The sequence below is a fragment of the Streptosporangium sp. NPDC000396 genome, from assembly GCF_042898655.1.
GTDB lineage: Bacteria > Actinomycetota > Actinomycetes > Streptosporangiales > Streptosporangiaceae > Streptosporangium.
In genome coordinates, this window is the sequence record NZ_JBIAZA010000004.1 from 113,083 (window position 1) to 226,929 (window position 113,847).

Here is a 113,847-nt window from a genome sequence, read left to right on the forward strand (position 1 = left end):
TCGCCGAGGTGGCGGCGGACCCGGATCGGCCGATCAGCCGGTTCGACCTGTCCTCCCCGGCGGAACGGCAACGGGTCCTGTCGGAGTGGACGGCACCGGAGCTGCCCCTGCCCCCGTCGCTCGGCGCGCAGGCGCAGCCGGATGGCCAGGTCAGGCCGTACGTGCTGGACGCCGCGCTGCGACTGTCGCCTCCTGGGCTTCCGGGACGGCTGTACGTGGGCGGTCCTGGCCTGGGCGCGCGGCTGGACACCGCGATCCTGACTGCGGAGCGGCTGGTCGCCGATCCGTTCGGTGGCCCCGGCACCAGGATGTACCGCACCGGGGAACTGGCTCGCTGGGACGATTCCGGCACCCTGCGACTGCTGAGCGACGGCAAGCCGGACCACGGTGAGTTCGGGGAGGAGGCCGGGCCGAGAGCGTCGGGTGGTCGGTACGAGGCGATGCTGTGTGAGATCTTCGCCGAGGTCCTTGGCCTGGACGAGGTGGAGGCCGACGAGAACTTCTTCGACCTGGGCGGGCACTCCCTGCTGGCCATGCGGCTGATCAGCCGGGTGCGTAGCGCCCTCGGGGTGGAGCTGAACATCCAGACCCTGTTCGAGGCCCCCACGGTGGCCGCGCTGGCGTCGCGACTGGCCGAGCACAGTGCCGGCGATTTCTGGGGGTCACCGCTTTCCCTGCGCGGTACGGGGGAAAGGGCTCCGCTGTTCTGCGTCCACCCTGGTGCCGGACTCAGCCTGGTTTACTCCGTGCTGATCAGGCACATCGGGGCGGAACACCCGATCTACGGCCTTCAGGCGCGCGGACTATCCAAACCGCACGAACTCCCGGCGACGGTCGAGGAGATGGCAGAGGACTATGTCGAGCAGATCAGGACGATCCAGCCGCACGGTCCTTACCACCTGCTCGGCTGGTCCTTCGGTGGCGCGGTGGTACACGCCATGGCGGTCCGGTTGCAGGAGGAGGGAGAACAGGTCGGCACACTCGCGCTGCTCGACGCCTACCCGGTCGAGCAACCCGTCGAACCGGCAGAACTGGACGGGGCCGAGATCGACGAGCAGGACGTACTCCGCACGATCCTCGACTTCGTCGGCTATGACGTGGCGAGCCTCGGTGACCGGCGGCTGGGATACGAGCAGGTGCAGGAAATGCTGCGGCAGACCGACACCGGCTTGCCGGACCTGGAAGAACACCATCTGAGGGCGCTCGCGCAGGTGCAGTCGAACAACGGCGACCTGCTGGCGAAGTACGTGCCGAGGATGTTCCACGGTGACGTGCTGTTCTTTACCGCACTCGGTGACGACATCGGCACGGTGCGGGACTGGGAGCCGTACGTGTCAGGGCAGTTGCACAACCACGAGATTGCATGTGCGCACAAGGACATGATGCAGCCCGAACCGGCCGAGGCCATCGGGCGAGTGGTGGCCGAATGGCTCGGATCACGCATGGGCTCGACCTCATGACCGGTCGTTGGGGGATTGGACATCGAATGAATGGGAATTCGCTGGCGATGGTCGACAGCGCCGGCCACGTCGAACGCGGGCCGGGCAGTGCGTGGGTGGCCGCGCACCACGGTGAACTGCTGCAGGGGGTGTTCGCCGACGGGGGAAAGCTGCGGCGTGGGTTGGTCACGATCCCGTGCGGCCTCTACTCCACGGAGGCGATCTTCGAGCCGTCCGATGCGGACTCCGTCACGGTGACACCGGCGTGGAAAAGCAAGGCACACCGGGCGGCCCGCCTGACACTGGCCGAACTCGGCTGGCCCTCGACGGGTGGCCGCCTGACCATACACGCGAACATTCCGCCTTCGCGAGGTTTCGGCTCGTCCACCAGCGATGTGGTCGCCGCGATCTGGGCGGTGCAGAACGCCTTCCATCGCCCTCTGGCCACCTCGGCGGTGGCCAGACTGGCGGTGCGCGCGGAGACGGCATCGGACTCGCTGATGTTCTCCGACCAGACCGTCCTGTTCGCACACAGGGAGGGCGAGGTCATCGAGGGTTTCGCCGGCAGGCTCATGCCGCTGGGCGTGGTCGGGTTCGGCACCAGTCACGACGGGTCTGGTGTGGACACCCTGTCCCTGCCTCGGGCCAGGTACTCCACCTGGGAGGTCGAGGCGTTCCAAGTGTTGCGTGCGATGCTGCGCAACGCCATCGAGACCGGGGATGTCGAGCTGCTGGGCAGGGTCGCCACCGGCAGCGCCCGGATCAACCAGCGGCACCTCGCCGTCAGGGACTTCGAGCGCCTCGAAGCACTGGCAGGCGAGGCCGGCGCGATCGGGGTTCAGGTAGCGCACAGCGGGGACATCGCCGGGCTCCTCTTCGACGCGGCAGATCCGGAGATGGAGGCGCGGATGGAGGCGGCCGGCGAACTGTTGACCCGCGCCGGAATGACGAATCAGTGGCACTTCAGGACGGACAAGTGATGACAACGGCGCGACGAGCCGTGATGCCCTATCAGTCGATCGTGGAAGCCACTGAGCTACCCAGGATCGTCCAGCTCGAGCACAACCTCTACGCCGCGACCTTCAGCCTGATGAAGCTGTTGCCGGCCCGCTTCATGATCGACCGTGCGGAGAGCAACGGCGCGATCGACCGGGAGACCACGGTCATCGAAACCTCCTCGGGCACGTTCGCCTTGGGTCTGGCCATGGTGTGCCGGTTGCGGGGTCACCGGCTGCGGATCGTCGGTGACCCGGCGATCGACCAGCATCTCCGTCGGCGGCTGCGTCGCCTCGGCGCGCAGGTTGACATCGTCGAGGCGGCCAGTGCCGAGGGCGGCTACCAGCGCGCGCGACTGGACCGGGTCGCCGAACTGCGCGAGCGGTATCCCAACCACTTCGTGCCGGGGCAGTACGACAATCGCGACAACCCCACCGCCTACGGCCGGGCCGCCGAGTTGGTCAGTGACATGCTTGGCCGTGTCGACTGTCTCGTCGGGCCGGTCGGCTCCGGCGGCTCCACCGGAGGCATGGCGTCCTTCCTGCGGCTCGCCGAACCGGACATGCGGCTGATCGGCGTGGACACCCACGGCAGCGTGATCTTCGGGATGCCGGACCGGCCGCGACTGGTACGCGGCCTCGGCAACAGTCTGCTGCCCGCCAATGTCCAGCACACCGCCTACGACGAGGTGCACTGGGTGAACGCGGGCGAGACCTTCCACGCCACCCGCCGGCTGCTCGCCGAAAAATGCCTTTTCATGGGGCCGACCAGCGGCGCGGCCTACCTGGTCGCGAAGTCGTGGGCCGCCGAGCATCCCGACGCCAAGGTGGTCGTCATGCTGCCGGATGAGGGCAACAGGTACCAGGAGAACGTCTACTCCGACGAATGGTTGCGGGACAACGGGATCAACCTGGCCGTGCCCGCCGAACCGGTGCCGGTCAACCACCCGAGGGATGTCGGGACGACCTGGTCGCGAATGGCGTGGCAACGAAGGGAACTCCACGAGGTGCTGCACGGGGAGTTGGTCCCGTGACCGGCATCCTGCTGCTGATCGAGAGCAACACCACCGGCACCGGCAGGCATTTCGCCAGGCAGGCGGCCGCGCTGGGGACAGAGCCGGTGCTCATCACCGCCGATCCCGGTCGCTACTCCTACGTCCAGGAGGACCAGGTCGGACACGTGGTGACCGACACCTCGGATCCCGCCGAGGTGTTGCGGGTCGCCGTCGAACAGCAACGCGAAGGCGCGGTGGTCGGAGTGACCACCAGCTCCGAGTACTACGTGCCGATCGCGGCGCTCGTGGGCCGCTCGCTGGGATTGCCGGGACCGTCACCGGAGATGGCCGCCCAGTGCCGGAACAAGGCCGAACAGCGCGCGAGGCTGCGCGAGGCCGGTGTGGCGGTGCCGGGTTTCCGGCTCGTGACCACCGAGGCCGAGGCGGTGGCCGCGGCTGATCAGCTCGGCTACCCCGTTGTCGTCAAGCCCGTTCTCGGCTCCGGAAGCATCGGTGTTCAGCTGTGTGCGGACGAACGGGAAGTGGCCAAACACGCCGTCGAGTTGCTGGCGCGGACCGCGAGCGAACGGGGCATGACCACCCCGGGGGAGGTGCTCGTGGAGTCCTTCCTGACCGGAGAGGAATTCTCCGTGGAGACCTTCGGCACACGCGTGGTTTCCGTGGTGCGTAAGCACATGGGGCCGCTCCCACAGTTCGTGGAGACCGGGCACGACGTTCCCGCCGATCTCGACCCGGTGGAACGTGAACTGCTCGCGGACCTCGCGGTGCGCGCACTGGACGCCCTCGGCCTGGGCTGGGGCGCCGCGCACACCGAGATCCGGATGGACTCCGGCCGCGGCCACGTGGTCGAGGTCAATCCGCGCCTGGCCGGCGGCCGTATTCCCGATCTGGTCGAACTGGCGACGGGAGTCAACCTGGTGCGTGCCCAGGTCACCGCCGCCATGGGTCGTGAGGTCGCGCTCGACCACGATCGGGAGCGTTACGCCGCCATCCGGTTCCTCACCGCCGACCGTATGGGTGCGATAGAGGATCCGGCCGAGGCCGTACGGCAGGCCCTGCGGGTTCCGGGAGTCACCGACGCCGCCGTCTACCGGGAGCCGGGTGATCTGGTGGTGCCCGCCGTGGACTTCCGGGGTCGCCTGGGGCATGTCATCGCGGCCGGGGACAGCCTCGGGCAGGCGCGGGACGCGGCGGAGGAGGGGCTGGCGCTGCTGCGGGGTTCCCTGCGCCATGACGAGATCAGGGGTGTGGAGTGAGCGCGGCCGACACCACAGGTGTGGACACCGGCAGGCTGGGCACGGCCCTGTCCGAGACCGCGCGGCGGATTCTCTTCGGTGACGGTACGGCCGAGCACGAGGACGAGCTGAGCGCCGAGCTGCGGGACATCACCGAGGTGGACCGCGCACACCTGGTCATGCTGACCGAGCAGGGGATCGTGGCCTCGGGAAAGGCCCAGCTGCTGCTTCACGAGATACAGGTGTTGCGTGCCACGGATTTCGCCGAACTGCGGGGCAGGCCCGCACCACGCGGCCGTTATCTCAGCTACGAGTCCTATCTCATCGAGAAACTGGGCGTCGAGGTCGGTGGCGTGCTGCACACCGGGCGTTCCCGCAACGATCTCAACGCCACCACCATTCGGCTGCGAGTGCGTAAGCCCTATGCCGAGCTGTTGACCGAGGCGCTGCGGCTCGGGGCCGTGCTGCACGCGCGGGCCACCGAGCACCAGCGGGTCGTCATGCCCGCCTACACTCACCGGCAACCGGCCGTTCCCATCACCTACGGGCACTACCTCGCCGGACTCGGCAATGCCGTGCTCAGAGGTGTCGACGGGCTCCTGCACGCGGGCAAGGAGATCGACGTCAACCCGCTCGGCGCCGGAGCGGTCGGCGGGACCTCGGTCGGGGTCGACCGGCGGCACACCGCCCGGTTGCTTGGATTCGAGGCTGTGGCGGCCAGCTCGCTGGACGCGGTGGCCTCGCGTGACTTCGTGTTGCGGCTGCTGGCGGCCTCGGCTGTGCTCGGAGTGGCCATCGCCAGGTCGGCGCAGGACTTCTCCCTGTGGTCCACCGAGGAGTTCGGCCTGCTGCACGTGCCTGACGATCTGGTCGGATCCAGCTCGATGATGCCGCAGAAGCGCAACCCCTTTGTGCTGGAACACATCCAGGGCAAGGCGGCCGCGCCCGTGGGCGCGTTCGTCTCCTCGGCCTCCTCGATGCTGACCGCGGGTTACACCAACGCGATCGCCGTGGGCACGGAGGCCGCGACGCACCTGTGGCCCGCTCTGCGCAACAGCACGGAGGCGGTGGTGCTGATGCGCCTGTTCGCCGACGGGGCACGGCCCGTGGCGGAGCGGATGATGGAGCGCGCCTCGAACGGCTTCACCACCGCTACATATCTCGCGGAACGCCTGGTGGCCGACGGGATGCCGTTCCGCGCCGCACACCATGAGGTGGGCAGGTTGGTTCTGCGCGGACTGGAGCACGGCCAGACGCTGGACGTGGTCGCGCGAGACCACTTCGCCGAGAACGGCGGAAATCCGGTGGGAGCACTCGATCCGGAAACCGTGGCGGCGGCGGGCGAGTTCGGCGGCGGGCCTGGTCCTCGATCGCTCGGCGACTCGCTGTCGGCACTGGACGCCGAACTGACCAGGCTGAACGAGATCGCGACCGCCCGCGGGCGGCGATGGGAAACGGCAGCCCAGGATCTGGAACAGACGGTCCAGCGACTGTTGCGGCAGTCGTAGGGACCGAGGAGGACACATGACGCACGTAGTTGACGAGGCACCCGGCCACCTGCTCACCTGGGCCCAGCAGGACATTCGTTCCCAGGTCCGCGAGGACCCGAGCCGGTACCTGCGGCAGGATCGATACCTGCTCGAAGGCACGATGGACGCGGAGGCGTTCGACGGGGAATGGTCGCGGATCACCACGCGGCACGAAGCTCTGCGCACCTCGGGCGGGATTCCGGTGCGATGGCTGGATCTGCGCGACACCGCTGAGGACGAACGCGACCGGCTCCTCGGCGAGGTGCTCGCTGAGCAGCGTTCCGCCGCCACGAACCTCACCGACGGCCCGGCGATGACCGTGGCGATCGCCAGGCTGGGGGAGCGGGTTCACCAGCTCTGCCTGACCTACCACCAGATGCGAGTGGACGCGTGGAGCGCGGATCTCGTGCTTCATGAGGTCCTCGCCTCACACGCCGGCCTGGCCTTGCCGGAGCCGGTGTCTCCCCGTGCTTTCCTGGAGTGGGCGAAACAGGTCGATCTCGACGAGGCTGGGCGATACTGGCGTGATCGTCTTGCCGGATTCGACACACCCACCGAGCCGAGGCTGATCACCACCCGGGTTCCCGGGAACGGTACGGGCACCGTGAGCTGTGCCGTGCCCGCCGCGCTGTCGGCGCGGCTGCGTGAGCTGCCGCCGGAAGACCGGTCGGTCCTGGTGGAGGCGGCGTGGGCGCTGCTGCTCGGGCTGTACGCGGGCAGCCGGGACGTGGTCTTCGGTGCCGCCCGCAGCCTGCGCGACGTCGGGGAGCCCGGTGCTTTCGCGACGGTGGGCTCACTGGCGAGCACGGTGCCGGTGCGTACGAACCTTGACCAGGACCGCTGTCTCGGCGACTGGTTGGGTGACCTGAGCAAGCAGCGAGTGGCGGAGCTCCCGGCACCGCTTGACCATATTCACCGGTGCGGCGAAGTCGCGCCGCCTCGGCGGTTGTTCGACTCGGTGGTGGAGTTCGTCGATGCGCCCGCCAGCGAGTTCTCCGCCGCCGAGCTGGGGTTCGACGTATCCCGCCTTGGGTCGACGGTGTCCACCGAGTACCCGCTGGGCCTGTGTCTGCGGGGCGGTTCAAACCTGCTCGGCGAGCTGCGATACCAGCGCGAGTTCGTCGCCGAGGAGGCCGCGGAGCAACTCGCACGCCTGTTCGTTCACCTGCTCGACGTGCTGGCCGACAAGAACAACCACAGCCGTCCGCTCGGTTCTCTCGACCTGCTCGACGAGAATGAACGCCGCATGCTCGTCGAACGGTACAACGACACGGCCGCCGACTACGATCGTGGTCGCACGGTCGTGCACGCGTTCGCCGACCAGGTGGCCGCTCAGCCGGACGCCGTGGCCGTTCGGGACGGAAAGCTGACGCTGACCTACGCCGAACTGGACCGCAAGGCCTCGGGTCTGGCCGCCCTGCTCGTCGAGCGGGGCGTCGGACCGGAGCAGCGCGTGGGGATCTGCCTGGACCGGTCAGCGGCGCTGGTCGTCGCCATGCTTGCGGTGCTCAAGGCAGGCGGGTGCTACCTGCCGCTGGACCCGGCCTACCCTGCCGCCAGGCTGCGTCTGATGCTCGGTGACGCGCAGGCGCGCGTGGTGCTGACCGACCGGGGAGCCGCCGCGCAGCTGAGGTCGGCGCTCGAACAGCCCGTCATGGCTCTTGCCGAGGACGGGACAGCCGAGGCGCAGCCGGAGACCTCGCGGGTGAACACAGAGGTGCACCGGGAGACCACCGCGTATGTGATCTACACCTCCGGATCGACCGGTAACCCGAAGGGGGTCGTCGTCCAGCACTCGGCGCTGAGCTGGTTCGTCGGCAACGCCGACTACCTCGCGCTCGGCCCGGACGACGTGGTGGCGCTCGCGTCGAGCCCTTCCTTCGACGCGATGATCTTCGAGTGCTGGATGGCGCTGACCTACGGTGCGCAGCTGACCGTGGTGCCCAAGGACACCCTGCTGTCTCCAGGGCAGCTCGGCGGTGTGCTCAGGGACGGTGGCGTCACCGTGATGTACGTGACGGCACCGCTGTTCGAGCAGCTCTCCGCCGAGGCACCGGGCTTCGCCAGGGGACTGCGGGTGCTGTTCTTCGGTGGCCAGCAAGTGGACCCGGCAGCGGTGTCCCGCGTGCGGGAACATTGCCCCGAGGTCCGGCTCGTTCAGGAGTACGGTCCCACCGAGACCACCGTGTGGAACTCCCTCCAGCCAATATCCGAGTTGTCTACTTTGGACATGATCCCGCTTGGGCCTCCGGTCGAGAGCTCCACCGAGTACCTGCTCGATGCCCGGCTGCGCCCGGTTCCGCGTGGGGTGCCCGGCGAGATCTACATCGGTGGGGACGGAGTCACCAGGGGTTATCTGAACCGGCCCGCGCTGACGGCGGAGCGCTTCCTGGCCAACCCTTTCGGTCCCGGTCGCCTGTACCGGACCGGAGACGTGGCGCGATTCCGGGCGGACGGCGCTCTCGAGTTCCTCGGCAGGGTCGACGACCAGGTGAAGATCCGTGGCGTCCGTATCGAGACGGGCGAGATCGAGGCCGCGTTGCGTGAACATCGCGACATCAGGACCGCACTCGTCATGGCACGGGAGATCGCTGACGACACCCTGCTGGTCGCGTACTTCGTGCCCGAACCCGGTGCCGGGGTGCCCGCACCCGGCGACCTGCGCAGGTACCTGACCGACCGGCTGCCGGGGTACATGATCCCTGCCGTCCTCATCCCACTGGGGCGCATTCCGCTCGCGCCCAACGGAAAACTGGATCGCAAGGCGCTTCCCCTGCCGCTGACCCCGGAGGGCCGCCTCGACAGGCGGAAGCTGGCGCTCATGGCCAAGGGCTCACGTGGATAGGGATCGCGTGAACAGCAGGGGTCGCCGGACAAGCCCTGAGGGGCCGTGACAACGTGGCCGATGTGCGGTGGCTGGGATGCCCGCTCTGGGTATCCCAGCCACCGGATCACGCGCTGTCGGCGATGCCGTCGCGAGGGAACCTCGTGCTGAGGGCGGCGCGGTGCGTCACGTTCAGCTTGCGGTACACCTTGGTCAGGTGTTGTTCCACAGTGCTGACGGTGATGTAGAGCTTGTCAGCGATCTGCCGATTGGTGTGTCCGGAGGCGGCGAGTTCGGCGACCCGTCGTTCACCGTCGGTCAACGTGCCGTCCTCGACGTGCACGGCGACCTCCGCCTTGGCGTTCACATGATTCGACAACTCCATGACCAGTGGCTCGGCACGGCACTCCACGGCCAGGTGCTGAGCTTGTCGCGCGGCCATCTGCGCCTGGCTTGTCTCGCCGAGTTCGCGATGGGCCCGGCTTAGATCAGCGAGTGTGTGCGCGAGTTCCAGGCGGTCCCCGCATTCCTGGAACTCACTCGCGGCCTGCTTGAGAAGCGGCGGCCGTTTCCCCGTCTCACTGACCGCGGCAAGTGCACGCAGGGTGATGCCGTGGGCACGTGAGCGAACGGTACCCAGTCGGACCAGGACCAGCCGGAGCTGGTCGTTCACGAGTTCCCTGGCCTGATAGGTCTGGCCCAGGTGCAGGCAGGCCAGGGCGGCGCCGGTCCGCCATGGGATCAGCGAAGGGAGATCCATCCCCCAGTCGGTCATCAGGTCGCCACATACGGTGAAGTCTTCGAGCGCGGCGTCGAAACGGTTCTGCGTGAGGTGGTAATGACCACGTGCGTGCAGATAGTGCAGTCCGAATCGGCTCTGGAACGCACCGTCCGGGACCGGCTGATTGAGTACCGATGCGGCTTCCTTGTACTTGCCCATTGCGGTGGTGGCCCACAGCAGACTGCTCAGGGGTCCCACGTTGGCCACTCCGGTGCTTCGCCACGGCATGTTCGCAAGAGCCGAGCGGGAGTGTTTTTCGGCGGCGGGAAGATCGCCTTGGCGGATGGCGATCTCCGCGCGAACGATGGCGAACATCGTCTGCCAGCCTGAGGAACGGCGAGCGGAGGCCTCCTTCAGCAGCCGATTGCACCATTGGACCGCTAAATCCATCCGATCCGAGTAAATCAATGCGATCAGTGCGCTTACTGTGTCCTCGATGCACTCGTCCTCGGCCTGGAATTCCTTCAGGACATGTTCGGCCTCCGCGATGATGGCCTCATCGACTCCCTGAGTGAGGACGCTGCGCAGCACGGTGGCCGCCCGTAGCAGCTTGTCGCCCGTTGCCGGTGTGGTGTCGGCGAGGGGTGAGGTGGTCATCGTTTCAGGTATGTGCACCTGTAAGGGGGGAAACCAGGAAGCCAGCCTCGCTCGGGCGGCACGCAGCTCGGCTGCGGTGCCCGCGTCGGACGGAACGGCGGATTCCTTCAGCTGTTCGAGCGCACTCACACCTTCGTCGAAGCGGCCGAACCAGAGCTGGTGGCTGATGATCAGCGCCGCGTCGCGAATTTCCAGGCGACCCGCCCGCTGGATGTCGGCCAGATCAAGGAACTGCCTGGCCGCGCTCACCGGACTGATCCGCGACGTGGCGCGGGCGAGTAGCACCAGAATCGCGGCCCGCTGCTGTTCGTCGGTGGCGGCCTGACTCGCGAGTTCGAGACATTCGATTGCCAGCTCCGACTGATCGTTGGCCGAGGCATCCTTCGCCGCGTCCAGCAAAACAGTCAGCGCCCAGGGGACCTGGATGTGCTCCGCCGCGATGAGATGCTTGGCGATCACCGTGGCTTGCGCTTCGCCGTGGTACAGCAGGCGCGCCGCACGGCGGTGTGTGTCCGCCAGTGCCTGCGGGCTCATGTCGTCGAGCACCACCGACCGGATCGCCGGGTGCCGGAACCGCTCGCCTTGCAGCAATCCGGCCATGTCCAAGCTGAGCATCGTCTGGACGGCCGATTCGATCGGGGCATTGAGCAACTGGCCGATCAAGGTGGCGGTGCTCGACTCGCCGAGCACCGCGATACCCCGAGCGGCTTCGAGAGCAGTGGGCGTGCTGCGGTGCAGGCAAGCCAGTAATGCCTGTTTGAAGTTCGTGCCCACGACCAGTTCGGCGGCACCGGCCATGGCCGACATCTGATAGTCCTCCAGCAGGGCTCGCAGCAGCAGCGGGTTCCCGCCGCTGATCTGATGACAGGCCTTCACGAGTCGTCGCGCGGTCGGCGCGTCCATCTGCTGCTCGAGGATCTGAAAAACGGCGCGCTGGGACAGCGGGACCAGCTGGATGCGCCGGCAATGGGGCTGACGCAGCAGCTCCGCGTGAAACAGCGGGTGCACTGGTTGCGGGCCCTCACACTCGGCGAACATCACTGTCACCCTTGATGACCGCAGCTGGTGGATCAGACGCAGCAGGCACTGAATCGAGGAGATGTCCGCGTGGTGGGCGTCGTCGACGACGATCAGAAGTGGACAGTCACCGGCCAGTTCAAATATCTCCGCGCATAATCCGTGCGTTATCTGGGCGTCAACTTGTTCGATGGTCTCCTGCTCAGGACCGCGTGCCATCGCGGTGCGCGCACCGCTGTGGAGCAGCTGCTCTACGATTTCGGTTCTTCCTGGCGGGAGCGACGTGCTGTGAAACAACTGCCTGAGTATGCCGAGTGGCGTGTCATGTTCTGTTCGTGATCCTCTGGCTGCCAACACCAGAACGTCGGCGGCTGTGGCATGGTCGGTGATCTGGCGCAGCAGCTCGGTCTTCCCGCTGCCCACTGGGCCGCTCAATAGAGCCACGCCACCTTTGCCTTGGATACCGTCGGCGAGACATTTCCTCAGTAGCAGTAGATTTTCATCCCGTTCGACCACTACCACGGTAGTCATTCCTCTCGGAGTTCCCCCATAGTCTCTGCGTCCCACCGGGTAAGTCACTAAGAGTAGTTGTCACCCTCTAGCGTGACGATACGGACAGGACTTATTGACTCTAGCAGGCGACAAGAATCACGTATCGGATAATAAGAATTATTTCGATCTTGTAACGATAAGTGAGATGAAGTCGTTCTCCACTCTTGTGGCTCGGCAATCGGGGTCAGCTCTGCGAGCTGCGCTGTCGCCGTACGGTCCGGCAGGTCGGCAAGGCCTGGAATGTCGGCGGCGACTGTTGCGGTAAGCCTGGTCGGCGGCAGGCGCCACCGCCGTCATTCGCCTGCGCGATGGCCTTCACCCCTGGTAAGCCATCGCCGTGGCGCGTGGCAACCTCACCGACGACGAATGGTCCTTGATCGATCCTCATCTGCCCCTGAGCGGCGAGGCCGCGGCAGCAGTTCAACGCGGTGATGTGGCGGTTCCGCACCGGCGGCCCGTGGCGGGATCTGCCCGCCGGGTGTGGGCCGTGGTCCACGGTCTACGACGGGTTCCGATCATAGGCGATGACGGGCGTCCTGCGGCACCTGATGCAGGTCATGATCGCCGAGGCCGCGGCCCGCCCGGACACGGTGGCCGCCGACAAGGCGTACTCCTCCCGCGGCAACCGCGCCTATCTACGGCAACGCCGCATCAAAGCCGTCATTCCCGAGAAGAGGTGGACCAGGCCGCCAACCGCAAGAAGCGCGGCTCGCGTGGCGGCCGCCCGGTCAGGATCTATACGAGGAGTGCAACACGGCGGAACGCTGCATTAATAGGATCAGAAAAATGGCGTGGCCCGGCCTTTCGTTTCGACAAGACTCCCGAGAGCCACCTCGCAGGCCTTCATCTACGCGGAGCCATCTTGTGGATCCGATTCAGTGCGATCGTCCGCGTCCGCCGTGTCCTGTGGCGCCAACCGGATCGGCATTCGGTCGCCGGCTGATTCGAATAGCTTTCCAATGTCCATTCAACGCCTCCTGCCGGGGAAACAATAAGATCGCCAGTCCTGTGACGTGGCGCTTAATACTCCAGTGACATTTCGCGATCATGGTTAGATTTGCGCTGTTTCGCAGCGCCTCGATGCGGACTGCGCATCGCCCGGCGCAGCGCCGTCGACCAGCGGCCGTCCCCGGCCCTCGGCAGCCGGCCGCCGCCGTGCAGCCTTGAGCACTCTCGCATTGCGGATATCTGCCACGCTTTCGCCATGCCAATCGACCAGCACCTGCTTATGCTTTTCACCATGACCACGGTCATCGCCATGATCACTCCAGGACCGGACATGCTGTTCGTCCTGGGGTGTGGGATGCGCGGTGGTCCGCGCGCCGGTCTGCTCGCCACGGCCGGTGTGGCCACGAGCGAGGCCGTCCATGTCGCCGTAGCGGCCGCCGGACTGGCTGCTCTCTTTGAGGCGGTTCACTGTGGTGCGGGTCGTTGGAGCCGCTTATTTGATCTATCTCGGCGTGCAGATGATCCGCAACCGCAAGGGGCTCGAAAGTGACGTGCCTGTGGCCGACGGAGGAGCGATGTCGAATCGGCGAGCGTTCACCAGCGGCTTGCTGACGAATCTGCTGAACCCGAAGATGGTTACCTTCACCATCGCCTTCCTCCCGCAGTTCATCAACCCGCAACTGGGTCAGGTCTGGTTGCAGTTCGCGATCCTCGGCACCATCCTGATCGTGCTGGAGTTCATGGTGGATGGCACGGTTGGAGTGCTGGCGGGGCGTATCGGTGGATGGCTGCGGCGCAGGCATGCCGCTCGTCGCCGCATCGACGTCGCAACGGGAGGGATCTTCATCGGTCTCGGAGTCCGACTGGCAGTCGAGCGATGATCGGGCGGAACGCAGGTTCCTGAGAATGCGCCTACACGCCGGAGGCGATCCGCTCCCACAGCCGGTCCGCCAGCTGCGTATAGACGCGGCCGCCCGTCAGCCAGGCCTGCTCTTCCGCCATCGAAGGTCAGGCACGGTAGGCATCGACGATACGGCTCAGGTCCATCCCGGGTTCGCCCTGCTCACCCTCGTGCCAGCCATCCTGCGCGGCCCGCTCGAAACGCGGCGTCGTCGGGCACCCCGGCCGCACGGCAGCGAGCAGGATCGGCCAGCCATGTGTGCTGGGGCAGATAGAGCCGCCGGTCCACCAGCGCCCGCCCTCGTGGTGTCGCGTAGGCCAGGAACACGCCGACCTGGCTGTTCTCGATCCGTCCGGCAGCGCCGGTGTATTGGCGCTGCACGCCGGCCGAGCCGGCGCCCTTCTTGACAAAACCCGTCTCATCGACGATCAGCACGCCGTTCTGGCCGAGCTGCTCAGTGACGTAACCGCGCAGATCATCGCGCACGGCGTCGGCGTCCCAGCGAGCGGTGCGCAGCAGCCGTTGCATGGCCTGCGGGCCGGTCAACCCGGCGTGCTCGGCAAGGTTCCAGCAGTTCTTGCGCTCAATGCCGGACAGCAGCCCGCGCACATACGCGGTGGCGGCGCGTCGTGGCTCGACGCGGCCGAAGCGAGCGGCGATTCGGCCCATCAACTCGTTGAAGGTGACCAGCCAGCAGGCAGGGTCTACAGTGTCGGCCACGGCCGTCACGCGATCTTCAGATGTCTTCACAAACTCCGAATGATCACGTGATGGCCGTCTTCATGTGGCCCGAATCGCCAAGATCGCGAAGCGTCACTGGAGTATTAAGGGAGGAATCTGATGGGCATTTATTGCGCGGATCTCACGGGAAGTATTAGGGCCTGTACGGAGTTGAGATCAGGAGATTCGCCTGCGCTGCAGTTTCCGGTCCTGGTAGGCCATCGCCATGGCGCGCGGAGACCTCACTGACGAGGAATGGTCCTTGATCGAGCCTCACCTGCCCCTGGGTGAGCGGGGCCCGATCCCGGATCTGCGGCAGCAGTTCAACGCGGTGATGTGGCGGTTTCGAACCGGCAGCCCGTGGCGGGATCTGCCCGCCGAGTATGGGCCGTGGTCCACCGTCTACGACCGGTTCCGGTCGTGGGCGATGGCGGGTGTCTTCGAGCAGCCGATGCAGATGATGATCGCTGAGGCCGCGGCCCGCGGGCAGGTCGACCTTGGCCTGGTCAGCGTGGACTCCACCACGGCCCGCGCCCATCACCATGCCGCCGGGATGGTGTCGAGGGACTGCTGTCGGGTCTGGCGCGCAAGAACGGCTGGACGCTGAGTACGCCGGTGACCGCACGCCGGATGGGATGCAGCGGCTGTTCAACGCCGCGATATGGGACGAGCGCGGGGTCCGTGCTACAGGGGGAACCTCAGTCACCGACAAACCCGCGAGGTCGGACACACGTACGCGACACCCTTGAGGACGGGGTGGTGAAGACACATGGTGCGCGGGTCACGTTCGGGCCGGGTTGGGGTCGGGGCACAGCGGCAGGGTGACGGTGACCGTCATGCCGCCGTCCTGGCGCGGGCGGGCGGTGACGTCGCCGCCGTGGGCGTGGGCGATGGAGCGGACGATGGACAGACCGAGGCCCGCGCCCTTGGCGGTGACCAGGCGGTCGCCACCGAGGCGGCGGAACGGTTCGAACAGCGACGCGATCTCGTACGGCGGCACGACCGGCCCGGTGTTGCTCACCTCGACTTCCGCGTGTCCTCCGGGCACGGTTCGGCTGGTCACCTGCACCCAGGCGGCATCCCCGCCCGTGTTGTGCCGGATGCCGTTCTCCACCAGGTTGTGCACCAGCCGTTCCAGCAGGAGGCCGTCGCCGGTGGTGGGCGCCGGGTCTGCCTCCTCCCGCAGCGTCACCCCGGCCTCCCAGGCCTGCGGCGCGTTCTGCGTGACCACGTGGCCCACCACGTCCGCGAGGTCCACCGGGGACCTGTCCGTGATCTCGTGCTCGGAGCGGGCCAGCAGCAACAGCCCTGAGATGAGCCGCTCGTGGCGGGAGTTGATCTCCAGGAGGCTCTCGCCGAGCTGCTTGACGTCCTCGGACGCCGTCTTGCGGTGCATGGCCAGCTCGACCAGGGCGCAGCCCAGCGTCAGCGGCGTACGCAGTTCGTGCGAGGCGTTGGCGACGAAGAGGCGCTGCCCGTCGAAGGACCGGTCGAGCCGTTCGACCATGATGTCGAAGGTGTCGGCGAGATCCTTGACCTCGCCGTCCGGCCCCTGCAGGGCGATGCGCTCGTGCAGGCTGCGGCCGGCGGCGGACGCGTCGGCGATGCGGCGGGCGGTCTCGGTGACCCGGTGCAGCGGTGCCAGCACCCGGCCGGCGACCAGCCAGCCGAAGCCCGCGGCGGTGCCGCCGACGACGAGGAGCGCTATCCCACCCTGGGTGATGAGAGATGTGACGGCGGCGTCGCGCAGCGTGTTCCGCTGGTCGTCCAGCCATTTCTCGGCGGTGCCGCCGGTGAGCCTGTCGCCGTTCTCGGTGACCACGGCAATGTCCTTCGCCAGGGGAGGTCCGGTCTGCGAGGCGGGCGGGAGGCTTTGGCTGTCGAGCTTCGGTCCTGAGCCGTTGAGCTGCTGGTTGAACAGCGCGTAGGTGACACCGAGCAGCACCACTCCGGCGGCGAGGAACAGGCCGCCGTAGATCAGGGTGAGCCGGGCGCGCAGGGTGATGCGGTGCGGTAGCAGTCTGCGGAGCTTCACGGGATGCGGTACCCCACTCCGGTGACGGTCTCGACGATGGGCGGGTCGCCGAGCTTGCGTCGCAGCTTGAGGACTGTGAGCCGGACGGCCCCCGTGAACGGGTCGGCGTGCTCGTCCCAGGCCTTCTCCAGCAGGTGTTCGGCGGAGACCGTGCCCCCGTCGGCGCGCAGCAGCTCGGCCAGGACGGCGAACTCCTTCTTGGCCAGCGGCACGTAGCGGCTGTCGCGGAACACCTCGTGGCGCGCCGGGTCCAGGGTGATGCCCGCGCGGCGCAGCACCGGCGGGGCGGCCGGGCGGGAGCGCCGTCCCAGTGCCAGGACGCGGGCGGCGAGTTCGGGGAAGGCGAAGGGCTTGGTGAGGTAGTCGTCGGCGCCGAGACCGAGACCGGCGACGCGGTCGGTGATCTCGGCGGCGGCGGTGAGCATCAGCACGCGCGCCGCCGACCCCGCCGCGACCAGTTCGCGGCAGACGTCGTCGCCGTGGACGGCGGGCAGGTCGCGGTCCAGGACGATCACGTCGTAGTCGTTGACGGCGGCGCGTTCCAGCGCGGCTGCGCCGTCGTGGGCGATGTCGACGGCGTGGGTCTCCTCGCGCAGCCACTCCGCGATCGCGTCGGCGAGCATTGCCTCATCCTCCACCACCAGCACCCGCATCCTTCGCATTCCTCCCAAGGCGCCGCCCTGCACGTGACGCGGGGCTTTCCACAGGTCATGGTCGCCGATGCCACGTTTCCTTTTCGTTAGTGGGTGTTCGCATGGATATCCAGGAAACACGTGGAACCCAGGAAGCATGTGGAAACGCCAGGGAAACAACGCGTCGCGTTGCATGGCCTGCCGAGTGGCCGGACTTCCCGGCCACTCGGCAGGAGGAGACGACACGATGCGAATGCGAACCCGCCGTGCGCTGGCGGCCCTACCACTGGCGCTGGCACTGGCCGCGTGCGCCGCGCCCGCCGAGAACACCGGCGTGGCGAGCACGAGCAGCGGCAAACCCTCGGCCTCGGCACCCACCGACCGGCGGGACGCGCAGCTCAAGTTCGCCCAGTGCATGCGCGAGCACGGCGTCACCATGAAGGACCCCGAGCCCAACGGCGCGATCAGCATCGAGACGCGCCAGGGGGAGGAGCAGAAGGTCAACAAGGCGCAGCAGGCGTGCAAGGGCTTCATGGACGCCGCCGTCGGCGACAGCAAGGGCAAACCCGACCAGAAGATGCTGGACCAGCTGCTCAAGTTCGCCCAGTGCATGCGCGAGCACGGCATCGACATGAAGGACCCCTCCCCCGACGGAAGAGTCGACATCGACATCCCCCGGGGAACGCCGGAGCAGAAGGTCCATGAAGTCCAGCAGGCGTGCAAGAAGTTCGCGCCTGACGGATTCCCGACATGAGAAAGGTCCTCACCCTCGCCGGTGGCGGCCTGCTCGCGGTCGCCGTCGCCTGGACGGCGGTGGCCCTGGTCAGCGGCGGCGGCACCGGCGCGGCGGCGCCCGCCACGGCACCCGTCCCGGCCACCGCGACGATCACCCGGCAGGACCTGGTCGACACCAAGACCGTCGACGGCTCGCTCACCTACTCCGGTGAACGCCGGCTGAGCACCGACGCGTCCGGCACGGTGACCTGGGTGGCCACCGAGGGCGCGGTGGTCCGCCGCGGCCGCCCACTGCTCGAGGTCGACCGCAAGCCGGTCGTGCTCATGTACGGCAAGCTGCCGCTCTACCGGGAGCTGCGGCAGGGCATCCCGGACGGTCCGGACGTGGAGCAGCTGGAACGCAACCTCAAGGCGCTCGGCTACGGCGATTACCTGACCGTGGACGACCACTTCAGCTACTCCACCTCCCTGGTCGTCAAGAAGTGGCAGGACGACCAGGGGCTGCCGGAGACCGGCCGGGTGGACGCCGCGCAGGTGGTGTTCCTGCCCGCGGCGGCGCGCGTCACCGAAGCCGGCGCCCAGGTGGGCGCGAAGACCGGACCCGGTCGGCAGGTCCTGACGGTCAGCGGCGTCCGGAGGCTGGTGCACGTGGACCTCGACACGGACGACCAGGCGCTGGCCAGGAAGGGCGCCAAGGTCAGCGTGGAGCTGCCCGGTGGCGAGCGCTCCGCGGGGAGGATCACCTCGGTGGGCACCGTGGCCAAGCGCAGCGGCTCGGGCCAGGGGCAGGACGGCAGCACCACCATCGACGTCGACATCACGCTGAACAGGGCGCCCAAAAGCAGGCTCGACCAAGCTCCCGTCGAGGTGGAGCTGGACGGCGAGCCCCGCAGGGACGTGCTGGCCGTGCCGGTGGAGGCGCTGCTGGCGCTGCGCGAGGGCGGGTTCGGCGTCGAGGTCGTCGAGGGGAACGCCACGCGGATCGTGGTGGTGGAGACCGGCGCCTTTGGCAGCGGCCTCGTCGAGGTCAAGGGGGACGGGCTCAGCGAGGGTATGAAGGTCGGGGTGCCCGCGTCATGATCGTGGACCTGCGGCAGGTGACCAAGACCTACGCCGACCAGGTGCAGGCGCTGCGCGGGGTGGACCTGGCGGTCGAGGGCGGCGAGCTGCTGGCCATCGTCGGCCCGTCCGGTTCGGGCAAGTCGACCATGCTCCACCTGATCGGCACCCTGGACCGGCCCACCACCGGCACCGTGCGCATCGCCGGGTACGACGTCGCCGAGCTGTCCGACCGCGAGCTGTCGGCGTTGCGGGGCCGCACTTTGGGCTTCGTCTTCCAGCAGTTCCACCTGGCGCCCGGGGTGAGCGCGCTGGACAACGTGGCCGACGGCCTGCTGTACACGGGCACTCCGTTGCGGGTCAGGCGCGAGCGGGCCGCCGCCGCGCTGGAGCGGGTCGGGCTCGGCCACCGGCTCGCGCACCGGCCGAACCAGCTGTCGGGCGGCGAGCAGCAGCGCGTCGCGGTGGCGCGCGCGGTGGCTGGCGACCCGCCGCTGCTGCTCGCCGACGAGCCCACCGGCAACCTGGACTCCAGCGCGGGGGCCGAGGTGCTGGGAGTGCTGCGCGACCTGCACGCCGCCGGAACGACGATCGCGATCATCACTCACGATGCGGAGATCGCCGAATGGTGCCCGCGCCAGGTGCGGGTCCGCGACGGCCAGATCGTCGACGACCACGGCGACGGCACCAGCGCCCCGGCGGAGATCACCAAGGGAGCGCGGACATGACGCGTGACCGGCGGCTGCGTCCCTCCCGGCTCAGCCCTTCCGACGTGTTGCGCGTCGGGGCGGCGGGGCTGCGCGCCCGCCCGACCCGGGTGGTCCTGTCGGCGCTCGGGATCGCCATCGGCATCGCCACCATGATCGCCGTGATCGGCATCTCGTCCTCGTCGGGCGCGCAGTTGCTGCGCCAGCTCGACCGGCTCGGCACCAACCTGCTCACCGTCTCGCCGGGCCAGACCCTGTTCGGGAAGAAGGCCGAACTGCCCACCACCGCACTGGGGATGGTCAAGCGGATCGGCTCCGTCCGCACGGCCTCGGCCACCGGCGCCATCGACACCAGCGTGCGGCGCACCGACCGCGTCCCCGGCGCCGTGACCGGCGGCATCGCCGTCCAGGCCGCGACCACCGAGCTGCTGACCACCCTGGAAGGCGGCGTGTCGAAGGGAACCTGGCTGAACGCCGCCACCGAACGGCAGCCCGCCGTCGTGCTCGGCGCCGAGGCCGCCAAGCGGCTCGGCCTCACCAAGACGGGCGTGCGGGTCTGGATGGGCAACCGATGGTTCATCGTCATCGGCATCCTGGGGCCGATGCCGCTGGCTCCGGAGATCGAACGATCGGCCCTCGTCGGGGTCCCGGTCGCCGAGGAGCTCCTGGGCTTCAACGGGCATCCGACGACGATCTACGAGCGTTCGGCCGACGAAGCGGTGGAGGCCGTGCGGGCGGTGCTGCCCCGCACGGTCAACCCGGAGAACCCGAACGAGGTCGAGGTCAGCAGGCCGTCGGACGCACTGGCCGCCAAGGCCGCCGCCGCGGGCGCCTTCACCAACCTGCTGCTCGGCCTGGGCGCGGTGGCGCTGGTGGTCGGAGGCGTCGGCGTGGCGAACACGATGGTGATCTCGGTGCTGGAGCGGCGCCGGGAGATCGGCCTGCGCCGCTCCTTGGGCGCCACCCGAGGGCAGGTGCGCGTCCAGTTCCTGGCCGAGTCGCTGCTGCTGTCGGTGCTGGGCGGCGTCATCGGCTCGGTGGTGGGCGCGCTGGCCGCATCGGGCTACGCACTGTCGCGGGGCTGGCCGCCCGTCGTGCCGCCCTGGGCGATCGGCGGGGCGATCGCGGCCGCGCTCGTCATCGGCACCGTCGCCGGGCTCTACCCGGCCATGCGCGCCGCCCGCCTGTCGCCGACCGTCGCCCTCGCCACGACCTAGGGACGTACGTGCACATCAACCACAAGATCGCGAGGTAATCACATGCGTCACATCTCTGACCGGATCGGTCAGAATGCAGCTAACCCGACCGCCCACCTCGTCCTGAACTATCAGCGAAGCCAGCCGCACGGCTGGCCCGGAACGCCGGGGCAGACGGCCGGTGCGACAATCGGCGGGCACGTCGCGGCCAAGGACTTCACCCACAACGGAAAGTCCTACCGGATCAGCCTGCTGCCGTTCGACCAGCCGGGCGACTCCCCGCACCCCCTCTACGAGGACATTCCAGCCGATCCCGACATCAACTTCAGGCAGACCCTCGCCGGGGCGTTCGGCGCCTACTACTCGTTCCGCTATGTGGGCGGTTTCCGCGGACGACACGAGTTCGACGTCCAGTCGTACAGCGTGTTCGCCGACCAGGCCACGGAGGACTCTCCTGGCCTGAGCTACGGGGCCGATCTGTACGTCGTCTACGACCCGGACCTTCGCCGTGGCGACCCCGCCGTGCACGACACGCTGCGCTGGATTCAGGTCGTCAGGCGGTTCGGGCCCGCCGGCTTACCGGAGAGTTACGTCGACAACGCCGGTCGCCCCAACCCGTTCTACGTCTACGGCGGACGCACGTCGGTCTACGGCCAGCGGGTGTTCAACTTCGACTACGCGAACACACCCGACAGGCTGCAGGGACCGCCCGGAGACGACTCCGCCCTCGCGGGTGTTCGGTTCATGGCCGAGGCGTTCCTCGCGCAGGACACCGGGGTCAAGAACGCCGCCGGCAAGGACGTCGTCAACATCTTCGGCGGGGTCAAATACGGCTGGCAGGTGCATGCCCGACAGCCGTGACGCCGTTCCAGCGCAGCGCTTTCCCATCAGTCACCACGATTGCGAGATATTCCCATGCGTCTCATCCCTGTCGCCAGTTCCGCGCAACCGACTCGCGCGCCCATTTCGCGTAGATCTCTGCTGCGCGGTGGAAGCGTCCTCGGCCTGTCGGCGCTCACCTCGGCCGGGCTCGCCGCCGCACCGGCGTTCGCCAGCGCCCGGACGCAGCCGAAGCCGGGCGCGCACCTCGTCCCGAACTACCGGCCCAGCCAGCCGCACGGCTGGTACCAGGAGCCAACGGTCGGCGGGCACGTCGCGTCCAAGGACTTCACCCACAACGGAAAGTCCTACCGGATCAGCTTGCTGCCGTTCGACCAGGCGGGCGATTCTCCGCACCCGGTCTACGAGGACGTTCCAGCCGACCCTGCCATCGGTTTCCAACAGAATCTCGCCGAGGCGTTCGGCGCCCACTACTCGTTCCGCTATGCGGGCGGTTTCCGCGGGCGGAACGAGTTCGACGTCCAGTCGTACAGCGTCTTCGTCAGGAAGCCGACGGAGAACTCGCCCGACCTGATGTGCGGGGCCGATCTGTATGTCGTCTACCGGCCGGACCGTCGGCGCGGCGACCCCGGCATCCACGACAATCTGCAGTGGATCCAGGTCGTCAAGTCGTTGGGCCCCGCTCTCGACAACGTCTGGCGGGCGAATCCTTTCTATCCGTATGGCGGGCTCACCTCGATCCACGGCGACAGGGTCGCCAATTTCTACGACGCTCCCAGGGTCGGGGTCGACGCAGGGCCGGACCCGAATGTTCAGTTCATGGCCGAGGCGTTCCTCGTGCAGGACACCGGCGTCAAGGATGCGGCCGGCAAGGGCGTCGTCAACATCTTCGGGGGGATCAAGTGGGGCTGGCGCCTGCACGAGGTGCAGCAGTGACTCCGTCCGCACGCGAACGCAAGGAGCTACGCGCCGTGAAGCGCTTCTCACAGACCAGACGATGGCTCAAGGCCGGTGGGTCCGTGTCCTCCGGGCGGGGGCCGCGAGCGCCGCGCCCGCCGCGAGGGCGGTGATGACGACGGCCATGGGGACGGCGGTGTGCGTGCCGAAGGCGCCGACCAGCGGGGCGGCCGCTCCTCCGATGACGAACTGGGCCAGGCCGAGCAGCGCGGAGGCGGTGCCGGCCCGCTCCGGCGGCTGCCCGGACAGAGCCAGCGCCGCGCCGTTGGGCATGGTCAGCCCGATTCCGGAGACGACGAGGAACATGCCCGCGAGAGGAACCGGCAGCCCGGCTCCGGTGAGGACGGCGGCGAGCAGGATGAGCGCGCCCCCCAGGGAGGTCGCGAGGCCCGAGGCCAGGAGGATGGTGGCCGGGAACCGCGCGGACAGCCGGCCGCTCACCTGCCCGGCGGCGACGATCCCGGCCCCGTTGAGGGCGAAGATCAGGCTGAAGGCCTGGGGTGAGAGGCCGTAGACGTCTTGGATGACGAAGGGTGAGCCGGAGATGTAGGCGAACATCGCGGCGAACGCGAGCCCGCTCGACAGCGCGTATCCGGCGAAGGCGCGGTCGGCGACCAGTTGCCGGAAGGTGCGCAGGGTCGTGCCGAGCCCGCCGGGCCGCCGCCGTTCTCGCCCGAGCGTTTCCGGCAGCGCCGTCAGGACGGCGACGACCAGGGCCACCCCCAGGATCGCGATCAGCGCGAACACTCCCCGCCAGGAGGTGACGCGCAGGATCTCGCCGCCGATGAGGGGCGCCAGGATGGGGGCGACCCCGCTGATCTGCATGAGCAGGGCGAAGAGCCGGGCGGCGGCGGCCCCTTCGCAACGGTCGCGGACGATCGCCCTGGCGATCACGATCGCGGCGCCGCCGGCCGCGCCCTGCACCAGCCGCAGCAGGATCAGCGTCTGCACCGTCGGGGCGATGACGCACAGCGCGGAGGACACCGCGTACACCGCCCCGCCGGCCAGCAGCGGGCGCCGCCGCCCGACCGCGTCGCTCAGCGGCCCGGCCACGGCCTGGCCGAGCGCCAGCCCGACCAGGCAAGCGGTCAGGGTGAGCTGGATCAGCGAGGGGCCGGCCGCCAGATCCCGGGCCAGAGCCGGCAGCGCGGGCAGATACATGTCGATCGACAGCGGGCCGAGTGCGGTCAGCGCGCCGAGGATCAGTGCCAGGCCGGCACGTTCGGAGCCCATGATGATCAGCGATCCCATCTTGTGTTCGTGTTCACGCGGGGGTCCGTGGACTCCGAACGCGCTGCCGGTCAGTAGGCGGTGGTGAAGCGCTCGCGGACGAAGGAGGCGTTCTCCAGGGCGTCGACGATGGCGCTGGCGTAGTCGCCGACGGAGACGCGGCTCTCCCCGTTCTCGTCGGTGATGGGGGTGTCGCGGGCCTCGGCCCGGTAGGTGCCGGTCTTCTCACCCGGCACCAGGTGCACCGGCGGCGGGCTGACGTAGGACCACTCGACCGGGGTCTGCGCGGAGCGGAGGATTCCCAGTGCCTCGGCCTGGTCGCGGGCGGTCTCCAGATACTGCGGCGGGAAGTTCGGGGAGTCCACGAAGCGCTGCCCGGGGGCGTATTCCAGGCTCCCGCCGCCGCCGAGGAACACCAGACGGTTCACCTCGGCGAGCGGGAGCGCCTCGAGCAGCGCCAGGGCGCCCCGGGGCACGAGCCGGTCCGGGCCCTTGATCCCGGCCACAACGGCGTCGTGTCCCGCGACCGCCTCCTTGATCGAGGCGGGGTCGGTGACGTCCATGTTCTCCCTGCCCAGCGCGGTGACCTGGTGGCCCCGGGCGGCGGCTTCACGGGCGACGGCGCCGGCGAGGTTTCCGGTGGCGCCGATGACTGCGATCTTCATGGGTGTGTCCTTCTTCAGGTTGTCGACGAAGTCGGCGATGAGGGGAGCGATCTCGGGGAGGTTCTCCTCCAGAGCGAAGTGGCCGGTGTCGAAGAGGTGGAGCTTCGCCTCCGGCAGGTCCCGGAGGTAGGCGCGGGCGCCGGCCTCCGGGAAGAAGACGTCGCCCCGGCCCCACACGATGAGGGCGGGCGGCCGGTGGTCGCGCAGCCACTGCTGCCACTCGGGGTAGAGGGCGACGTTGGAGTGGTAGTCGAGGGCCAGGTCGACCTGGGCTTCCTTGCGGCCCGGGAGGTCCAGGAAGTGCTGGTCGAGGATCCAGCCGTCGGGGGCGATGAGCTCGACGTCGGTGGTGCCGCCCTCGTACTGGCCGCGGGTGACGGGCAGTTCGAGGATCTGCCTGACGTTGGCCTCGGCCCCCTCGACCCCGGGCCGGTTGGCGATCATGCCCCGGGCGAGGTCCGACAGGCCCTCCTCATAGAGGTTGGAGTTCTGGACGATCAGCCCGGCGATCCACTCGGGATGCCTGGTGGCCAGCCGGAAGCCGACGGGGCCGCCGAAGTCGAAGGTGTACATCACGAACCTGTCCAGCCCCAGCGTCGTCACGAAACCCTCGACGACGTCGGCCAGCCGGTCGAAGGAGTAGGTGAAGTCCTCCGGGGCCTCGGTGAGCCCGAAGCCGGGGTAGTCGGGGGCGATCAGCCGGTACCGGTCGCCGAGGGCGTCCATCAGCCGCCGGAACTGGTACGACGCCGTGGGGAAGCCGTGCAGGAGGAGCAGCGTGGGCGCGTCCGCCGGGCCGGTCTCCCGATAGAAGACCCGGACTCCGTCGATGTCCACAAACCGGTGTGCCACACGTGGGATGTTCATTTCACATGCCTCCAAGCCGTGATGATGCATTAGTTATAGCGGCGAGAGATCTAATGGGTCAAGTTGGGTAAGTAGCATTAGGGATGGTTCGTCGGGTTGCCGACGAGGGCTTGGCTGGCATCCGGGCGTGCGACGTCGCGATGTGCCCGGGATTCCGAGTTAGTGCAAACGGCTTTGCATTAATCTGGATGATGACAGGAGGAGGGTGCTTAATGCAAGACGATTCCCATTTGGAGTCCAAGCGACGTCCGGGTGGCCGTACGGCACGCAACCGCGCCGCCGTACTGGAGGCCGCGATGGCCGAGCTGGTCGAGCGCGGCTACGCCGAGACGAGCATGGAGAAGATCGCGGCGCGGGCGGGGGTGGCGACCTCCACCGTCTACCGGCGGTGGGCCAACCTGGAAGGCCTGATCCAGGATCTGGCGTACAACTTCGCCGACGAGGCGGGCGTGCCCGCGGGGGGAGAGGCCTTCCCCGATTCGGGTGATCTCGAAATCGATCTGCGGGCGCTGGCCAGGGTGATCGTGACCCTCTACCAGCACGTGGCCCAGCGTGCCTGGCTCGACGTCATGGTGGCGGCCTCGGTCCGCGACCCGGCCGCTCGCGAAACCCTGTCGTCGGTCCTGGGGTACCGGATCAAAACGACCTCGCTCCTGGTCCAGCGGGCCATCGACCGAGGGGAGGTGCCCGCCGACACCGACCCCGAGGAGGTGATCCGGATGGTGGGCGCCCCGTTCTACTACCGGATGCTCGTCACCGACGAGCCGATCGACTTCCCCCTCGCCGACCGGGTGTCCGCGATGGTCGCGCACGCGGCCCGCGCCGGAATCCTCGTGCGCCAGGGCCCGCCTTCGAAGTGATTCATGCTCGCCGGCGGACGCGCACCACCGGTTGCCGCGTCGACACGCAGGTCGGGTCGGAGTGCTCTCATGTCCCTCATGCGAGTGGGAACTCGCCTGACCGGGCATGCGTGCCGGCTCGGTTGGCGGCGGTCATGAAAAGCTGAATGGCCGTTGACGGTCGGTCCCTGTGTCGCTGCTAGGGTTGATGATCTCAGATCCGCACCCTTCTCCGGGTGGCCGTGAGCGCGGCCATGGTCGAGCCGCCGTGTGCCAGCATGATCACGGCGTCGCCGAACGGGGTGAGCGAGGCCACCACCAGCGCCCAGCCGAGTGCCCTGTGCTGGCCGGTGACCAGCAGCATCAGCGGGATCAGGCCGGAGACCAGGTCTCTGATGCCTTTGACGTTCGAGAACCCGGCGGCCTGAGCGTCCGGCCAGGCGGGCAGGCCGAAGGTCGGCGCCGCGGCGAGCGGGTCGATGAGGTATCTGAGCCCGACGTAGCGATGCCCAGGGCGAGGAGGACGGTCAGAACGTTGGCGAGGGTCTTCACGCGGTTCTTCTGATCTTGCGGACGTGACGGGTGTAACGGGCGGATCCGGCCAGGTGCCAGAGCCAGCGGACGGGGCGGGGCAGCACGCCAAGGATCTCGGACCGCTCGGCGGGGGTGGCCTCCTCCAGCACGGCTCCGAGGAAGATCAGCTGCTTGGGCTTGGGTGTGGTGGCCTGAAAGTGCTCGGCCATCCGGTTCCACTCCTGCGCGCTCACGTGGCGCTCGGCAACGGGCAGCAGTTCCTTCTCCTCGTCGTCGAGGTGCTCCAACAGGACGGCGCGGTGGTCCCAGAGCGCGGCCACCAGCTCATCGCGCTCGGCTTCGCCGGCCGCCGACGCCCACCGGGGCAGCGCCGTCTCGACCTTGGCCAAGGTGGCGGCGACCCGCTCGTGCTGCTCCTCCATGCGCAGCACCAGATCGGCTTCCAGATCGACCCTGGTCAGCAGCAGTGGCCACAGGTTCTCGTCCTCGCCGGTGTGGTGGTTATGCAGGCCCAGGCGGTAGTCGGCCAGGTGGGCCGCCAGCACCGCCGCTCTAGCCGTGTCGCCGGGCCGTACCTGGGCTATCAGCTCGGCCAGCAGTCGCGACTCGCGGCGGAAGACGCGGTGTGCGACCACCATCTCGTGGATGTTCGGTTTCGTCATGGGCACAGCCTCCGGCGCACCGCTTGGAAGGCGGTTGGAGCCGAGCTTGGAATCCGTACGATGTGGGGCGATGGTGTGGATTCAGGTACTCGGCTCCTTCGCGGCCGAGGTCGACGGGGGGCCGGTGCCGCTCGGCGGCCCGCTGCAGCGTGCCGTGCTGGCCGTGCTGGTGGCCGCACGCGGGCAGGTCGTCTCCGCCGACCGGCTGATCGACGCCCTATGGCACGACCACCCGCCCGCGCAGGCGCTGACCTCGCTCCAGGCCTACGTCTCCAACCTCCGCAAACTCCTCGAACCGGGCCGGCCGCCGCGCACCCCCGCCAGGCTGCTGGTCAGCATGCCGCCCGGGTACGCGCTGCGGCTGCCCGATGACGCCGTGGACGCATGGCTGTTCGAACGGCTGGTCCGCGAGGCAGGAGAGTCCGACTCCAGGAGCGCCTTGGAACGGGCCCTCGGCCTGTGGCGCGGGCCCGCGTTCGCCGAGGTGGCCGACGCGCCGTGGGCGCAGGCCGAGGCGGCCAGGTTGGAGGAGTTGCGGCTGACTGCCGGCGAGATGCGCGTCGCGGCGGCGCTGCGCGCGGGCGACGCGGCGGCCGCCGTACCCGAGGCCGAGCTGCTCACCCGCGAGGCACCGCTGCGTGAGGAGGGCTGGCGGCTACATGCGCTGGCGCTCTGGCGGACCGGCCGCCAAGCCGACGCCCTGGCCAGCCTGCGCCGTGCCCGCGGACTCCTGGCCGACGAGCTCGGCCTGGATCCCGGGCCCGCGCTGGCCGAGCTGGAGTCGGCCATCCTTCACCAGCGCAGCGACCTGCTTCCCCCGCCGGAGCCGCCTCCGCCCGCCGCCAAGCGGGACCTGTTCGTCGGGCGGGACGGTGAGCTGGCCGCGCTGCGCGACCTCGCCGCCACCCGCACGCCCGCCGTCGCGCTGGTCACCGGCGAGGCGGGGATGGGCAAGACGGCCCTGCTCACCCGGTTCGGCCGGGAGCTGGAGGACGCCGGATGGCTGGTGGCCACCGGACGCTGCCCGCAAGCCGAAGGCGCGCCACCCGCCTGGGCGTGGGCTGAGGCGCTGCGCGTAGTCGCGGCCGCCGCGCCGCCGCCCGGCACGCTCGCGCCCGTGCTCGGGCCGTTCCTGACCGATGCGGCCACGACCACGCGCGCCGACGCCGCCGCCGGCCGCTTTCTCCTGCACCAGGCGGTCTGGTCATGGCTCGGTACGGCGGCGCGGGACCAGCCGCTGGCCGTCATCCTGGACGACCTCCACTGGGCCGACGCCGAGACCCTGGCGCTGCTGTCCGGGGTCACGAGCAGGCTGCTGCTGGTCGCCGCCTACCGGGCCGACGAGATCGGCGGGCGTTTCACCGAGACGCTGGCCGTCCTCGCCAGGCACGAGCCGCTGCGGCTCCCGCTCGCCGGGCTGGCCGAGCAGGCGGTGGCGGGGCTGGTGGCCGGGGTGTGTGATGAGCCCGTCGACGCTTCCACCGTGGCGGAGCTGGCAGAACGCACCGGCGGCAACCCGTTCTTCGTCCGCGAGAGCGCCAGGCTGCTCGGCAGCATGGGCCTGCGCGCGCTGCCCGACGGCGTGCGCGACGTGCTGCGGCGCAGGCTGGCCAGGCTGCCGGAGCCCGCGGTGGCCCTGCTCAGGCTGGCCGCGCTCGCCGGGCCGGAGGTTTCGGTCGACGTGCTGGTCAGGGCGGCCGACCAGGACGAGGACGGCGTGCTCCTCGGGCTGGAGTCCGCCGTCGTCGCCGGGCTGCTCACCGAGCCGGAGCCCGGCCGGGTACGGTTCGCGCACGCGCTGGTGCGGGAGAGCGCGATCGCCGACCTGTCGCGGCTGCGCGCCACCCGCATGCATGCCCGCCTCGCCGACGCGATCGCGGCCGTCTCGCCCGGTGACGTCTCTGTCCTCGCCTACCACTACACCCGCGCCACCTCGCCCAAGGCCGTGGACTACTGCGTCGCCGCCGCCGAGCTCGCCGAGGCGCGCTTCGCCTACGACAGTGCCGTCACTCTCCTCACCGACGCGGTGTCCTGCATCGAGCGCGTGCCAGGCGGCAACCCGGCGCGGCGGGCCGACCTGCTCGGCCGCCTGCTGCGCGCCCAGGTGCGGGCGGGCGACGTCAGCGCCGCCAGGGCCACCAGGCAGCGTGCCGTCGAGCTGGCCGGTGACGACGTGGCGCTGCTGATCGCCGCCTTCACCGCCTGGACCGAGCAGACACCCTGGCAGACGCGCGCGTACGGCACGCTCGACCGCCAAACCGTCGCCCTGCTGGAGCGGCTGCTCGCCGAGCCGGATCTCGAGGCGGCGGCCCGGTGCATGCTGCTGGACGCCTACGCCTGCGAGCTGGCCGCGGCGGGGTTGCCCGCGGCGCGGGCGGCCGCCGAAGAGGCCGTGGCGCTGGCCACCGCGCTCGACGACCCCGCGTTGCTCTGGCGGACGCTGTCCACGCTCTCCTACGACCTCGATCCGGCGCTCGACTGGCGCCGGCGGCAGGAGCTGGGAGAGCGCATCGCGACCGCGGACTCGCCGGGCTACCAGTGGTACGGGCTGTTCGTCCAGGCCTCCGCCGCGGCCGGCGCGGGGGAGCCGGAGCGAGTGAAGGCGCTCGTCGCGCAGTCGCTGGAGCTGGCCAGAAAGTACCGGATGGCCGAGCCGGCCAGCGTCGCCGAGTACGCCCTCGCCACGCTCCTGCACATCTCGGGCCGCTCGGACGAGGCGCGCCGCCTGTACGCCGAGGCGACCGCGCGGATGGCCGCCCACGGCTCGCTGCACGCCACCGGCTACGGCCTGCTGGCCGAACTGTCCACCTACGCCGACATCCCGGCCGGGGGCGTCGCCGGCGAGGAGTTCATGGCGTTGGCGGCCGCCCTGCTTGACGGCTACGGTGCGCTCGGCGCCGACGCGGCCGCCATCGCGCTGGCCGCGCAGGGGAGGCTGGAGGAGGCGCGCGAAGCCCGAGCCAAGGCTGGGCCGATCCCGCCCGACTACTTCTTCCCGGTCTTCGCCACCTTCCGGGCCATGGCCGTGATCGCGCTCGCCGAGGTCTCCGCGGCCGAGGAGGTGTATGAGGCGTTGCTGCCATATGAGGACGGGCCGCCCGCGGGACCGCCAGCCTGTCGATCGCGCTGCGGCCGGTGGCCCACACGCTCGGCGAGCTGGCCCGGCTGCTCGGCCGCGAGGATGCTGCCCGTCGCCACTTCACCCGCGCGGCCGCCATCGCCTTCCGCTGGGGCGCCGACCGCTGGGCCGCGGAGTCCCACGCCGCCGGCCGCCTCTCATAGCGCGTCAGGCGAGGATGGCGTAGACGGTGGTGGCGCATACGTACATGAATGTATGCGAGGTGGTGTGATGGCGACGACAGGCCGACCTCGACCTGGTCAGCGTGGACTCCACCGAGGATGTCTTGCCGTTCCAGCGAGGGTCCGATCAGCCGGTCAGTCCGTCGAGGTGAGCCTGGAGGACCTCGACGCAGCCCTGTGGACCGAGGATGCCCGGGTGCAACACCGCGTTGAGGCTGAGCCCGTCCAGCAATGAGCTCAACCGCTCGGTTTCGGTGTCGATGTGCAGGCCGGGCCGAAGCGTTCCCATGTCTCTCATGCGGATGAGAACCCGCCTGACCAGGGCCCTGGTGCCGGCTGCGGTTTTGTGTGCGAGCTCGGCGTCGATCGCGGGATGGGTTCTGGCCGCCGTGACGAAGTCGATGAAGACCGCGGCCTCGGTGCGGCGGTTTTCGTCGAGGGGGAGCAGTTCGGAGAGCAGGTCCATGGGCAGGCGCCGTCGCTGCTCCGAGGTGAGGGCGTTCATGTCCCCTATGTCGTCGATGCGGCGGAGTAGCCGGTCGCCGACCCGGTCCAGCATCGCCTGCATCGCGAACCGCATGAGTTCCTGCTGGTTGGCGAAGTAGTGCCGGAGAGAGCCGATGTTGAGGCCGGCTTCGTCCGCGACGGCACGCAGCGACGCCCGCTGCAAACCGTCGCGGAAGACGACCCTGAACAGCGCGTCGACCACGTCGTTGCGACGGGCGACTGGATCCACCTGCTTGGGCACGGTCCCTTTGTATCACGACCGTGATACTTGCGTTTTATCACGGTCGTGATACAAAGGATTTATCACAACCGTGATACAAAGGGATGTGGAGGAAGATCCGTGGAAACGGTGCTCAACCTGCTGCTCATCAGGTTCGGCGTGATCGTGGGCGGTCTTGTGCTGATCGCCCTGATCGCGTTCGCCGTCGCCGTGGCGCTCAAGCGCCGGGGCAAGCTCGACCAGACCCGTCGATACGCCGCACCTGTGGCCCGCGCCGTCGCCCAGCACCTGGACCGCGACACCTCGCGCTCCCGGAGCGGCGCATCCCGCGGGAGCCTGGCCGGTGACGCGGCCAGGATCGCCGCCCGCTACCTCGAAGAGAACCGGCGCCGGAGTGGTGACCGATGACCGGCGGTCCGCTCCGCGCGCTGTCGGCGGGAGACGACGGTTCCAAGATCCTTGAGCACCTGCTGTCCGATTTCCTGATCAAGGGGGTCATCGTGGTCATCGCCCTGCTCGTCCTCGCGCTGGGCATGGTGGTCATCTGGAGGAAAGTCGGGAAGGGCGACGCCCGCGGTCATGACCGGTGAGGCGTCGTGACCGGGCGCGGGCGCCCTGATCACGCCACCGGCCGCCCTGGCCACCGCGGTACGGCACGACCGGCTGGTGGTGGGCTTCGGCCGCGAGGTCGCGGTGCCGGCTCGCCGCTGACCGCGCTCCGCACCAGCGTGCCAGGATGGCGACCACCTGGAGTGGCCGGCGGACGCGAGGGACTGTGAGGCCGGTGCCGCCCATGCGGATGATCCACGCCGGGCGGCCATCAAGAGCCACGGGGTGTGCCCTTGGATGTGCCCGAAGGGCTCGGGATTCGCGTGGAGCGAGAGCCCGGAGCCCTTCGGATCGATTACCGGCGGTCGAATTCGGAGGCCTTGACGCCGTCGAGGAACGCGGCCCACTCGCCGTCGCTGAAGAACAGCACCGGGCCGGAGGGGTCTTTGCTGTCTCTCAGCGCGAGGACGGCGTCAGGCTTGTGGGCGGGTTTCTGCGAGGCGGTTTCGAGCTCGGCGACCTCCACGCAGTCGCCGCCGTTGTTTCCGCTGAAGCTCGACTTCCGCCATTTGAGTGTGCTCAGGTCCATCGCTCTTTTACCGTCCTCCTGATGAGGTCTATCGACATGCTCTGAGGCAGCGCCTCGGTGCGAATTGCCTCGAATAGGTGCACGGCCTCCGCCACCTCCGACCGGTCGCCGGTCGTCAGGCCGCGAATCGCCGTTTCGAAATGCGCCACATCCGTTCCGCCCTCCGACGTGGCGATGGCGAACCCCGCCAGCAGCCCGAAGCGCACGACGGACATCGGCACCACATGGATGCTAATCGCGGAATCGGCCAGTGACACTAGTTTTTCCAGCTGGTCATGCATGACCTTCTTGCCGCCGACCGGCCGGTGCAGGACCGCCTCGTCGATCAGGCAGCGCAGCGTCGGGGGAGGCGGATCCTCGCGGGTGAGAATGGCTTGCCGTTCCAGCCGCGCGGCCACGGCCGGTTCGTCGTCTCCCAGCAGGGCGCGGGCGTAGTCGCCGGTCTGGAGCAGGCCGGGGACGACCAAGGGCTGATAGGAGCGCAGGGACACGGCCGCCTGCTCCTTCTCGTGCCAGGTGCCGAACCATGAGGGGAACACCTGGCCCTTGCGCCAGTCGAGCAGCCGCAGGAGCAGCCCGCCGGTGCCGAGAAGGTCGTCGGCGGCGCGGGCGAAGTCGGGGCTCGCGGGCAGCTGACCCGTCTCTATCCCGCTCACCAGGCTCTCGCTGAAATGGATCCTTTCGGCGAGCCGGGCCTGCGTGAGCCCGGCCGCCTGCCGCTGGTGGCGCAGTTCCCTGCCCCATATGGCCTGTGGCGTGTGGGAATCTCCCATCTTTTCCTCTCCTGCCGGAATTCAATTCGGGGGGCCGGTCTTCAAGTTTTCACTTGGTAACCGTTCACCTACTGAGCGTGGTCATTTCTTGTCATGCTGGACGGACATCGAACGAAAAAGGCGGGAGCGGCTCGTGCCAATCGATATGGAGCTGAGGGCGGCGCTCACGGTGAGACAATTACTCGCCGGGGAAAGATTTCTGGCGGTGCTGGGCGAGAAAACGATTCCGGGTAAGCCGGAATGCGTCGCGAGCACGCGCAGATTCGTGCGCGACATCGCCCGGGACTGGGGGGCGTCCGAGGAAATCTGTGAAGTGGCGGAATTGCTCACCTCGGAAGTCGTCACGAACGCGCTCGTCCACGGTCGGGGTTGTCACGACGAACTCACCGTCCACGTCGTCGTGCACCGTGAGGGTCAGATCATGATCGTCGAGGTCTATGACGGCAACAGAAACGCCCCCGTCGTGCTGGCCTCGGACGACTGTGAGGAGTCCGGGCGCGGTATGGCCCTGGTCGGCAGGCTGGCCCGGAGCTGGGGCTACCGCGACACCCGCCTCGGCAAGGCCGTCTTCTTCGACCTGCTCGCCTGGCCATGAGGCCGGGCGAGGTTCCCTTCCAGCCGAGTTCTGCCGTGGATCTCTCCGTACGATGCCCTGAGGCGACGACCGACGTCGCGGTACGGCCGTGCGCGATCATGGAAGGATGAACGACTGCGTCTTCTGCGAGATCAGCTCAGGGCGGGCGCCCGCCTACCGTGTCCTGGAGGACGAGCACACGGTGGCGTTTCTTGACATCGCCCCGGCCACTCCGGGGCACACGCTGATCGTGCCCCGTGAGCACGCGCGGGATCTCTGGGAGATCTCCGAGGACGCCTGCGCGCATGTCACTCGGATGGTGCATCGGGTCGCCGCACTGCTCAGAACGGCGCTCGCTCCCGACGGCATGAGCGTCACCCACGCCACCGGCGAGGCCGCCGGGCAGGAGGTCTTTCACTTCCACGCCCATGTCGTTCCACGCTGGAACGGGGATGACCTGCGCGTCATGTGGAATTCCCGGCAGGCTCCGGGTCACGAGCTCGAAAAGATCCTGGAGCGGGTCATCGCGCTTCGGTGAGCTTGGGCGTAAGGCTTGGAATCCCTGCCGCTTCTGTGAGCGTCGTGTACCTGGTCTTCCTCCCGCAGTTCGTCGATCCCTCGATCGGCCACGTACCTGCGCAGCTGTTCGCGTCGGGTCTGGTGCTCCTACTGATCGGTCTTTGCGGTGACCTCGTCATCGGCGCGGCGGCCGGGCACGTGGGGCTCCTGCTCAGGCGCCATTCTGGGATGGGGCGGCTCATCAACAGAATTGCGGGAACGGTTTACGGCGCCCTCGCCGTCCACCTCGCCATCAGGGAATAGCACCGCGACAGTACGTAGTAGGGGACGTCGGGCTGACGGTGCCGGGCCGGCTAGTGAGAGGTCATCAGCCTCAGCACGGGAACGACGGCCATTTCACCATGATCAGGCAAGGGTTGCCCGGCCACAGGTCTGCCGTATGCCAGAGCCCGCTTGTTGATCCCTACGCCACTCCAAGAGACGCCACCTCGAACTCGTGCGGGGAAGCGATGCTCGGCCATAGACCGGATGGCACCCGCACGCCCGTCGCCTGATGCTCCGATGTCGTGAGGCCGACGAAGGAGGCCCTGCGGCTCCGATCGCCCCAGCCCTCGGCGGCGGCCCGCTGTCGCCTGTGATCGTTACGGTCTTGGCGGAACTCCTCCTGAGGGTGGCTCCGCTCAGGCTCGGTGGCCGTGGGACTTCGTAAGCCTTGGCCGCTCAGCAGGATTTCTGCTGACCATGTGCCTAGACATGCGTGGCCGCCCATCAGGAGGAACTCCTGTCCGTCCACAGCGGCGGACGGCGCGAACACCTACCGGCATCGAGGGGGTCAGCCCGGCGTCGTCCAGACGGTGTCGCCTGCGACGCCCCAGGTCCTTGTGGACCCTGGCCGGCGCGCGATGGCTGTCAGCGACTCCGGCCTGGCCAGAGTCGTCCGCCGCCACCCGGTCAGGTGCGTGAGGCGTTCGCCCTGCCCGCCGTTCAGCCACAGTCCGCCCCTGCCGTCGGGCAGCAGCTGGTGGCCACCGGGCAGGTCCTTTTTCGCGCCGAGGCGCCACGACCAGCGGAACCCGTCCCAGCGCATCAGGATCGGAATGACGGCGAAGTCGTCGCAGTCCTCGCCGCACCAGGTGAACTGTCCCGCCATCCACACCTCGCGCGGGCCCAGTGCCGCGACGCCGGTTATGCCGAATTCCGGCTTCGACTCGTACCAGCCGGGGTCGGGGTTGCGCGGCACGGGGATTCCGGGAGAGGGAAGGTCGTGCCAGCGCGTGCCGTCCCAGTGGGCGAGCATCGCGGTCCGCTCCCGGGCTCCGGTGCCGTTGCCCGCCACCCACAGCCCGCCGTCGCCGTCGGCGGTGATGGCTGACGGCAGCATCGGGAGCTTCCACGGGCGCGGGCCCGACGCGGTCCACCGCGCAAGAGTCGGTTCGGACTTGTCCGTGTCCCAGATCACGAGCCAGAGTTCGTCGCGGGCGGTCACCGCGGCATCGGTCACCTCGTCTTTCAGAACGGTCTCCGCCCATCGGCCGTCGCCGGTCCGTCGTGCCAGGCAGGGCGGCAGCAGCGCCTGGTCTTCGCCATGCGTGTAGCCGTTGTCACCGGCCACCCAGACGGTGCCCCGGGGGGAGGCGATCACATGGGTGAGGGTGTCGGCGCACGCCGGAGGCGTAAGGCGGCGCCAGGTCGGGCCGTCCTTGCGCCACACCACGCCGACCGCCTGGGGACAGCCGGGCGTGTACTTCTCGCCCAGGTACTGCGAGCCGACCACCCAGACGGTGCCGTCCTCCAGCGCGGCCATATCCTCCGGTTTGATGCCCCGAAGCGTGGCGGCCCGCTGCCAGTCTGTCCCGGATACCTTCCGGGCAGGGGCGGTGGCGGTGACGTCGGGGGTGACGCAGGCCGGAGACGGGGTCCGCGCCGGGGCGGCGGGTGAGCTGGCGGCGGGGGCCGCGGGTGTGTCGGCGGCCGGGGCCGCGACGGGCGCGGATGTGCATGCCGCGGTGGTGAGGAGAACGGCCGACAACAGTGGGGGAAGCAGGCGCACCCGAGCCAGACTACAAGATCGACAAGCGGAGGCCGTGCCGATCGTCTTGCCACAGGCCCGAGCTCTTCGGGCGTCTAGCCGAATACGCGAAGGGGGTCAGTTCAGAACGGAGGCCGTGCCGATCATCTTGTCGCAGGCCCGAGCTCTTCGGGCGTCCGGCCGGGTACGCGAAGGACGTCAGGCCAGGTCGGTCGCCTCGTCGAGCTTCAGCCTGCCGCCCTCTTCGTACGCGGCGGCGAAGGCCGTCTCGCCGAGCGCCTCGAGGACCCGCGCCGTGATCCGGTCGACCTCGCTCCGCTCCGACGGCCCCACCGGGGTCTGGTTCGTCTCCCGTGCCCCGGCCGCCAGGCCCAGGAGCCGGGCGGCCCGGTCGGGTGAGCCTCCGGCGGCCGCCGCGGACGCCAGGCCTTCCACGGCGAACGCCGTGGTCCGGGGGTCGCCGATCTTCTGCGCCGCGGCGAGGGCCTCCAGCTGCAGATCCCTGGCGGCAACGGCGTCGCCGCGCCGCTCCCGGAGGAATCCGAGCTCGATGAGGGTCGTCGGCAGATGCAGGGCGGGCTCGGCGTCCGGATCCCGCGGAACCCCCTCCAGCAGGTTGCGGAGATGCGTCTCGGCCAGGCCGAGCTCGCCCGCCCTGCGCGCGGCGAAGGCGAGCCCCATCTCGGCCATGGTCTGCCCCTCCTTGTATCCCTGGTCGGCGGCCAGCCGCATGCCCCGCGCGCAGAGCTCCACGGCCCGCTCGTAGTCACCGGCCTGCAGGGCGATCCAGCCCAGCCAGGAGGTATGCCGGGCGGCGTCCGGCCACAGGCCGAGTTCCTCCGCCATGTGCAGGCCGTCCGTGAACAGCCGGGTGGCCCGCTCGTAGTCGCACGTCATCTCGGCCAGTCCGCCGAGCCACTCCGTGGCCTGCAACTGGCCCCAGCGGTCGCCGAGTTCCCGGAACAGCCGGACGCTCTCCTCGCCGTCGCGTTCCAGTGCGACCAGGTCCCGCCGGGTGAAGGCGTCCCTGGCCCGCCGGCTCAGCGCCGCGGCCATTCCCCACGTGTCGCCCGTGGCGTGGAAGGCGGCCAGCGCCTCGCTCACCAGCTCCTGGCTGGACATCAGGTCGGTCATCGCCCGGCCCAGGAACCACTCGGCCCTGGCCCGCCCGCCGGCGTCGCCGGCGCCGTCGAACATCCGCAGGGCCGCCTCCCAGTCGACGGCGTCGCCCAGCAGGAGCGCGAACCCGGCGTTCCAGGCCGCGGCCCTGGCCCGGTGGGCGGCGGGCGCGTCCCCGCCGACGGCCAGTGCCGACTCCAGCGACCGCCGCGCCTCGGCCAGCCTGCCGCGCAGGAACCAGTACCACGCGAGCGCGTTCACCGTCTCCAGCGCACCGCGGGCGTCCTGCCGGCGGACCGCCGTGTCGAGCGTGCCGCGCATGTTCGCCGCCTCCGCATCCAGGCGTTGCAGCCACTCCCGCTGCCGGTGCCCGTACAGGTGCGGCTCGGCCTGTACGGCGAGCGCCGTGTAGTACCGGGCGTGCGCGAGCCGTACGCTCTGGAGCTCGCCCGCCTCGGAGAGACGCTCAAGGCAATACTCCGCCACCGACTCCAGCAGCCGGTAGCGGACGCCCGCCGCACCGTCCACCACGACGACCAGGGACCGGTCGACCAGACGGGCCAGCAGGTCGAGCACGTCCAGGCCGTCCTCGGCGCAGACCTCCTCCGCGGCCTCCAGGGTGCAGCCGTCGGCGTGGACGGCCAGGCGCCGCAGCACGACCCGCTCCGGTTCGGTCAGCAGCGCCCAGCTCCAGTCGATCATCGCCATCAGCGTCCGCTGGCGCGCGGGGGTGCCGCGCTGCCCGGTGGCCAGCAGCCGGAACCGGTCGTCGAGCCGGGCCACCAGCTCGTGGACGCCGAGCGCGCGGACCCTCGTCGCCGCCAGCTCCAACGCCAGCGGGATCCCGTCGAGCCGATGGCACAGCTGCGCGACCGCATGGGCGTTGCGCGCGTCGAGGGCGAACCCGGGGGCCGAGGCGGCGGCCCGCGTCACGAAGAGCCGGACCGCGTCGGATCGCTCCACCGCGTCGAGGTCCGCACCGTCGGGCACCTCCAGCGGAGGGACGCTCCACAGCGTCTCACCGGCCACGGCCAGCGGCTCCCTGCTCGTCGCCAGGATCCGCAGCCCCGGAGCCGACCTCAGCAGCAGCTGAGCCAGCTCGGCGACCTGGTCCACCACGTGCTCGCAGTTGTCCAGCACCAGCAGCAGCCGCCTGGGACGCAGCGCCTCGGCCAGCCGGTCGGCGACACCCGCCGCGCCCGCGTCCTGCCGGATGTCCAGAGCCGCAAGGACGGTCTCCGCCAGGGAACGCGTCTCGCGGTCGAGGGGGGCGAGCTCGACCAGCCACGCCCCGCCGGTGAAGGCCTCGGCGAGCCGGGCGGCCGTCTCCAGCGCCAGCCGCGTCTTTCCCACCCCGCCGCTGCCGGTGAGCGTCACCAGCCGGCTCGTCTCAAGCAGGCGGCGAACCTCGGCGAGCGCTTCCTCGCGCCCGATCAGGTCGCTGAGCGAGGCGGGCAGGTTCGTTGCGGGCCGCTCGGCCGGCCCGTTCAGGGCCGGGTCCTGTTCGAGGATCGCCTGGTGCAGCGCGGCGATCCGGGGGCCGGGGTCGAGGCCGAGCTCGTCGGCCAGCCGTTCCCTCAGCTCGCCGTAGCTGGCCAGCGCCTCGCTCTGCCGTCCCGAAAGGTAGAGGGCGCGCATGTGCGCGGCGCGCAGCCGTTCCCTGAGCGGATGCCGGGCCACCAGGTCGCCGAGCTCACCGGCGAGCAGGCCGTGTTCGCCCAGCGTCAGCCGTGTCTCCTGCAGCTCCTCCACGGCGGCCAGCCGCTGTTCCTCCAGCCGGACGGTCGCGGCGCGGGTGAACTCCTCGTCGCCGAAGTCGGCGAACGCCGGCCCGCGCCACAGCGACAGCGCGTCGGACAGCAGCGCCGCCTTGGCCCGCGGGTCGTCCGTCGCCTGGGCCTGCGCCGTCAGCTCGGCGAACCGCCCGGCGTCCACGGCGTCCGCGCCGACCTGCAGCAGGTATCCCGGCGCGCGGGAGACGACCAGGTGCTTGCCGCCCGGCTCGGCGTCCTCCAGCGCGCGTCGCAACTGCGAGACGCGGACCTGGAGCGCGCCCGCCGGATTGCCCGGCGGCTCCTCGCCCCACAGGTCGTCGACCAGCCGGTCGGCCGACACCGGCCGTCCCTGGTGGACGAGGAGGTCGGCGAGCAGCGCGCGGACCTTCAAACCGGGGATCGTGACGGGTTCCCCGCCGTCGGTCCAGACCGCCAGCGGTCCCAGCACCCCGAAGCGCATGCATGTCCCCTCAACCCGATCGGTACGGCTTACATCGACGACCTTAAGCGGACGGGAAACGGACCTGAAGCTCCTTCCGGCACCGTGGAAGCGGCAGGAAGGGGGTCAGGGACGAACACCGGCACTTTGACGGGGCGGGCGGTGACGCTCCGGCGGCACGACCCGGCCGCACGGGCGCGCCGGCCCCTCCCTGTCGCCCTGAGGCCCGGTCTCTCAGGGAGACGCCGGGTCGGCCGGGGCGGGGCGGGTGGCCGCCGACTGGGTGGCGCGGTAGTGGGATGGTGAGACCCCGTATATCTCGGTGAACGCCTGCCGCAGCGTCTCCGCGTTTCCGAACCCGCACCGCGCGGCGATCGCCGCCGTCGGCAGCCCGGTGGTCACCAGCAGCTGGGCGGCCGCCTCGGTGCGGGCCCGCCGGACGTACCGGCCGGGCGTCATCCCCAGGTGCCGCACGAACAGCCGCGACAGGTGGCGCTCGCTCACCCCGGCACGGCCCGCCAGCGTCGCGGCGGACAGGTCGTCGGCGAGATCGCGGGTGATGTGGTCGACCACCCGCCGCACCAGCCCGTCGCCGGGCGGCGGCGCCGCGGTGAACATGCTCATCTGCGCCTGGTTACCCGGCCGCTGCAGGTACGTCACGAGGTTGCGGGCCACCTCCCGGGCCACCTCGGGCCCGTTGTCCTCCTCGATGAACGCCAGCGTCAGGTCCAGCGCGCTGGTGACGCCGACGGCCGTGGCGACCTGGCCGTCCCTGACGAAGATGGGCTTCGGGTCGACGCTGACCTCGGGGTGGAGGGCGGCGAAGGCGTCGGCCCACTGCCAGTGCGTGGTGGCCTGCCGCCCGTCGAGCAGGCCCGCGGCGGCCAGCACGCCGGCTCCTGTGCACACCGACGCGACCCGGCGGCTCACCCGCGCCAGCCGGCGCACGTGCGCGACGAGCCCCGGGTCGGCCGCGGCCTCCTCGTGCCCGATCCCGCCGGAGACCAGCAGCGTGTCGAGCGGCCCCGTCAGGCGCTCCAGCGTCTCCTGCGCCTGCACGGTCAGCCCGCTGCCGCAGGTGACCGGTCGCCCGCCCGGCGTGGCCAGGCACGGCTGGTACGGCGGGCGGGCTCCCCATGCGTTGGCCATCACCAGGGGTGTGGTGACACAGGCGATGTCCAGCAGCTCTGCCGCGTGGTATCCGACGACCACCACCCGCCGACAGTCCATGCCGGGACTGTACGTCAGGAGGACCAACATCCCAAGTTTCTGGACACATCGGGGCCGAGCCTTGGTGCCGTGGACGCGCGGCGCCGACAGTGGGACGCATGACGACACAGACACCCCCCAGGGGTAAGCTGCTCGGCCGGAGGTTCTGGTGGCACTACGCGGAGATGCTGGTGGCGATGGTCGCCGGCATGCTCCTCCTCGGCCCGGTGTGGGACGTGCTCACCGGCGGCGCAGAGCTGTTCGCCCGCCCTGACGCGGCCGTGCTGGTGATGGCCACGAACATGACGCTGGGCATGGCCGTCTGGATGCGCCACCGGGGTCACGGACGCGGAGCGATCGTGGAGATGGGGGCGGCGATGTACGCGCCGTTCGCCGTGCTGCTCGGGCCGTACTGGGCCGGGGCGCTGTCCGCGGACGGCCTCATGATGGCCGGGCACGTGCTCATGCTCCCGGCGATGCTGCTGGTCATGCTGCGCCGCCGCGCCGAGTACGCCGCGCCGCACCGGCCTTCCGCTCCGCTGCCCGGCGGCCCCGTGGCGCGGGCGCTGGCCGCGCGCTGGCCGACGTGGCTCGCGCTGCTGATGACGATCACGCTCTGGACGGAGCCGATGGTGCCGCCACCGCCGCTCCTGCTGGTGCTGCCGGTCGCTTACCTGGTGATCGGCGTGCTCCGCCGCACGCTGCGCGGGCCTGGCGTGCTCGCGCTGCAGCTCGCCGGGCTGGCCGGGTACGCCGCGCTGGCGCTGGCCGCGGCGAACTCCGACCCGGCGGCGGCGCGTTACCTGATCGCGGCCGGCTGGCTCGTACACGCCGCGTGGGATCTGGGTCACCATGTCACCCGCAAGGTGGTGCCGCGCGGCTACGCCGAATGGTGCGGTGTCTTCGACCTGATCGTCGGGGTGACCATCCTGCTGCCGAACCTGAGGTGAGCGGGAGGCCCGTCGCCCGCCACGGCCGGCCCGGCGACGGCCGCACGACGCTCTACCTGTGCGCCTTGGCGGGATCCGGCGGTACGCGGGCATATACGGACATGCTCGATGTGCTCATATTCGGCCCTCTGAAGTGAGCTCGCCGGCCACCGTGGGTAGGGTCGTCATATCCCCCGAAGGAGCTGATCATGACCTTCACCCTCGACGACGCACGCCTGCTCGCGCATCGCGCCCACGACGGGCAGACGGACAAATCCGGACGGCCCTATATTCACCACCCCGTCGCCGTCTCCGCGGCGCTTGAGCCGTACGGCCTGCAGGCCCAGATCGCCGGGATGCTCCACGACGTGATCGAGGACACCGAGGTGACGGCGGAGGACCTCCTGGCCGCCGGGGTCGAGCCGTACACGGTGGAGGCGATCCTGTCCGTCACCCGTGGCGAGGGGGAGCCCTACGACGACTTCGTCCGGCGCTCGGCGGCCCACCCCCTCGGGCGGATCGTCAAGCGCGCGGACCTCGGCCACAACTCCTCCCCGGAGAGACTGGCGATGCTCGCCCCGGACAAGGCCGCCTCACTCAAGCGGAAATACGACAGCGCGCTGAGGATCCTCGACGAGACCGAGGCTCGCTAGGTTCTGTTCGCCTCATGATTGGTTCAACCCGGGCGAATTCACACCTTGGCCGGCAAGGCCTCGCCCTTCAAACCGGGCCTGCACCTCGGGGGCAGCCCGGGGCGGGCTCGGCCCGCCGCCGGGCCCGCCGGGCCGCGGCTCAGCTGTTCGCGCGGATGGTCTTGTTGATCCAGTCGCTGTAGGCGGGCACGTTGGTGTAAAGGCCGGGACCCTGCTCGCAGGAGGGGCTCTTGGCGCCGGGGCCGGAGGTGACGCCGATCAGTTCCCAGCGGCCGCCGCGGCCGCGCTGGATCTGGGGGCCGCCGGAGTCGCCGTTGCAGGCCATGGCCTTGGGCTTCTGGCTGACGGTGCACAGGCGGGTGCCATCGGCGAAGCCGGGGCCGCACTCGGAGACCGCTCCGCGGCGGGTGTCGAGCTGACGCAGCTTCCCGGCCATCTTCCAGTCGGCCGGGTCGGTGCTGAACTTGGTGACGCCGAAGCCGATGATCCGGGTCGGCGTGCCGGGCTTGCCCGCCCGCTCGGCGATCTTGATGGGCATGACGCCGACCGGCCGGTCCAGGCGGACCAGCGCGATGTCGTTCTTGTTCGGCGAGTTCTGGGCGTAGTCCGGGTGCGGGAACGCCTGCGCGATCTTGCGGACGGTTCCGCCGGACTTGCGCTTGTCGCTGCCGATGTGGACCGTGCCCTTCGGGATCGAGCCGATCTCCATGTCGAGGCAGTGCGCGGCGGTCACGACCCACTGGGGGTCGATCAGGGCCGCGCCGCAGTTGCCGTCCGTCAGGCCCATGAGCGGGGCCGTGATCGGGATGGTCGCCATGAAGGGGTAGGACTCGGTGGGCTTGGAGCCGTTGATGATCGCTCCGGCGCTCCCGGCGGTGACCGCGAGGCAGGCCGCTCCGGCCAGCGCGACGACGGCAGAGCGGGTGACGATACGGCGGAACGAGGTGGTGCCAGACACGGATGAAGCCCTTCATCGGTTGTTTGTGACGTTATGAAGCTATATGTCCGGCTTCGCCAGGGTGATCATGCCAGCAGGCCAACATGCGGTAGGGATAACCCCACCTGAGCAGGCGTGGATACGCCCAGCGGCGCGCAGCCCGCAGGGAGTCGGCCACCCGGCGACCCGCGGAGCCTCGGCCACCTGCGAGGTGAGCCCGCTCTGGGCAGGCGTTTCATAGGCGGTCGCTCATGAAACATGCTCCGCCTGATCAAAGTCGGGGCGATTCGCCCCTACTGGGTATCGGGCCGCCGACGCGCCATGAGAACTCCTCCGAGCGTGCTCTCGGCTGAGCTCAGAGTCATCTGTGCCTCGACCGTGAAGCCGGCGTCGTTGAGCCAGGAGGCCACTTGGTCAGGCCGACGGCGATGGACGTAGACCTTCATCGGGTGGCCGCCGTAGCCTTGGGTGATCAATCGAGACTCATTGCCGACGTGGAAGCTGAGTAGCAGTGGGCCATCGGGCCGCAACACTCGCCGGAAGTGCGTGAAGACCGCGCCGATCTCGTCGTCGGGAACGTGGATCAGCGAGTACCAGGCGACCAGGCCGGCCATCGAGGCGTCGGCGAGTTCGAGGTCCGTCATGGAACCGACCTCGAACCGCAGACCGGGGTGATCGCGCCGAGCTACCTCGATCATCGCGGGCGACAGGTCGATCCCGAACGTGTCCACGCCCAGCTTTTGCAGGTAGGCCGTGATTCTCCCGGACCCACACCCCACGTCCGCAACCGGCCCCCGGCCGGTGGTCTGCACCAGATCGGCGAACAGCGCCAAGAACGCGCGTTCGTAGGGCGTTTGATCGAGTAGGTCGCGCACCTGGTCCGCATAGCTTGCGGCGACGGTGTCGTAGGACGCCCGGGTGTCTGCCAACCAGCCTTCGGCGATCATGCCGGACACGGTAGCTCAAGTGGCCGAGAGCGCACACCGCGACCATCAGGATCGCTGACAGGGATGGGGCTGGGCCGGCGCGCTGGGCATATGGGCATCTGGGCGTGAGCACGTGCGGCTCCAACGTGCTCAACTGCGTCGTGCCGTGGAACGGCGCAGTCGGCGTGATAGCCGATGGCTGCTATGGCAGGGGTGTCGCTGCGGCGGCGGACAGGGTGTAGGTGATGCCGGTGAGGCGTTCGGACAACCGCCACAGGCGAGTGGCTGTGGCGGCGTCACGGATGGCGCGCTCACGAGTGCGACGAGTCGGCTCGCCACGCAGTTGCAGCAGGCCGTCGGGAACGATGTAGCTGCCGCCGGGCAGGTCCGGTACGGTCGCCGCGTACAGGGAGGTCTTCGCCCCTTCGGGGGTCGGGCGAAAGGCCACGTGCACCAGCAGGCGTGTGAAGGTGGCGTACAGCCGTCCTCTGCCGCTGTTGGCGCCGCCGGTGAGGACGTTGGTGCGGGTGAGTCCGGGCGCGACGGCCATGCTGCGCAGCTTCAGCCCGGCGGCGTCGGCCCGGCGCTGCAGTTCGACGGCGAAGTAGAGGTTGGCCCGCTTGGACTGCACGTACGCGAACGCCGTGCGGTAGCCGCGCTCGGCGTTGAGGTTTTCCAGGTCGAAGCGGGCAAAGCGCTGTCCCTCACTGCTGACAGTGACCACCCGCGGATCGGGCGCGGCGAGCAGATGAGGCAGAAGCAGGCCGGTCAGAGCGAAGGTGCCCAGATGGTTGATGCCGAACTGCGACTCGAACCCGTCGGCGGTCCGGGCGTAGGGCACCATCGCCACCCCGGCGTTGTTGACCAGCAGATCGAGCCGGCCGCGGTTCCAACCGGCGGCGAATTCTCGGATGGAGGCCAGACTGCCCAGGTCCAACCGGCGCAGTTCCAGGTGAGCGCCGGGCACCTCGCTCTGCATGCGGGTGAGCGCGGCCCGGCCGCGTTCGGGGTCGCGGCAGGCCAGGACGACCTGGGCGCCGTGGCGGGCCAGTTCGCGGGCGGTGACGTAGCCGATGCCGCTGTTGGCGCCGGTCACCACCGCGACTCGGCCGTTTTGGTCAGGGACGGCATGGAGGGTCCAAGCGGGAGAGTTCCGCATGATGTGCCACCTCGGGAAAGATGCAACGGGAACGTATCGCAACTTGAAGTTGCGATAAAGTGATCCTGCCACTCGGTCCGGAAATTTCGCAACTCGGAGTTGCAATGCAGTCTGATCAGTCCCCGGCCAGGCCGGTCGGCCGCGGCGCCAAAGTACGCGCCGCCGTCCACGCCGCCACGCTCGCCGAACTCGTGGACAAGGGCTACGCCGCGTTGACCGTCGAGAATGTCGCCCAGCGCGCCGGAGTTCACAAGACGACGGTGTACCGGCGGTGGAAGGACCGGGAGAGCCTGCTCACCGACGCCCTGGCCGAGCACATGGCAATGGACATCCCGGTTCCCGACACCGGAGCGGTCGAGACTGATCTGCGGGCACTGGCGCGCTCACTCGTCCAGGCGTACACCAGCCCCACCGGGCAGGCAATCCTCGCCGCCATGTTCACCGGGGCGGCTCACCTTCCGGAGATCGCCGCGGCCCGGCGACACGTGTTCGACGACCGGCTCGCCAGAGCCGAACCGGTGGTGATGCACGCCATCGAGCGCGGCGAACTTCCCGGGGACACCGACCCCGCGGAGCTGTTGAAGACCCTGGCCGCGCCGATCTACCTGCGCCTGCTCATCACCGCCGACCTGGTCGACGAGACGACCGCCGACCGGGCGGTGCGCGTCACGCTGGCCGCCGCGCGCGCCGGCGCCCTGCGGGCGGCGCACGACGACGAGCCGGTCAACGGGTGAGAATGCCGATCATCGGCCTGGGTGACGTTGCATCTTGACCCGTTCCTCCCGGTGGCGAGCCAGACGGTTGTCGAAGAAGAGCCAAGTCACAGGGTCCCGGGGAATCCGGGGAGCACGAGTTGGAAGAAGTGCTGGGCGGTGTAGGTGGCGAGCTTCCTGGCCTCGCCGGCCGTGACGTTCACCGCGTAGGCCGTGAAGGGAACGTACGGCGGGTCGAAGCTCGGGGCAGGGTCGTTGACGTCGCTCTTCTTCCGTCGGGACCGAGCCTGCCGGCCAGGTAGGGCCCGGCGACGTCGACGGTTCTCGCGTTGCCCGCCGTGGACGTCTGCCAGAAGCGGCTGATGGTCTGCAGCCGGGTCTTGGGCGCGTACTCCGCCAGGGTGATCGTGTCCCCGTCCGGGGACAGGCCGATGGGGTGTGAGCTGTTGATTGTTTTATCGGCGTTTATCGGTTCTTCTCTGGTTTCCTCCGCCCGGAGAGGCGGGCGGCCCGCCGGACATCCAGAGTCGGCGCGCCACGGAAGCGTCCGGTCGGCCGTTACCGGTCGCGGGAAGCGCCGGAGCGCGGGGTGCGGGTGTCGCGGGGGCGCCGGGCGTGAGTCCTTCACCGGTCGGGTGGCCGCCGACCCGCACCCGAGATAAACTAACAGTGATTGAACGACAACTTCAAGTAAAGGGGTGGAGGGTGGTGCGGGTCCATCAGGCCTACCGCTACGCCCTCGACCCCACCCCCGCGCAGGCCGCAGCGCTGGCCTCGCACTGCGGCGCGGCGCGGTTCGCGTTCAACTGGGGGCTGGCCCGCGTCAGGGCCGCCCTGTCCCAGCGGGAGGCGGAGAAGACCTACGGGGTGCCCGAGGAACTGCTGACCGAGGTGCCGTGGTCGCTGTACGGCCTGCGCCGGGCGTGGAACACCGCCAAGGACCAGGTGGCGCCGTGGTGGGCGGACAACTCCAAGGAGGCCTACAGCTCCGGCCTGGACGGCCTGGCGCGGGCGCTGACGAACTGGTCGGCCTCCCGCCAAGGCACCCGGGCGGGCAAACGGGTCGGGTTTCCCCGGTTCAGGGCCAAGCACCGCGCCGCGCTGTCGTGCCGGTTCACCACTGGAGCGATCCGCCTGGAGACCGACCGGCGCCACGTGACCCTGCCCCGGTTGGGCACGATCCGCACGGCCGAGTCCACCCGCAAGCCGGCCCGCGCGGTCGCCGACACCGCCATGGCCGAGGTGCGCCGCCAGTTGACCTACAAGAGCGCCTGGCGCGGCGGGCGGCTGGTGGTGGCCGACCGCTGGTACCCCTCTAGCAAGAGGTGTTCCGGCTGTGGCGCGGTGAAAGCCAAGCTCGCCCTGTCGGAGCGCACCTACTCCTGTGCGGCCTGTGGCCTGGTCCTGGATCGGGATGCCAACGCCGCACGTAACCTGGCCGCGCTGGCGGCCGGGTATGAGCACGACGTCGCCCAGAGTTGCGGGGAGACGGTAAACGCCCGTGGAGGAGCGGTAGGCCCCGGCGCCCGTGCCGGGCACGCACCGGCGAAACGGGAACCCCTCATCAGGGGAACGCTGCCCCGGCAACGCGGCGGCTCACCGATCCTCACAGACACACACTGAGAATTGGTGAACGGTTCCAGCCGTTGGGCAACCGAAGCCGACCCGGTGCCCCACCCCGCCCCGCCTGGCCGATCATGTTTTGTCGGTGCAGATCCCTACTGTCCGCCACATGACGAATGCGGTGCAGGCGTATTCCTACGCCGGACCCTCCACGCTCTCGGAGGGCCATCTGGGATTGTCGACCTCCGGAGGACGGACGGCCACGGGCTTCACCGACCACCCCCGGTTCTTCAGCGGGCTGCTCACCCAGGCCGCGCCCGCCGCGGCGGGGCTGCTGGCGGTCGCCGACGTGGCATTGGCGCGCTACCACCGCCCGCAACCCGGATACACCCGCGACCCGGTGGTGACCTGCGGCGGCGACCGGCTCCGGTTCGAGTCGTTCTCCGCCTGCGGCGGCGTCTACTCCCGGCTCGACGTGCTGGGCCCCGCCCTCGACGGGGAGGTGTTCGATCGCGGCACCACCAACGTGGACGTGAACAACCCGCTGCGCGAGGCGCTGGCCAGGGTCGGCGGGCGAGACCCGCTGCACGTGGGCGTCGGGCCCGACGAGGTCACGGTGACCACGCTCGACGGCGCGGTGGTGGAGAAGAAGGTGCCGTTGCCCGGCCGGTGGCTGCGCGGGTTCGCCGAGGTCCAGGTGATCGCCGCGGGGTTCGACCTGCGGGCGGAGCTGCCCGGTCCGCAGGCCGTACGGTTCCTGCGAGGTCTGCCCAAGAGGGCGGCGGCCGAGGTGTGGGCCGTCCCGAACGGCCGGGAGCTGCGGGTCTCGGAACGGCAGGCGCCCGGCGGGATCCACCTGGCCGGGGTCGGACGGCTGGCGACGATGATGCCGCTGCTCAGGTTCGCCAAGGCCCTGCGCGTGTACGGCCCGGCGGACGAGTCCGGGGCCGGCGCGTGGGAGCTGGAACTGCCCGGCATGCGCTACACACTGACCCTGTCCCCGCAGGCCTGGCGCGGCTTCTCCGGGGAGGGCGCGGTCCTCACCGACCTCTCCGGTGACCAGGTGGCCGACGACGCCGACCTGGTCGGCGTCCTGCTCAACTTCGAGCCCACCCTGGAACTCGGCCTGCTCGCCGAGCGCTCCGGCCTCGCCCCCGAGCGGGTCCGGGCCGCGCTCACCCAGCTCGGCACGGCCGGCCGGGTCGGCTACGACCTCGCCGAGGCCGCCCACTTCCACCGCGAGCTGCCCTACGACCGCGACCACGTCGCGGCGCTGAACCCCCGCCTCACCTCCGCCCGCGCGCTGGTCGGCGCGGGCGACGTCCGGCTGACCGGCCCCGACTCCGCCGAGGTGACCACGAGCGGCGGTGTCCGCGCCGTCCGGCTGGAGGCCGGGTCGTGCACCTGCCCCTGGTGGTACGACCACCGCGGCTCGCGCGGTCCGTGCAAGCATGTGCTCGCCGCCCGCATCGCCGCCCGGGAGACCCCCGGCGCGGAATCCTCCGCCGCCGCGCAGGCCCTTCAAGGCTGGGAGCCCTCCCGATGACCGTATGGGACGAGATCCGCGACCTCATCGACGTCCCCGGGACATACCGGCTCATCGCCCGGCTCGCCGAGCTCGACGACGCCGGACAGCGCGAGCTGGCCCGCGACCTCGTCGGCACCCGCGAGACATACCGGCTCATCGCCCGGCTCGCCGAGCTCGACGACGCCGGGCGGCGCGAGGTGGCCCGCGAGCTGCCGGGCCACATCCCCGTCCTGCGCGCGCGGTCCGCCGCCAACCAGCAGGCACGCTGGGAGAACTACGAGCGCGTGCAGGAGGAGCGCGAAGCGCGCCGGGCCGAGCTGCGGCGGCAACGGGAACTGGCCGGCCGGAACGCGTACGAGCAGGACGGGGAGGACGACGAGACGCATGGGCGAGACGACTGGAGCGAGATCTGGGCCCTGAACCGGCGAGAGGACGACTGGATCCGCCTGATGCGGATCGCGGGCGTGGCCACCATCGGCGGCGCGGCCGCCGCGGCCGCCTGGATCGGCCGCCGCGACTTCGCCGACAGCGAGATCTCCTCCGATGAGATCTCCCTGATCCTGCGGGCGATCGGCGCGCGCCCCCAGAAGTGGCGGGCCGACCTCGCCGTACGGCTCGCCCTGCGCCTGCGCGCCCGGCGCAGGGAGACCGACCCCGCGCTCCCGCTGGCGCTCGCCCTGCTCCGCGACACCGGCGCCACCCCGCCCGAGCACGATCCGCTCGTGGTCGGCTGGGTCTCCACGACGCCGAGCGCGCGCCAACTCCTCAAGGACCCGCTCCTCGACACACTGCTGCCGAGGATCTTCGAGGCCGAGGGTGTCGGCCGCGCCCTGCGGGACGAGCGGAGCCGGCCGCTCCAGCCCCACTCCTGGCTCGCCGCCCTGACCACGCTCAGCAAGGAGGGCGGGGTGTCGCGCGAGATGCTGCTGGACGGCTGCGTCAGCCGTTTCCTGCGCGGAGGAGACGGCCCGGACCTGAGGTTCTTCGCCCGCCTCCACGAGCTGCTCGAACCCACCTCCGTCGAGGTGGAGGCCCGCGCCCGCGACTACCTGCGTCTGCTGCCGGCCGCTCCGGGCCCGGTCGCCGAGCTGTCGCTCAAGCACCTGCGCCGCCTCGGCCACCTCGACCCGGCCGACGTGACCGAAGCCCTTTCGGACCTGCTGTTCCGGGCCGAGAGCGGACTGGTACGCGCCGGGCTGACCTGGCTCGATCAGACCGTACGGCAGTCGCCGGAACGAGCCGACGAGCTGGCCCCGGCCCTGGCGTCGGCGTTCGGCCACGAGGCGTACGCCGTACAGGAACGGGCCGTGAGCCTGGCGGTCAAGCACGCGGCGCACTTCACCCCGCTGGGCGCGGAGACGCTGCGCGCGGCGCTCGCCACACTCCCGCCCGACCTGGGCCGGCAGCTGGCCGAGGCCGTCGCGGGGGAGGCCGAACTGGAGGGGACGCACGAGGCGTTCACCCCGCCGGTGCTCGACGCGCCGGAACCACCGGGGCCGTTCCCCGCACTCATAGGCACGATCGCCGAGCTCGCGAGCTTGCCACGGCCCCGCACCTGGCAGTTGGACGAGAACTGGCTGGCGGGCTTCGTCAGGTTCGCGCACGAGGACCGGGAAGCGCTGCGCGCCGCGCTGACCGGTTTCGCCCGCGGTCTCTTGTACGAGCACTACAAGAAGGAGAGCTGGCACTGGCCCATGCAATGGTTCGTGGCCATGGCCGAGGAGCTGGTCTCCCCGGGCACGGATCCCGGGCCGCCGGTCGAGAAGCCCCAGGTCTTCGAGTCCGGCGTTCCCCGGCTGCCCCGGGAAAACACCGTCTCCCGGCCGCACCGGTTCCTCATGCGGCGGTGCGCCGAGGTGCTCGGCGCGCTCAAGGCGGATGTGCTCCCGCCGACCCTTCTGGCCACCCCGACCAGCTCCACCGGCCATCTCGACCCGGCGGAGTTCCTGAACCGGATGGAGACGGTCGAGGCCGCCGGGGCCGAGCCGCTGCCCGCCGACTTCCAGCAGGCGCTGCTCCGGCTGCCGAGAACCGTGGACCCCGAGGTCGTCGCTCGGGCCGGGCGGCTGACCTCGGAGGCCGGACGCCGGGCGGCGCGCTGGCTGAAGGACGGCCCGGTCGAGCCGGAGACCGGCGTTCGCTGGATGTACTGGGATCATTCCGACAACATGCGCGAGCACTACTTCGACGAGCGGGAACCGCGGGGCACCTTCGAGGTGGGCATGGACGTGCGACTGAGAGCCGAGCCGACCGGGCTGGCCTTCATCGACGAGCTGTTCTCCGGGGTCCCGGAGGGGCGCTGGGGGCAAGGAGAACACGGCGGCCACATGGACCGATGGCACACGGTCCTGCCTTCGCATCGTGACGTGGTCGCCGCCCATTATCTGCCGCACGTGCTGCACCCCTGGGACCGGCTGAAGGAGGGTCACGTCGAACTGCTCCTCGCCTCAGAGGGTCCGGCGGGTGATCCGACGGGGCTCCTGCTCGCGTTGCTCCTGGCCCGCCAGGATTCGTTCCAGGGCGTGCAGGTCGTGCTGCAGATGGCGGCCGGGGGCGGTCTCCCCGCGGAGGCGCTCGCACGGCAGCTCATCCCGCTGACCGACCGGACGGAGCTGAAACTGTCGTGGGCGGTGGCCGCGCTGGAGGACGCGGCCCGGCAGGGGTCGCACCGGGAGGTGTGGCAGGTGATCCGGGCGGCGCTGCCGTACGCGCTGCCGGGGGCGGGGGAGAAGCCACGCCCCGGTGTGACCGACCTCGTCGCCCTGGGCGTCACGGTCGCCGGATGGGCCGGCGCGCGCGGGGGGATCCCCGAGCTCGCCTCGTGCGCGGAACGCAAGGCCACCACCGCGTTCGCCCGCCAGTGCCGCCGCCTGCACGGCCTCCTCACCGGCGCCTGACCCCTCAGGGCCGAGACCAGGACCCCCGGCCCGAGCGGCTCGGGGCCAGGGCTCCAGGTCGGGGCGGGTTCAGGGCCAAGGCCCCCGGGAGTCACGGCCAGAGCACCTCCTTCGACCAGGTGTCGCCGGTGCGCGAGTAGCGCAGCCGGGTGTGCCGCCGCTCGGCGTCGCCCTGCCAGAACTCGGCCTGCTCGGCGCGCAGGCCGTACAGGGTCCAGTGCGGGGCGACGAGCTCGGGGTCGTTCTCGACCCGCGCGTACGCCTCGGCCAGGGCGGCGTCGAGCTCGGCCGGGTCGGCCAGCACCTGGCTCTGCCGCCCGACCAGCGCCTCCGCCCGGGAGCCGAGCGGGCGCGCCAGGAAGTCGCGGGCGCTGTCGCCCCGGCTCATGGGCCGTACGGCTCCGCGGACGCGGATCTGGCGGCCGACCGTGGGCCAGAAGAACGTCAGCGCCGCGTGCGGATGCGCGGCGAGCTGGCGGCCTTTGGGGCTGTTGGAGCCGGTGGCGAACTGCCAGTCGTGGCCGACCAGGTTCTTGAGGATGAGCACCCGCGCGGTGGGGTTCCCATCGTCCACGGTGGAGAGCGTCATCGCGTGCGGTGCGGGCACTCCCGCGGAGGCCGCGTGTTGCAGCCACTCGGCGAACAGCTCGCCCGGATCGCCGGGCGCGGCGGCCGTGTCGAAGCCGGGCATGGAATCGGGGAACACCGGCAGCCCGCGGAGAAGCTGCCGGAGATCGGCGACAGGCATGTCACCCCTAATGTTTTTGAGTCAATGAAACGTTAGGGACTGTAGTGAGCAGCGTAGTTCGCCCATGCCGTCCACCCCGTCCCGCCCGGCAGAGCGGACGTCGCCACGCTGCTCGACCCGCGGGCGGCCGTCGAACGGCTCAACGCCTTCGCCGAGGCCGTGCCCATGACACCGTTCCTCGAATGGCCGCAGGACGAACCCCCGCGCGTACGGCAGCGCCCCGCGGCGGCCGACCCGCTGCTCCTGCTCACATCAGCCCTGGCCAGGACGGCCATGGACTTCCTCGCGAGCGACGACCGGCTGCGCCTGCGCGCCTGCCAGGCTCCCCGCTGCGTGCACTACTTCGTCAAAGACGATCCCCGCCAGTCCTGGTGCAAGCCTTCCGGCGGCAACCGCGCCCGCGTCGCCCGCCACTACCGCCGCCACCACGGCGGCTAGACGCCCGCCGGGTGACGCCCCTTCCCGGCTGCGAGGTGGCACCTTCTCGCGGCGGTCAGAGGTAGAGGCCGAGGGTCTCCTGAGCCTCCGGGGGACCGGCCACGCCGTCGCGGAGGGCGAACAGTTCGGCCAGGGTGGCGCCGGAGGGCGAGATCCCCTGGGAATCGCCGAGCCAGGCGACGGCCTCCTCGTACGGTAGTGCGCCCACCTCGATCTGGCTCAGGCAGCGCCCCGGGCGGACCACGGCCGGATGGAGGCGGGTGAGGTCCTCGTTGGTGGTGATGGCCACCAGCACGTCACGGCCCTGCCCGAGCAGGCCGTCGGTCAGGTTGAGCAGCCGGGACAGACCCTGCCCGACCGTCTCCTTGGCCTCGGACCTGATCAGCTCGTCGCAGTCCTCCAGCACGAGGAGCCGCCACTTCTTCCCGTGCTCCTCGCAGTCGGAACCCACCGCCACCTCCATCAGGTAACCGGGGGAGCCGAACAGCAGCTCCGGGTCGAGCACGCAGTCCACCTGGCACCACGACCGCCATTCGTGGGCGAGCGTGCGCAGGAGCGTGGTCTTGCCGGTGCCGGGCGGACCGTGCAGCAGGATCAGGCGGCCGTGCACGTCGGCGGGCTTGACGGACATGAGCCGGGACAACTGGTTCCGCACGGCCTTGGCGTAGTTGCCGCTGACGTCCGCCCACGGGACGGCGGTGATCGGCTTGTCCGAGCGGCGGCTGCCGTGCGGGCTCTGCCACCAGAAGCCCATCTCGACGTGGTCGTCCTCGGGAGCGGGCTCCACCACGTCCTTGGTGACCTCCTCCAGCACCGAGCGGGCGAGCTCCTCGCTGACCGCGCTCACGCTGACGAGGGCGGCCCGGTTGCGGTAGCGGACCACGCGCAGGGTCCAGCCCTCTCCGCACACCAGCCGGGAGTCGCGGCCGTCTTCCTCCGTCGCGGCCCTCGCGAGCGTTCCGGCGGACGGCATCAGCGTGGCGTCAGGGCGGACGCGCTCCAGGCTCATGGTTCGCGACCAGGGCTGCGCGCCCGTGGCGAACGGCGACAGCGCGAGCGCGTCGATCACGTCGATCGCCGTGTCGCTGTCGTCGACGACGATATTCACCGGTAGTTCCGCCGGCTGCTCCGGTGTGAAATGTACTTCCTTGAGTACAGACATGTCGGCAATGATCCTCTTTTGCCATCACAAAGGTCGAAAGATTTTCGAAAGTGGTTCGCCGCTCCGTTCCGGGGCCGTCGCGTCCGGCTGGATCAGCGCCTGGTCAGGTCGCCGCTGTAGGAGGTGCCGAAGCCGAGACCGTCGACCCAGTGGTAGGAGAGGGCGTCGCCGTCGTGAGTGAGAGCCAGCGTGCCAGGGACGCAGTCATCGGGTCTGTCGGGCTTCAGGTCGAAGGTGAGCGTCGTGAAGGTGACCTTGGTGAGGTCGAGTACGGCGGCGCAGCCGGAGGTCGGTTCCTCCCAGGTCCCGGAGCTCTTGCCGGCGGTGAGGCCGATCTTCACGTCGTGCTCCTGAAGGCCCAGCGCGATGCTGGGCTTGATGTGACCCGACCAGGTTCCGGCGAAGGAGTCGGGGATCTTCCGGCCGTTCGCGGGCCGCCGGGAGGCCCCGGTTCCGGCCGGTTGCGGAGTGGGGGCGGTGGTGGCGCCGGAGGAACTCGCGACCGGGGCGGGTGAGGACTGCCGGGCACCGTCCTGCGAAGCCGTGGTCGGCGTCGTGCTCTGGGTGACCGTGGCCGGGCGGTTGCCGAGAACGAGCCAGGCGGCGACTCCACCGGCGATCACGAGCGACGTTCCCGCGAGGAACGCGCCGGTGACGATCCCGCGGCGACGCGGCCCGAGGCCGTGCGTGGTCAGGCCGGAGGACTGGCCGGGAGCGGTGTCGCCGGGAAGAGCAGAACCGGGATGAGCAGAACCGGGATGAGCAGGGGTGGGAGGAGCGGAACCGGGAGGAGCGGGGTTGGGAGGAGCGGAGCCGGGAACCGAGGCGATCCGGCTGCCTGTCCTGACCGGGTCCTCGGTGGAGGGCGGGCCATGGGGACCCGGATCCACGAGGCCGACCATCAGGGCACGGGCCGTCGGGCGGCCCGCGGGGTCCTTGTCCAGGCAGGAGGCGACCAGCCCGGCGAGCCTGGCGGGCAGGACGGACAGGTCCGGCTGGTGGGTGAGGATCCGGTGCAGTACGGCGGGCACGGTGTCGGCCCCGAACGGCGACCGGCCGCTCGCCGCGCAGACCATGGTCGCCGCCCACGCGAACACGTCCGAGGCCGCCGAGGCCGGGGCCCCGGCGATCTGCTCGGGGGCCAGGTAGGCGGGGGTGCCGATCAGGCCGGAGGTCATCGTGGAGGCGCCCTCCCTCCTGGCGATGCCGAAGTCGACCACCCGCGGGCCGTCCGGGCCGAGCAGCACGTTGGAGGGCTTGAAGTCCCGGTGCACGACCCCGGCCGCGTGGATCGCCGCCAGGGCGGTGGCCGTGCCGACCACCAGGCGGTCCAGTTCGCCGCCCCGCAGCGGCCCGCGCTCCCGGATCCGCTGTTGCAGGGACGGCCCGTCCACGAACTCGCTCACCACGTAGGGCCGGGGCCCGTCCGCCGACACCGCCAGCACGCGTGCCGTACAGAAAGGCGCGACGCTCTCCAGCGCCGCGAGCTCCCGGGACAGCCGCGTCCGCGTCTCCGGGTCGCTCCGGAGCAGCAACTTGACGGCGACCGGCTCGCCGCTGGGCGCGTGCGCGAGGTAGACGACGCCCTGGCCGCCCTCGCCGAGCCTGCCCGCCAGAAGGTACGGGCCAAGCCGGTCCGGGTCGTCCGGCGTCAGGGGGGTCACCGCCATGAGGCAAGGCTACCGATGGCCGCCCGTGATGGGCTTAGGTTGAGGTATGAGGACGATCGACTGGGTTGACGGAGCCATCGAGCTTGTGGACCAGACCTTGCTCCCCGGCGAGTGCCGCGTCGTCCGGATCGGCACGGTGGACGGGCTCATCGACGCCATCCGGCGGCTGGCCGTACGAGGGGCGCCCGCTCTGGGCGTCGCCGGAGCGCTCGGCGTCGCGCTCGCGGTGGCCACCGAACCGGATCCGGCCGACGCGGCGGCCCGGCTGCGGAGCGCCCGCCCGACCGCCGTCAATCTCGCCTGGGGCGTCGACCAGGCACTCAAGTGCCTGGACGGCGGGTTCGGCGCGGTGCTCGGCCGTGCGCTGGAGATCCGGGACGAGGACATCGCGGCCTGCCGCGCGATGGGGGAGCGGGGCGCGGACCTGGTGCGCGAGCTCACCGGGCGTGACCAGGTGCGGATCATGACCGTCTGCAACACCGGAGGCCTGGCCGCGGTGGAGCGCGGCACCGCCCTCGGCGTCGCGCAGACCCTGCACGAGCGGGGGCAGCTGGCCGAGGTGCTGGCGCTGGAGACCCGGCCGCTCCTCCAGGGAGCCCGGCTGACCGCGTGGGAGCTGGGCCGGATGGGCGCTCCGCACCGGCTGGTCGTCGACTCCGCGGGGCCGTTCCTGCTGGCCCGGGGGAGCGCGGACATCGTGCTGATCGGCGCCGACCGGATCGCCGCCAACGGTGACACCGCCAACAAGATCGGCTCCTACGCCCTGGCCCTCGGCGCCCACCGCGCGGGCGTGCCGTTCATCGTCGTCGCCCCGGAGAGCACCGTCGATCTGGCCACCCCGACGGGGAGCCGGATCGAGATCGAGGACCGCGACCCGGCGGAGGTGCTCTCCGTGCGCGATGTACGGCTGGCGCCGGAAGGAACGGGCGTCCTGAATCCGGCATTCGACGTGACCCCGCACGATCTGATCACCGCGATCGTCACCGAGCGCCGGGTCATCCGTCCGGGCTCCGGCGAGGCGCTGGTGGCCGGCACGATATGACCGCCGCGTGACCGCCGTCCGGTGGTTTCGGCGCCTTCGGGATGTGGAAGAGGGAGATCCGCATTTGGTCCAGGCCCTCTCTGAAGTGTGACGATATGGTGGCTGATCGTATTTGAGTAAAACACTCCATGTAACGGGGTGTTATCGATAATGTCTGATGTGTAACACGCCGAGCGGGTTTCCCGTCCCCGACCTCCCCCGGCCCCCTGGAGACATCCGTGGCTGACATCGTGTCCCGTCGCGACTGGGGCGCCCGCCCCCCTCGTGGTTCGTACTCGTCGATCTCCTCCACCAGAGGCGTGAAGGTCCACTACACCGGCGGGCACGTCGATCCGGCCATCGTCGACGACCATCAGAAATGTGTGGCCCTGGTCAGGTCCATCCAGGGCTTCCACATGGACGGGAACGGCTGGATCGACATCGGCTACAGCCTGCTGTGCTGTCCGCACCAGAAGGTGTTCGAGGGACGCGGACCCCACCACATCCCCGCCGCCAACGGCCCCGGGCTCAACAGCGGCCACTACGCCGTGCTCGGCATGGTCGGCTCGACCGGCCTCACCCGGCCGACCGACGACATCCTGCACGGCATCCTCGACGCCGTCGAATACCTCCGCGACAGGGGCGGCGCCGGCCGGGAGATCAAAGGACACCGGGACGGCTACTCCACCGACTGCCCAGGCGAGCCGCTGTACGACTGGGTGAGGCGGGGGGCGCCCCGGCCCGGCGGCCCCGTCGAGCCTCCCGGCCCGCACCCGCCCTTCCCCGGCCGCGTCCTGAAATATCCCCCGGTCATGGTCGGCGAGGACGTCCGCACCTGGCAGCGGCAGATGAGCAGGCGCGGCTGGAACATCGACGTCGACGGCCTGTACGGCGAGGCGTCCCGCGACGTCTGCCGCAGATTCCAGCGTGAGAAGGGCCTGTCGGCCACCGGCACCGTCAACCGCACCACCTGGGAGGCCGCCTGGGAGGCACCCGTCACCTGACCCGCCCGGCGGTGTGATCGGACCCCGGAAGAATGTTCTTCAGCGGCTGCGCTTACTATCCGGTGCATGACGGTGCCGCCTGAGAAACTTCGATCGGCCGCTGACTTCCCCGCGACCACACGGGAACGGTGGCGGGAGCTGGCGCTCGGCGTCCTGCGAAAGTCCGGGGTCGAGACCGGCTCTCCCGAGGAGGCGCTGGCCTCCGTCACCTACGACGGCGTGACCGTCGCCCCGCTCTACGACGCCTCGGACCTTCCCGCCGATCCCGGCCTGCCGGGATCGGCGCCCTTCATCCGCGGATCCCGCCCGGAGGGCGGGGCCTGGGACGTCCGGCAACGGCATGAGGTGGCCGACCCCGAGGCCGTTCTCGCCGACCTGGAGAACGGGGTCACCTCGCTGTGGCTGGCCCTGGCGCCCGAAGACCTGTCCCGCGTCCTGGAGCGGGTCCACCTGGAGCTGATCTCGATCACCCTGGACGCGGGAGAGCGCACCCGCGAGGCGGCCGAGGCGCTGTTCGCGGTGGCCGGGGAGAAGAAGGCCGGCGCGCTGGCCGGCAACCTGGGCGCCGACCCGCTGCGCGACCCGCGGACCGCGATCGAGCTGGCCCGGCGCTGCGCCGCGGAGTTTCCGGACCTCAGGGCGATCGTCGTGGACGGCACGCCGTACCACGACGCGGGCGCGAGCGACGCCGAGGAGCTCGGCTGCTCCGTCGCGGCAGGAGTCGCGGTCCTGCGGACCCTGACCGGCGCCGGCCTCACCGCAGAGGAGGCGTTCGGGCAGCTGGAGTTCCGCTACGCGGCCACCGCCGACCAGTTCCTCACCATCGCCAAGTTCCGCGCCGCGCGCAAGCTGTGGGCGCGTGTCGCCGAGGTGTGCAACGTGCGGGGCGCCGGGGCCGGGCAGCGCCAGCACGCGGTGACGAGCTCGGCCATGATGACCGCCCGCGACCCGTGGGTGAACATGCTCCGCACCACGCTGGCCTGTTTCGCCGCCGGGACCGGCGGGGCCGACGCGGTGACCGTGCAGCCCTTCGACGCCCGCCTCGGACTGCCGTCCGACTTCGCCCGCCGCATCGCGCGCAACACCCACGCGCTGCTCGTCGAGGAGGCCGGGGTGGCCCGGGTGATCGACCCGGCCGGAGGCTCCTGGTACGTCGAGCGGCTCACCGAGGACCTGGCGGGCAAGGCCTGGGAGTGGTTCCAGGAGATCGAGCGCGCGGGCGGCATGGCCGCGGCCCTGGAGTCGGGGATCGTCGCCGGCCGGATCGCCGCCACCTGGCAGAGACGGTCGGACAACATCGCCCACCGCCGTGACCCGATCACCGGCGTGAGCGAGTTCCCGAACCTCGCCGAAAGCCTTCCCGCCCGGGCGCCGCGGCCCGGCGAGGACACGGGCGTCCACTACGCCCAGGAGTTCGAGGCGCTGCGCGACCTGGCCGACGCCCAGCCGGTCCGGCCGAGCGTGTTCCTGGCGACCATCGGCCCGGTGGCCGCGCACACGGCCAGGGCGTCGTTCGCGGCCAACCTGTTCCAGGCCGGAGGCATCGCCACGGTGAGCGGCGGGTCCGGCACGGACCCCGGCCGGATCGCCGCCGAGTTCGCCGGGAGCGACGCGAAGGTCGCCTGCCTGTGCTCCAGCGACAGGCTGTACGGCGAGCACGCCGAAGCCGTGGCCGCCGCGCTGAGAGGCGCGGGGGCGAGAAAGGTCTGGCTGGCAGGGAAGGGAGAGTACGCAGGCGTGGACGCCAACCTCTACACCGGGTGCGACGCGCTCGGCGTGCTCCGCACGACCTTCGACGACCTGGGGGTGGCTCGATGATTCCCGACTTCTCCGAGATCGGGCTGAAGGGAGAACCCGCGGCCCAGGACCCGGCCGGCTGGGCGCGGGCCGTACGGGAGGCCGCCGGGAAGAGCCCGGACGACCTGGTGTGGGAGACGCCCGAGGGGATCGGGGTCAAGCCGCTCTACACGGCCGCCGACCTGGACGGGCTGGACTTCCTCTCGACCTACCCGGGTGCCGCGCCGTACCTGCGCGGGCCGTACCCGACCATGTACGTCAACCAGCCGTGGACCATCCGGCAGTACGCCGGGTTCTCCACCGCCGAGGAGTCCAACGCCTTCTACCGGCGCAACCTGGCCGCCGGGCAGAAGGGCCTGTCGGTCGCCTTCGACCTGGCCACCCACCGCGGCTACGACTCCGACCACCCGCGCGTGGCCGGAGACGTCGGCATGGCCGGTGTGGCGATCGACTCCATCTACGACATGCGGCAGCTGTTCGACGGGATCCCCCTCGACAGGATGAGCGTGTCGATGACCATGAACGGCGCGGTGCTTCCGGTGCTCGCGCTCTACATCGTGGCCGCCGAGGAGCAGGGGGTGGCGCCCGAGCAGCTCGCGGGGACCATCCAGAACGACATCCTCAAGGAGTTCATGGTCCGCAACACCTACATCTACCCGCCCGGCCCGTCGATGCGGATCATCTCGGACATCTTCTCCTACACCAGTGAGAGGATGCCGAAGTTCAACTCGATCTCGATCTCCGGGTACCACATCCAGGAGGCGGGGGCCACGTGCGACCTGGAGCTCGCCTACACCCTCGCCGACGGCGTGGAGTACCTGCGGGCGGGCGTCGAGGCGGGCCTGGACATCGACAGGTTCGCGCCGAGACTGTCGTTCTTCTGGTGCATCGGCATGAACTTCTTCATGGAGGTCGCCAAGCTGCGGGCCGCCCGGCTGCTCTGGGCGCGCCTGGTGTCCGGGTTCGGGGCGAAGAACCCCAAGTCGCTGTCGTTGCGGACCCACTCGCAGACCTCCGGCTGGTCGCTCACCGCCCAGGACGTGTTCAACAACGTCGTGCGCACCTGCGTCGAGGCGATGGCCGCCACCCAGGGGCACACCCAGTCGCTGCACACCAACGCCCTCGACGAGGCCCTGGCCCTGCCCACCGACTTCTCCGCGCGGATCGCCCGCAACACCCAGCTGCTGCTCCAGCAGGAGTCGGGCACCTGCCGGGTGATCGACCCCTGGGGCGGCTCCTACTACGTCGAGCGGCTCACCCACGAGCTGGCCCGCAAGGCCTGGGAGCATATCGAGGAGGTCGAGGCCGCCGGGGGCATGGCCAAGGCGATCGACCAGGGCCTGCCGAAGCTCCGCATCGAGGAGGCCGCCGCCCGCACCCAGGCGCGCATCGACTCCGGGCGCCAGCCGGTCATCGGCGTCAACAAATACCGGCCCGACGCGGACGAGGCCATCGAGGTGCTCAAGGTCGACAACAGCTCGGTCCGCGCCCAGCAGCTCGACAAGCTCCGCCGCCTGCGCGAGGAGCGGGACGCCGACCGGGTGGCCCAGGCGCTGGAGGCGCTCACCAAGGGAGCGGCGGGCGAGGGCAACCTGCTCGCGCTGTCCATCGAGGCGGCCCGCGCCAAGGCCACGGTCGGGGAGATCTCCGAAGCCCTGGAGCGGGTGTTCGGGCGGCACGCGGGCCAGATCCGTACGATCTCCGGGGTGTACCGCGAGGAGGTGGGGTCCGGCGTGGACGAGGTCCGTACGGCATGCGCCGAGTTCGAGCGCCTGGAAGGCCGCCGTCCCCGGATCCTGGTGGCCAAGATGGGCCAGGACGGCCACGACCGGGGCCAGAAGGTGATCGCCACCGCCTTCGCCGACCTCGGTTTCGACGTGGACGTCGGCCCGCTGTTCCAGACGCCCGAGGAGGTCGCCCGCCAGGCGGTCGAGGCCGACGTGCACGTGGTGGGCGTCTCCTCGCTGGCGGCCGGGCACCTGACGCTGGTGCCCGCCCTCCGCGAGGCGCTCGCCGAACTCGGCGCCGACGACATCATGATCGTGGTCGGCGGCGTCATCCCGCCGGGCGACTTCGACGAGCTGCGCGCGGCCGGAGCCGCGGCGATCTTCCCGCCCGGCACCGTGATCGCCGACGCCGCCCGCGGGCTGCTCGGCGACCTGCTCACCCGGCTGGGCCATGCCGCGGACGCTTGAGGATTACGTCCAGGGAGTGAAGGAGGGCTCCCGGGTATGGATCGCACGGGCGATCACCCTGGTGGAGTCCTCCAGGGCCGACCACCGGGACCTGGCCCAGCGGCTGCTGGTGGAGCTGACCCCGCTCGCCGGAAGGGCGCGCAGGGTCGGCGTCACCGGCGTTCCGGGCGTCGGCAAGTCGACGTTCATCGACGCCCTCGGCATGTTCCTGGTCGGTGAGGGCCACCGGGTGGCGGTGCTCGCCGTCGACCCGTCGTCCACCAGGACGGGCGGCAGCATCCTCGGCGACAAGACCAGGATGTCCCGGCTGGCAGCCGACCCCGACGCCTTCATCCGCCCCTCGCCCACCTCGGGCACGCTCGGCGGGGTCGCCAGGGCGACCCGCGAGGCGATGGTCGTGGTGGAGGCGGCGGGATACGACATCGTGCTCGTGGAGACCGTCGGCGTCGGCCAGTCCGAGACCGCCGTCGCCGACATGGTGGACACCTTCCTGCTGCTGGCCCTGGCGAGGACGGGCGACCAGCTCCAGGGCATCAAGAAGGGCGTGCTCGAACTCGCCGACGTGATCGCGGTCAACAAGGCCGATGGCCCGGACGAGCCGGAGGCCAGGAAGGCGGCCAGGGAGCTCGCGGGGGCGCTGCGGCTGCTCCGCTCGGGGCGCACGGTGCCGGTGCTGACCTGCAGCGGGCGCGAGGGCACCGGCCTGGAGGAGCTCTGGCGGCAGATCGTCCGGCACCAGGACGGCATGGCGGCCTCCGGCGAGCTCGCCGCCCGCCGCCGTCACCAGCAGGTCGGCTGGACCTGGTCCCTGGTGACCGAGCGCCTGCTGGCCAGGCTTCGCGGGCATCCGGAGGTCGCCGCGATCGCGGCCGAAGTCGAGCGGGAGGTCGAGGCCGGAACCCTGACCCCCTCCCTCGCGGCGGATCGTCTCCTGGAGGCCTTCAGGCATTGATGCGATCGCCCGCCTCACGTGCACAGGCCCGTCTGGGTTTCCAGCTCCTTTCGGGCCGGGGGCGAGTCGGAGCGACGCGGATAGGCCCCTCCTTCCGCGCTGTGGGAGGCGCTCGCGGGAGCGTAGCGCCATAACATGGAATGTGAAATTATGTCAAGAGAATAAGTTGCCCGTTGCATTTATGTTAATTCTCATTTAATTGACATGATTCATCTTCAGCGATGCCAGGGCTGTATCTGACCTCAGACTTGATCATCTGGTCGATCATGTGATATTTGTGCCGAGAGTTACGAATATCGCAATAGATGGCTCTTCGGACGCGCGAGTGTGAAAGCAGGCATATGGCGAGGCATGGGAAGGCCGTGGAAGGACTGCCGGCCGGCCGGCCCTAACCCGATTTCCATGCGGGGCGGCGCCATGACGGAATGGCCGGCCCCGAGTTGTGCTCGCACGGCTCACGTGTCGCCATGAGCGGTTGTCATGCTGTGCGGTTCGCGGGGCACAGTTGGGAGAGCTTGGCATGCCGACCGACACGGCCGCCCGATCCGTTCGGCGGGCGAGACCTGTTCCGATCCACCGGGCTCTGCCGAGACTGGCGCGCGAAGCGGCGGGTGCGCTCGTGAAGTTCGCGCAGGAGGCCGATGGAGAGATCGTCCGGCTGGAACTAGGACCATTCCGTCCTTATCTGGTGAGCCACCCCGATCACGTCCAGCAAGTGATGCGCCTGGAGTGGACGAACTACCAGCGTGTGGGGATGTTCTGGCGGCCCCTGGAGCGGCTCTTCGGACATAGCGTCATGAGTGACGGCGCGCATTGGCGGGACAGTCGTAAGATCTTGCAGCCCCTGTTCACCACGCGGTACATCGCAGCGATCGCTGATGAGGTGGCCGACCGTGTCGCCGAACGCATCGAGGAATGGGACGAGCATGTTCGGGCGGGACGGAGCATCGACGCCACCGCGGAGATGTCCGGCATCCTCAGCTTCATCGTCAACCGGGTGCTGTTCGGGGACAAGCTGGATCGAAAGGACGGGGAGCGCATCATCCCCGCCTTCGACCTGGCGTCCCATTCGCTCGTCTATCGGTTCCTCATGCCGTTCATGCCTTACTCCATCCGGGTACCTCGTGACCGGGCCTTCTTGAGAGCCGTCAAGCAAATCGACGACGTGGTGTTCCCCGTGGTCCGCAAGGCGATGGTCGATACCGGCGACAGCCCCGACCTCATCTCCATGCTCTGCCGGTTCACCGACGAGAAGGGCGACAGGCTCACCGAGCGGCAGATCCGCGACGCCATGGTCAGCGTGTATGCCGCGGCGTCCGAGACCAGTGCGATGATCATTACTTGGCTGTGGCTGCTGCTGGATGAGCACCCGGAGGTCGCGGTCCGGCTCCAGGAGGAGATCGACGAAGTGGTCGGTGCGGGACCGGCGCGTCCTGAGCACATCCCCCACCTCCGCTACACCCGCATGGTCCTGATAGAAACCCTGCGCCTGTACCCGTCGGGATGGCTCCTGCCCCGGCAGGTCATGGAGGACGCGGAGATCGGCGGCGTGCGAGTCAAGCGCGGCTCCACAATCTTTATCTGCCCCTATGCCACGCAGCGGCTGGAGGAGTTCTGGGAGCGCCCGCATGAGTTCGATCCCGAGCGGTTCTCTCCGGAGAGGTCGGCGAACGGAGAGCGCAGGCATAGGTACGCCTACTTCCCCTTCGGGGGAGGTCCGCACAAATGTCTGGGCGAGCACCTGTTCTACGTCGAAGCGCCGCTTGTGGTCGCCTCCATCCTCAGCCGGTTCCGCGTGGCGATACGCACTCCGGGGCCGTTCACCCTGGCTTGGGCCGCCTCACTGCGTCCCAAGCAGAAGGTCGAGCTGGGCGTATCTTTCGCCGGGCACGATCGGAACGGGGTTCTCCGATGACGACACGGCCCGATCCCAGCATCCGGTTGACGGCTGCGGAGTGCGGGGCGATCTGCGCCGGAGCCGGGCGGTCTCAGCGGGACATGCGTGAATGGGCGGAGACCTACCCGGGCCTGTTCTCCGCCAAGCCGTTCGACGCGGCTCTCTACAGCACCTTGTCCCTGGCCATGGCCTTCAGCGGACCCTGGTTCACCGCCGAGCGGTTGCGGATGGCGAACAAGGTTTCCCTCTGGGCGTTCGGACTGGACTGGCTCGTCGACTACGTCGCCACCTCGGGGCAGGAGGTTGAGGACATCGCCCGGCGATGCCTGAACGTGGCCGCGGGCGCTCCGCCGGTCTCCGGTGACGACCTCACCCGCATGCTCGCCGACATCCGGGACGAGCTCTCGCTCTCACCCGCGTTCCCCGAGCTCGGACCGGTGTGGCGCGACGAGCTGCGCCGCATGCTGGACGGGATGCTCATGGAGTGGCGCTGGAAGAGCGACAAGGCCAGGCCGACGTTCGAGGAATATCTCGGCAACGCCGACAACCTCGGTTTCTCCTTCGTGTTCGCCGCCCATTGGATCCACGTCACAGGCCACGGCCCGGTCGGGGACGTCGATCGCCTGCGTGAGGCGAGCTGGGCCGTGCAACAGGTCATCCGTCTCCTCAACGACCTGGGCACCTACGAGCGGGACGTCACCTGGGGGGATCTCAACGCGCTCCTGCTCTGCGACGGCCGCGCAGAGGTCGAGCAGCGGCTCGCCGAGTTCGTGGCCCGGGGCCGGAGACTGATCGCCTCGCTGGACGCCCATCCGGAGCTGGCCGGTTACATGGAACGGCAGATGGACTTCTGCGCCGGCTTCTACCAGGTCGGTGACTACTGGGGGATGTTGTGAGCATCGATGGCCTCTTCGCCCATCCGGCGTCGGGCACCCCGACCGAGACCAGTGTGGTCGCCCAGGCGCGTGAGCTGATTGCCGGACTGCTGGCCGAGCCGTGGGGGCAGGTGTCCGCCTCGCCGTACGAGACCGGCCGGGTGGCGAGCCTGGCGCCGTGGCTGGCCGGGCACGCCGAGCGGATCGACTTCCTGCTCGCCACCCAGCGAGCGGACGGCGGCTGGGGCCCGCCCGGTGATTACGGCCTCGTCCCCACCCTGAGCGCGGTCGAGGCGCTTCTTGCTGAGTGCCGGCGGGAGGCTCCCTGCACCGACTCCGGCCTCCTGGCCAAGGTCGCCGACCGCGGACTGGAGGCCGTGCGGGGCTGGTGGCTCGAAGGCCAGGAAGAGCCCTTGCCGGACACGCCCGCGATCGAACTCATCGTGCCGTCCCTGCTCTCCCTGATCAACGGTCACCTCGACGTGCCGGGGCCGTTTCAGGGGATGAGTGACACCAAGCTGGAAGCGGTCAGGGCGTGGCTGAGGTCAGGCGTGGCGATTCCCCAGAAACTGGTCCATGCGCTGGAGGTCGCGGGCGAAGAAGCGGTGGCCGCCTCCGGGATCGTTCCCACGCCGATGCCCGATGGGATGGCGGCCGTCGGGGCCTCTCCCGGGGCGAGCGCCGCCTGGCTGGCCGCGCTGCTCGAACCCGAAGACGGTGCCGTTTCCAAGTTGGAAGACGGTGTGACCTCGCACCGCTCAGGGTGGTCGGCCAGGGGCGGAGCGCCCGTGCGACGGTATCTGGAGGCGATCGCGACCTCCTCTGGCGGACCGGTGCCGTGCGCTGTCCCCATCACCGTGTTCGAACGTGGCTGGACACTGAGCTGGTTGTTGCGCGCAGGCATCGCCGTGGACGTGCCGCCGGAGCTGTCCGCGAGCCTGCGGGATGGACTCGGCCGGGACGGGATCGCTGCAGGGCCGGGGCTGCCGGCCGACGCCGACACCACCTCCGTGGCCTTGTACGCGCTGGCGTTGCTCGGAGAGCCGCGCGAGCCGGAGGGTCTGTGGGCGTTCGAGGCTGAAAGTCACTTCTGCACCTGGAGTGGAGAGGAGGGGATGTCTCCGACGACCAACGCGCATGTGCTCGACGCCTTCGGTGAGTATGTGCGCCGGTGCGGCGGAGAGTCCCGCCACGCGGGCGTCGTGACCAAGCTCACATCCTGGCTGCGCGGCTGTCAGGAAGCGGAAGGGAACTGGCTGGACCGGTGGCACGTCTCGCCCTACTACGCCACGGCCTGCTGCGGAATCGCACTGAGCGAGTTCGGTGGCGAGAAGTCGAAGGGCGCGGTGGACAGAGCCGTGGACTGGGTGCTGGACACTCAGCGCCGGGACGGGTCGTGGGGCCTATGGGAGGGCACCGCGGAGGAGACCGCCTACGCGCTGCAGACCCTGCTGCTGACTGGCGCCATGCGTGAGGGGCGGGCGTGGGAGGCCGTGGAGCGTGGCCATCGCCGTCTCTCGGCCATCCGTGATCACGAAGCACCGCTCTGGGTCGACAAGGACCTCTATCTACCGGTGGCGATCGTCCGGGCGGTGGTCCTCGGCGCACTTCATCTAGCGGAGCGGGCAATGAATATTACAGGAGAGTAACTCGCATTGAAAATCGGCCGTAAATTCATAAATAGGACAGAAGGTCGCTTTGGTCGGTCTCGCCTTGAGTGTATTTGGTGACATTGCTAGGGTGCGACGGGTGTGATGCGGGATGTCCTGCTGATCCGTGCAACACGGCAACCACTAACGTGTATACGTTGATTGCCATAAAACGTTCCATCTATTTCTTTCTGTTTCCCCGGGGTGGATGCTATGCGCTTGCGCAACGCGCGCTTGCGGACCAAGGTCACGGCGCTGCTGGTGTCGCTAACGGCGCTTTGGGCGTTCACGGCGTGGGTGACGGTTCGTGACGGTCTCAACATGTTGGGTGTGGCCACCCTCAACGCCGATGTGGCCGAACCTAGCGAGCGGCTCATCGTCGAGTTGCAGGCTGAACGACGGCTCACCGCGATCACACTGGGCGAACTCGGCACGGAGCGTCAGCGGCAGGCGGCGTTGGCCGCTCAGCGCAAGCGCACTGACGAGGCCGGTGCGAACTTCCGGGAACTCACCGGCAGCAGGGGTGTGGAAGTTCTAGGAAGCGCGGCTCTCGAGCACCGCATCACCGAGACCCGTCGGCTGCTGGACGGCTTGGCCGTCGCACGCAAGGCGGTCGACGCCGGGCGGATGGACCAGACTCGGGCGGTCACGGTGTTCACCGATGCCATCGACGCCATTTTCCGCGTCTACGACTCGATGGCCACACTGGACGACGAGGAGATCGCCAAGGACACCCGGACGCTCATCGAGATGAACAGGGCCCGGGACATGCTGGCTCAGGAGGACGCCCTGGTGGTAGGGGCGCTGACGGTGGGTCAGTTCACCGACGGCGATCGCGTCAGGCTCACGCAGATCGTCGGTACCCGGCGTTTCATGACCAACCAGGCGGCGGACGACCTGCCCGCCGCCGATCAGGAGGCCTATCGGCGGCTGGCCGGCAGTGAGCAGTTCACCCAGCTGCGCGGTATGGAAGAGCTGCTGATCAAGGACGGGAACGCGGTGCCGGCCGGGCTGGTGGATGCTCAGCGGTGGAGTGCCACCGCGCAACCGGCGCATTCCAAGCTGGCGGAGCTCGTGCTTACGGCCGGCAAGGGCGTGGTGGAGCGGTCCGGCCCGGTCGCCGTCGGTGTCATCGTACGGCTCACGCTGGCCGGTGGGCTGGGCCTGATCGCCGTCATCGCCTCGGTCATCCTGTCCATCACCACGGCGCGGGCTCTGGTTCAGCAGCTCGAGAAGCTGCGGATCGCGGCCTGGGACCTCGCCAACGAGCGGTTGCCCTCGGTGGTGGAGCGGATCGGCCACGGGCAGGAGGTGGACGTCGCGGCCGAGGCGCCGCCGCTGGAGTTCGGCGACGACCAGATCGGCCACGTCGGCCAGGCGTTCAACGCCGTGCAGAAAACCGCCATCAAGGTCGCGGCCGAGCAGGCCCAGCTCCGGCGTGACATCGCCGACATCCTGCGCAACCTCGCCCGCCGTACCCAGTCGCTCGTTCACCGCCAGCTGAGCGTGCTGGACGTCATGGAGCGAAGGGAGAACGACCCGCAGGAACTCCGCGACCTGTTCCGGCTCGACCACCTGGCGACCCGCATGCGCCGCTACGCCGAGAACCTCCTGGTCCTGTCCGGCGCGGCGCCCGGCCGCGCGTGGCGCGACTCGGTCCCGATGATCGACGTCGTCCGTGGCGCGCTGGCCGAGATCGAGGACTACACCCGGGTGGACGTGCTGCCCCTGGGAGACGTCTCGCTGGACGGGCGGGCCGTGGGTGACGTCATCCACCTGGTCGCCGAGCTGGTCGAGAACGCGGCCTCCTTCTCCCCGCCCTACACGACGGTGCAGGTCAGCGGGAACGTCGTGGGTCACGGGTACGCGCTGGAGATCGAGGACCGGGGCCTGGGCATGAGCCCGGAGGACATCGCCAGCGCCAACGAGCGGATCGCCAACCCTCCCGAGATCAAGCTGTCGGGCAACGCCCGTCTGGGGCTGTACGTGGTCAGCCGCCTGGCCGAACGGCACGAGATCCGGGTGACGTTCAAGGCCTCGCCGTACGGTGGCACGACGGTCGTCGTCCTGGTGCCGCAAGAGCTGATCAGGGAGCAGGCGGAGCCCGAGGTCACCGTCGGCGCCGGTGTTCCGCGAGCCCGTACGGCCGGTGCCGGCGAGGTGGAGTACGGAACACCCGTCGCCGGGCCGCGTGGCCGGGATGCCGATCCGCTGGGAATCGCCGGTGACGCCGGGCCCTTCGGCCGGGCAGACATCGGCGGGACAGATCAGGACATTGATCAGCCCGTTCGGGCAGTGCCGTCCAAGCGGCAGGAGGCCGCCTATCCGATCGCGAGCCGCCCCGCGCCCGCTGACGGTTCCGCGGCGCCGCTGCCCCCCGTCATGCCCCCGCCCGACACCAGCCACACGCCCGGCGGCCTGCCACGCCGCGTCCCCCAGACGCACCTCGCCGCTCCACTGCTGGACGATCAGCCGGTTTCGGCCCCTCCATCCGACGACGCCGACGAGCGCTCACCCGAGATGATCCGCTCGGCCATGGCGTCCTTCCAAGACGGCACGCGCCGCGGCCGCTCCGACGCCGCGCAGATGCTCACGCAGGACGGCGAGACCGCAAACGGCGGTGAGCCCCCGATGTGATGCCGGTGACGATCTCGATTGTGCGCGTGCCGGGTTGGCGTCGATGATCCGTTAGAGGCCGGCGACCGAACCTTCGCCGGTAGGAAGAGGAGAACGAGTGGTGCAGGGAACAGGATCTTTCACCGACCTGGCCTGGTTGCTGGACGACCTGGTCGCGCGAGTGGAGGAAGCCGAGCACGGAATCGTCTTCTCCACCGACGGCCTGCTGCTGGCGGCGTCGGCCGGGTTCGACCGGGCCGACGCCGAGCACCTGGCCGCCGTGGGATCGGCGATCCAGAGCCTGGGCAGGGGAGTCAGCGACCGGGTCGACGGCGGGGCGGTACGCCAGACCATCATCGAGATGCGATCGGCATACCTGATCGTGAGCGCGGCCGGGCAGGGAGCCTGCCTGGCGGTGCTCTGCGCGGACGAGGCCGATGTCGGCCTCGTGGCCTACGAGATGGCCATGCTCGTCACCCGGGTCGGCCAGTACCTCACCTCGCCCGCGCGAGCGGATGCCGCCAGGGACGACACTTCGAGATGAACCCCTTCCAAGAGCATCCCGACACACAGTGGGTGGGGGAGGAGGCCGGGCCGATCGTCCGGCCGTACGTGCTGACTCGTGGCAGGACCGAACCGACCCAGGGCAAGATCGACCTCATCACGCTGGCGGTGAGCGTCCGTTCCGCCTCCTCGAAGGAGACCGGCCTCGACCCGGAGTGTTCCGCGATCGTGCGGTTCTGCCGCCAGCCGCAGTCGGTCGCGGAGATCGCCGCGCACATGAACCTTCCGGCAGGCACCATCCGTGTCCTGCTCAGCGACCTGCTCGACCAGGGATTTATCGCCATGCAAGAACCTCATTCGGAGATCGACATGCACGACGAAAGGCTGTACAGGGCGGTGCTCGATGGACTCCGTGCGCTCTAGTCGTGACGCCGGGCGTGTCAAGCTGCCCAAGGCCATCAAGATCCTGGTCGCGGGCGGCTTCGGGGCCGGTAAGACCACCCTGGTCGGCGCGGTCTCCGAGATCGAGCCGTTGCACACCGAGGAGACGCTGACCAACCGGGGCATCGGGGTCGACGACCTGTTCGGGGTGGAGACCAAGCAGACCACCACGGTCGCGATGGACTTCGGCCGAATCACCATCGGCGACGCCTATCGGCTGTACCTGTTCGGGACCCCGGGACAGGAACGGTTCTGGTTCCTCTGGGACGAGCTGGCCCTCGGCGCGCTGGGCGCGGTCGTCCTGGCCGACACCCGCAGGCTGGCCGACTGCTTCCCCTCCCTGGACTATTTCGAGCGGCGTGAGACGCCCTTCATCGTCGCGGTCAACTGCTTCGACGGAGCCCGCCGTTACGACCTCGACGAGGTACGGCTCGGGCTGACCCTGCACCCGGACATCCCGATCGTGCTGTGCGACGCCCGGGAGCGGGAATCCGGCAAAGAGGTGCTGATCGCCCTCGTGGAGCACGCGATGAAGATACGGCTCGGCACGGCGTCGGCTTCCGGGGGGACGGCGCCGGTGACGTGACGGCCGGGCGGCTCTCCCCCGTGGCGGGGGCGCCGCCGGAGGCCGTGTGCCCCGGGCCGTGGAGACAGCGTGGCCCGCTCGGGCACCGGAGGCGCCGCTCGCTACGCTGAGCTGCGTGATGTACCGAACGGGACTCGTTGTCTTGCTGCTGGTGGCGCTCGTCGCGGGGTGCGGCACCGGAGCGGCCGTCTACAACTTCGGCACGGTCGTTCACGGGAGCGTCGGCAAGACCGCGGACGTCCGGCTCACACCCGGCCAGCGGTTCTCCCTCGCCGTGGACGAGAACGCCTCCGGTGGAGACAGCTGGCGGATGGCGAACCTGCCGGACGTCAAGGTGGCCTCGTTCATCAGCGAGGAGTACCAGGCGGCCTCCGGCGCGGCCGGGGTCCGCTATTTCGTCTTCAACGCCAAGCGCTCCGGTACGACCACCGTCACGATCTCCAACTGCCGGAACTGCAAGGGCGGCCAGGTGCCCGCCGACGAGCGGAGCAGGCGCGAGTCGGGTGACGCGACCTTCCGGATCACCGTCGCCTGAGCCGTCACCTGATCTGGGCCGTCACCTGATCTGAGCGGTCGCCTGATCTGGGTCAACACTCGAGCCGTCGTCACCCGAGACATCATCCGATCGGCCTCCGCGTCGCCGCCTGAGCCGCCGGTCAGCGTCGCCGCGGCGCGACCGAGTGGCCGGGGTGTTCACCAGGATGCGAGGCTGATGGCTATGAATCGCTTGTCTCAGGTTGATCTGTCGGAGCGCCTGCCGAAGAAGGAGGCCGCCGAGCGGCTCGACGCCGCGTTGGAGCGTTTGCTGCGCCTCCGTCTCATGCTCGGCGGGCAGGTGGGCGACAAGCGCATCGGCCCTCCGCTCTGTGTGGTGTTCGAAGGCTGGGACGCCTCGGGCAAGGGAGGGGCCATCAAGCGGCTGGTGCGGCCCCTGGACCCCCGGCACGTGCGCGTCGCCCAGTTCGCGGCGCCCACCTACGACGAGAAGCGGCATCACTTCCTATGGCGGTTCTGGCCGGTCCTTCCCGGCTGGGGCGGCATGGCCGTACTCGACCGGTCCTGGTACGGGCGGGTGCTGGTGGAGCGCGTCGAGGGGTTCGCCACCGAGGAGCAGTGGTCCCGCGCGTACGGCGAGATCGTGGAGTTCGAGAAGACGCTCGCCGCAGAGGGAATGATCCTGGTCAAGTTCTGGATGCACGTCTCCGAGGAGGAGCAGTTGCGACGTTTCCAGGACCGGGCAGATGACCCGCTGCGGGCCTGGAAACTCACCGACGAAGACTGGCGCAACCGCGACAAGCGCGCGCAGTACGAGATCGCGGTGGAGGACATGCTCGCCCGTACCGACCACGCGCGTGCGCCGTGGCACGTGGTCGCGGGGGACGACAAACGGCTCGCCCGGGTCGCGGTCGTGGAGACGGTGTGCGCGGCGGTCGAGGCCGAGCTGCTCGCCCGCGGCTACGACCTGGCCGATCCCGCCGCTGAGTCGGCCCGGATGCGCCGGTAGAGGGTCACGGCCGGAATCGGCCGCGGCCCGGAAAGCCTGCCGCCTTCGACGGGGCCGAGAGGGGACGGGAGGCGGACGGGAGGCGCTGCCGGGCCGCGGCGAGGCGAAACCTGAAAAAGGGCTTGACGCGACCCGAGTCGCATCAAGTAACCTCTGTGGTGTCACGCCGCCGTCCCGCAGGAGAGTCCGTTGAAGTTCTGAGGTTCCAGACACCGCGCTGTGAGAGCCGTTCTTCCGGCTCGGCGCGCATCTGACCTCGGAGGCTTCCGCTCCCGTCCCCGCGACGGCTTCTCATGGAATCGCTTTCAAGGCGTGTGCGCCCGCGGTGTCCCTGTGTCCGGATAAATCACGACACGTTCCTGGGAGCCGTTTTATGTCTTCTTCTATTGTTTCCGATCGGCTGTCGTTCGCCTGGGCGGACGGCACCGTGGTCCTCGACGGCCTCGACGCCGCGTTCCCGACCGGCCGCACCGGGCTCATCGGCGTCAACGGCTCGGGCAAGTCCACGCTGCTCAAGCTCATCGCCGGGGAACTCGCTCCGCTGTCCGGATCGGTCAGCGTCGCCGGAGAGGTGGGGTACCTGCCGCAGAACCTCCCGCTGGACGCGGGCCGTACGGTCGCCGGACTGCTGGGCATCGCCGACCAGCGGGACGCGCTGCTGGCCATCGAGCGCGGCGAGGCCTCCGAGGAGAACTTCGCCACCGTGGGCGACGGCTGGGACGTCGAGGAGCGGGCCCGCGCCGAGCTCGACAGGCTTGGGCTGGGGCATGTCGACCTCGACCGGACGGTGGGCACGCTGTCCGGTGGCGAGGCCGTCATGGTCGGGCTGGCCGCGCTGTTCCTGCGCGGGCCGGACGTCCTGCTGCTGGACGAGCCGACCAACAATCTCGACCTCGACGCGCGGCACAGGCTGTACGCCGCGGTGGAGTCCTGGCCGGGGGTGCTGGTCGTGGTCAGCCATGACCGGGCCCTGCTGGAACTGGTGGACAACGTGGCTGATCTGACCGGTGGCGCCATCCGGATGTACGGCGGCAATCTGTCCGACTACGAGCAGATGCTCGCCGCCGAGCAGGAGACCGCCGAGCGGATGGTCCGCGTCGCGGAGGCCGACGTGCGGCGGCAGAAGCGCGAATGGGAGGAGGCTCAGGTCAAGCTGGCCCGCCGGGTGCGTTACGGCAACAAGATGTACGCGCAGAAACGCGAGCCGAAGATCATCATGCAGGAGCGCAAGAGGCAGGCGCAGGTGGCGGCGGGCAAGCACCGCAACATGCACGCCGACAAGCTCGCGGAGGCCCGCGACCGGCTCGCCGAGGCCGAGCAGGTGGTCCGCGACGACGCCGCGATCCGGATCGAGCTGCCCGAGACCGCCGTGCCCGCGGGCCGGACGGTGCTGACCGTCACCGGTCTGCGGACGGCGAGCGGGACGGTGGTCGAGGAACTGGTCGTCCGGGGCCCGGAGCGGATCGCGCTGCTCGGCCCCAACGGGTCGGGGAAGACCACGTTCCTGCGCAGTCTCGTGGGAGAGCTGGAGCCGGTCGAGGGCTCGGTCACGGTGTCCGTCCCCGGCGTCCGATATCTGCCGCAGCGGCTCGACCTGCTGGAGGACTCGCTCAGCGTGGTGGATAACGTCCGCCGCTTCGCTCCTTCGGCCTCGGCCAACGCGATCAGGGCCCGGCTCGCCCGGTTCCTCTTCCGGGGCACGCGCGCCGACCAACCGGCGGGCACGCTGTCGGGCGGCGAGCGGTTCCGGGCGGTGCTCGCGTCGCTGCTGTCGGCCGAGCCGCCGCCGCAGCTTCTTCTCCTGGACGAGCCCACCAACAACCTGGACCTGGCCAGCGTCCGGCAGCTCGCACAGGCGCTGGAGGCGTACCGCGGCGCGTTCGTCGTGGTCAGCCACGACCTGCCGTTCCTGGAGTCCGCCGGGATCACCCGGTGGCTGAGCCTGGACCGGGAGGGGAGGTTGTCACAGAAGTGATATCACCGTTGACGCGCCATGATCGATCGGGCGATAGTGGGGCAGATGAGTACCCCTCGTCTGCTCTCCTGCGCCGTGGTCACCATGCTGACCCTGTGCGCCTGCACTTCCGTCACCCCCCGTGAGCCCGTGACCGGGCAGGCCAGTGCGAGCGGTGTGGTGGGCTCGGGGCCGGGATTCAACAGCGGGCCGGACGTGTCCGCAAGCGGCACGCCCGCCGCCGCGGGATTGACGCCCGAGGCCTACCGGGCCGAGCTCGACAAGGCGCGCGGTCCCATCAGGGAGGCGCTCAAGAAGCTGAACGCGACCGGTGGCAAGGATCTCGACAAGCGGCTGGAACGGACGGTCACCACGGTGGAGGAGGCGGTCGCCGGGCTGGAGACCCTCGCCCCGCCGCCCGAGGTGAAGCCCGAGCACGGGAGCTACGTCGACACGCTCCGGCGGCTCGCGGGCGCGCTGGCCGGAGCCAAGGAGGACGTGCAGGCGCAGGAGGTGTGCACCGGGCCCGCGGTGCTGACCGGGGTGCGCGGGCAGCTGTCACCCGTTCGCGAGAGCGGGGCCGCGCTGGCCGGCCTGGGCGACTACCGCGCCGACGTCATCCCGGTGAAGGTCGCGGGAGAACGGTCCCGGCGCCTGTCCAACGGCAAGTTCATCAAGTCCGAGGGCCGGCCCGGGCGCGCGTATCTGGAGCTGAGGAACGGCAACAAACAGGACGCGGTCGTCGTGCTGGTGCGCGGCAAGAAGAAGGCGATCACCGTGTACGTCCGCAAGAAGTCGAAGTTCAAGATCCAGGGAGTGAGAGACGGGAAGTACAAGGTCTACTACACCCTCGGCGTCGACTGGGACTCCAAAGCCCGGAGTTTCACCCGTTCGTGCACTTTCGAGCAGTTCGGTAAGTCTGTGCGGTTCAAGACGATCTACACCTCGACCCAGATCCGCTGGACCGACTGGACCATCACGCTGAACGCCGTCGCGGGCGGCACGGTGCGGCCCAAGCGCATCAAACCCAACGAGTTCCCCCACTGACCTGCGCGGGTCGAGACCCCGCGGGTCGGTGCGGGCCGCCGACGCGAAGACCGCGATCTCGTCGCGAGATCGCGGTCTCGGTGTCCCCCCTGGACGGATCAGGTCGAGAAGAGCATTCCCACCCAGCTGCGCTGGCGGTGGTGACCGTAGTGGCCGTGGTGCGGCGCGCCCCAGCCGGGAGCGCCGTGCGCCGGCGGAGGCGGCGGGGGAGCGGCGTGCGACTGGGCGGACCACTGGCTCTCCACGCGAGTCAGGGTCTCCAGCTCGCCATAGTCCAGGAAGATCCCGCGACAGCTGTCGCACTGGTCGATATGAACGCCGTTGCGCTCATAAGTGCGCATGACGCCGCGACACTTCGGGCACTGCATCTGGCTGATCTCCTTGCCCTCGACACTCTGTTGAAGTAACCACAACCTACTGCGTGGGCACACTATGGCAGGCACTTCGGAACCGGACAATCTTTTGGCACGTGTCGACCAGTATCTGCTCGACCTCGTCCAGTGGCCGGTCCTCCCGCTTCGCCGCCGCCACCGCCGTCGCCGTGAGCTGCACGGTCATCGCCTGAGCGGGCAGGTCCAGCCGTTCCCACGGATCGCCGGTCCCGGTGGCCTGCCCGCCCGCGGCGCGGTAGGCCGAGAGGAAACCGTGCCACACCTGCGGCTCCAGCAGGCCGGCGGCGAACCAGGCGGCGGGCCTGGCCAGGTCCCAGGCCTGATCGCCGGTCCCCAGGTCGTCGACGTCGATGAGGATCCATTCGCCCTGAACGCGGACCAGCTGGCCCATATGCCAGTCGCCGTGTGTCGGGGAGCCCGGCCCGGTGTCGAGGGCGGGCAGGCAGGTGAAGGCCCGGCGGACGACGAGTTCGGCGGCGGAGTCGCCGTCCAGGCGGGCGACCGTCGCCGCGACCCGCGCGGGCCCGCCCGCCGCCGGCAGTGGCGGCAGCGCCCGTGCCGGTACGGCGTGCAGCCGCGCCAGCAGCCGGGCCGCCGCCTCCCAGGGGGCCGCGTCCGGGTCGCGGGAGTCCACGGGGGTCCCCGCCGGCCACACGGTGACCAGCCGGTCATGGACGGTCACGACCTCCTCGGTCACCGGTTCGAGCAGGATCCCGCGCAGCGCCGGGTGCGCGACGGCCTCCATCCGCCGCACCAGCGCCGCCTTCTCGCTCCCGGGGGCGTGCGCCTTCACCACGATGGATCCGGCCCGCACGATGATCACGTCCGGCCTGGTCGGCAGCACCTCGGCGGGCGGGCCGCCGTAGCGCAGGCCGATCCGGCGGAGCTCGTCGATCAGGTCGTCGCTGTCGCTCATCCGGCAAGTGAACCATTGATCCGCGGCCGGCCGTACCGGCGCATAAAGTCGTGACATGAGGATCGGATTCGCGGTGCCGGTGTCGGGAGCCTGGGCGACCCCCGGCAACATGGCGCGGGTCGCGCGGAGGGCCGAGGAGCTCGGTTACCACGAGGTGTGGACCTTCCAGCGCCTGCTGTATCCCCAGGGGCATCCGATGGGGGCGGTCTATCGCAGCGTGCATGACCCCGTGGTCACGCTGGCCTATCTCGCGGGGGTGACCAGCCGCGTCCGGCTCGGCGTGGCGGTGCTCAACATGCCGTTCTCCTCGCCCGCGCTGATGGCCAAACAGCTGGCGAGCCTGCAGGCGGTGTCCGGCGGCCGGCTGGACGCCGGGCTGGGGCTGGGATGGCTGCCGGAGGAGTTCGCCGCGTCGGGAGTGCCGTTCGACGGGCGGGGGCGGCGCGGGGAGGAGTTCGTCCAGCTCCTGCGGCGGCTGTGGTCGGAGGAGACGGTGGAGCACAAGGGCGAGTTCTACGAGCTGCCACCGGTGCACCAGGATCCCAAGCCGCTCACGCCCCCGCCGATCCTGCTAGGCGGGAGCGCGGAGGCGGCGCTGCGGCGCGCGGGGCGGCTGGCGGACGGCTGGATCAGTTCGAGCCGCGAGGACCTCGACCGCATCGACGAGAAGATCTACATTGTAAAGGAGGCGGCTCGGGCGGCCGGACGTGATCCGGAGGCGCTGCGTTTCGTCACCCGCGGCGTCACCCTGGTCCGTCCCGCCGGAGCCCTCCGGCGGGCCCCGCTGACCGGCTCGTTCGAGGAGATCCGCCAGGACGTGGCCAAGCTCGGGGCCCTGGGTGTCACCGACGTCTTCCATGACCTCAACTTCGACCCGGAGATCGGCTCGCCCGACGCCGACCCCGGAGCCTCGATGAACCGGGCGGAAGCGGCGCTGGAGGCCCTCGCACCCTGATCAAGCGTTTGGTTGGATGGGGTCATGAGGGAACAGGAGATCGCGGACCGGTTGGAGATCGGCGACCTGCTCGCCAAATACGCCTATGCCATAGACGCCGGAGACTGGGGACGGCTCGACCTGGTGTTCACCCCGGACGCGGTGATCGACTACACGGCGGCCGGCGGCATACGGGGCACCCGGGACGAGGTCCGGCGATGGCTGGCCGAGGTGCTGCCGAACTGGCCGGGGCGGCAGCACCTGATCGGGGCGACGACCGTCAGGTTCGAGGGAGACGAGGCCGTGGTCACGGCCTCGTTCACCGACACACTCGCGCCGTCCAGGGAGATGATCGCCGCCGACACCGCCGGGATCGTCCGCGGCGGAGGGTGGTACCACCATCGCATGATCCGCACGCCGTACGGCTGGCGGAGCAGGGAGCTGGTCGAGGAGCAGGCCTGGCGCACCGTGCAGTAGCGGCCGGTCCAGGGTTCGAGGTCGAGGAGCCTGGTGACATATCGTCCATCCCAGACCTGTCATTCTTGTTCTGGTATATATCGGGCTGGACTTCGGGGGAACGGTGAACGAGCGCAAGCCGATCGAATGCTGGCTGTCGGACATGGACGGGGTCCTCGTCCACGAGGGGCACCCGGTGCCCGGCGCCGAGGAGTTCATCCGCCGCCTGCGCGAGTCCGACAAGCGGTTCATGGTGCTCACCAACAACTCCATCTACACCCAGCGTGATCTGGCCGTACGGCTGCGCGCGGTCGGCCTTGAGATCCCGCCGGAGTCGATCTGGACCTCGGCGCTCGCCACGGCCAAGTTCCTGGACGGCCAGCGGCCCGGTGGCTCCGCCTACGTCATCGGCGAGGCCGGTCTGACCACCGCGCTGCACGAGATCGGTTACATCCTCACCGACATCGATCCCGACTACGTGGTGCTCGGAGAGACCCGCACCTACAGCTTCACCCAGATCACCAAGGCCATCCGGCTGATCGAGGGCGGGGCCCGCTTCATCGCCACCAACCCCGACCCGGTCGGCCCGTCCAACGAGGGCTCGCTGCCCGCCTGCGGCGCGGTCGCGGCGATGATCACCAAGGCGACCGGGGTGGAACCCTACTTCGTGGGCAAGCCCAACCCGATGATGATGCGCAGCGCGCTGCGAGCCATCGACGGCCACAGCGAGAGCACCGCCATGATCGGTGACCGGATGGACACCGACATCGTCTCCGGCATGGAGGCCGGGTTGCACACGATCCTGGTGCTCAGCGGCGTCATGGGTGAGGACCAGATAGACCGTTACCCGTTCCGCCCGTCCCAGGTGGTCGGCTCGGTCGCCGACCTGATCGAGATGATCGACAGCGGTACCTGACGTGATCTGTCACCTATGGTCGTGAGGCTGTGGGAGATGGAGGATCGCCGAGCGGGCCGGGCCGGCGTTCGAGCCGGGTGACCCGGCCCGGAGCCGCCGATGTCACAGGTATTGGCCGGTCCGGTCTTCCCCGGGCTCGTGCGACGGGCTCGTCAGGATGTCCGAAGGCAGCAGCGTCCGTACGTCCTCAGCCGTCGGGTCCTGCAACGCCAGGATCCGTTCGGCCTGGAGCGCCACCGCTCGGTCGAAGAGGTTGCGGACCACGCGGCCGTTGCCGAAGGACTCGTCCCGCGGGATCGCTCGCAGCACGCGGCGGACCTCCTCGCCCGCGCCGCCGTACAGGACGAGACCGGCCGCCGACGCCATGTCCTCGAAGATCGCCACGAGCTCGTCCTCGGTGTAGTCGGGGAATCGCACCGTGGTGGGAAAGCGCGACGCCAGGCCGGGATTGGCCGCGAGGAAGTCCGCCATCCGGTTCTCGTATCCGGCGGCGATCACGACCAGGTCGTCTCGGTGTTCCTCCATCAGACGCAACAGTTCGGCGATCGCCTCCGGGCCGTAGGAATTGTGCGAGCCTCCGGGCATGAGCGCGTACGCCTCGTCGATGAACAGCACGCCGCCGATGGCGCTTTCGATCGCCGCGCGCACCTTGGGCGCGGTCTGGCCGACGTACTCGGCGATCAGGTCGGCGTGGGAGACCTCGACCAGGTGACCCGATGACAGCAGAGCGAGCTGCGCGTACGCCGAGGCGACCAGCCTGGCGACGGTCGTCTTCGCCGTGCCGGGGTTTCCGGTGAACACCAGGTGCCGGGTGGGCGAGATGGACGGCAGGCCTGCCGACCTGCGCAGCCGGTCGGCCTCGACCTCGGCCGTCAGCAGCCGCACCTCGCGCTTGACCGGCTCCAGTCCGACCAGTGCGTCGATCGCGGCGAGCGGGTCGCCGGCCGGCTGGATGCGCACTCCGGCGCGGGCGGTGTCCGGGACGTCCTCGGCGAGGATCTCATGCAGCGACTCGTCGCCGTCGATCACTCCGTCGGCCAGCACCCGGCGCGACTGCGCGGCGACCGACCGCTCCAGCAGACGGAGCGCGAGGCGGGCGCCCACCGCTTCGGGGCGCGCCGCCCGGACGATCCGGCTCACCTTGGCCGGCACCCCTTCGCGCAGGACGAACCCGGCCTCGGCCGCTTTGATCTCGTAGAGCGCGACGACCTGGTCGCCGGTGAGGTCGGGGAAGCGCACGACCTTCGAGAAGTACTCCGTCAGCTCCGAGGAGGACTTCAGCAGACCGTTGACCGCGCCCTCCGGCCCGCAGAGGACGACCACCAGATCTTCGTGGTGTGCCCGGATCCCCGCGAGCAGCGCGTCGACGACGTCGCGGCTGCGCGCCCTGTCGACGTCCACGCCGGGGCGGGCGAGGTTCCCCGCGTCCTCGACGCACAGCACGCCTCCGATGGCGCGGTCGATGGCCCGCCGCACGTTCACGGTGGCGTCCCCGATGTGCCGGCCCGCCAGGTCGGCGCGGTCGACGGTGACCAGGTGGCCCGAGGAGAGCAGCCCGAGATCGGCGAACATCCGGCCGAGGGCACCCGCCACCATGGTCTTGCCGGTACCGGGCCGGCCGGTGAACACCAGGTGCGAAGTCCGCGCGAGCTCGGGCATCCCGGCGTCGCGCCGCAGCTTCGCCGCCCGTGCCTCGGCGACGACGAGCGCGATCTCCGTTTTGACCGGTTCGAGTCCGAGGCACGCGTCCAGCCCGGTTCGCGGTTGCCCGGGGCCGTCGGGCAGGTCGGCGCTGGTCACCGTGGCGGCGTCTCGCCTTCGCGCGGAGGCGACGGCCTGTTCCGCGAGGTGTTCCATGAGACGGGCTCCGCGAAGGTTCCGGAAGCCGACCAGCTGAGCCGCGGAGTCCGCCGCGTCGTCGAAGGCCGCCGCACCCCGCCGGATGACCGCCCGCCGGAACAGCTCCGCCCGCTCGTTCTCGGTGAACTCACGGGTGTGGGCGACGCGGAACTCGTGGTACAGCGCGGGATTGGCCTGCGCGACCCTGACGTCACCGCCCGCTCCGCAGATGGCGGCCACGTGCAGGTCCGGTCGCTGCCGGAGCACCCGCCGAAGCTCTTCGAGAGCCGCGGCCCCGCAGCGGCCGTACTCGCCGATCCGGTCCAGTTCCTGCAACACCAGCAGATCGCCGGCCCCGAGCTCCCGCGTCCGCGACAGCACGTGCAGCGCGGCCTCGCTGGCGTTCATGTTGGCGAACACCTGGTCGGAGACGTAGACGACCTCGGGCGGCCCGTCGGCTTTCGCGAACGCGCGCCGCAGGATGTCGACCGCCGTCATCCGCCCCGTGCTGCCGGGGCCGGCCAGAAGCAACCGCGCCGGTCTCTTCGCGCCGCGCCACCTGGCGTCGACCACGGCACGGACCGCCTCGGCCAGCTCCGGCTGGCCGACCAGTTCCGCGGCGGGGTCGGTGTGGGGTGCCTGACGTGCGATGAACTTGGCGAGCAACGGGTTGACGGCCTTGCGCGGCCCGCACAGCACGCGCAGGTCCCGTTGGAACGCGCTGACGGGCAGCGAACTCTCCGGGTTCACCGCGGGCCCGGGGAGCCCCTGGACGGCGCCGGTGACCCTGATGGCCATGTCGAGCCAGGCGCGGCAGGCTTCGGTTTCCCCCGCGAGGACCCCACGGGCCAGCCACGAACGCACCAGCGCGTGCCAGCCGTCGGAGTTGAATTCCTCGTGCAGCTGGGAGAACAACCCTTGCACCTGGGTGTATCTCGCCATGCCCAGGCTCATGGCGAGTTCGGCGGGCACCTCGGCGATCCCGGCCTGCGCGAGCAGGCACGCCAGTGTCACCTCGTCTTCGAAGGTGAGGGCGGTGCCCGGCAGCGGTCCCGCGCTCGCCGTCCCCGGCACGTTCTCGATGAGACGGGTGTGCGCGGCGAGGAAACCGGAACAGGCCCAGTCCAGGTAGCCGGCGGGCCCCAAGAGCTCGGGCAGTACGGCCAGCAGCTGCGGGTCCGCCCGCTCGGTCCACAGCCGCGGCAACGCCTCCAGCGGCGCGACAAGATCCTGTTTGGTCAGCGCGGGGTCCGCGGCGCACAGGTCGTGCAGCGCGATCAGCGCCCTGCGGCGGGGTTCGAGCGGCTCAATGCCCGCGAAGACGTCCAGACACCGGCGCGCGAGCCCGAACGCGAGCTCTCGCAGTTCCGGATCGTCGCCGGTGCCGTCCAGCAACCAGTAGGCGGGCGGCAGGAAGGGAGTGTCGGCCGACGACCACGTCCAGCTGCGATTGGGTTGCCTCGGCTCTGCCACGAAGTCGCTCATCGTCTCGTAGGCGAGGTCGCACGCGGAGCCTCCGCACAGCGCCACCGACCCGACGAGGAACTGCAGCAGGTACCACAGCTCCGCGCCGATCACGGTGGTGTCCTCGGCGAAGAAGCCGGGGAGTTCGACCGCGAGCGCCTCGGCCGCCGGATCGTCGTTCAGCGCGATCGCCCGCGCCCGAACCTGCTCGTACAGGCCGTCCGGAACCCGCCAGGGCCCGTAGGAGTACAGGTCCAGGACGGGCTCGTCGGAGAGCAGGAGCTGAAGGTTCTCCGGCAGCCTTGGGTGATCCATGGCCGGGATCTTACGTCAGCCCGGCCGGAGACCCCCTGTGGAGGCGTTCTCCGGGGCCGCGCGGGCGCGTGAGGCCTCGGACGGAGATCGGAGCAGGCCCGGAACGTGTCTTATTCGCCCAGCACGTCGGTCGCCTTGTGGTCTTCGGACACCCCTTCGATCAGGATGAGGTCCCCCTCGATGTTGCGGGTGCGCAGGGCCAGGATCTCCTGGTAGGCCGCCGACTCGTACCAGGCGCGCGCCCGGGTCATGTCGGGGAACTCGAGGACGACCAGGGCTCCGGGCCACGTGCCCTCCCGGACCTCCATCGGGCCGCCGTGCACGATGAAACGGCCGGAGAACGGGTCCATCGTGGCCTGGATCCTCTCCAGATACTCGACGACCTCCGGGACGAGGTTGGTCCTGTGCAGGTGGGCGACGGCGTACGCGGGCATGGGTCCTCCGGATCGGTCACTGCCGTGCCGGCGGGAGCGACACCCGCCACGAGGTGGTGGCGGGAGGCCCGCTCTGGCGCGGTCTCTCTTACGAGTCACGACGCTACAGATCCGGGAGGGCCGGGGAATCGGTCGACTATAGGTAGGCCGATAGGCAGTTCGCCGGTCGGCATCCGCCGTCGGCCGTCCCGTGAGGAACCCTCGGAGGCCGTACGGAGTCCGCCGGAGGCTGCGGACGAACTCCCGCCGTCACTCGTCCCTGCGCAGGCGCTTGAGGTCGGAGCGCCGTTTCTTGGCGGCGATCCGTCGCTCGACGGCGCCCCTGCTGGGTTTGGTCGGGCGGCGTTTCTTGGGCGGCGGGGCGATCGCCTCGCGCAGGAGCTGGGCCAGGCGCATCTCGGCCGCCTCGCGGTTGCGCAGCTGGGAGCGGAACTCCGAGGCGGCGATGGTGATGACGCCGTTCACCAGGCGGGAAGCGAGACGCTCCAGGGCACGGGCCTTGAGGGCCGGGTCGAGCGCCTCGGTGGCGGCCAGATCGAAGCTGAGCTCCACCCGGCTGTCGGTGGTGTTGACCCCCTGCCCGCCGGGACCCGAGGAGCGGGAGAACCGCCAGTGAAGTTCGGCCTCGGGGACGGAGACCGAACCGCTGACTTGAAGCGGGCCGGGCATGACGGATGACTCCTTTTCGAAGGGGGTGTGAGACCACAATAGCCAGTGAGCAAACCCCTCAATCAAGCGATTTATGCCTCATATGGCTTATTGCTGGAGAAGTGGTCTTGTGGTGCTCCGTCGCTTCCGACACAGTGACCCGGGGGCGAATCGTCGATATTCGTGAGCAGAAGGCGGGGCGCGTGGACAAGATCGTCGGTGTGCACGGGATAGGCAAGTACCACTACTACCGCGACGCCGGAAACTCCGTCGCCGGCGCCGCCGCCGCGGTGCGCGACAAGTGGGACCGCTACCTGCACCAGGGCCTGACCGGCGGCAAGCCGTACGCCAAGGAGCGCTACATCGCCGACATCGCCTACTACGCCCACCTGCTGGGTGAGCACAAGGACGACTCCCCCCGCGCGCTGCAGAGCATGGACGCCGGAACCCAGGAGGTCTTCGTCGCCTGGGCCAGGCAGTTCGACTCGGTGGGGGAGGGGCTGACCGGCGCGCTGCACAAGATGACCGGCTGGCTGCTGAACCACCTGCAGGCCAAGGCGGCCGACTTCGCCAAGCTCTTCTGCCCGGAGGTCGCCGCCTACATGATCGCCGGAGGGAAGGCCAGGGAGGCCGTGCGGGCGGCGGTGGCCGAGGTGATCAGGCGTAACCAGCCGAAGGTGGTGATCGCGCACTCGCTCGGCAGCGTGGTGACCTACGAGACGCTCTGGGCGAATCCCGACCTGGAGGTGGATCTGCTGATCACACTCGGCAGCCCGCTCGGCATGCGCAACGTCATCTTCGAGCGCCTGTCTCCCGCCCCGGTCAACGGCCGGGGCGCGCGGCCTCGGCAGGTCAGGCGCTGGGTCAACATCGCCGACAAGGACGACATCGCGGCGATCCCTCCCGGCCTGCGGGCCTGCTTCACCGGGGTCGACCAGGAGGCGCTGGTCAATCTGGACTGGCTCGACTTCCACACCGTGGAGAAGTATCTGGGCTGCGGCGCGCTCAACGAGCACCTGAAGCCGTACCTGGGCTGACTTCGCGAAAGGCCGGTGGTGGAGCGGAGAGCGACGGCGGGGCGGGGCCGGTGGCAGGCGGTCGCCGGCGCGAGGGGAACACTTCGCCCCGATGTCGCCTGCCGGCCGGGCGGCGTTCAATTACGGTGGGTAATGCGCTTGCTTGTGCAACGGCTGTTCACCTTGCCTTGATTCGCAGGCCACGACGGGGACAGCTGGAAGCGTTGCACTGACAATGTGGAGCAAAAGCCGTCACGTAGAGTGTTCCTGTCCGTCGCCGCCGCGGGTGCGGGCGGCCTGTTGCTCACCGGAGCCGGTCAGGCTCCGGCCAGAATCCTCGCCCGCGATCCGTTCACCCTGGGGATCGCCTCCGGCGATCCGTCGAAGGACGGGTTCGTGCTGTGGACGAGACTCGCCCTCGACCCGCTGGGTCCCGACGGGCGGGGTGGGATGCCCGCCAGGGATGTGGACGTCGAATGGCAGCTCGCCACCGACGAGCGGTTCGCGAAGGTGGTGCGCAGCGGTGTCGAAAGCGCCCGGTGGAAGCAGGCGCACAGCGTCCACGTCGAACTGGAGGGGCTGCAGCCCGGCCGGGAGTACTTCTACCGGTTCCGCGCCGACGGCCACCTGTCCCCGGTCGGCCGCACCCGCACCGCCCCGGAGGCCCTGTCCCCGCTGACCTTCGCCGTGGCCGCCTGCGCTCACTACGAGCACGGCTACTACACGGCGTACAGGAGGCTGGCCCAGCAGGATCCCGACCTGGTGGTTCATCTGGGGGACTACATGTACGAGTACGCGCCCCAGGGATACACCGCGCTCGGCGGGAGCGTCCGCCGGCACACCACGGGCAAGTGCGCCACGCTGGCCGACTACCGCATGCGGCACGCGCAGTACAAGAGCGACGCCGACCTGCAGGCCGCGCACGCGGTCGCGCCCTGGCTGGTCGCCTTCGACGACCACGAGATCGAGAACAACTGGGCGGGCGACGTCTCCAGCACCGACCTCCCGGATTTCGCCCGGCGCAGGGCCAACGCCTTCCAGGCCTACTACGAGAACATGCCGCTGCGCCGCGCGAGCCTGCCCGGCGGGGCGTCGATGCGGATCCACCGGCGGGTGGACTGGGGGCCGCTGGCCCGCTTCCACCTGCTCGACACCCGGCAGTTCCGTGACGACCAGGCATGCGAGGACGGGCTCAGGTCCGGCTGTGACGACCGGCTCGCGTCCCGGCGCACCCTGCTGGGGGAGGACCAGCGACGCTGGCTGCTGGACGGGCTGGCCGCGTCGGACGCCCGGTGGAACCTGGTCGGACAGCAGATCCTGATGGCCCAGCGCGACTCCAAGATCGGTCCGGGCACCGAGGTCAACATGGACTCCTGGGACGGTTACGCGGCCGAGCGCACCCGGCTGCTGACCGGTTTCCGGGACTCCGGCGCGGCCAACCCGGTCGTGCTGACCGGTGACGCGCACATGCACCACGCGGCCGACCTCAAGCTCGACTTCGACGACCCCGACTCGCCCAGGGTGGCGGTGGAGCTGGTCACCTCCTCGATCGCCAGTGACGGGGACGGTTACCGGGACAAGGGCAGGGTCGCGGAAACTCTCGCGGAGAATCCGCATATTTCCTACCTCGACCAGCGGCGTGGATACATCGTCTGCCGCCTCACTCCCGAAGAGCTGCAGGCCGATTTCCGCACGCTGGACTACATCAGCCGCCGGGGCGCTCCCGCAAAGACCGGTGCCCGCTTCACTATTCCGGCGGGAGAATCCTCGCTTATCTAAATGCAAAGGAATTATGATCGATTTGCGGGATAATGTGGCATATGAGTCACCCCGCAAAGAGGCTCACCGCCGCGGCGCTCGCCGCGGCGCTGGGCGGCACCCTCCTCTTCCAGAGCCCTGCCACGTCCGCGGCCACCGTCGCCGCATCCTCCACCACCGCTTCCGCCTCCGGCGCGGCCGCCAGCAGTTTCCGCTACGAGGTTTACTTCCAGAAGTACGTCCGCAGAGGCGGATATCTCACCTACACCGTCAAGGTGCACAACAAGAATGTCCGCGGCCAGCACTATGTGGCACTGGTCGGCGATTTCTCCCGCCACTTCCGCAAGATCAAGGTGATCGACAAGCCGCGCAGCGTCACCTGCTCCATCCACCGGCCGGCCCTGGCCTGCTGGATCTCGTCGCTGGACAAGGGCGACGCGACGACCGTCAAGATCCGTGCATGGGTGGGCTCACGCCGCGGCACCGCCACGGCCAAGTTCGGCGCCGTGGTCACCGACAACCCGGACGCCGACCTCGACGAGCTGGCGGACGAGATCGACGGCCACATCACGGCGAAGTCGAAGGTGCTGTGAACGCGTAACCGAACAGGGAACTCCCGGCGGCGGCGGCGAAGGTCTTCCCCGTCGCCGGGCGCACGCCCGGATACGAGCCCTTCCGCGCGCCGCCGCGCAGCAGGGTGAGCCTGCCGTCCCCCGGGGCGGCGACGACCAGGCCCCGGCCCGGAATCGTGGCCAGGGCGGCACCGAAGTCGCCGCCCCTGCCGGTGATCAGCGCGTTGTTCTCCCCGGTCAGACCGCCGGAGCGGGTGCCGGGGAGCACCTGGACGGCGTTCTCGCCCGGCACGCCCACCACCAGCTCGTCGTCCCCGTCGCCGTTGAGGTCCCCGGCGGCCAGGGCCGCGCCGAACCGGTCGAAGTAGCGGGGCTCGCCCTTGAGCGACCGCTGCGACCACGCCTCCGAGGCCGCGGTCCGCAGCCCGGAGGGCGAGCCGTAGACCACGTCCACGGTGCCGTCGCCGTAGTCCATCGCCCGCTGGTTGTCGGTCAGGCCCTCACCCGGCACTCCGATCGCCAGGTCGGCGCGGCCGTCGGCGTTGAAGTCGCCGGTGGCCAGTGCGGCGCCGAAGAAGTCCCAGGGCTCGCCGAGGCCGGCGATCCCCGGGCTGTCCTGGGTGAGCAGGGTGGCCTTCCTGCGCCGGAGGTCGAGCACGGTGACCGAACCCTGGCCGTTCCTCTCCGGGAACGAGTCGGCGGGCGCGCCCACCGCGATCTCGGCGCGGCCGTCGCCGTTGAAGTCCCCGGCCGCGAGCACGGCCCCGAACTGGTCGGTCTCCTGAGCCCGCTGCCCGACCCAGCCGGTCTTCTCCGTGATCACCTGCGGTCTGCCTCCCTTGAGGCCGTACACCCCCACACCGCCCCCGCCCAACCCGGGAATCCCGATCACCAGCTCGTCGTCACCGTCGCCGTCCAGGTCCCCGGCGGCGAGCGCGGCCCCGAACCGGTCGGAGCCTCGCCTGCGGCCCAGGTCCCCGGCTTCGATCACCTCGCCGGGACGCAGACCGCCCGCGGAGCCGTGGAACAGCTGCACGATGCCGTCGCCGTCGGTTCCGGGGCGGGAACGGTCCTCCTCGGAGACGCCCACGGCCAGGTCGGCGCAGCGGTCGCCGTCGAAGTCCCCGGCCGCCAGCGCCGAGCCGAACGCGTCCCCGGTCTCCGCCTCGCCGGGCACGCCGGGGCTGTCCTGGGTGAGCCGCCTGGGGGTGCGCATGCCGTACATGACGGTGACGGACCCCGCGCGGGCATGGCCGGCGACAGTGGTGTACGGCGCGGCGATCGCGAGATCGGCCCGGCCGTCGCCGTCGAAGTCGGAGGGGAGACCGGAGCAGGCCCTGGCGGCGGCGGCCGGAGAGGCGGGGACGAAGAGCGAGGCGAGGACGGCGGAGGCGAGGAACGCGGCTCTCATACGAGGAATGGTTTCCGGCGATTCGGACACCTGGCCCACCGGGACATGAAATCCACATGACCAGCACAGGTAGAGAACATGCCGCGATCGGCGAACGGAAACCGGCCCGGCGGCTCATGCGTTCCGGCGCGTCCGCCCGGGAGCCGACGCGGTGCGTCGGCGTAGTGGAGAACCCCGGACCGGCAGGTGCCCTTCGCGGAGAGCCGGATGCCGCCCGGGGTGTCGTGGTTCGCGGCGGTCTCCCGGGGTAGGTCGGTGCCGCCGGTCGTCTCACGACGGGGGAAGGCGGGTGGAAGGGGAGAGCGATGCGCGGGATCGTGTGGATGAAAGACGAGGGCGCCGAATACGCGGAGGTCGGCCTCGGGCCGGAGCTGACGGCCGTCGGTGTGGCGATCGGGGCGGACCCCGTGCCCTACCGGCTGGAGTACACCCTGCGGACCTACCCCGGATACGTGACCGAGCTGCTGTCGGTGCGGGCCCACGGCGTGGGCTGGTGCCGGGCGCTCGACCTGCGCCGATCCGTCGGCGGCAGCTGGTCGTGCGAGACGAAGGAGGAGGGACACCTCGAAGGGCCGCCGCCCGGGGGGAACATGAACGTCCTGAACGACGCGCTCGACTGCGACCTCGGGCTGTCGCCGCTGACGAACACGATGCCGGTGCTCCGTCATGCCCTGACCAGGTGCGAGGGGCGGATGGACTTCGTCATGGCCTGGGTCCAGGTCCCCCACCTGCACGTGATCCACCACCCCCAGCACTACACGCACCTCGGCCCCAACGTCGTGCGTTACGGAAGCGAGGGCTTCAGCGCCGACCTCGTCTTCGACGACGACGGGATCGTCACCGACTATCCGGGCCTGGCGAAGCTGATCGGCCCGTGACGCCCGCACCCACGGTCCCCGGCGGTTTTCCCGGTCCCCGGCGGCGCGGGCGGCCGGCCCCTCACTCGCTGAGCTGCGGAGCCTCCACCGGGCAGCTCATGCACGGCCGGGACTCGGCCAGGACGTTCTCACGGATGGTGAGGAAAGTGATCAGCGCGGCGACGGCCATCATCACCGCACTGATCAGCATCGTCGCGTGGAATCCGGAAGTGAAGACGGCCGGATCTTTGAAGGCGACGCCGGTCAGGCCGACCAGCGGCGGGATCGCGGCGACCGCGAGCAGCCCGCCGGTCCGGGCGACGGCGTTGTTGACGCCGCTGGCCACACCCGCATAGCGCTCCTCGGCGGTGGCCAGCACGGTCGCGGTGAGCGGCGCGACCGCCGACGACAGGCCCAGGCCGAACAGAGCCGCCGGAAGCAGCACGTCCACCAGGTAGTCCGAGCCCGGACCGATCCTGGACATCAGCAGCAGCGCGCCGGCGCAGACGAGGATGCCGGTCGTCATCGGGATCCGGGGCCCGATCCGCTTGGCCAGCTCGCCCGCCCGCGAGGACAGCAGCAGCATCAGGATCGTCACGGGGATCATCGCGGACCCGGCGAGCTTCGGGGAGAAACCCGCCGAGACCTGGAGCTGGACGACGAGCAGGAAGAACACCACGCTCATCGCGGCGTACATGACGAACGTGACGACGTTGATCGCGGTGAACACCTTCGAAGCGAAGACCCCGACGGGCACGAGCGCGTTCGGTGAACGCCTGATCTCCAGCCAGACGAACGCCACACCCAGCAGGACGCCCGCCGCGAGCGGGATCATCTGCAGGTCTATCAGGCCGTAGGTGATCCCCGCCAGCGCCAGCGCGGCCAGCACCGCCCCGAGCACGTCGAACCGCCCGGTGGCCTCGGTGTCCATGCTCTCCGGCACATGCCGTACGGCTATCGCCACCACGAGCGCGGCCAGCGGCAGGTTGATCAGGAACACCCACCGCCAGCCGACCGTCTCCACCAGCCACCCGCCGAGCAGCGGCCCGATGGCCGCCGCGACCCCGCCCAGCCCCGACCAGGCCCCGATCGCCCGGGGCCGGTCGTCGCGGGCGAAGGACGCCTGGATGATGGCCAGGGACCCGGGGGTGAGCAGCGCCCCGCCGACGCCCTGGAGTGCCCGCGCCGCGATCAGCGTCTCCACGTTGGGCGCCAGCCCGCACAGGGCCGAGGCGATCGCGAACCAGATCACGCCGATCAGAAAGACCTTGCGCCTGCCGTAGCGGTCGCCGAGCGAGCCGCCCAGCAGGATCAGACCCGCCAGGGTGAGGGTGTAGGCGTTGATCGTCCACTGCAGACCGGCCATGTCGGCCTTGAGGGCGTCACCGAGCGCGGGCAGTGCCACGTTGACGACCGTGCCGTCGAGGAGCGCCATCCCGGAGCCGAGCACGGTGGTGGCGAGTACCCAGCGGCCGGTGGCCGAGCTGAGCCGAATATGGCCATTGTCCATAAATCACATCATCGCCGACCGCTTCCTCCTATACCTGGCATGAATCCATGATTCTCGAAGTGTCGGTGATCTCTGGTAGGACGGGGTCCGTCATGTTCCGCCTGACAGGAGCCCCCCATGGACTACACCGAGTTCAACGACCACGTCGACGGTCTCTACGACGGAAAGTACGCCGGCCTGCCGATCACGAGCCTGCCCTCCGTCGAGGACGAGACCGCTGAGGCCGGGGAACTGCCCGCCGCGGGTGAGGCCGCGTGGCGGATCTCGGCGGACGTCTACGACTCGGAGGAGACCTTCGAAGAGAACTTCGCCCGCTTCCTGAAGACCGTGAACACCGCCGAGGTCAAGGCGGTCATCATCGGCGGGTGGGAGGAGGCCTACGAGGAGGACAGCTCCAAGGTCGTCGGCCTGCTCGTGGAGAACGCCGCCCGGTTCCCGGCGCTGCGCGCGCTCTTCCTCGGCGCGATGCAGTCGGAGGAGTGCGAGATCTCCTGGATCCAGCAGAGCGACATCACGCCCCTGCTGGAGGCGTTCCCGCTGCTGGAGCGGCTGGAAGTGCGCGGTGGCGACGAGCTCGTCCTGCGGCCGGTGCGGCACGGCAACCTCCGGATCCTCCGGTTCGAGACGGGCGGGCTGGCCGCCCACGTCGTCCAGGCCGTCGCCCAGAGCGAGTTCCCCGCGCTCGAATACCTCGAGATGTGGCTCGGCACCACCCAGTACGGTGGCAACGCCACCGTGGCCGACCTGACCGCGTTCCTGTCCGGTGACCGGCTGCCCGCGCTCAGGCACCTCGGCTTGCAGGACAGCGAGATCCAGGACGAGATCGCGGCGGCGGTGGCGTCGGCGCCGGTGGTGGCCCGGCTGGAGTCGCTGACGCTGTCGATGGGAGTCCTCACCGACGAGGGCGCCGAGGCGCTGCTGTCGGGCCAGCCGCTGACCCACCTCAAGCGCCTGGACCTGCACCACCACTACCTGACGGACACCATGGTCGAGCAGGTGAACAAGGCCCTCGCGGGCTCGGGCGTCGAGGTCGACCTGTCCGACCAGCAGAACCTCGACGACGAGTGGCGCTACATCGCCGTGGCCGAATGACCGCGATGGCGGTCGTCGGCACCCCGGGCGAGCGGCGGGTCGTCATGTTCGCCGAGGCCTGCGTCCGGTACGGCCTGCGCGAGCCCGAGACCGTTCCGTGGGCCTCCGTGCTCCGAGGCGAGGACATCCGCCTGGAGCCGGGAACCCTCGTCCGGATCGAGTCACCCGGACCGGACGCCGAGGCCGACGCGCTGCTGCGCGGTCCGGGCGAGCCGTCCAGGGTCGGCGGCGGCGCCGCATGGCACGCCGCCCTCACCGCCGGGATGGCACGGATCCGCCAAGCCGTCGAGCGGACGCCCGGGGCCGTGCTGCTCGCCGACGTCGACGAGATCGCGGTGATGTTCGACAAGCGGCTGTGCCACGCGAGGCTGTCGGCGGCCGGAGTGCCGGTACCGCCCGCGCTGCCCAGCCCGGTCGGTGGCTACGCCGAGCTGCGCGAGCTGATGGACGAGGCCGGTTGGGGCCGGGTGTTCGTCAAACCCGCCCACGGTTCGTCGGCCTCCGGGGTCATCGCCCTGCAGGCCTCCGGAGACCGGGTCAAGGCGGTGACGTCGGCGGAGCTGACCGCCGACGGGCTGCACAACTCCCTGCGGGTGTACTCCTACGAGACCGAGGCCGAGGTGGCGGAGATCGTCGACCGGCTGGCCGGGGACGGGCTCCACGTGGAGCGATGGTTCCCCAAGGCGGACATCGGCGGGCGGACGATCGACCTGCGGGTGGTCGTCGTCGACGGCGCCCCGACCCACGCCGTGGTCCGCGCGAGCCGTGCCCCCATGACGAACCTGCACCTCGGCGGTGAGCGCGGCGATCTCGACGCGGTCAGGGCCAGGCTCGGCCCGCAGGGCTGGGAGCGGGTCCTCGACGTCTGCGTCCGGGCGGCGGCGTGCTTCCCCGGGAGCCTGTCCGCCGGGGTGGATCTGATGATCGGCGTCAACTGGCGGAGCGTCGCGGTGGCCGAGGTCAACGCCTTCGGGGACCTGCTGCCCCGGCTGACGGGCCTGCCGGGCAGCGGCGCCGAAGGTCTCGACACCTATGCCGCCCAGGTCAAGGCCATCCTCGCGCGCCGTACGGCGGCGCCGGACACCACCGCACACCGCCCCGCCGTACCGGCGCCAGTGAAGTGAAGGCACCGGTGGGTGAGTGTGCAACGGGCGGGAGGTCGGCAGTGAGTGTGCGATGTGGGCGGGAGCCGGGTGCGAGGCGGGTGTCATGCGGGACATGAATGAGATCGTGGGGAGTCACGATCTGCTGCTGGTGACGCTCGACACGCTCCGCTACGACGTGGCAGACGAGTTGATCGGCGCCGGGCGGCTGCCCAATCTGGCAAGGGCGTTGCCGGGCGGGCGCTGGGAGCGGAGGCACAGCCCCGGGAGCTTCACCTACGCCGCGCATGCCGCGATCTTCGCGGGGTTCCTGCCGACTCCGGCGGCCCCCGGGCCCCACCCGCGACTGTTCGCGGCGGCGTTTCCCGGCAGCGAGACGACGACCGGCGGCACGTGGGTGTTCGACGCGCCCGACCTGCCCGCCGGGCTGGCCAAGGCGGGCTACCACACCATCTGCGTCGGGGGGGTGGGGTTCTTCAACAAGCTCACCCCGATCGGATCCGCGCTGCCGGGGCTGTTCGCCGAAAGTCACTGGGACCCGGTGTTCGGGGTGACCTCGCCGACGTCGTTCGAGGCACAGATCGAGTGCGCCGAGCAGGCGGTGGCGAGGGCCGACGGGCCGGTGTTCCTGTTCGTCAACGTGTCGGCGCTGCACCAGCCCAACTGGTTCCACCTGCCCGGGGCCACCCGCGAGCACGGCGACAGCCGGGAGAGTCACGCCGCCGCGCTGGAGTACGTGGACCGGCACATCGGCAGGCTGTTCGCCCTGATGAGCGCCCGGCGACCGGGGTTCGCGATCATCTGTTCCGATCATGGAACCGCCTACGGCGAAGAGGGATATACCGGGCACCGGATCGGCCACGAGGTCGTCTGGACCGTGCCCTACGGAGAGTTCACGATGGAGCGGGGACAATGGCGGTGACTTCAGGTTCCGGCCGGGAACGGACGCGCGTGCCGGAGAAGGCGGATCTCGGCCTTGAGGCCACCCCGGCACGACCGGCCTCCGGCGGCTCGACCGGCGCGGCGCCGTACCAGGGGCTCGACGCCGGACCGTACCAGGGGTATGTGTACGCCTACCCGCACAAGACGGCGTACCGGCCGCTGGATCCGCGCCCGTCGCTGAGTGAGGTGTGGGCGTCCGAACCGCTCGGCAGCCTCTTCCTCTACCTGCACATCCCGTTCTGCGAGATGCGCTGCGGGTTCTGCAACCTGTTCACCCGGACCGGCGCCCCCGAGGAGCTCGTCGCCGCCTACCTGGACGCGCTGGAGCGCCAGGCGCATGCCGTACGGGACGCCCTGGACGGACCCAGGTTCGTGACCGCGGCCGTCGGCGGTGGCACACCGACCTACCTGAGCGCGGCCGAACTCACCCGGATGTTCGACCTCGCCGAGCGGATCATGGGCGTCGACCTGCGGGCCGTGCCGCTGTCGGTGGAGACCTCACCGGCGACCGCGACGGCCGACCGGCTCGCCGTCCTGGCCGAGCGGGGCACGACCCGGATCTCGATCGGCGTGCAGAGCTTCATCGACGCCGAGGCCCGTGCCGCGGTCCGGCCGCAGAAACGGCAGGAGGTCGAGGCGGCGCTCGGCCGGATCAGGGAGGCCGGGTTCGAGGCGCTCAACATCGACCTGATCTACGGGATCGACGGGCAGGACGAGCGGTCCTGGCGTTACTCGCTGGACGCGGCGCTCGACTGGAAACCCGAGGAGATCTACCTCTACCCGCTGTACGTCCGCCCGCTCACCGGCCTCGGCCGCCGCGCGCGCGACTGGGACGACCACCGGCTCGGCCTCTACCGGCAGGGACGCGATCACCTGCTCGCCGCGGGATACGAGCAGGTGTCGATGCGGATGTTCCGGCTGCCGGGATCCGCCCGCGTGACCGGCCTGCCGGGATCCGCCGGCACGACCGAATACTGCTGCCAGAGCGACGGCATGGTCGGCCTCGGCTGCGGGGCCCGCTCCTACACCTCCGGCCTCCACTACTCCTACGAGTACGCGGTGGGCGCCCGCCAGGTACGCGCGATCATCGACGACTACGTACGGCTCGCACCCGAGGAGTTCGCGGTCGCCAACGTGGGGTTCCGGCTGGATGAGGACGAGCGCCGCCGCCGCCATCTGATCCAGTCGCTGCTCCAGGCGGAGGGGATGGACCCGGACGCCTACCGTGAGCGCTTCGGCACCGAGGCGACGGCCGATTTCGGCGAGGAGCTCGACCGCCTGGCCGGTCGGGGATGGCTGGAGCAGGCCCGTCCGGGCCGGCTCCGGCTCACCGCCGAGGGGTTGGCGCACTCCGACGCCATCGGCCCGGCGCTGTTCTCCGGCCGGGTCCGCGAGCTGATGGCGGGACACGAAGACCGATGAGCAGATCTGAACCGCCGGCTGATGGCGGGATACGAAGACCGATGAGCACATCTGAGAACGGCGGGGCGCGAGAACAGATGAACACGCCCGAAAGGGGCCGTGACCTGCCCGTCCTTCCGGTTCTCCCGGCGGGAGGCCACGACCCCGGTCACCTGACGATCCTCTACCGGGGCCCGTTGTCGAGCTGCGACTACGACTGCCCCTACTGCCCGTTCGCCAAGCGCCGCGACAACCCCGGGCAGCTCCGCCAGGACAGGGCGGCGCTGGAGCGGTTCACCGGGTGGGTGGCGGGACGGGACCACCCGGTCTCGGTGCTGTTCACCCCGTGGGGCGAGGGGCTCGTGCGATCGTGGTACCGGCGGGCGATGGTCGAGCTCAGCCACCTCCCGCACGTCCGGCGGGTCGCCATCCAGACCAACTTCAGCTGCCGTCCCGACTGGCTGGACGAGGCCGATCTCGAGAAGCTCGCGCTCTGGGTGACCTATCACCCCGGCCAGGTCGCCTATGAGCGATTCCTGGCCAGGTGCGGTGACCTGGCCGGGCGCGGCGTCCGCTTCAGCGTCGGCGTCGTCGGGCTGCCCGAGCACCTCGGCCTCGCCCGGCGGCTCCGGGCCGACCTGCCCGCCGAGGTGTATCTGTGGGTGAACGCCGCCGAGGGCCACCTCTACACCGACGCCGAGGCGGCCGGTTGGGCGGAGATCGACCCGCTCTTCCACTACAGCCGCACCCCGCACCGCAGTGCCGGGCAGCCCTGCCGTACGGGCGACACCGTGATCTCGGTGGACGGCGAGGGCACCGTACGGCGCTGCCACTTCGTCCCGGCCGTTCTCGGCAACCTCTACGACGGCACCTTCAGCCCGCGGGCCAGGTCCTGCCCGGCGGCCCTGTGCGACTGCCACATCGGATACGTCCATCTGGAACCCACCGGCCTCTACGACGTCTTCGCCGGGGGGATCCTGGAGCGCATCCCCGCATGGACCGGCTCGGGTGGCCCGCCGGGTCTCAGGTCTCCTGGGCCGGGTGGTAGTCGGCCTCGGACAGGTTGAAGGTCCAGGCCACGCCCTCACGGGCGGTGGAGGTGGACGGGGGCACCCGCAGCCAGTATTTACGGAAGGTGCCGTCGGGCTCCGCGGTGGAGTTGACCACCTCGACCATCACCACCGGCTCGTCGTCCGGAAGGTCGATCCGCCAGAGAATGCCTGTCTCGTCCTGGTGCACCGGGGTCGCACCGGACTCGGCGAGATAGCGGTCGTAACCGAAGTGCTCCAGCATGACCCGGCGCAGCTCCGCGTTCTCCTCCTTGCGGATGCGCTGCGGGGTCAGCGCCGCCATGGAGGTGGCGAAGTCGGCGGGGACCGGCATGCCGCCCCAGGCGTGTACGGCGAAGCCGTCGGGGAACAGCAGCGCCGGGCCGTCGGCGCGGTGCAGGCGCGACAGCTCGTCGCGGTGCAGCTCCGCGGGGCGCTCGCACACGATGACCGCCCGTTCGAACGGCCACCACCAGCCCGCCGACCGGGCCACCCTGACCAGCCCCTCCACCTCCGGCCGGCCCAGCGCGTCGAACAGCGACAGCCACGGCGCGTCCTGCTGGCCCAGCACGGCGTCCAGGGTCGAGGTGCGCAGCACGGCCGCGGCCGTCTCCGACTCCTCCGTCGCGGCGATGCCCCGGCGGATCTGGATGATCAGCCCGTTCACCGGGTCCCAGAGCCGCTCCCCGGTCAGTGACCAGGCCAGCGGCCAGGTCGTGGCGCCGAGCGAAGCGTGCACGTCGGCCCTGGCCCGCTCCCACGGCCTGGTCCGCACCGCGTCGCGCACCGGCCTGCCGGCGTCCAGCGTGGCGACGGCCCTCGCGCCCGCGGCGGGGGAGTCGACCCAGATGATCTTCTCGGGCTCGGCCAGCCCGGCGATCCGGTAGGCCAGCCGTACGCCCGCCTCGGCTTCGGGGCGGTCGGCGGGGCCGGACTGGAAGGCCACCTCCTCCCAGCGGAGAGCGGCGGCGGTCAAAACATCGGCCAGTTCGGTGGTGACGGTCATGTTTGAGTTCCTCAGGTGAACGAGCCGCTCGCTCCGGCGACTCCCGGGAGAAGGGACGGCCGGACGAGAGGACGGGAAAGGTCGGGGCGCCCGCGGGGGAGAGCCGGTCGGGAAGGGATCAGTCGGCGACGACGCGGAAGGCGCCCGGGACGTATTCGCGCTGGCGCTGCACGTGGTACCAGCCCTTGGGCAGTGAGATCGCGGCGTGCTCCTCGTGGACCACCCGGCCCCCGGAGGGAAGGTGGAGGTAGTCGGGGTCCATCGGGCGCAGGCTGCGGACGAGGACACCGGGGCCGACCACGGCGTGGGCGTGGCCGGTGGCCTCGCCCAGTGCCAGCAGCAGGCGGCCGTGGGCGTCACGCGGCACGGACGGCGAGGCCTGGATCGTGGCGGGCACGGTCTCGTCGGGAACGGGCACGATCAGGATGTCGCCCTGGCGGTACATGGCACTGGCTCCTTGAGTCGGGATGATCGGAAACTATCCACCCCCACCGACATTTCCCGGCCCCACCGCGCCGGCGTCCCGCCGCTGAGCCGCGCCGGGCGGGTGCCATCATCGAGTCCTGATTTTCCGCCGCCGGAGAAGAACCGAACCCAACCGATCACGCGATAGACGGGAATGTGCACCGATTTCTCTCCCGTCTCCGAGAGCCACCCCCGGTCGGCCCGGACAGCGGGGATGCCGAACTCATGACGGCCGTCGCCGCCGAGCGGGTCGAGGCTCTGAAGCTGCTGCACCAGCGGCACGCGCCATGGCTTCGGGTACGGCTGGCCCGCCGCTGCGCCGACCCCGACGTGGTGGACGACACGATCCAGGACACGTTCGTCGCCGTCTGGCGGGACGCGCGCCGCTACGACGCCTCGAAGGGGGAGGCGGCGGCGTGGATATGGACGATCGCAATCCGCAGGCTGATCTCGCAGCTGCGCCGCACCGGCGCCGAGCCTCAGGCCGCCGAACTCGACGAAGCACACCTGATCACCCAGTCCGCCGAGGAGGTGGTGCTCGTCGGCGTGGAGCACGGCGACCTCGGCACCGCGATCGCCAGGCTCTCGCCCGATTTGCGCGCGGCCATCCAGGCCACCGTGCTCGACGGTCTCACCGTGCGTGAGGCCTCCCGTCTCCTCGGCGTTCCCGAGGGGACCGTGAAGACCCGCGTCATGCGGGCCAAGGCCCAGCTGAGGGGGTTCCTCGCGTGAGTGCGCAATGGCATCTGCCCGATGAGCTGATCGAGCGTTACGTGACCGGCCACTTGGAACCGGTCCAGGTCATGTCGGTGGAGACCCACCTCGCCCGCTGCGAGCGCTGCCGGGCGGCGGTGCCGTACGAGAGGGAATGGCTGGTGGCGAGCTGGGAGGGGATCGAGGACCTGGTGGATCGGCCCCGGCCGAGGGCCGCCGAGCGGGTCCTGCGACGGCTGGGCGCCCCCGGACACGTGGCGACGTTCCTCGCGGCGACCCCGGCCCTTGCCAGAGGCTGGCTGGTCGCGGTCACCGCGGTGCTGGCCTTCGCTCTCGCCGCCGCTCACCTGGTCAACCGCGATCCGCGAGCCGCCCTCGACCCCCTGGTGCCCTTCCTGGCTGTGGCGCCCGTGCTGCCGCTGGCGGGCATCGCCCTCGCCTACGGGCCGCATGTCGATCCCGCCTACGAACTGCAGGCGGCCACCCCCATGGCGGGCTCCAGATCCCTGCTGCTGCGCGCCGTCGCCGTACTGGTGACCGCGATCACGCTGACAGGCATGACGGCGCCGCTGCTGCCCGGCCCGCCGGGGCTGGCGGCGGCGTGGCTGCTGCCCGCCCTCGCGCTCACCGCGGCCACCCTGGCCCTGTCGACCCGGTTCGTGCCGCTGATCTCGGCCGCCGTGCTGACCGCCGCCTGGTTCGGCACCGTGGCGGCCTTCACCAGGCTCACCGGTGACGGGCTGGCGCCCTTCTCGCCCACGGCCCAGACCTTGTACGGCCTGGCCGCGCTGATCCTGATTCCCCTCGTCTACCTGCGGCGTGCCCGCTTCGATTGTGGAGAACCCCGATGGACCCGACAGTGATCGTTCGCGACCTGACCAAGAAATACGGCCGGACCGTCGTGCTCGACGGCCTCAACCTGGAGTTCGGCCGAGGAGTGACCGGGCTGCTCGGCCCCAACGGCGCGGGTAAGACCACCCTGCTGCGGAGCCTGGCGACCACGTTGGCCCCCGACGGGGGTGAGGTGCGTGCCCTCGGCCTGAACCCGGCGGACCGGGGCCAGCGGACCGACCTGCGGCGCCGCCTGGGTTACCTTCCCCAGGACCCGGGCTTCTACCCTCACTTCACGCTCTTCGAGCTGGTCGACTACGTGGCGATCCTCAAGGAGCTGACGGATCGCCGCGAACGCCATCGGGAGGTGCGCCGGGTTCTCGCGGAGGTCGACCTGGCCGACCGTGCCAGGACGAAGGTTCGCAAGCTGTCCGGCGGCATGAAGCAGCGGCTGGCCCTGGCCCAGGCGCTGCTCGGCGAGCCCGACCTGCTCATCCTCGACGAGCCCACGGTCGGCCTGGATCCCGAGCAGCGCATGCGGTTCCGGGCGCTGGTCTCCCGGCTCGGCGAGAGCCGTACCGTGCTGCTGTCCACCCACCAGACCGAGGACGTCGCCGCACTATGCGAGCGGGTGGTCGTGATGCGCGGCGGCCGGAACGTGTTCGACGGCACACCACGCGACCTGGCCGTCACCGCCTCGGGGCAGGTGTGGCTGTCGGACCGCCCGCCGGTGGCGTCACACCTGTTCTGGCGGACCGCCGACGGCCGTTACCGCACGCTCGGGGATCGGCCACCGGGTGGTGTCCCGGCCGACCCCGGCGTCGAGGACGGTTACCTGCTGCTGCTCGGTGAGTCCGCGACGGTGGCCGCGTGAACAGGTCGCTGCTGTTCTTCGAGGCCGGGCGGCTGCTGCGCAGCCCGATCCTGTGGGGCGCGGCGCTGGCGGCGCTGGCCATGGGGTTCGCCCAGAGCGCGGCCTGGCTGCCGGACATGACGATGGTGACGATCGACACGATCACCGCGTCGACGCTCGTCGGGGCGGCCGTGATGATCGTCACGAACCTGGCAGCCGGCCGTGACCGCCGGCACGGGCTGCCCGAGACACTGGGCGCGCTGCCCGGGCGCGCGGCGCCGCGCACCCGGGCGGTGGTCCTGGCGGCTCCCGCCGTGGGGGCGCTGGCCGCCGCCGCGATGATCTCCGCGCACCTGCTGGTCGTGTCGCTGTCGGACTCCGTCGCCGGGCGGTTCGACCCCTACGAGGCGCTCGGCGGGGTGGCCCTGGCGGCGCTCGCCGCGTCCGCCGGCGCCGCCCTCGGCCGCTGGACGCCCTGGCTGATCGTGCCGCCGATCCTGATTGCCGCGATGGCGTTCGGCATGCTCGGCAACTCGCGGGCGGAGATCGGGGGGTGGTTCCTGCCGGTGATTCCCGGCCACAACCCCGAATGGGGAGCCAGGCCCACGGAACAGCATCTGATCTACCTGGTGGCGGGCGTGGTGTTCCTCGCCTCCGTCGCGCTTCTGCGGCACGGCCTGCGGCCGGTCCGCACCGTGGTCGCGCTGACCGCCCTGGCCGTCGCGGTGCCCGCGGGGGCCGCCGCGACGGCCGCGGCGCCGATCCTGCCGTGGACCCCACATTTCACGCCACAGCTCCCCGAGCAGGTGTGCGAGAACCACGAGGGCCTCTCCTACTGTGTGTATCCCGACTACAAACCGTGGATCCCGAATTGGGCGCGGGCCCTGCGGCCGATCCTGTCGGCGGTCCCGGAGCGTGCCCGGGATCGGATCCCGGTCATCCGGCAAAAGCCGGTGAGCGCGATTCATTCCTCGGAGGACATCATGGGGGAGCCAGGCACCTGGCTGGTCTGGTCCACCGACCCCGCCCAGCACCAGGCGATGCTGATAGGTCAGGTGGCCGCCGCGGTCGCCGGTTTGGGCGGCGGATGCCACGACGTCGGCCGGGCGCGCACCGTCGTGGCGCTCTGGCTCGCCGGACGCGCCGAGCCTCTGCTAGACGCCCCTCCCCCGGGTGCCTGGAGCGGTTCCGAGGGGGAAGGGGGATGGCTCCGCGTGAGCATGACCTACGACGGCGGGGAGATCCGCATCCCCGGCCAGCTCGGCGGGCCGAGCTACGGCGCCGCCGAGGTGGGCTACGCCCGCCGTCTGCTGGAGCGGCCGGATGCGGCCGACCGCGTGCGCGCCAACTGGGACACGCTCACCGCCCCCGAGACGACCGTCGAGCAGGCCCTCCCGCTGCTGGGCCTGCGACCGGAGTTCCCCGCCACCCCGAAGGACGACCAGTGCAGGTGACCTGCCTGAGTGTCCTGTACGGAATGTCCGCCCTGCTCAAGGAGGATCCGTGCCCGTGACCACCCGAGAGACCCAGTCCTCACCCACCCGGCCGGTGCCCGCGCCGTTTCCTCCGGTGCTCGCGCTGCTCCGCCCGCTGGCACGTGCGATCGACTGGCTGCCCATAGCGGTCGTGGCCCTGCTCGCCGTGTCCCTCGCGGCCGTGATGTCGCCTGGAAACACAGTCGACCCGCGCCTCGGGCTGCTCCTGCTGAGGACGACGGCGGTGCTGCTCGGCGCCGCCGCCACGTTCGCCCTCGTGGACGCCATGACCGCCAACACCGGGTCGGCGCCTGTGCCGCGCTGGGTTCGCCAGTGGACGCGGACCCTCATGGTGGGCGTGGCCGTCGCCGCAAGCTGGGGGGTGACGTGCGCGGTCGTGGCGATACGGCTCACGCCCGGCGGGGTACTCCACTTCTCCGGCGCCGCGCTCGAAGCGGGAGTGTGCGCGCTGGTGGGACTGGCCGGGGCGGCGATCGCCGTACGGCGGCATCCGGGCAGGCAGGCCGCGCTCGCCGGAGTGCTCGTGCAACTCGTCCTCTACGCCGGGACGCAGATCACCGGTGACCTGGCGTGGCCGATGCCAGACAGCTCCGAGTGGGACGCGATTCACCGGTGGTGGCTGGCGGCGCTGCCGATGCCCCTGCTCGTGCTGGCCGGTGCCCACCGCGACACGCGTTAGACGTCAGGCGTTCAAGAAACCGTCGGCTCCCGTGCTCGTGGGCGCCCGCCGAGTGGGTGCCCATCGGCACGCGTCAGGCGCCCAGCGCGCGCAGCACGAATCCGCAGACGATCTCCTCGGCCTCCTCCGGCGTCACCGTGCCGCTGAGCAGCGGCACCCGCTCGGCGCCGATGACGGCGAGGATGATCCGGGCGGTGGCGGGCACGTCATGAGCCTGGAAGTCACCCGAGGCCACGCCGCTTTCGATGATGCCGGTCAGGATGCGCTGCATCGGCGCGACGTGGTCGGCCAGGCGCTGGTAGGCGTCGGGTCCCAGGGCCGCCGACAGGTCGGCGGGGCCGGGGTGCGGGTGGGCGATGAGCCCGGCGAGCTGGAGCCGGACGAACGCGCGCAGCTGCTCGGCGGGAGAGGCCTGCTCGGGCAGCTCCTGCTCGTAGCTCTCGATGAAGTAGTGCGTGACCCGCTCGGTGAAGGCCAGCAGCAGCGCGGCCTTGTCGGGGAAGTAGTTGTAGAGGACGGTCCGGGTGATTCCGGCCTCGCTCGCCACGTCGGTCATCGAGATGGCGTCGATGCCCTGGTCGCGGGAGAGGCGCGAGAGCGCCTGCAGGATCCGATCCCGTGTCTGGGCGCGATGTTCGCCGATCGTCGCGGCCGAAATCCGGGGCATGCTCCCATGGTCGCACAGTGCCGGGCGCGGGGGCGGGCCATGAGCGTATGGCGTCGCGCTTCGGGCGAGTCGAGCGCTCCGGGCTGAACGGAGCGCTCTACGTTGAGCCGGGTGCTCCGAGCCACCCCGAGAGCTCTGGCGCGGCGTGCCGTACCGGAGCCCCAGGGCACCCTGAGGTGAACGGTCAGGCGGCGAGTTCGGCCTGCGCCACCCGGCCGAGGTCGGCGAGGACCTCGGTGTTGAGCATGTAGGCCAGCTTGGTCTCGCGGATGACGCGTTGCTTGCCGGCCTCGTCCAGGGGAAGCGCGTCCAGCCTGGCGCGGTACTCCTGCTTGAACCGGGGCAGGCTGCCGACCTTGTCGAAGAGGTAGAAGTCGACGCCGCCGCCCGGCTGGTAGCCGTAGATCTTCTGCAGCTCCATCCGGATGAACTGGCCGCCGGAAAGGTCGCCCATGTAACGGGTGTAGTGGTGGGCGATGTAGCCGCCCGGCCAGGTGGCGGCCTGCTCGATCCGGGCGACCAGTGTCCGGGTCGGCTTGGAGGGCTCGATCCTCGACCTCCAGTCGGCGCCGTAGATCGTCTCCAGGTCGCGGACCAGCGCTTCTTCGCGGTAGAGCTCGGGGAAGACGAACGGCCCCGCGATCGGGTCGTCGGCGAGCGTCTTGGCGGCGCCGTCGAGGGCGAGATAGGCGAAGTAGTGCTGGGCGACCATCTCGCCGTAGGCCTCGGGGCTGAGCCGGCCCGCCATCAGGGCCTTGAGGTAGCTGTCGTCCTCGGCTGTCGCGTGCTCGCCCCAGGTGGCGTTCCTGAGTACTTCGGAGAACGGCGACTCGCTCATGATCACTCCGCGTCGAAGGGGCTCCTCATAGTTTTCATGACATAGTGTCACAAAGACCGCGCGGCGGCGTCAAGCCGATGACGACACTCTGTCATTAAACCGCCTTCGGATGAAAACGGGCAGCAGCGCCGACGCCAGCAGGGCGGCGAGCACCGGGAGCCAGGCCAGACGGCACAGCAACCAGGCCGGTTCGACGGGAGGCGCCAGCAGGCCGGGGACGTCGCCGAAGCGCAGCGCCGCCAGTGCGGTCCCGACCAGCACGGTCTGGTGCCACAGGAAGATCGTCATCGCGGACAGGTTGACCACCGCCACCGCCGCCCACAACCGGGGCCGCCTCATCAGCCGGGCGAGCGGTTCGCGCGCCAGCAGCGCGAGCCCCATCTGGGCGACGCCGAAGCAGACCGCGGCGAGCGAGGGCGGGCTGAGGTTGGAGACCTTCGCCCCGGTCACGCCCACCATGCTCGCCGGATACCCGAACCCGGCGATCAGCGCCACGGCCCCGGCCGCGCCTCCCACCACCAGCCCCACTGCCGTCCGCCGCGAGGCGAACGCGCCGCCGGCCCAGCCGACCCCCAGCGTGTACGGCACCAGCCACCCGGCCGCCAGGTTCGCCCACCCCAGCCAGGACGGCCCGTCCAGCCCGAACCTGACCACGTCCACCGCGAGCACGACCGCACCCGCCGAGACGGCCACGACGCCCGGCCGTGCCCGCAGGAGCAGGGGAGTGGCGGCGGTGAGCGCGGCGAAGACCGCCAGGAACCACACCGGTGCCACCGCGGGGAGGAGCAGTGCCCTGACCGTGCCGTACGGCATGCCGTGCAGCGCCATCCCGGCCGCGATCCCCGTCCAGACCAGCACCGGGAGGCCCACCGGCCGCGACAGCCGTACCATCCTGCCGCGCACCCAGACCGGATACCCCGCGGCCGAGCGCAGGCTCCGCGCCGCCGCGTAGCCGCCCACGAAGAAGAACACCGCCAGCGTCTGGAACACCCATGACAGGGGGGTGATCTCCGGCAGGTGGACGAGCGGGCTGGAGATGTATATCGCCCCGGCGGGTCCGTGCATCCACGCCGTGACGAGCCAGTGCCCCAGGACCACCCCGAGGATCGCCAGCGCGCGGAGCGCGTCCACCCCCCGATCCCGGCTCCCGGGAGTCGCGGCCTCCATCCGCTCCGCCCACCCGCGTCCGCCTCGCGCACGGTCCGCCCGGCCGGCGGGGCTGTCCGGGCCTCCGGTCCGAGGCGCCGGCACGCCGGGCCGCCGGGTGGGCGCGACCGGCACCGCCGTACGGCGATCGACGCTAGCCACGGGACACCTCGCCCGTACGGCCGAGAGCGATCAGGGTGAGGTTGCGCAGGGACGCGCTGCCGGGGGCGAGATAGTCACTGTGCCCGGCCGCGCCCGTCTCGAACAGGCGGGCGCCGAAGGACGGGCCCGCGGGGTCGGGGCCGAATCCGAGGGGCCCGAGCCGGAGCTTGGGCACGCGGCGCATCCAGTCGCGGCCGCCGCTGCCGGCCCACAGAGGGGTGCCGCCCAGCTCGGACGCGGAGGAGACGCCGAGTCCGGGACTGCCGAAAACGGCCACGTCCGCCACGCCCGACCCGGGCGCGGCCTTGGCGCACACGACCGATCCGTAGCTGTGGCACAGCAGGCTGACCCGTTTCCCCCGGAGCGTCTCGGCGACGTATCGCCGCAGTTCCGGGGCCCCTCTCCTGGCGGCCCCATCGGTCGCCACCTCCAGGCTAACGGTCGCGGGGCTGTCGTATCCGAGCCAGGCGACCACCGCCAGCCGGGCCCCGGGATCCAGCGCCCGCGCCTCGGCCAGCACCGCCCGGGCACCGCCCCCCGGCGTGCTGTACGGCTTGGCCCTGCCGCCGTCGAAGGTGGCCGCCGTGGTGTCGGAGCCCGGGACGATGACCGCGACGTGCTCCGCCGTACGCAGGTCGCCGTAGACCTTGACGATCCGGTCCCTCTGGGGACTGGGGACGATCGTGTAGGTGAGCGCGGCGACGGCGGCCACGGTGAGCGCGCGGCGGAACATACGGAACCTCCTGTTCGGCTGGGAAACCGGACAGGAGATTAGGAATCATGGCCCGTCGCTCACGTCACCCCGGAGTGCTCACCTCCCGGGTCCCTCCCGGGGGTGAGGCCGGTTCCGGATCTTCCCGGGAGGCGCATCCGCTTGAGCGCGAGCCGCCCGCCGGAGAGGCTCACTCGCCCGGGCATGGGCCGTTCACCACCGGGAAGGCTCACTCGCCCGGGCGGATCAGGCCCGTCTCGTAGGCGTGGACGATCGCCTGGGCCCGGTCGCGCAGGTTCAGCTTCGCCAGGATCCGGCCCACGTGAGTCTTCACGGTCTGCTCCGACAGCACGAGCTTGTCGGCGATCTCCTGGTTGGACAGGCCCTGGGCGACGAGGACGAGCACCTCGGTCTCGCGCTCGGTGATGTCGTCCAGCCGGCGGCGCGGGCGGCGGGGCCCGACCCGGGCGAACTCCGAGATCAGCCGCTTGGTCACCGAGGGCGCCAGCAGCGCCTCCCCGGCGGCGACCACCCGGACGGCCTCGGCCAGCTGCTGGGCCGAGGCGTCCTTGAGCAGGAACCCGCTGGCTCCGGCACGCAGCGCCTCGTACACGTAGTCGTCGAGGTCGAACGTGGTCAGGATCAGAACCTTCGGCAGGACGCCGTCCCCGCCGAGGATCGCCCGCGTCGCGGCCAGCCCGTCCATGACCGGCATCCGCACGTCCATCAGCACCACGTCCGGCCGCAGCTCGGCCACCCGGGCCACCGCCTCCCGCCCGTCGGCGGCCTCGCCCACGACCTCGATGTCCGGCTGTGATCCCAGGAACACGGTGAACCCGGTCCTGACCATGCCCTGGTCGTCGGCGATGAGAACCCGGATCGTCACGCTTCCTCCATGATCGGAAGTATGGCAGTGACCGCGAAGCCCGTTCCGACCGGTCCGGCCCACAGGCTCCCGCCGAGCATGGACGCCCGTTCCCGCATCCCGATCAGGCCGTGTCCCGCGTGTCCCGTGTGCCCCTCGTGTCCCGGTTTCGCGGGGGAGCGGTGCCCGGCGTCGCTCGCCACATGGACGTGCAGCTCGTCCCCGGAGCGGGAGATCGTTATCGAGACGGTCGAACCGGGCGCGTGCCGCATGGCGTTGCTGAGTGACTCCTGCACGATCCGGTAGGCGGACAGGCTCACCGCTGTGGGCAACCCGAGCAGGTCGCCGCCCAGCTTGGGTGTCACGGTGAGCCCGGCGGAGCGCGCGGTGTCGATGAGCTCCTCCAGGTGGCCGAGGCCCGGCTGCGGGGCGGTGTCCGTGCGTCCGTCCCCGTCGCGCAGCACTCCCAGCACCCGGCGCATCTCGGTCATGGCCGCGAGTGAGAGCGTGCGGATCTCTCCCAGCCCCTCCTCCAGGCGCCCGGCGTCTCCGGCCGCCTGCAGCGGTATGGCCTCTGCCTGGATGGCGATCACCGACATGTGATGGGCGACGACGTCGTGCAGCTCCCGGGCGATCCTGGCCCGTTCCTCCAGCACGGCCTGCCCGGCCAGCGCCCGCGCGCTGCGCCGTTCCTCCTCCGCCAGGCGGCCGGTGGCCAGCCGCCGGGCGCGCACGTTGTAGCCGAGGAGCGCGGCGATGCCCAGCAGGGCCGCGGTCGCCAGAATCCACGCGTGGTCGGAGGGGCGGATGGCCGCCACAGCGAGCACCGAGACGATCCACACGCCCAGGGTGGTCGTCCGTTCGCAGCGGACCGCGACGGCGTAGATGATCAGCGGGTAGGCGATGGCTTCCGCCGTGGAGTAGGGCAGGGAGGTCAGCGCGCGGATGATCGGGGCGGCCAGGAGCATGCCCGCGGTGGCCAGCCGCCAGGCCGCGAGCGGCCACCGGTTGCGCAGCAGCAGGGGGAACGGGGCCGCCGCCGTCGCCGCGAGCCAGAGGAACGGCTCCGGGAACTGCTCCAGGAGGTCGCCGGCCCGCGACATCTGCTCCTGCTCATGCGTCAGATCCGAGAACCCGCTGCTGAACAGGAGCCAGGCGAGCAGGGCGTCGGCCAGCAGGACCAGGTCGACGGTCCGGAACGGCAGCAGGCCCAGGAAGGCGGGCACTCGCGGCCCCAGGCGGCGTGACCGGGGGAACGGCGGCCCGGCGTTCCCGCTCACCAGGGCTTGGACGACCGGCTGTGCCAGCCGCAGGAGGCCGTCGCGCAAGAGCATCGGGCCAGCCTAGACAACCCCGGTACGGCTCGGCGTCATACCCCGGAGTGATTCGGATCCGTCCCTCTCGAGAGGGAGGATTACACGATTACGATCGCTCACAGCGAACACGCTCAATCCTGGGAACATTTTGAGGCTCTCATTAATTGAGTCGGTGTAACTCAACCTTTGGAGTGCACATGAGTGAGAGCTTGATCCTCCCGGTTCTTCCGCTCGACGACGAGGTCGTGCTGCCGGGCATGGTGGTCCCGCTGGACCTGTCCGAGACCGAGGTCCGGGCCGCGATCGACGCGGCTCAGGCGCTGGTTGAGAACAATCGGCAGGTGCTGCTCGTTCCCCGGATCGACGGCCGATACGGTTCCGTCGGCGTCCGGGCCGTGGTCGAGCAGGTCGGCAGGCTGCCCGGAGGTGAGCCCGCGGCCGTGGTCCGCGGCGTCGACCGCGTCCGCGTGGGCTCGGGCACGACCGGCCCCGGCGCGGCCCTGTGGGTGCAGGCCACCGTGATCGACACCGTCGAGACGGGCGAGCGCGCCGAGGAACTGGCCAAGGAGTACAAGGCGCTGGCCACCACGATCCTGCAGAAGCGGGGCGCGTGGCAGGTCGTCGACGCGGTCAACCAGATGGACGACCCGTCGGTCCTCGCCGACAGCTCCGGCTACGCCCCCTGGCTGAGCACCCAGCGCAAGGCCGAGATCCTTGAGACCCCCGACCCGGCCGACCGGCTGGAGAAGCTGGTCGAATGGGCGCGCGAGCACCTGGCCGAGCTCGACGTGGCCGAGACGATCCGCAAGGACGTCCAGGAGGGCATGGAGAAGCAGCAGCGCGAGTTCCTGCTCCGCCAGCAGCTCGCCGCGGTCCGCAAGGAGCTGGCCGAGCTCAACGGCTCCTCCCCGGAGACCGAGGAGGAGGACTACCGCGCCCGCGTCGAGGCGGCCAACCTGCCGGAGAAGGTGCGTGAGGCGGCGCTCAAGGAGGTCGACAAGCTGGAGCGGACCTCCGACCAGTCTCCCGAGACCGGCTGGATCCGCACCTGGCTCGACACCGTCCTCGACATCCCGTGGAACGAGCGGACCGAGGACTCCTACGACATCGCCGCGGCCCGCGCCGTCCTCGACGCCGACCACACCGGCCTCGACGACGTCAAGGACCGCATCATCGAATACCTCGCCGTCCGCGGACGCAGGGCCGAGAAGGGCCTCGGCGTGATCGGCGGCCGTCGCAGCGGCGCCGTGCTCGCGCTGGCCGGTCCTCCCGGAGTCGGCAAGACCTCCCTCGGCGAGTCCGTCGCCCGCGCGATGGGCCGCAAGTTCGTCCGCGTCGCCCTCGGCGGCGTCCGCGACGAGGCCGAGATCCGCGGTCACCGCCGCACCTACGTCGGCGCCCAGTCCGGCCGGATCGTCCGCGCGATCCGGGAGGCCGGTTCGATGAACCCGGTCGTGCTGCTCGACGAGGTGGACAAGGTCGGCTCCGACTACCGGGGCGACCCGACCGCCGCGCTGCTCGAGGTGCTCGACCCGGCGCAGAACCACACCTTCCGCGACCACTACCTGGAGGTCGAGCTCGACCTCAGCGACGTGCTGTTCCTGGCGACCGCCAACGTGCTGGAGGCCATCCCCGGCCCGCTGCTCGACCGCATGGAGATCGTGACGCTCGACGGCTACACCGAGGACGAGAAGATCGCGATCGCCCGCGACCACCTGGTCCCGCGCCAGCTCGACAAGGCGGGTCTCACCGCAGAGGATGTCACGATCGAGGAGGAGGCGCTGCGCAAGCTGGCGGGCGAATACACCCGGGAGGCCGGAGTCCGGTCCCTGGAGCGCTCGATCGCCAGGGTCCTGCGCAAGGTGACCGCCAACGTCGCGCTCGGCGAGGGCGAGCTGCCCGTGACGGTGGGGGACCTGGTCCCCTACCTCGGACGCCCGCGCCACGTGCCGGAGTCCTCGCTTCCGGAGTCCCGCCAGCGTACGGCGGTGCCCGGGGTGGCCACCGGCCTCGCGGTCACCGGCGCCGGCGGTGACGTCCTCTACGTGGAGGCGTCCCTGGCCGACCCGGAGACCGGCGACACCGGCCTGACCCTGACCGGCCAGCTCGGTGACGTGATGAAGGAGTCGGCCAGGATCGCCCTGTCCTACCTGCGCTCGCGCGGTGCGGAGCTGGAGCTGCCCGTGTCGTCCCTCAAGGACCGCTCGGTGCACGTCCACTTCCCCGCGGGCGCGGTGCCCAAGGACGGGCCGTCGGCGGGCATCACCCTGACCACGGCGCTGGCCTCGCTGCTGTCGGGCCGCCCGGTCAGGAACGACGTGGCCATGACCGGCGAGGTCTCCCTCACCGGCCGGGTGCTCCCGATCGGCGGGGTCAAGCAGAAGCTGCTGGCCGCCCACCGGGCGGGCATCACCACCGTGCTGATCCCGGCCCGCAACGAGCCCGATCTGGACGACGTCCCCGAGGCCGTCCGCAACGAGCTCACCATCCACGTGGTGAGCGACGTGCGGGAGGTCCTTGAGATCGCGCTCACCCCGGCCAAGGTCGCCGAGCCCGCCGCCGTCTGACCCGTTCCCTGAGACGGCCCGCCTTTTCTCGTCGCGTTCATCGCGGAAAGGGCGGGCCGTCCGCTTTCCCGGGAACGACGCCCAAGAGAGGCGATTCCATGGTCTCAGGGGACCGCGCGGATAAAATGGACAAATCATAAAGTCGATTGATCGAATGATTCGGTCATGTTGTCATGGATTCATGTTGTACGGCACGCCTCACCTTGAGGCCATGGACGAGAAGGTGCTCGGCGAGATCGAGGAGATGCGCCGTGATCTGAAGTACCGCCTCGCCGAGACGCACCGCTGGGACGGCCAGCTGCGGCGGCAGCTCCAGGCACGGGCGATCCAGGGGTCGAACTCCATAGAGGGCTACCGGGCCAGTGTCGAGGACATCGAGTCGATCATGTCGGGGGAGGAGCCGCTGGAGACCTCCGCCGCGGTCGCCCGGGAGATCGCCGGATACCAGCAGGCGCTGACCTACATCCAGCTCCTTTCCCGCTCCCCGGCGTTCAGGTTCGACACGGGCCTGCTCCACGCGCTCAACTTCATGATGATCGGCCACCACCAGGACAAGACCCCCGGCGCGGTACGGCCCGGCGGCATCTACGTCCGCAACTCCGCGACCGGCGAGGTCGTCTACGAGGGCCCGGACGCCGAGAAGGTGCCGGAGCTGATGGACGAGCTGGTCGACTGGCTCAACTCGGGCGATCTCGAGGCGCCGAGCTACGTGCGGGCGGCGATGGCCCACTTCAACCTGGTGAGCATCCACCCGTGGCGAGACGGCAACGGCCGGATGTCCCGTGCCCTGCAGACGCTTGTGCTGGGCAGGGACCAGATCACCACCCCGGAGTTCTCCTCGATAGAGGAGTGGCTCGGGCACGCGGAGAACACGGTCGACTACTACCGGACCCTGAGCCAGAAGGGCAGACGAGACTGGAGCCCGCACGGAGACACGCTGCACTGGGTGCGTTTCTGCCTGCGGGCCCACCACCTGCAGGCCCAGCGGGTCCGCCGCCGTCTGTCCGAGGCGGGGGAGGTGTGGATCCTCCTTGAGGAGCAGATCGACGCCGAAAGGCTGAACACGCGGACCGTGTCGGCGCTCTACGAGGTGTTCGTCAACAGGCGGCTACGGCGCAGCAGGTATCAGCTCGACGAGTCGCTCAGCCAGGGGCAGGCGGCCAGGGATCTGCGCGACCTCGCGGCCAGGGGATGGCTCAAGCCGTACGGGGAGACCAAGGGGCGTTTCTACGCGCCCGGCCCGAAGATGCAGGCGATCAAAGAGGAGTTCGGCGGGCGGGTGACTCCGCTGCGCGACCCCTACCGGGTGGACGCCGGAAGAGAGTGATCGGCATCACAGGAAAAAAAGGGAATCAAGGCAGGCGAAGCTCACGTTGAGCCAGACGTGAACGTGACGCACCGTGTCGGCATGACCCCGCAGGGCCGGGTCATGTGTTGCGGCATGCACATGTGTGAGGTGTCCGCTATGCGCACCCCGTGTCGCATGCGCTCCGCGCGCTGAACTCCGACCCGCCGTTCCCTTCACGAAGGCTCTGAAATGACCTGCCCCGCGGACAACTTCGTTCTGCGCCGCCTGAGCCATCTCCCCTTTCACCCTGGCACGCGCTAGCTCTTTCCCCGCCTGAAGTCTTTTCGAGGGATTCATTCATGTTGGGGAACAGCTGTGATCGATGTGTCAGGCCTGCGTAAGGTCTATCGAGATCGGGGTCGTGAGGTGGTCGCCATCGACGGTGTCGACCTGCACGTCCGCGAGGGTGAGATTTTTGGCGTGCTCGGGCAGAGCGGCGCGGGCAAGAGCACGTTGCTGCGTTGCGTGAACCTTCTGGAACGGCCCACCGGGGGCACCGTGACCGTGGCCGGGCAGGAGCTGACCGCGCTGGGGAAGGCCGAGCTGCGTAAGGCTCGCCAGCGGATCGGGATGGTCCACCAGCATTTCGCCCTGTTGTCCTCCCGCACGGTCGCCGGGAACGTGGCGTTCCCCCTTGAGGTCATGAGGGTCGGGAAGGCCGAGCGCGCCAGGCGTGTG

The 113,847-nt window shown here is 70.2% G+C and carries 99 protein-coding genes and 2 pseudogenes (2 of these 101 cut by a window edge); 66 read left to right on the forward strand and 35 right to left on the reverse strand.

Annotated features, from left to right (window positions below; genetic code table 11):
- The 6 genes in view from ACFY2X_RS07700 to ACFY2X_RS07725 are tightly spaced (at most 41 nt apart) and all read left to right on the forward strand, a layout consistent with a single transcriptional unit that may run on beyond the window.
- Positions 1–1,460 carry the final stretch of a non-ribosomal peptide synthase/polyketide synthase gene (locus tag ACFY2X_RS07700; RefSeq protein WP_389933909.1) on the forward strand. 17,242 nt of this gene lie to the left of the window's left edge, so 1,460 of the gene's 18,702 nt are visible here — the last part of the coding sequence; the start codon falls outside the window, past its left edge; the stop codon is at positions 1,458–1,460.
- A 26-nt stretch (positions 1,461–1,486) separates the two neighbouring features.
- On the forward strand, positions 1,487–2,419 hold the full coding sequence (locus ACFY2X_RS07705) for a GHMP kinase (protein ID WP_389933912.1): 933 nt from the start codon (positions 1,487–1,489) through the stop codon (positions 2,417–2,419).
- A gap of 41 nt (positions 2,420–2,460) precedes the next feature.
- Positions 2,461–3,468 (forward strand): cysteine synthase family protein, encoded by a 1,008-nt coding sequence (locus ACFY2X_RS07710; RefSeq protein WP_389933915.1) that lies wholly within the window; start codon positions 2,461–2,463, stop codon positions 3,466–3,468.
- Entirely contained in the window at positions 3,465–4,706 is a 1,242-nt protein-coding gene (locus tag ACFY2X_RS07715) for an ATP-grasp domain-containing protein (RefSeq protein WP_389933918.1), read from the forward strand. The genes ACFY2X_RS07710 and ACFY2X_RS07715 overlap by 4 nt, the downstream gene beginning before the upstream one ends.
- A complete protein-coding gene (gene argH, locus ACFY2X_RS07720; protein ID WP_389933920.1) occupies positions 4,703–6,193 on the forward strand; it encodes an argininosuccinate lyase in 1,491 nt (496 codons plus the stop codon). The genes ACFY2X_RS07715 and argH overlap by 4 nt, the downstream gene beginning before the upstream one ends.
- 16 nt (positions 6,194–6,209) lie before the next feature.
- Positions 6,210–9,059 (forward strand): amino acid adenylation domain-containing protein, encoded by a 2,850-nt coding sequence (locus ACFY2X_RS07725; protein WP_389933923.1) that lies wholly within the window; start codon positions 6,210–6,212, stop codon positions 9,057–9,059.
- A gap of 106 nt (positions 9,060–9,165) precedes the next feature.
- On the opposite strand, the gene ACFY2X_RS07730 is transcribed toward ACFY2X_RS07725, so the two are convergent.
- A complete protein-coding gene (locus tag ACFY2X_RS07730; protein WP_389933926.1) occupies positions 9,166–11,955 on the reverse strand; it encodes an AAA family ATPase in 2,790 nt (929 codons plus the stop codon).
- A 367-nt stretch (positions 11,956–12,322) separates the two neighbouring features.
- Between ACFY2X_RS07730 and ACFY2X_RS07735 the strand changes: the two are divergent.
- The 3 genes and pseudogenes from ACFY2X_RS07735 (at position 12,323) to ACFY2X_RS07745 (ending at position 13,814) form a co-directional block, all read left to right on the forward strand.
- Positions 12,323–12,928 (forward strand): annotated as a pseudogene (locus tag ACFY2X_RS07735) (transposase).
- Between the two features lie 360 nt (positions 12,929–13,288).
- Entirely contained in the window at positions 13,289–13,483 is a 195-nt protein-coding gene (locus ACFY2X_RS07740) for a hypothetical protein (RefSeq protein ID WP_389934781.1), read from the forward strand.
- Positions 13,404–13,814, forward strand: a complete 411-nt coding sequence (locus tag ACFY2X_RS07745; RefSeq protein WP_389933929.1) for a LysE family translocator — start codon at positions 13,404–13,406, stop codon at positions 13,812–13,814. The genes ACFY2X_RS07740 and ACFY2X_RS07745 overlap by 80 nt, the downstream gene beginning before the upstream one ends.
- A 218-nt stretch (positions 13,815–14,032) precedes the next feature.
- Here the strand turns inward: ACFY2X_RS07745 and ACFY2X_RS07750 are convergent.
- Positions 14,033–14,503 (reverse strand): annotated as a pseudogene (locus tag ACFY2X_RS07750) (IS701 family transposase); the annotation flags it as partial.
- A gap of 277 nt (positions 14,504–14,780) precedes the next feature.
- Between ACFY2X_RS07750 and ACFY2X_RS07755 the strand changes: the two are divergent.
- Positions 14,781–15,161, forward strand: coding sequence for an IS5 family transposase (locus ACFY2X_RS07755; protein WP_389933932.1), 381 nt, complete (start codon positions 14,781–14,783; stop codon positions 15,159–15,161).
- Positions 15,162–15,335: 174 nt separating this feature from the next.
- On the opposite strand, the gene ACFY2X_RS07760 is transcribed toward ACFY2X_RS07755, so the two are convergent.
- Complete coding sequence (locus ACFY2X_RS07760; RefSeq protein WP_389933935.1) at positions 15,336–16,589, reverse strand: sensor histidine kinase; 1,254 nt, start codon at positions 16,587–16,589, stop codon at positions 15,336–15,338.
- A complete protein-coding gene (locus tag ACFY2X_RS07765) occupies positions 16,586–17,242 on the reverse strand; it encodes a response regulator transcription factor (RefSeq protein WP_389933937.1) in 657 nt (218 codons plus the stop codon). The genes ACFY2X_RS07760 and ACFY2X_RS07765 overlap by 4 nt, the downstream gene beginning before the upstream one ends.
- A 226-nt stretch (positions 17,243–17,468) precedes the next feature.
- Here ACFY2X_RS07765 and ACFY2X_RS07770 point away from each other — a divergent pair, with 226 nt between their 5' ends.
- From ACFY2X_RS07770 to ACFY2X_RS07795, 6 genes are read left to right on the forward strand one after another with little or no spacing between them, the layout of a single operon-like run.
- A complete protein-coding gene (locus ACFY2X_RS07770) occupies positions 17,469–17,975 on the forward strand; it encodes a hypothetical protein (protein WP_389933940.1) in 507 nt (168 codons plus the stop codon).
- Positions 17,972–19,036 (forward strand): peptidoglycan-binding protein, encoded by a 1,065-nt coding sequence (locus tag ACFY2X_RS07775; RefSeq protein ID WP_389933943.1) that lies wholly within the window; start codon positions 17,972–17,974, stop codon positions 19,034–19,036. The genes ACFY2X_RS07770 and ACFY2X_RS07775 overlap by 4 nt, the downstream gene beginning before the upstream one ends.
- On the forward strand, positions 19,033–19,743 hold the full coding sequence (locus ACFY2X_RS07780) for an ABC transporter ATP-binding protein (RefSeq protein WP_389933946.1): 711 nt from the start codon (positions 19,033–19,035) through the stop codon (positions 19,741–19,743). Before ACFY2X_RS07775 ends, ACFY2X_RS07780 begins: the two co-directional genes overlap by 4 nt.
- Positions 19,740–20,939, forward strand: coding sequence for an ABC transporter permease (locus ACFY2X_RS07785; RefSeq protein WP_389933949.1), 1,200 nt, complete (start codon positions 19,740–19,742; stop codon positions 20,937–20,939). Before ACFY2X_RS07780 ends, ACFY2X_RS07785 begins: the two co-directional genes overlap by 4 nt.
- Positions 20,940–20,981: 42 nt before the next feature.
- Positions 20,982–21,779: a hypothetical protein gene (locus tag ACFY2X_RS07790; protein ID WP_389933952.1), complete on the forward strand. Its 798-nt coding sequence runs from the start codon at positions 20,982–20,984 to the stop codon at positions 21,777–21,779.
- A 54-nt stretch (positions 21,780–21,833) separates the two neighbouring features.
- Complete coding sequence (locus ACFY2X_RS07795) at positions 21,834–22,694, forward strand: hypothetical protein (RefSeq protein ID WP_389933955.1); 861 nt, start codon at positions 21,834–21,836, stop codon at positions 22,692–22,694.
- Positions 22,695–22,760: 66 nt separating this feature from the next.
- On the opposite strand, the gene ACFY2X_RS07800 is transcribed toward ACFY2X_RS07795, so the two are convergent.
- Both ACFY2X_RS07800 and ACFY2X_RS07805 read right to left on the reverse strand, forming a co-directional pair.
- Positions 22,761–23,966, reverse strand: coding sequence for a multidrug effflux MFS transporter (locus ACFY2X_RS07800; protein WP_389933958.1), 1,206 nt, complete (start codon positions 23,964–23,966; stop codon positions 22,761–22,763).
- Positions 23,967–24,016: 50 nt separating this feature from the next.
- Positions 24,017–25,462 (reverse strand): alpha/beta fold hydrolase, encoded by a 1,446-nt coding sequence (locus tag ACFY2X_RS07805; RefSeq protein ID WP_389933961.1) that lies wholly within the window; start codon positions 25,460–25,462, stop codon positions 24,017–24,019.
- A gap of 227 nt (positions 25,463–25,689) precedes the next feature.
- Between ACFY2X_RS07805 and ACFY2X_RS07810 the strand changes: the two genes are divergently transcribed.
- Positions 25,690–26,337 carry a TetR/AcrR family transcriptional regulator gene (locus ACFY2X_RS07810; protein WP_389933964.1) on the forward strand — a complete coding sequence of 216 codons (648 nt, stop codon included), beginning with the start codon at positions 25,690–25,692 and terminating at the stop codon, positions 26,335–26,337.
- A 193-nt stretch (positions 26,338–26,530) separates the two neighbouring features.
- Here the strand turns inward: ACFY2X_RS07810 and ACFY2X_RS07815 are convergent, their stop codons facing one another.
- The gene (locus tag ACFY2X_RS07815) at positions 26,531–26,959 is read right to left on the reverse strand and encodes a DUF4267 domain-containing protein (RefSeq protein WP_389933966.1); all 429 of its coding nucleotides are present in this window, start codon (positions 26,957–26,959) and stop codon (positions 26,531–26,533) included.
- A complete protein-coding gene (locus ACFY2X_RS07820; RefSeq protein ID WP_389933969.1) occupies positions 26,865–27,512 on the reverse strand; it encodes a hemerythrin domain-containing protein in 648 nt (215 codons plus the stop codon). The genes ACFY2X_RS07815 and ACFY2X_RS07820 overlap by 95 nt, the downstream gene beginning before the upstream one ends.
- A 70-nt stretch (positions 27,513–27,582) precedes the next feature.
- On the opposite strand from ACFY2X_RS07820, the gene ACFY2X_RS07825 reads away from it, so the two are divergent.
- Positions 27,583–31,047: a BTAD domain-containing putative transcriptional regulator gene (locus ACFY2X_RS07825; RefSeq protein ID WP_389933971.1), complete on the forward strand. Its 3,465-nt coding sequence runs from the start codon at positions 27,583–27,585 to the stop codon at positions 31,045–31,047.
- Here the strand turns inward: ACFY2X_RS07825 and ACFY2X_RS07830 are convergent.
- On the reverse strand, positions 30,940–31,560 hold the full coding sequence (locus ACFY2X_RS07830; RefSeq protein WP_389933974.1) for a TetR/AcrR family transcriptional regulator: 621 nt from the start codon (positions 31,558–31,560) through the stop codon (positions 30,940–30,942). The genes ACFY2X_RS07825 and ACFY2X_RS07830 overlap by 108 nt on opposite strands.
- Positions 31,561–31,659: 99 nt before the next feature.
- Between ACFY2X_RS07830 and ACFY2X_RS07835 the strand changes: the two genes are divergently transcribed.
- Together ACFY2X_RS07835 and ACFY2X_RS07840 are read left to right on the forward strand one after the other, a co-directional pair.
- Entirely contained in the window at positions 31,660–31,947 is a 288-nt protein-coding gene (locus ACFY2X_RS07835) for a hypothetical protein (protein ID WP_389933977.1), read from the forward strand.
- Positions 31,944–32,129, forward strand: coding sequence for a hypothetical protein (locus ACFY2X_RS07840; RefSeq protein ID WP_389933979.1), 186 nt, complete (start codon positions 31,944–31,946; stop codon positions 32,127–32,129). Before ACFY2X_RS07835 ends, ACFY2X_RS07840 begins: the two co-directional genes overlap by 4 nt.
- Before the next feature lie 314 nt (positions 32,130–32,443).
- Here ACFY2X_RS07840 and ACFY2X_RS07845 read toward each other — a convergent pair whose 3' ends face one another.
- On the reverse strand, positions 32,444–32,677 hold the full coding sequence (locus ACFY2X_RS07845) for a DUF397 domain-containing protein (protein ID WP_389933982.1): 234 nt from the start codon (positions 32,675–32,677) through the stop codon (positions 32,444–32,446).
- The gene (locus ACFY2X_RS07850; RefSeq protein WP_389933985.1) at positions 32,668–33,450 is read right to left on the reverse strand and encodes a Scr1 family TA system antitoxin-like transcriptional regulator; all 783 of its coding nucleotides are present in this window, start codon (positions 33,448–33,450) and stop codon (positions 32,668–32,670) included. Before ACFY2X_RS07850 ends, ACFY2X_RS07845 begins: the two co-directional genes overlap by 10 nt.
- Positions 33,451–33,583: 133 nt before the next feature.
- Here ACFY2X_RS07850 and ACFY2X_RS07855 point away from each other — a divergent pair, with 133 nt between their 5' ends.
- From ACFY2X_RS07855 to ACFY2X_RS07865, 3 genes are all read left to right on the forward strand, one after another.
- On the forward strand, positions 33,584–34,045 hold the full coding sequence (locus ACFY2X_RS07855; protein WP_389933989.1) for an ATP-binding protein: 462 nt from the start codon (positions 33,584–33,586) through the stop codon (positions 34,043–34,045).
- 106 nt (positions 34,046–34,151) lie between these two features.
- Positions 34,152–34,562 (forward strand): HIT family protein, encoded by a 411-nt coding sequence (locus ACFY2X_RS07860; protein WP_389933990.1) that lies wholly within the window; start codon positions 34,152–34,154, stop codon positions 34,560–34,562.
- A gap of 35 nt (positions 34,563–34,597) precedes the next feature.
- A complete protein-coding gene (locus ACFY2X_RS07865; protein WP_389933993.1) occupies positions 34,598–34,846 on the forward strand; it encodes a hypothetical protein in 249 nt (82 codons plus the stop codon).
- A 529-nt stretch (positions 34,847–35,375) separates the two neighbouring features.
- On the opposite strand, the gene ACFY2X_RS07870 is transcribed toward ACFY2X_RS07865, so the two are convergent.
- The 3 genes from ACFY2X_RS07870 to ACFY2X_RS07880 form a co-directional block, all read right to left on the reverse strand.
- On the reverse strand, positions 35,376–36,593 hold the full coding sequence (locus ACFY2X_RS07870; RefSeq protein WP_389933995.1) for a hypothetical protein: 1,218 nt from the start codon (positions 36,591–36,593) through the stop codon (positions 35,376–35,378).
- Positions 36,594–36,770: 177 nt separating this feature from the next.
- On the reverse strand, positions 36,771–39,926 hold the full coding sequence (locus tag ACFY2X_RS07875; protein WP_389933997.1) for a BTAD domain-containing putative transcriptional regulator: 3,156 nt from the start codon (positions 39,924–39,926) through the stop codon (positions 36,771–36,773).
- 213 nt (positions 39,927–40,139) lie between these two features.
- Entirely contained in the window at positions 40,140–41,135 is a 996-nt protein-coding gene (locus tag ACFY2X_RS07880; protein WP_389934000.1) for a GlxA family transcriptional regulator, read from the reverse strand.
- A 98-nt stretch (positions 41,136–41,233) separates the two neighbouring features.
- On the opposite strand from ACFY2X_RS07880, the gene ACFY2X_RS07885 reads away from it, so the two are divergent.
- On the forward strand, positions 41,234–42,064 hold the full coding sequence (locus ACFY2X_RS07885; RefSeq protein WP_389934002.1) for a hypothetical protein: 831 nt from the start codon (positions 41,234–41,236) through the stop codon (positions 42,062–42,064).
- A 188-nt stretch (positions 42,065–42,252) separates the two neighbouring features.
- On the forward strand, positions 42,253–42,696 hold the full coding sequence (locus tag ACFY2X_RS07890) for an HD domain-containing protein (RefSeq protein ID WP_389934004.1): 444 nt from the start codon (positions 42,253–42,255) through the stop codon (positions 42,694–42,696).
- Positions 42,697–42,835: 139 nt separating this feature from the next.
- Here ACFY2X_RS07890 and ACFY2X_RS07895 read toward each other — a convergent pair whose 3' ends face one another.
- The 3 genes from ACFY2X_RS07895 to ACFY2X_RS07905 form a co-directional block, all read right to left on the reverse strand.
- Positions 42,836–43,654 carry a S1 family peptidase gene (locus tag ACFY2X_RS07895; RefSeq protein ID WP_389934006.1) on the reverse strand — a complete coding sequence of 273 codons (819 nt, stop codon included), beginning with the start codon at positions 43,652–43,654 and terminating at the stop codon, positions 42,836–42,838.
- A gap of 272 nt (positions 43,655–43,926) precedes the next feature.
- Complete coding sequence (locus tag ACFY2X_RS07900; protein WP_389934008.1) at positions 43,927–44,580, reverse strand: class I SAM-dependent DNA methyltransferase; 654 nt, start codon at positions 44,578–44,580, stop codon at positions 43,927–43,929.
- 181 nt (positions 44,581–44,761) lie between these two features.
- A complete protein-coding gene (locus ACFY2X_RS07905; RefSeq protein ID WP_389934010.1) occupies positions 44,762–45,718 on the reverse strand; it encodes an oxidoreductase in 957 nt (318 codons plus the stop codon).
- A 104-nt stretch (positions 45,719–45,822) separates the two neighbouring features.
- Between ACFY2X_RS07905 and ACFY2X_RS07910 the strand changes: the two genes are divergently transcribed.
- From ACFY2X_RS07910 to ACFY2X_RS07925, 4 genes are all read left to right on the forward strand, one after another.
- Complete coding sequence (locus ACFY2X_RS07910; RefSeq protein ID WP_389934012.1) at positions 45,823–46,452, forward strand: TetR/AcrR family transcriptional regulator; 630 nt, start codon at positions 45,823–45,825, stop codon at positions 46,450–46,452.
- Positions 46,453–47,136: 684 nt separating this feature from the next.
- Positions 47,137–48,054, forward strand: a complete 918-nt coding sequence (locus tag ACFY2X_RS07915) for a zinc ribbon domain-containing protein (protein WP_389934015.1) — start codon at positions 47,137–47,139, stop codon at positions 48,052–48,054.
- 109 nt (positions 48,055–48,163) lie between these two features.
- On the forward strand, positions 48,164–49,540 hold the full coding sequence (locus ACFY2X_RS07920; RefSeq protein WP_389934018.1) for an SWIM zinc finger family protein: 1,377 nt from the start codon (positions 48,164–48,166) through the stop codon (positions 49,538–49,540).
- On the forward strand, positions 49,537–52,419 hold the full coding sequence (locus tag ACFY2X_RS07925; RefSeq protein ID WP_389934021.1) for a DUF6493 family protein: 2,883 nt from the start codon (positions 49,537–49,539) through the stop codon (positions 52,417–52,419). Before ACFY2X_RS07920 ends, ACFY2X_RS07925 begins: the two co-directional genes overlap by 4 nt.
- A gap of 91 nt (positions 52,420–52,510) precedes the next feature.
- Here the strand turns inward: ACFY2X_RS07925 and ACFY2X_RS07930 are convergent, their stop codons facing one another.
- Positions 52,511–53,167: a pyridoxal 5'-phosphate synthase gene (locus ACFY2X_RS07930; RefSeq protein ID WP_389934024.1), complete on the reverse strand. Its 657-nt coding sequence runs from the start codon at positions 53,165–53,167 to the stop codon at positions 52,511–52,513.
- A gap of 165 nt (positions 53,168–53,332) precedes the next feature.
- On the opposite strand from ACFY2X_RS07930, the gene ACFY2X_RS07935 reads away from it, so the two are divergent.
- Positions 53,333–53,605, forward strand: coding sequence for a CGNR zinc finger domain-containing protein (locus tag ACFY2X_RS07935; RefSeq protein WP_389934026.1), 273 nt, complete (start codon positions 53,333–53,335; stop codon positions 53,603–53,605).
- 55 nt (positions 53,606–53,660) lie between these two features.
- Here the strand turns inward: ACFY2X_RS07935 and ACFY2X_RS07940 are convergent, their stop codons facing one another.
- Complete coding sequence (locus tag ACFY2X_RS07940) at positions 53,661–54,767, reverse strand: DUF5925 domain-containing protein (RefSeq protein ID WP_389934029.1); 1,107 nt, start codon at positions 54,765–54,767, stop codon at positions 53,661–53,663.
- Positions 54,768–54,859: 92 nt separating this feature from the next.
- Entirely contained in the window at positions 54,860–56,437 is a 1,578-nt protein-coding gene (locus ACFY2X_RS07945; protein ID WP_389934032.1) for a protein kinase, read from the reverse strand.
- A 46-nt stretch (positions 56,438–56,483) separates the two neighbouring features.
- On the opposite strand from ACFY2X_RS07945, the gene mtnA reads away from it, so the two are divergent.
- The 16 genes from mtnA (at position 56,484) to ACFY2X_RS08025 (ending at position 76,479) form a co-directional block, all read left to right on the forward strand.
- Entirely contained in the window at positions 56,484–57,479 is a 996-nt protein-coding gene (mtnA, locus tag ACFY2X_RS07950; RefSeq protein ID WP_389934035.1) for an S-methyl-5-thioribose-1-phosphate isomerase, read from the forward strand.
- A 218-nt stretch (positions 57,480–57,697) separates the two neighbouring features.
- Complete coding sequence (locus tag ACFY2X_RS07955; protein ID WP_389934039.1) at positions 57,698–58,462, forward strand: peptidoglycan-binding protein; 765 nt, start codon at positions 57,698–57,700, stop codon at positions 58,460–58,462.
- A gap of 66 nt (positions 58,463–58,528) precedes the next feature.
- The gene (locus ACFY2X_RS07960) at positions 58,529–60,280 is read left to right on the forward strand and encodes a methylmalonyl-CoA mutase family protein (RefSeq protein WP_389934042.1); all 1,752 of its coding nucleotides are present in this window, start codon (positions 58,529–58,531) and stop codon (positions 60,278–60,280) included.
- Complete coding sequence (gene scpA / locus ACFY2X_RS07965; protein ID WP_389934044.1) at positions 60,277–62,454, forward strand: methylmalonyl-CoA mutase; 2,178 nt, start codon at positions 60,277–60,279, stop codon at positions 62,452–62,454. Before ACFY2X_RS07960 ends, scpA begins: the two co-directional genes overlap by 4 nt.
- On the forward strand, positions 62,438–63,406 hold the full coding sequence (gene meaB, locus ACFY2X_RS07970; protein ID WP_389934046.1) for a methylmalonyl Co-A mutase-associated GTPase MeaB: 969 nt from the start codon (positions 62,438–62,440) through the stop codon (positions 63,404–63,406). Before scpA ends, meaB begins: the two co-directional genes overlap by 17 nt.
- 520 nt (positions 63,407–63,926) lie before the next feature.
- A complete protein-coding gene (locus ACFY2X_RS07975) occupies positions 63,927–65,321 on the forward strand; it encodes a cytochrome P450 (RefSeq protein WP_389934048.1) in 1,395 nt (464 codons plus the stop codon).
- Positions 65,318–66,199: a terpene synthase family protein gene (locus ACFY2X_RS07980; RefSeq protein ID WP_389934051.1), complete on the forward strand. Its 882-nt coding sequence runs from the start codon at positions 65,318–65,320 to the stop codon at positions 66,197–66,199. The genes ACFY2X_RS07975 and ACFY2X_RS07980 overlap by 4 nt, the downstream gene beginning before the upstream one ends.
- Entirely contained in the window at positions 66,196–67,827 is a 1,632-nt protein-coding gene (locus tag ACFY2X_RS07985; protein WP_389934054.1) for a prenyltransferase/squalene oxidase repeat-containing protein, read from the forward strand. The genes ACFY2X_RS07980 and ACFY2X_RS07985 overlap by 4 nt, the downstream gene beginning before the upstream one ends.
- 213 nt (positions 67,828–68,040) lie before the next feature.
- Complete coding sequence (locus ACFY2X_RS07990; RefSeq protein WP_389934057.1) at positions 68,041–70,464, forward strand: nitrate- and nitrite sensing domain-containing protein; 2,424 nt, start codon at positions 68,041–68,043, stop codon at positions 70,462–70,464.
- 97 nt (positions 70,465–70,561) lie between these two features.
- Entirely contained in the window at positions 70,562–70,987 is a 426-nt protein-coding gene (locus ACFY2X_RS07995) for a roadblock/LC7 domain-containing protein (protein WP_389934061.1), read from the forward strand.
- Entirely contained in the window at positions 70,984–71,370 is a 387-nt protein-coding gene (locus ACFY2X_RS08000; RefSeq protein ID WP_389934064.1) for a DUF742 domain-containing protein, read from the forward strand. The genes ACFY2X_RS07995 and ACFY2X_RS08000 overlap by 4 nt, the downstream gene beginning before the upstream one ends.
- Positions 71,351–71,974, forward strand: coding sequence for an ATP/GTP-binding protein (locus ACFY2X_RS08005; RefSeq protein ID WP_389934066.1), 624 nt, complete (start codon positions 71,351–71,353; stop codon positions 71,972–71,974). The genes ACFY2X_RS08000 and ACFY2X_RS08005 overlap by 20 nt, the downstream gene beginning before the upstream one ends.
- Before the next feature lie 118 nt (positions 71,975–72,092).
- A complete protein-coding gene (locus ACFY2X_RS08010; RefSeq protein WP_389934784.1) occupies positions 72,093–72,509 on the forward strand; it encodes a protease inhibitor I42 family protein in 417 nt (138 codons plus the stop codon).
- 183 nt (positions 72,510–72,692) lie between these two features.
- Positions 72,693–73,478 (forward strand): polyphosphate kinase 2 family protein, encoded by a 786-nt coding sequence (locus ACFY2X_RS08015; protein WP_389934068.1) that lies wholly within the window; start codon positions 72,693–72,695, stop codon positions 73,476–73,478.
- A 373-nt stretch (positions 73,479–73,851) separates the two neighbouring features.
- Entirely contained in the window at positions 73,852–75,453 is a 1,602-nt protein-coding gene (locus ACFY2X_RS08020) for an ABC-F family ATP-binding cassette domain-containing protein (RefSeq protein ID WP_389934071.1), read from the forward strand.
- 45 nt (positions 75,454–75,498) lie between these two features.
- The gene (locus ACFY2X_RS08025; protein ID WP_389934074.1) at positions 75,499–76,479 is read left to right on the forward strand and encodes a hypothetical protein; all 981 of its coding nucleotides are present in this window, start codon (positions 75,499–75,501) and stop codon (positions 76,477–76,479) included.
- Positions 76,480–76,577: 98 nt separating this feature from the next.
- Here the strand turns inward: ACFY2X_RS08025 and ACFY2X_RS08030 are convergent, their stop codons facing one another.
- Both ACFY2X_RS08030 and ACFY2X_RS08035 read right to left on the reverse strand, forming a co-directional pair.
- Positions 76,578–76,847, reverse strand: a complete 270-nt coding sequence (locus ACFY2X_RS08030; RefSeq protein WP_389934076.1) for a zf-TFIIB domain-containing protein — start codon at positions 76,845–76,847, stop codon at positions 76,578–76,580.
- Positions 76,848–76,893: 46 nt separating this feature from the next.
- Complete coding sequence (locus ACFY2X_RS08035; protein ID WP_389934079.1) at positions 76,894–77,787, reverse strand: phosphotransferase family protein; 894 nt, start codon at positions 77,785–77,787, stop codon at positions 76,894–76,896.
- A 55-nt stretch (positions 77,788–77,842) separates the two neighbouring features.
- On the opposite strand from ACFY2X_RS08035, the gene ACFY2X_RS08040 reads away from it, so the two are divergent.
- From ACFY2X_RS08040 to ACFY2X_RS08050, 3 genes are all read left to right on the forward strand, one after another.
- A complete protein-coding gene (locus tag ACFY2X_RS08040) occupies positions 77,843–78,742 on the forward strand; it encodes a TIGR03619 family F420-dependent LLM class oxidoreductase (RefSeq protein ID WP_389934082.1) in 900 nt (299 codons plus the stop codon).
- A 24-nt stretch (positions 78,743–78,766) separates the two neighbouring features.
- Positions 78,767–79,198 carry a nuclear transport factor 2 family protein gene (locus ACFY2X_RS08045; protein ID WP_389934084.1) on the forward strand — a complete coding sequence of 144 codons (432 nt, stop codon included), beginning with the start codon at positions 78,767–78,769 and terminating at the stop codon, positions 79,196–79,198.
- Positions 79,199–79,301: 103 nt separating this feature from the next.
- Positions 79,302–80,093: an HAD-IIA family hydrolase gene (locus ACFY2X_RS08050; RefSeq protein ID WP_389934087.1), complete on the forward strand. Its 792-nt coding sequence runs from the start codon at positions 79,302–79,304 to the stop codon at positions 80,091–80,093.
- Positions 80,094–80,195: 102 nt separating this feature from the next.
- Here ACFY2X_RS08050 and ACFY2X_RS08055 read toward each other — a convergent pair whose 3' ends face one another.
- The 3 genes from ACFY2X_RS08055 to arfB form a co-directional block, all read right to left on the reverse strand.
- Complete coding sequence (locus tag ACFY2X_RS08055; RefSeq protein WP_389934090.1) at positions 80,196–83,711, reverse strand: AAA family ATPase; 3,516 nt, start codon at positions 83,709–83,711, stop codon at positions 80,196–80,198.
- A gap of 110 nt (positions 83,712–83,821) precedes the next feature.
- Positions 83,822–84,145 (reverse strand): DUF1330 domain-containing protein, encoded by a 324-nt coding sequence (locus ACFY2X_RS08060; RefSeq protein ID WP_389934094.1) that lies wholly within the window; start codon positions 84,143–84,145, stop codon positions 83,822–83,824.
- Positions 84,146–84,394: 249 nt separating this feature from the next.
- Complete coding sequence (gene arfB / locus ACFY2X_RS08065) at positions 84,395–84,814, reverse strand: alternative ribosome rescue aminoacyl-tRNA hydrolase ArfB (RefSeq protein ID WP_389934097.1); 420 nt, start codon at positions 84,812–84,814, stop codon at positions 84,395–84,397.
- Between the two features lie 182 nt (positions 84,815–84,996).
- On the opposite strand from arfB, the gene ACFY2X_RS08070 reads away from it, so the two are divergent.
- The 3 genes from ACFY2X_RS08070 to ACFY2X_RS08080 all read left to right on the forward strand — a co-directional run bounded on the left by ACFY2X_RS08070 (position 84,997) and on the right by ACFY2X_RS08080 (position 88,160).
- On the forward strand, positions 84,997–85,830 hold the full coding sequence (locus ACFY2X_RS08070; RefSeq protein ID WP_389934100.1) for a hypothetical protein: 834 nt from the start codon (positions 84,997–84,999) through the stop codon (positions 85,828–85,830).
- A 216-nt stretch (positions 85,831–86,046) separates the two neighbouring features.
- Positions 86,047–87,588: an alkaline phosphatase D family protein gene (locus tag ACFY2X_RS08075; RefSeq protein ID WP_389934103.1), complete on the forward strand. Its 1,542-nt coding sequence runs from the start codon at positions 86,047–86,049 to the stop codon at positions 87,586–87,588.
- 41 nt (positions 87,589–87,629) lie between these two features.
- Complete coding sequence (locus ACFY2X_RS08080) at positions 87,630–88,160, forward strand: hypothetical protein (RefSeq protein WP_389934105.1); 531 nt, start codon at positions 87,630–87,632, stop codon at positions 88,158–88,160.
- Here ACFY2X_RS08080 and ACFY2X_RS08085 read toward each other — a convergent pair.
- On the reverse strand, positions 88,135–89,550 hold the full coding sequence (locus ACFY2X_RS08085) for an FG-GAP repeat protein (RefSeq protein WP_389934107.1): 1,416 nt from the start codon (positions 89,548–89,550) through the stop codon (positions 88,135–88,137). The genes ACFY2X_RS08080 and ACFY2X_RS08085 overlap by 26 nt on opposite strands.
- 305 nt (positions 89,551–89,855) lie before the next feature.
- Here ACFY2X_RS08085 and ACFY2X_RS08090 point away from each other — a divergent pair, with 305 nt between their 5' ends.
- Entirely contained in the window at positions 89,856–90,428 is a 573-nt protein-coding gene (locus tag ACFY2X_RS08090) for a putative glycolipid-binding domain-containing protein (RefSeq protein ID WP_389934110.1), read from the forward strand.
- 61 nt (positions 90,429–90,489) lie between these two features.
- On the opposite strand, the gene ACFY2X_RS08095 is transcribed toward ACFY2X_RS08090, so the two are convergent.
- Positions 90,490–91,917 carry an MFS transporter gene (locus tag ACFY2X_RS08095; RefSeq protein ID WP_389934112.1) on the reverse strand — a complete coding sequence of 476 codons (1,428 nt, stop codon included), beginning with the start codon at positions 91,915–91,917 and terminating at the stop codon, positions 90,490–90,492.
- Between the two features lie 117 nt (positions 91,918–92,034).
- Here ACFY2X_RS08095 and ACFY2X_RS08100 point away from each other — a divergent pair, with 117 nt between their 5' ends.
- The 5 genes from ACFY2X_RS08100 (at position 92,035) to ACFY2X_RS08120 (ending at position 97,522) form a co-directional block, all read left to right on the forward strand.
- Positions 92,035–93,009 carry an STM4015 family protein gene (locus ACFY2X_RS08100; RefSeq protein WP_389934115.1) on the forward strand — a complete coding sequence of 325 codons (975 nt, stop codon included), beginning with the start codon at positions 92,035–92,037 and terminating at the stop codon, positions 93,007–93,009.
- Positions 93,006–94,133 (forward strand): STM4014 family protein, encoded by a 1,128-nt coding sequence (locus ACFY2X_RS08105; protein WP_389934118.1) that lies wholly within the window; start codon positions 93,006–93,008, stop codon positions 94,131–94,133. Before ACFY2X_RS08100 ends, ACFY2X_RS08105 begins: the two co-directional genes overlap by 4 nt.
- A 94-nt stretch (positions 94,134–94,227) precedes the next feature.
- Positions 94,228–95,034 carry an STM4013/SEN3800 family hydrolase gene (locus ACFY2X_RS08110; protein ID WP_389934121.1) on the forward strand — a complete coding sequence of 269 codons (807 nt, stop codon included), beginning with the start codon at positions 94,228–94,230 and terminating at the stop codon, positions 95,032–95,034.
- Entirely contained in the window at positions 95,025–96,476 is a 1,452-nt protein-coding gene (locus ACFY2X_RS08115) for an STM4012 family radical SAM protein (protein WP_389934124.1), read from the forward strand. Before ACFY2X_RS08110 ends, ACFY2X_RS08115 begins: the two co-directional genes overlap by 10 nt.
- A 77-nt stretch (positions 96,477–96,553) precedes the next feature.
- On the forward strand, positions 96,554–97,522 hold the full coding sequence (locus ACFY2X_RS08120; RefSeq protein ID WP_389934785.1) for an STM4011 family radical SAM protein: 969 nt from the start codon (positions 96,554–96,556) through the stop codon (positions 97,520–97,522).
- Here ACFY2X_RS08120 and ACFY2X_RS08125 read toward each other — a convergent pair.
- Both ACFY2X_RS08125 and ACFY2X_RS08130 read right to left on the reverse strand, forming a co-directional pair.
- Complete coding sequence (locus ACFY2X_RS08125; RefSeq protein WP_389934127.1) at positions 97,479–98,510, reverse strand: DUF6745 domain-containing protein; 1,032 nt, start codon at positions 98,508–98,510, stop codon at positions 97,479–97,481. The genes ACFY2X_RS08120 and ACFY2X_RS08125 overlap by 44 nt on opposite strands.
- A 118-nt stretch (positions 98,511–98,628) precedes the next feature.
- Entirely contained in the window at positions 98,629–98,955 is a 327-nt protein-coding gene (locus tag ACFY2X_RS08130) for a hypothetical protein (protein ID WP_389934130.1), read from the reverse strand.
- A gap of 245 nt (positions 98,956–99,200) precedes the next feature.
- Between ACFY2X_RS08130 and ACFY2X_RS08135 the strand changes: the two genes are divergently transcribed.
- From ACFY2X_RS08135 to ACFY2X_RS08155, 5 genes are read left to right on the forward strand one after another with little or no spacing between them, the layout of a single operon-like run.
- The gene (locus ACFY2X_RS08135; protein ID WP_389934133.1) at positions 99,201–99,707 is read left to right on the forward strand and encodes an RNA polymerase sigma factor; all 507 of its coding nucleotides are present in this window, start codon (positions 99,201–99,203) and stop codon (positions 99,705–99,707) included.
- Positions 99,704–100,552: a zf-HC2 domain-containing protein gene (locus ACFY2X_RS08140; protein ID WP_389934136.1), complete on the forward strand. Its 849-nt coding sequence runs from the start codon at positions 99,704–99,706 to the stop codon at positions 100,550–100,552. The genes ACFY2X_RS08135 and ACFY2X_RS08140 overlap by 4 nt, the downstream gene beginning before the upstream one ends.
- Positions 100,537–101,394 carry an ATP-binding cassette domain-containing protein gene (locus ACFY2X_RS08145; RefSeq protein ID WP_389934139.1) on the forward strand — a complete coding sequence of 286 codons (858 nt, stop codon included), beginning with the start codon at positions 100,537–100,539 and terminating at the stop codon, positions 101,392–101,394. Before ACFY2X_RS08140 ends, ACFY2X_RS08145 begins: the two co-directional genes overlap by 16 nt.
- Positions 101,391–102,827, forward strand: coding sequence for a hypothetical protein (locus ACFY2X_RS08150; RefSeq protein WP_389934142.1), 1,437 nt, complete (start codon positions 101,391–101,393; stop codon positions 102,825–102,827). Before ACFY2X_RS08145 ends, ACFY2X_RS08150 begins: the two co-directional genes overlap by 4 nt.
- A 55-nt stretch (positions 102,828–102,882) precedes the next feature.
- The gene (locus ACFY2X_RS08155; RefSeq protein ID WP_389934145.1) at positions 102,883–103,548 is read left to right on the forward strand and encodes a hypothetical protein; all 666 of its coding nucleotides are present in this window, start codon (positions 102,883–102,885) and stop codon (positions 103,546–103,548) included.
- Positions 103,549–103,621: 73 nt separating this feature from the next.
- On the opposite strand, the gene ACFY2X_RS08160 is transcribed toward ACFY2X_RS08155, so the two are convergent.
- From ACFY2X_RS08160 to ACFY2X_RS08185, 6 genes are all read right to left on the reverse strand, one after another.
- Positions 103,622–104,215 carry a TetR/AcrR family transcriptional regulator gene (locus ACFY2X_RS08160; RefSeq protein WP_389934147.1) on the reverse strand — a complete coding sequence of 198 codons (594 nt, stop codon included), beginning with the start codon at positions 104,213–104,215 and terminating at the stop codon, positions 103,622–103,624.
- 184 nt (positions 104,216–104,399) lie between these two features.
- Positions 104,400–105,053 carry a heme oxygenase (biliverdin-producing) gene (locus ACFY2X_RS08165; RefSeq protein WP_389934150.1) on the reverse strand — a complete coding sequence of 218 codons (654 nt, stop codon included), beginning with the start codon at positions 105,051–105,053 and terminating at the stop codon, positions 104,400–104,402.
- Between the two features lie 69 nt (positions 105,054–105,122).
- Positions 105,123–106,361 (reverse strand): acyltransferase, encoded by a 1,239-nt coding sequence (locus ACFY2X_RS08170; RefSeq protein ID WP_389934152.1) that lies wholly within the window; start codon positions 106,359–106,361, stop codon positions 105,123–105,125.
- Entirely contained in the window at positions 106,354–107,094 is a 741-nt protein-coding gene (locus ACFY2X_RS08175; RefSeq protein WP_389934155.1) for an alpha/beta hydrolase, read from the reverse strand. The genes ACFY2X_RS08170 and ACFY2X_RS08175 overlap by 8 nt, the downstream gene beginning before the upstream one ends.
- 208 nt (positions 107,095–107,302) lie before the next feature.
- Positions 107,303–107,959, reverse strand: a complete 657-nt coding sequence (locus tag ACFY2X_RS08180) for a response regulator (RefSeq protein ID WP_389934158.1) — start codon at positions 107,957–107,959, stop codon at positions 107,303–107,305.
- A complete protein-coding gene (locus ACFY2X_RS08185; protein WP_389934161.1) occupies positions 107,956–109,272 on the reverse strand; it encodes a sensor histidine kinase in 1,317 nt (438 codons plus the stop codon). The genes ACFY2X_RS08180 and ACFY2X_RS08185 overlap by 4 nt, the downstream gene beginning before the upstream one ends.
- Positions 109,273–109,451: 179 nt before the next feature.
- Here ACFY2X_RS08185 and lon point away from each other — a divergent pair, with 179 nt between their 5' ends.
- The 3 genes from lon to ACFY2X_RS08200 form a co-directional block, all read left to right on the forward strand.
- Positions 109,452–111,821: an endopeptidase La gene (gene lon, locus ACFY2X_RS08190; RefSeq protein ID WP_389934164.1), complete on the forward strand. Its 2,370-nt coding sequence runs from the start codon at positions 109,452–109,454 to the stop codon at positions 111,819–111,821.
- Between the two features lie 181 nt (positions 111,822–112,002).
- Positions 112,003–113,148, forward strand: a complete 1,146-nt coding sequence (locus ACFY2X_RS08195) for a Fic family protein (protein WP_389934167.1) — start codon at positions 112,003–112,005, stop codon at positions 113,146–113,148.
- Positions 113,149–113,484: 336 nt separating this feature from the next.
- Positions 113,485–113,847 carry the start of a methionine ABC transporter ATP-binding protein gene (locus ACFY2X_RS08200; RefSeq protein ID WP_389934170.1) on the forward strand. It continues 600 nt past the right edge of the window, so the window shows 363 of its 963 coding nt (coding positions 1–363); it begins with the start codon at positions 113,485–113,487; its stop codon lies beyond the right edge, outside the window.

Coding starts and splice junctions, on each gene's coding strand:
- ACFY2X_RS07705 (WP_389933912.1), top strand. CDS start 1,487: ATGAATGGGAATTCGCTGGCGATGGTCGACAGCGCCGGCCACGTCGAA.
- ACFY2X_RS07725 (WP_389933923.1), top strand. CDS start 6,210: ATGACGCACGTAGTTGACGAGGCACCCGGCCACCTGCTCACCTGGGCC.
- ACFY2X_RS07740 (WP_389934781.1), top strand. CDS start 13,289: ATGCGCGGTGGTCCGCGCGCCGGTCTGCTCGCCACGGCCGGTGTGGCC.
- ACFY2X_RS07755 (WP_389933932.1), top strand. CDS start 14,781: ATGGCGCGCGGAGACCTCACTGACGAGGAATGGTCCTTGATCGAGCCT.
- ACFY2X_RS07765 (WP_389933937.1), bottom strand. CDS start 17,242: ATGCGGGTGCTGGTGGTGGAGGATGAGGCAATGCTCGCCGACGCGATC.
- ACFY2X_RS07770 (WP_389933940.1), top strand. CDS start 17,469: ATGCGAATGCGAACCCGCCGTGCGCTGGCGGCCCTACCACTGGCGCTG.
- ACFY2X_RS07775 (WP_389933943.1), top strand. CDS start 17,972: ATGAGAAAGGTCCTCACCCTCGCCGGTGGCGGCCTGCTCGCGGTCGCC.
- ACFY2X_RS07780 (WP_389933946.1), top strand. CDS start 19,033: ATGATCGTGGACCTGCGGCAGGTGACCAAGACCTACGCCGACCAGGTG.
- ACFY2X_RS07785 (WP_389933949.1), top strand. CDS start 19,740: ATGACGCGTGACCGGCGGCTGCGTCCCTCCCGGCTCAGCCCTTCCGAC.
- ACFY2X_RS07790 (WP_389933952.1), top strand. CDS start 20,982: ATGCGTCACATCTCTGACCGGATCGGTCAGAATGCAGCTAACCCGACC.
- ACFY2X_RS07795 (WP_389933955.1), top strand. CDS start 21,834: ATGCGTCTCATCCCTGTCGCCAGTTCCGCGCAACCGACTCGCGCGCCC.
- ACFY2X_RS07800 (WP_389933958.1), bottom strand. CDS start 23,966: ATGGGATCGCTGATCATCATGGGCTCCGAACGTGCCGGCCTGGCACTG.
- ACFY2X_RS07810 (WP_389933964.1), top strand. CDS start 25,690: ATGCAAGACGATTCCCATTTGGAGTCCAAGCGACGTCCGGGTGGCCGT.
- ACFY2X_RS07820 (WP_389933969.1), bottom strand. CDS start 27,512: ATGACGAAACCGAACATCCACGAGATGGTGGTCGCACACCGCGTCTTC.
- ACFY2X_RS07825 (WP_389933971.1), top strand. CDS start 27,583: ATGGTGTGGATTCAGGTACTCGGCTCCTTCGCGGCCGAGGTCGACGGG.
- ACFY2X_RS07840 (WP_389933979.1), top strand. CDS start 31,944: ATGACCGGCGGTCCGCTCCGCGCGCTGTCGGCGGGAGACGACGGTTCC.
- ACFY2X_RS07845 (WP_389933982.1), bottom strand. CDS start 32,677: ATGGACCTGAGCACACTCAAATGGCGGAAGTCGAGCTTCAGCGGAAAC.
- ACFY2X_RS07850 (WP_389933985.1), bottom strand. CDS start 33,450: ATGGGAGATTCCCACACGCCACAGGCCATATGGGGCAGGGAACTGCGC.
- ACFY2X_RS07860 (WP_389933990.1), top strand. CDS start 34,152: ATGAACGACTGCGTCTTCTGCGAGATCAGCTCAGGGCGGGCGCCCGCC.
- ACFY2X_RS07875 (WP_389933997.1), bottom strand. CDS start 39,926: ATGCGCTTCGGGGTGCTGGGACCGCTGGCGGTCTGGACCGACGGCGGG.
- ACFY2X_RS07880 (WP_389934000.1), bottom strand. CDS start 41,135: ATGGACTGTCGGCGGGTGGTGGTCGTCGGATACCACGCGGCAGAGCTG.
- ACFY2X_RS07885 (WP_389934002.1), top strand. CDS start 41,234: ATGACGACACAGACACCCCCCAGGGGTAAGCTGCTCGGCCGGAGGTTC.
- ACFY2X_RS07890 (WP_389934004.1), top strand. CDS start 42,253: ATGACCTTCACCCTCGACGACGCACGCCTGCTCGCGCATCGCGCCCAC.
- ACFY2X_RS07900 (WP_389934008.1), bottom strand. CDS start 44,580: ATGATCGCCGAAGGCTGGTTGGCAGACACCCGGGCGTCCTACGACACC.
- ACFY2X_RS07905 (WP_389934010.1), bottom strand. CDS start 45,718: ATGCGGAACTCTCCCGCTTGGACCCTCCATGCCGTCCCTGACCAAAAC.
- ACFY2X_RS07910 (WP_389934012.1), top strand. CDS start 45,823: ATGCAGTCTGATCAGTCCCCGGCCAGGCCGGTCGGCCGCGGCGCCAAA.
- ACFY2X_RS07920 (WP_389934018.1), top strand. CDS start 48,164: ATGACGAATGCGGTGCAGGCGTATTCCTACGCCGGACCCTCCACGCTC.
- ACFY2X_RS07925 (WP_389934021.1), top strand. CDS start 49,537: ATGACCGTATGGGACGAGATCCGCGACCTCATCGACGTCCCCGGGACA.
- ACFY2X_RS07930 (WP_389934024.1), bottom strand. CDS start 53,167: ATGCCTGTCGCCGATCTCCGGCAGCTTCTCCGCGGGCTGCCGGTGTTC.
- ACFY2X_RS07935 (WP_389934026.1), top strand. CDS start 53,333: ATGACACCGTTCCTCGAATGGCCGCAGGACGAACCCCCGCGCGTACGG.
- ACFY2X_RS07940 (WP_389934029.1), bottom strand. CDS start 54,767: ATGTCTGTACTCAAGGAAGTACATTTCACACCGGAGCAGCCGGCGGAA.
- ACFY2X_RS07945 (WP_389934032.1), bottom strand. CDS start 56,437: ATGGCGGTGACCCCCCTGACGCCGGACGACCCGGACCGGCTTGGCCCG.
- mtnA (WP_389934035.1), top strand. CDS start 56,484: ATGAGGACGATCGACTGGGTTGACGGAGCCATCGAGCTTGTGGACCAG.
- ACFY2X_RS07960 (WP_389934042.1), top strand. CDS start 58,529: ATGACGGTGCCGCCTGAGAAACTTCGATCGGCCGCTGACTTCCCCGCG.
- scpA (WP_389934044.1), top strand. CDS start 60,277: ATGATTCCCGACTTCTCCGAGATCGGGCTGAAGGGAGAACCCGCGGCC.
- meaB (WP_389934046.1), top strand. CDS start 62,438: ATGCCGCGGACGCTTGAGGATTACGTCCAGGGAGTGAAGGAGGGCTCC.
- ACFY2X_RS07975 (WP_389934048.1), top strand. CDS start 63,927: ATGCCGACCGACACGGCCGCCCGATCCGTTCGGCGGGCGAGACCTGTT.
- ACFY2X_RS07980 (WP_389934051.1), top strand. CDS start 65,318: ATGACGACACGGCCCGATCCCAGCATCCGGTTGACGGCTGCGGAGTGC.
- ACFY2X_RS07990 (WP_389934057.1), top strand. CDS start 68,041: ATGCGCTTGCGCAACGCGCGCTTGCGGACCAAGGTCACGGCGCTGCTG.
- ACFY2X_RS08000 (WP_389934064.1), top strand. CDS start 70,984: ATGAACCCCTTCCAAGAGCATCCCGACACACAGTGGGTGGGGGAGGAG.
- ACFY2X_RS08005 (WP_389934066.1), top strand. CDS start 71,351: ATGGACTCCGTGCGCTCTAGTCGTGACGCCGGGCGTGTCAAGCTGCCC.
- ACFY2X_RS08010 (WP_389934784.1), top strand. CDS start 72,093: ATGTACCGAACGGGACTCGTTGTCTTGCTGCTGGTGGCGCTCGTCGCG.
- ACFY2X_RS08015 (WP_389934068.1), top strand. CDS start 72,693: ATGAATCGCTTGTCTCAGGTTGATCTGTCGGAGCGCCTGCCGAAGAAG.
- ACFY2X_RS08020 (WP_389934071.1), top strand. CDS start 73,852: ATGTCTTCTTCTATTGTTTCCGATCGGCTGTCGTTCGCCTGGGCGGAC.
- ACFY2X_RS08025 (WP_389934074.1), top strand. CDS start 75,499: ATGAGTACCCCTCGTCTGCTCTCCTGCGCCGTGGTCACCATGCTGACC.
- ACFY2X_RS08030 (WP_389934076.1), bottom strand. CDS start 76,847: ATGCAGTGCCCGAAGTGTCGCGGCGTCATGCGCACTTATGAGCGCAAC.
- ACFY2X_RS08035 (WP_389934079.1), bottom strand. CDS start 77,787: ATGAGCGACAGCGACGACCTGATCGACGAGCTCCGCCGGATCGGCCTG.
- ACFY2X_RS08040 (WP_389934082.1), top strand. CDS start 77,843: ATGAGGATCGGATTCGCGGTGCCGGTGTCGGGAGCCTGGGCGACCCCC.
- ACFY2X_RS08045 (WP_389934084.1), top strand. CDS start 78,767: ATGAGGGAACAGGAGATCGCGGACCGGTTGGAGATCGGCGACCTGCTC.
- ACFY2X_RS08055 (WP_389934090.1), bottom strand. CDS start 83,711: ATGGATCACCCAAGGCTGCCGGAGAACCTTCAGCTCCTGCTCTCCGAC.
- ACFY2X_RS08060 (WP_389934094.1), bottom strand. CDS start 84,145: ATGCCCGCGTACGCCGTCGCCCACCTGCACAGGACCAACCTCGTCCCG.
- arfB (WP_389934097.1), bottom strand. CDS start 84,814: ATGCCCGGCCCGCTTCAAGTCAGCGGTTCGGTCTCCGTCCCCGAGGCC.
- ACFY2X_RS08080 (WP_389934105.1), top strand. CDS start 87,630: ATGAGTCACCCCGCAAAGAGGCTCACCGCCGCGGCGCTCGCCGCGGCG.
- ACFY2X_RS08085 (WP_389934107.1), bottom strand. CDS start 89,550: ATGAGAGCCGCGTTCCTCGCCTCCGCCGTCCTCGCCTCGCTCTTCGTC.
- ACFY2X_RS08090 (WP_389934110.1), top strand. CDS start 89,856: ATGCGCGGGATCGTGTGGATGAAAGACGAGGGCGCCGAATACGCGGAG.
- ACFY2X_RS08095 (WP_389934112.1), bottom strand. CDS start 91,917: ATGGACAATGGCCATATTCGGCTCAGCTCGGCCACCGGCCGCTGGGTA.
- ACFY2X_RS08100 (WP_389934115.1), top strand. CDS start 92,035: ATGGACTACACCGAGTTCAACGACCACGTCGACGGTCTCTACGACGGA.
- ACFY2X_RS08105 (WP_389934118.1), top strand. CDS start 93,006: ATGACCGCGATGGCGGTCGTCGGCACCCCGGGCGAGCGGCGGGTCGTC.
- ACFY2X_RS08110 (WP_389934121.1), top strand. CDS start 94,228: ATGAATGAGATCGTGGGGAGTCACGATCTGCTGCTGGTGACGCTCGAC.
- ACFY2X_RS08115 (WP_389934124.1), top strand. CDS start 95,025: ATGGCGGTGACTTCAGGTTCCGGCCGGGAACGGACGCGCGTGCCGGAG.
- ACFY2X_RS08120 (WP_389934785.1), top strand. CDS start 96,554: ATGAACACGCCCGAAAGGGGCCGTGACCTGCCCGTCCTTCCGGTTCTC.
- ACFY2X_RS08125 (WP_389934127.1), bottom strand. CDS start 98,510: ATGACCGTCACCACCGAACTGGCCGATGTTTTGACCGCCGCCGCTCTC.
- ACFY2X_RS08130 (WP_389934130.1), bottom strand. CDS start 98,955: ATGTACCGCCAGGGCGACATCCTGATCGTGCCCGTTCCCGACGAGACC.
- ACFY2X_RS08135 (WP_389934133.1), top strand. CDS start 99,201: ATGACGGCCGTCGCCGCCGAGCGGGTCGAGGCTCTGAAGCTGCTGCAC.
- ACFY2X_RS08145 (WP_389934139.1), top strand. CDS start 100,537: ATGGACCCGACAGTGATCGTTCGCGACCTGACCAAGAAATACGGCCGG.
- ACFY2X_RS08160 (WP_389934147.1), bottom strand. CDS start 104,215: ATGCCCCGGATTTCGGCCGCGACGATCGGCGAACATCGCGCCCAGACA.
- ACFY2X_RS08165 (WP_389934150.1), bottom strand. CDS start 105,053: ATGAGCGAGTCGCCGTTCTCCGAAGTACTCAGGAACGCCACCTGGGGC.
- ACFY2X_RS08175 (WP_389934155.1), bottom strand. CDS start 107,094: ATGTTCCGCCGCGCGCTCACCGTGGCCGCCGTCGCCGCGCTCACCTAC.
- ACFY2X_RS08185 (WP_389934161.1), bottom strand. CDS start 109,272: ATGCTCTTGCGCGACGGCCTCCTGCGGCTGGCACAGCCGGTCGTCCAA.
- lon (WP_389934164.1), top strand. CDS start 109,452: ATGAGTGAGAGCTTGATCCTCCCGGTTCTTCCGCTCGACGACGAGGTC.
- ACFY2X_RS08195 (WP_389934167.1), top strand. CDS start 112,003: ATGTTGTACGGCACGCCTCACCTTGAGGCCATGGACGAGAAGGTGCTC.